This window comes from Qipengyuania pacifica (assembly GCF_019711555.1).
Classification (GTDB): Bacteria; Pseudomonadota; Alphaproteobacteria; order Sphingomonadales; family Sphingomonadaceae; genus Qipengyuania; species Qipengyuania pacifica.
Map to the genome: position 1 here is coordinate 1 of NZ_JAIGNQ010000002.1, position 115,343 is coordinate 115,343.

A 115,343-nucleotide genomic window follows, 5' to 3' on the forward strand; every position below is an offset into this window, starting at 1 on the left:
TGGCCCGTTCGTCTAGCGGTTAGGACGCGGCCCTTTCACGGCTGAAACACGGGTTCGATTCCCGTACGGGTCACCACTTCCACAATCTTGGAAACAAAGCAGGTGGCGCACATCGTCTCGGCCCGCTAAGCCGCGACCGCGATGAGCGAGCCGAGCTTCCCCTGGTCAGGATTTGTGCTGGCGTTCGTCGCCTGCATCATTCTCGCGACTCTCGGCGTAGATCTGATCTACGTCGGGCTCGTCCTGCTGGTATGGGTTGGTTCTCTCTATCTCGTGGCTGCCCGCCCCCCCGAATCAAAGGCTGCCCCTGCCGGCCCGGCCTTTACGCGCGACAACATGGCAGACCTCTTCGAACATTCCGAAACGCCGGTGGTCATCACCGAACGAGACCGGGTCATCATTGCAAACCTTTCGGCGCGCACTCTGCTCGGCAGCCATATCGTCGGGCAGGATGTACGAATGGCTCTGCGCCAGCCCGAAGCAATCCGATTGCTTGCACGCGATAGCGAAGGCGGGGCAGTTGTCCGCGGCCTCAATCGCCGTACCGATATCTGGCGGATCAATCGCAAGACCCTGCCCGGTGGGCTGGCCGTTATCGAGTTCGTGAACAAGACGGCCGAAGCGGATATTTCGCGGGCGCACACGGATTTCGTCGCCAATGCCAGCCATGAACTGCGGACGCCATTGGCGTCGATTATCGGTTACGTCGAAACATTGCGCGAAGACGTCGAAAGCCTCGAACCGAACATGGCAGACAAGTTTCTCAGTACGATCCAGCGCGAGGCGAAGCGTCTGCAGGATCTCGTCAGCGACCTTATGTCCCTGTCGCGAATCGAGGCTGAGAAGCACGACCTGCCCAGCGATACGCTCGATCTATCGAAACTGGCCGAACGCGCGGCCAGCGATGCAGCCAATGGCGAACGATCGGGTCTGTTAGATTTCGAATCAACCGGAGCGTTCCCGGTCCGCGGCGACCGGCAACAGCTCGAACAGCTTGTCCGCAATCTCGTCGATAATGGATTCAAATACGGCGCATCGGATCAACCTCTAGCCGTCCGCCTGCATCCACAGGGCGAGAATCGGGTCCGCTTGACAGTGACCGATCGCGGGGAAGGCATTGCTGCGGAACATATCCCACACCTTACCCGGCGGTTCTATCGTACCGATCCCGGCCGCAGCCGCGCGTCCGGGGGAACAGGGCTTGGTCTCGCGATCGTAAAGCACATCGTCGAACGGCATCGCGGCCGCCTGGATATCGACAGCACGCTTGGCGAAGGTACGCGGGTTACGGTAGTTCTGCCGCTTGAGAAAGATGACACGGCCGAGTGATCGATTGATCGTGCGTTTTCAGTGGACACTCATTTCGATTGGCATGTGTCACAGAAGTGTAATTTCCCGGTCATAGGGGCGTCGCTAGATCGTAATCTTCCGTCCGAAAAAGAGCTGCACCAATGGCTGTTCTCAACCGAGTGATATTGCCGGCTAGCTTGTTCGCCCTATTCCTGGCGGGCCCGGCTTACGCGCAGAACAATTCCGTTTCGACCGTCAAGGTCGCGGCTGCGCGTCCTCAACTTGCGATTACGAAGTCTCGGGCCAAACTGCCGGTCGGCAAGATCAGGGTGGCGCCGAACGCGGCGTATGAAACGCAGGGCGCACCGGCCCCTACCGGCAAGAGCAAGGATAACGGCTGGAGCTTCGAACCGCATGGACGGCTGATGCTGGACGGCGGGTTCATAGATGCCCCCGCATCGACTGGCGTGGACGACGGGTTCGCTCACGAGGTCCGGCGTGCGCGTCTGGGTGCAGCGGGGGATATCCCCGGCGGGTTCGGCTACAAGGTGGAACTGGGCTTCGTGAACAAGATAGGCGAAGTCTTCGACGCCGACCTTTCTTACACGACCGGCCCGGTGGAAATTATCGTCGGTCAACACAACAGTTTCCAGTCTCTCGAAGAACTGACCAGCAGCCTGCACACCTCGTTTATCGAACGGGCCGCCTTCACCGACGCCTTCGACCTGAGGCGCAAGCTCGGCGTTTCGGCCACCTATTCGAAGGACGCCCTGCTCATCCAAGGCGGATTCTTCACCGACAACATCGAAGATACGGCCGACGATAACCGCGGCGTCGATATCCGCGCGGTCTACATGCCCAAGACAGGTGCGACCCAATGGCATATTGGCGGATCGTTTCATTACAACGATCTTGGCCAGCCAGACGCGACAGTCAGATATCGTCAGCGCCCACTTGTCCATTTTACGGAAAAGCGTTTCATCGACACGCGCAGGATCGCTGCACAGAGCGAGACCAGTTTGGGTGTGGAGACAGCGGTGGTCCGGGGACGCTTTCATGCCGCCGCAGAGGGATACTGGCAATTCGTCGATGTCACCAGCACTGCGAACGATCCCGGGTTTTTTGGCGGTTCCGTCGAAGCGGGTGTGTTCCTGACGAAGGATTCGCGCACCTACAAAAAAGGCAAATTCGATCGCGTCAAACCCAACGCGCCGCTGGGCAAAGGCGGAATCGGCTCGGTCCAGTTCAACGTTCGCTACGACCACCTGGATCTGAACGATGCCGGCATACTCGGGGGCAAACAGGCCGGATATTTCGCGTCGCTGATCTGGAAGCCGACAGCCTATACCCTTTTGCTCGTGAACTACGGACGTCTCCACTACACCGATGCAGCTATTCCCGCGGCCGACGGTGACAGCAATTACGATGTCAACGTCCTCGGCGTGCGTGCCCAGGTCGATTTCTGATCGCAGGGCACGGCCCAAGTCAAATATCTGTCGCAACCATGTAATATAGAAGCGCTTTGGCGCAGCTAGCTATCAATCCCCGAGGGCATCCCATGACCAAGACAAAATCTTTCATCTTCGCTGCCGTATCCGCCGTTGCTCTTGCTGCCTGCGGCGGCACCGATGGCGGCTCGCGCGATTCCATTCGTGCAGTCGGTTCTTCGACGGTCTTCCCCTTCGCCAAGGCGGTATCGGAATCCTTCGTTCGTACGCACCCCGATTTCCGTTCGCCGATTATCGAAGCGACCGGCACTGGTGGGGGCATGAAGCTCTTCTGCGCAGGTCTGGGGGCCAGCACCCCGGACATGACACATGCTTCGCGCCGCATGAAAGCCAGCGAATTCGCAGGTTGCCAGGCCAATGGTGTGACCGACATCATCGAAGTTCAGGTGGGCCTCGACGGCATTGCCTTCGCATCGGCGAAGAACGGCATCACCATGAACCTGACACCGAAAATCGTTTACGAAGCTCTGGCGGCGTCGCCCTATGGCAAACCGCAAACCGCCAAGACCTGGTCCGATGTGGATCCCTCGCTGCCGGACCTGCCGATCCTGGTGTACGGCCCGCCTTCCACCTCAGGCACACGCGACGCGCTGAAAGAACTGGTTCTGGAAGCAGGCTGTGAAACCGACCCGAACATGGAGGCGCTGAAGGAAACCGACAAGGATCGTTTCGGCCAGCTCTGTACCGAAGTCCGGTCGGACGGCGCTTATGTTGATCAAGGCGAGCAGGACAACCTGATCGTCCAGAAGATCGAAGGCAATCCCAATGCCGTCGGGATCTTCGGCTATAGCTACCTCGAAGAAAATTCGAACAAGGTTCAGGGCCTCCACATGAACGGCGTGGCCCCGACGTACGAAAACATCTCGAGCTTCGAATATCCGGGCGCCCGCCCGCTGTATGTCTACGTCAAGAAAGCGCATCTCGATGCGATTCCTGGCCTGAAGCAATATCTCGCCGAGTGGACGAAGATGTGGGCAAAGGATGGCGATCTGGCCAAGATTGGTCTTGTCGCCTCGCCTGACGACGTTATGGCGGCCAACCAGAAAGCAGCCACAGAGTTCACCACGCTCGACGGCGCGCAGCTCAAGTAAGGTCTGAATACACTTATGTCGCCCGCCATTCTGCTTCTCCTGGCCCTCGGGCTCGGGCTTGCCGGATGGCTGGCGGCCCGTGCGCGTGCGTGGACCTTCCGCCGGTCCAGCGCCGATGGCCGCATTGCCAGCCTCCCGAACTATCATGCCTGGTATGTCGCCCTGTGGGTGGTTCTGCCGGTTCTGGCATTCGTTGCCTTGTGGAGCGCGATCGCGCCCGGTCTGGTCAGCCAATCCGTGCTCGCCAGCCCGGCAGCGGCGGAGCTTCCTTCCTTCGGTTTCCAGCGCCAGACGATCCTCAACGAAGCGCGGGCCGTAGCTACCGGTGCAGCACCCGGCGTGTTCAATCCGCAGGCCGCCGGTCTGGTCGAACCGTTTCGCGCTGCCTTGTCCCACTATAATCTGATCGGCGTCGTCGTAACGCTGCTGATCGCGTTCCTTGGGGGCACCTGGGCATTCCTGCGCCTCAAGCCCGATTTTGCGGCCCGTTCGAAGGTCGAGAGAATCGTGATGGCGATCCTGTTGGGCGCTTCGTTGGTCGCGATCCTCACCACGCTCGGCATTCTCGCCAGCCTGATTTTCGAAACGATCCGCTTCTTCGGGATGGTTTCGCCGATCGATTTTCTGTTCGGTACGCACTGGGGCCCAGACCCCATGGCCAATGCCGCCAACCCCGACAGCAGTCGCTACGGCGCGGTGCCCCTCTTCTGGGGGACGTTGTTCATCGGCGCGATCATCGCAATGATCGTGGCCATCCCCCTCGGCCTGATGAGCGCGATCTATCTGACGCAATATGCCGACCCGGCCCTGCGCAAATGGATCAAGCCTGCGCTTGAAATCCTCGCCGGTGTGCCGACCGTGGTTTACGGTTATTTCGCCGCGCTGACCATTGCTCCGGCCATCCGCAACATCGCTATCTCTCTAGGTGCGACGAACCCGTCCAGTGAAAGTGCGCTTGCCGCAGGCCTGGTGATGGGCGTGATGATCATTCCCTTCGTTTCGTCCATGGCTGACGACAGCATTGCCGCCGTGCCCCAATCCATGCGTGACGGAAGTCTCGCCATGGGGGCGACGACGAACGAAACCATCCGCCGCGTCCTCGTACCCGCGGCCCTGCCCGGCATCGTTGCCGGCATCATGCTCGCTGTCAGCCGCGCGATCGGTGAAACGATGATCGTAGTGATGGCCGCATCGACTGCCGCCAATCTCACTGCCAACCCGCTCGAATCGATGACCACGGTCACTGTGCAGATCGTGGCCATGCTTACAGGCGAAGGAAGTTTCGATCATCCCGCCACTCTGAGCGCCTTTGCGCTGGGGTTTGTCCTGTTCATGGTCACGCTGGGCCTCAACTTTATCGCACTCCGCGTCGTCAAGAGGTACCGCGAAGCTTATGACTGAGCGTCTCGATCCCACGCGCCAGGCCGCTTTCGAAGCTCGCCTGAAGAAACGCTACGCTGCGGAACGTCGCTTCAAGGCATTTGGCCTTGGCGCGATCCTGTTCTCGGTCGCCGTGTTGCTGTTCCTGCTCGGGACGATGACGCTCAACGGCATCGGCGGTTTCCAGCGCGTCGAGCTCGAAGTTCCGATCGACTTCACACAGGCCGGCATCGCGGCAGATCCTGCGACCATGGATCAACCGGGCGCAATCCAGACCCTCGAAGCGCAAGGGCTGCGCGACGTCGTTCAGTATTTCGCGCAGGAAAATCTCGGCGAAGAAGCGGCCTCTCAGCTTGGCGGTCAGGCCTGGCGCGATGTTGCCGACGAAATCATCGGCAATCCTTCCGTCCTGCAGACCCAGGCAAGTTTCTGGCTACCGGCATCTGCAAGCCTCGCTTCTGGTTATCAGGGCGAAGGTTCGCCTGAAATGCGGGCGCTGGCCGCGCAGCTTTCCGAACGCGGGCAGATCGCAAAACGGTTCGATGCCGGGTTCCTGACCCGTTCGGACGCCACCAACCCGCAGCAAGTGGGTATCTGGGGCGCGCTGAAGGGCTCGATCCTGACCATGCTCATCACCCTTGCGCTGGCCTTCCCGATCGGTGTCCTCGCTGCGCTCTACTTGGAAGAATATGCGCCCAAGAACCGGTGGACCGACGTGATCGAACTGTCGATCAACAATCTGGCGGCGGTTCCCTCGATCATTTTCGGTCTGCTTGGCCTTGCCGTATTTCTGACCCTTTTTCCGAACCTGCGATCCGCGCCGATCATCGGCGGCATGACGCTGGCGTTGATGACGATGCCCGTAATCGTCATCGCCGGACGCAACGCGATCAAGGCCGTACCGCCGAGCATTCGCGACGGGGCGCTGGCTGTCGGCGCATCGCCCGTACAGGTGGTCTTCCACCATGTTCTGCCGCTCGCCCTCCCCGGTATACTTACCGGTACCATTATCGGCATGGCCCGCGCTCTGGGCGAAACGGCACCGCTGCTGATGATCGGCATGCGCGCTTTCGTCGCGACCCCGCCCGACGGATTTACATCACCGGCAACCGTATTGCCGATGCAGATTTTCCTCTGGTCGGATGAAATCGACCGCGGCTTCGTGGAACGCACGAGTGCGGCAATCATCGTACTATTGTTGTTCCTGCTCGTCATGAACGGGCTCGCCATCTACCTGCGTAACAAATTCGAGAAAACCTGGTGACCGTAGTCCACGACAACCTCGAGAAGACCGAAGCCAAGATGAGCGCCAAGGCGGTTTCCGTCTTCTATGGCGACAAGAAGGCTATCGACGAGGTCTCGATCGATATCCCGACCCAGTATGTGACGGCATTCATCGGTCCATCCGGTTGCGGCAAGTCGACCTTCCTGCGCACGCTCAACCGTATGAACGACACGATCCCTTCGGCCCGCGTCGAAGGCGAGATCGAACTGGATGGCCGGGACATATACCGCTCCGGCATGGATGTGGTGCAATTGCGCGCGCGGGTGGGCATGGTTTTCCAGAAACCCAACCCATTCCCCAAATCGATCTACGAAAACATCGCCTACGGCCCGAAGATCCACGGTCTGGCCGAGGGCAAGGACGAACTCGATGCCATCGTGGAAAAATCGCTCAGGCGCGCGGGCCTGTGGGAAGAGGTGAAGGATCGCCTTCAGGATAGCGGCACCGCCTTGTCTGGGGGGCAACAACAGCGTCTTTGTATTGCCCGCGCTATCGCGGTCGATCCGGAAGTGATCCTGATGGACGAACCCTGCTCGGCCCTCGACCCGATCGCGACTGCCAAGATCGAGGAACTGATTGCCGAACTCAATGGCCGTTATGCCATCGTGATCGTTACCCATTCCATGCAGCAAGCCGCACGTGTCAGTCAGCGTACCGCCTTCTTCCACTTGGGAAAAATGGTGGAATATGGTCGCACTTCTGACATATTTACCAATCCGCACGAACAGCGCACCCAGGATTACATCACTGGGCGCTACGGATAAGGCCATGAATTCGATGCAAGAACACACTGTAAAGGCCTTCGACGAAGATATTACGCGGCTGCGCGGCCTTATTGCCGAAATGGGCGGGCTCGCCGAAGCGGCTGTCGAGCGTTCGCTAGAGGCCTTGGTCAAGGGCGACGACGAGCTTGCCGACCTGGTCATCAAGGGCGACAAGAAGATCGACGCGCTCGAAACCGAGATCGACAAGCTCGCGGTCCGTATTATCGCCCTCCGCGCGCCAATGGCCGACGATCTGCGCGAAGTGATCGCCGCTCTCAAGATTGCCGGCGTCGTCGAACGGATCGGCGATTATTCGAAGAACATCGCCAAGGCGAGCAAGCAGATCGGCCCGAACCGCAAGCAGTTCGAACCGCTCACGCTGCTCCCCGCGATGGCCGAAGTCGCCGCGGAAATGGTTCACGATGTGTTGACCGCCTATGCCGCACGCGATGCCGAACTTGCCCGCGAAGTCATCGCGACGGATGAGAAGGTCGACGCTTTCTACAACTCGATTTTCCGCAACCTCGTCAGTCACATGGTGGAAAACCCTTCCACGATCTCGAGCGCGGCGCAGATGCTCTTCATTGCGCGCAATCTCGAACGTGTCGGCGATCATGCAACGAATGTTGCTGAAATGGTGCATTTCGCCGCAACCGGAAACTATCCGCCCGACGAGGACAGTTGACACAAAACTGTAGTTTGAAGGTCATAAAGCCATGCCGACCGAGATAGAGAACTCCCGGAAAGGCAAGGATTTGCACGCGGCCAAACTATTGTTGGTAGAGGACGATCCGGCCCTCTCCGAACTGCTCGAATATCGCTTCACCAATGAAGGCTACAACGTCCGCACGACGTCGGATGGCGATGAAGCCCTGCTTCTCGCATCGGAAGACGTGCCGGACCTGGTTATCCTGGACTGGATGATCGAAGGTACCAGCGGGATCGAAGTCTGCCGCCGCTTGCGACGGGACAAGGATACCGCGCATGTTCCGATCATCATGCTTACCGCGCGCGAGGCAGAGGATGATCGCATCCGCGGTCTCGATACCGGCGCGGACGATTACCTCACCAAACCCTTTTCGCCACGCGAACTTCTCGCGCGGGTTGCCGCTGTCATGCGGCGCATCCGCCCTGCCCTGGCAGGGGAAAGCATCGAAGTCGGCGATATCCTGCTTGATCCCGTAGCGCACAAAGTCACCCGCCGCGGCCGCGCGCTCCAACTCGGACCAACCGAATATCGGCTGCTGAAATTCTTCATGGAAAGCCCGGGTCGGGTGTTCAGCCGTGGGCAATTGCTCGACGGCGTGTGGGGTACCGAAAGCGAAATCGAATTGCGCACGGTCGACGTACACATTCGCCGTTTGCGCAAGGCGATCGAGATTGAAGGCGCCAAGGATCCGGTGCGTACCGTCCGCAGCGCAGGTTACTCGCTCGAAGCGTAGCGGCCTATCTGCAAACGCTGCGCCAGCGAGGGCTCATGTCGAGATGGAAATGATCGGCATGGGCCGCGTTGTAATCGGGTGAAAGGACAGTCGAGAAGCTGTCGCAGGCATTATCGCGCACCCTTCGCAGGAATTGTGCCTTGTCGCCTTCTCCCGACCAGTCGTTCAGCACGCTGATCCGCGTGCCATCCGCAAGGACAAAACCCGCAATATCTATGGCGTTGGCAGTCGCGTGTTCACTCCAAGGACCGGAATCACGCCCGTAGAGACGGCGGCAGGAATACGCTCCAAGATGCTCTATACGTTGAATTTTCGAACCGAAGATTTCTTCGGCTAGCGGTGCCACTGCCTCGCGTTCCCACAACAGCAGCGCAATCGATGCCGAACATGTCACAGGCGGACTATTCGGCGACAACGGGAGCCCGGTAAGGACGGTACGGTCTTCCCGCCTGCAAGCACCTTCGCCCGCCGGCTCGAGTATTTCGTGGACCACATCGCTTCGGTCGAGAACGCCCCGGCATTCGGCCACATCCTCACGCAGGGATTGCAACTTGGCTTCCGTCGCCCACCCCACAGGATCGCGTAGGTCCAGTGGCGCCCAGGGGTCATGCTCGGGATGTTCGGCTAGCCACACGCGGCCAGCTATCAGCAGGCTGGCCAAGATCAGGAATACCAGAACCCGGCGGTCGCCGGTGAACTTGCCGATGCGTTTGGAAAAATGCGCCTTTACCATCGATATTCCAACACTTCGCCCTTCCCGATGGTACTCGGCTGCTACCTATGTTTCTAAGTAGCTGTGGTCGCGGCAAATTGTTCCTCACCTAACGATGCTTGCACAGAACCGGCGTGGTGGATGCGGGTCACGCTCGCTGAGCGATTTCCTCGAGACGTTGTCGCACCGCCCGCAGGTCGTTGTCGAACAAGCGCACCTGTTCATCCCTGGCGGCCCCATCCAGACGCAGCAGATAGGATGGGTGCGCTGTCACCCACAACTCACTGCCGTCCTCTAGCTGGATCGGTGCGCCCCGAGCCTTGGAAATACTGACCGTTTTACCGAGCATGCCCCGAGCTGCACTGGCCCCCATCGCCAGCACCAGTTTCGGCTGAACGATCGCTCTTTCGCTTTCCATCCACCACCGACACGTATCGATTTCCTTTGCCGCCGGGCTCTGGTGAATGCGCCGTTTTCCGCGCTGAACATATTTGAAATGCTTTACGGCGTTGGTGACATAAGCCGCGCTTCGATCGATCCCCGCCATCTGCAGATGATCGTCGAGCAATTGTCCCGCTGGGCCGACGAAGGGTCGGCCCTTGATATCCTCCTGATCGCCCGGCTGTTCGCCCACGATCATCAAGGCAGCGTCCTGCGGCCCTTCGCCCATGACGGCGTGATTATCGAGCAATCCGATCGGGCATTCGCGACAGGCTGATATAGCCTTGTCGATCGCGGCCAAAGTCTCCGGCCGCTCGTCGAATTCCAGCGCTCCCTTCTCGACCATTTTCGCCTCACGGGATTGGGCCCCTGCGACGAGCTCGGGAATAAGCGCCGCTTCAGGCATGTTCTTCCAGTATTTCTTCGGCATTTCTTTAAGCATCGCGCCGATCTTGAGACGCGCCGGATTGAAGATGGACGCGTAATAAGTGCGCCATAAATCCTCCATGGGATCGCCTTGCGGAGCATCGGAGCGCTCTGCCGCCGGCCCCTCGGTCATGGTTTCGCCGTCCCAGTGAAGGCTTCCGCGAGGCGTAAGGATCGACCAGCGCATATTGGCAAACCTGCGCATGAAAAAACCCGCATTGGCGCGCAGAATATGATGGTCAGGCTCGAACCAGGCGACGTATCGATCACCGCCTTCTGCCTCATCCGCTTCGACGAGGCGAAACCGCACAAATGCATGCATCTTGTGACTGTCGCGCCGAACATTTTTGTCCAGCTCCTCGATTTTGCGGACATCGTCGTCAGCCTTGTCCTCCATCATCCCGGGATTTGCCTGCAACCGCCATAACAGCCGGTACAACAGCGCGAACCGCTCCGGATCGGAATGAAGCGCGGCATTTCTTGCCAGATTCACGAACCGACGGTTGGCGCGTACAGGCGGAGCACCTGAAGTCGGCGTAGGAACACCATGGTCACCTTGCGCGAAAAGGTCGCCGCTCCCTCCCGGTTCGATCCAGGAAATACGATCGGGCGGAACCTGAGCCTGAATCAGTGCTCGCGCGCAATCGCGCCAGAAATCGAAATCATCCGCTACCGGCAGATGCACCACATGGAAACTGCCTGCGCGCGCGACCTGGAGCATGGTCATGCCGAAAACAGCTCCAGCTGCTCGGTCTTGGGCGCGAGCATCGTGCGCAGGTCTGCGCGGTCCGTAAGCATTAAAGGACGCCAATCTACGGTGCAGATGAACGGTCGAACCTTGGTGATGGACAGCGTAAGCCGCGCCACATCGTCGAGCCGCAACGTCCGGTGCCTGCGACTGGTAAGGATCTTGTGAACCGCTTTGACGCCCAGTCCAGGCACGCGCAATAATTGCTCCTTCGTGGCGCGATTTACATCCACGGGGAACTGCTCCCGAAACTTGAGCGCCCAGGCAAGCTTGGGATCGATGTCCAGCGGCAGATTTCCATCCGCTTCTGTCGCCTGCATCACCTCGGCCGGCTTGTAGCCGTAAAACCGCATCAACCAGTCCGATTGGTATAGCCTGTGTTCGCGGATCAATGGCGGCCGCTTCAACGGGAGAACCGCACTCGCATCGGGAATGGGAGAAAACGCGCTGTAATATACACGCCGCAGTTTGAAACTGTCGTAAAGCCGGCTCGCCTTGCCAACGATATCGCTGTCCGTCGCCGTGTCCGCGCCAACGATCATCTGCGTGGATTGCCCAGCGGGGGCAAAACGCGGAGCATGTTTGAACTTCTTACGCGCATCTTTCAGCTCGGCGATGTCGCTGGTCACTTTGCCCATCGCTCCTTCGATCTGTCCGGAATTCTTGTCCGGCGCGAGGCGGGTCAGCCCGCTATCGGTCGGCAGTTCCACATTGATCGAAACGCGGTCGGCATACAGCCCGGCCTGATGCACGATTTCCGCATCTGCTTCGGGGATGGTCTTGAGATGGATATAACCGCGAAAATCATGTTCTTCGCGAAGGATGCGCGCCACTTCGACCAGCTGCTCCATCGTGTGATTGGAGCTTTTGACGATGCCTGACGAAAGGAACAGCCCCTCGATATAATTACGCCGATAGAACGCCAGTGTCAGATCCACCACTTCCTGCGGGGTGAACCGGGCGCGCGCGACGTTCGAACTCTTGCGATTGATACAGTAGTGGCAATCGAACACGCAGTAATTGGTCAGCAGGATCTTCAGCAGACTGATGCAGCGACCGTCCGGCGCATAGGCGTGACAGATGCCCATCCCTTCCGTCGACCCGATCCCCTTCCCGCCAACCGAATTGCGTTTCGACGTACCCGAAGACGCGCAGGATGCATCGTATTTCGCCGCATCCGCGAGAATTTCGAGCTTCTGAAGGGTGGAGGCAGAGGCCATTTGTTCTATATATGTTCAACACCTCCCGTTGCAAATATCGTTTGATATAATTTGCCCCCCTCTCCGTTTTCGCTGCATCCACCCGCGGGACCGAACAGACGTGTCGATCATTGCATGAAGACAAATCTCACGAGGAGTCGATCAATGAAACACGCCGAAGGAAATCCGGAAGACCTCAAGAAGAAGTTCTGGAAGTCGCTGGCAGACAGCCCATTTCTGTTCCTACAGCTCACGAACGACAGCTCCACTGCGGTGCCGATGAGCCCGCAGCTCGACAAGGATGCTAACAGTTCGATCTGGTTCTTCACCCACACCAAGAGCGACTTTGCCAGGCTCGGTTCCGCCACCGCGACCTTCGAAGGAAAGGGTCACGACATGTTCGCCCGCTTCAACGGCACGCTGGTGAAGGAAACCAGTCAGGAGCGGTTCGACCAGTTCTGGAATAATTTCATCGAAGCTTGGTACGATGGCGGCAAGACCGATCCCGATATCCTGTTCCTGCGCATGGATCTGGGCGATGCGGAAATCTGGGACGGCGACATCGGCCTCCTGAATACCGCGAAGATGGCATTGGGCATGACGGTCCACGACGAAGCGGAAAAACGCCACGTCGACACGGTCGATATCTGATCCGACCGTCTCTCTAATCAAAAAGGGGCGCCTCAGCGGGCGCCCCTTCTTGTATCAGTCGTTCTTCCTGCCAGGCTCGATCGGCACCATCGTCTCGTCTCCGGCAACATCGTCGACCACTTCGACAATGCCCTGCCCCAGATGGCTGCGCCTGCGCGAATAGAGCACATAGATCACCACGCCGATGATCCCCCACCCCGGCAGGAACAGCATGGCGGCACTCGGCAGGTTGAAGAACAGCAGCACGCAGCCGATGATCGTCAGCGGCGCGACGACCCACACCATGGGTACCTTGAAGTGCCGCTTGCGCCCCGGATCCCTCACGCGCAGCACCATTACGGCCACTGCCACCATCAGGAAGGCATAGAGCGTTCCCGCGTTCGAGATATCCGCCAGCTGACCGACCGGGAAGAATGCCGCCCCGATGGCCACGGCAAGACCGGTGATGATGGTCACGACATGCGGCGTCTTGAACCGTGGGTGCACCCGGCTCAGCCGTTCGGGCAGCAGTCCGTCGCGGCTCATCACGAAGAAGATGCGCGTCTGCCCGAAAATCAGCACTAGGATGACCGAAGGCAGCGCGAGGAAGGCTGCCAGCCCGATCGCATTGCCGAAGCCGGAAAAGCCCAGCATCTTGAGCACATGGGCCAGCGGTTCGTTCGAACAGACCAGCGCATCGGCATATTGCGGCATCGCACATTGGCGCGCCAGTTCGGGCGATCCCGCTTCCAGCGGAATGCCCATTGCATCCATGATCGGCTGCCCGCCGATGGTCCCGATCGCACCTGCAGCGACAAGGATGTAGAAGATCGTGCAGAACAGCAGCGATCCGACCAACCCGATGGGTACGTTGCGCTGCGGGTTCTTGGTTTCCTCCGCCGCGGTCGAAACCGCATCGAAACCGACATAGGCGAAGAACATGGTCGCCGCCGCACCGACTGCGCCCACCCCGGTTCCCCAACCGCCGAAGACCCCGGCCGGCAGGAACGGGTTGAAATGCGACGCTTCGAATTCCGAGCTCGTCAGCGTGATCGCCACGAACGCGGTCAGCGCCGTAACCTTCACGATGACGAGGACGGCATTGACCTTGGCGCTTTCACTCGTGCCGATGACCAGCAGGCCGGTCACTAGCAGCGCGATCACCAGCGCAGGAAGGTTGATGAACCCGCCTGCGGCCCCGCCCAGGGCCAGCGGCCCCGCGCTCAACCAGGCGGGCAGATGAATACCCAGTCCGCCCAGCACGGTCCCCGAGAAATAGCCCGACCAGCCCACCGAAACCGCCGATGCGGCGATGGCGTATTCCATGATCAGCGCCCAGCCCACCGTCCAGGCGAAGAATTCACCGATGGTGGCGTAACTGTAGGTATAGGCCGATCCGGCGACCGGTATCATCGCGGCAATTTCGGCATAGCAGAGCGCGGCCACGATGCAGACGCCGCCGGCTATGGCGAAGGCGATCATCAGGCCGGGTCCGGCCTTTTGCGCCCCGACGGCGGTCAGCACGAAAATGCCCGTGCCGATAACGCAACCGATGCCCATCAGGGTGAGCTGGAACCAGCCAAGCGACCGGCTCAGCGACTTCTTCTCCGCTGCGGCCAGAATGGCGTCGAGCGGTTTTACTCTGTCGAAAATCATGCGGCCTATGGCCCCCCACAGGCCCGCCGCAGGACTACCCTGCTCCGCCAGCCGGACTACGGCAATTAAATGCTAATTCCTCGCCCGAAAAGCCGAATTCGTATCAAGTACCCAGAATTGAGGGAAACAGGCCGGTTGTAAGGATAATGGCAACCGCCAGCGGGCATAGCCACGCGATCAGGAAACGCCATATGCCGAAGGCCAGCGGGGACAGTCCCGTCGTGGTCAGCAGCAGGTTCTTGTCCGCTTTCCACCCGATGAAGATCGATGTCAGCAGCGCGCCGACCGGCAGCATCACCTTGCCGGTAAATCCATCGACCGTGTCCAGGATATCGGTATCCGCGAACAGGCTCCAGAAGCCCAGCGGGCGCACATCGGCCCACACATTGTAACCCAGCAGGCAGGCTATCCCCATCAGGAAGGCACCGCCGCCGAAGATTAGCGCCGATTTCGGGCGGCTCCAGCCACGCTCGCCGATGCCCCAGGCCGTCGGCACTTCCAGCAGCGAAATCGAACTGGTTACCGCCGCCACCAGGATGAGGACGAAGAACAGGAAACCGAACAGGGCGCCGCCCGGCATGGTCTGGAATGCGAAGGGCAAAGTCTGGAACACCAGCGTCGGCCCCGCTGCGGGATCGAGGCCCACGGCGAACACGATCGGGAAGATCATCAGGCCGGCCAGCAGGGCCACGCAGGTATCTGCTACCGCGATCAGGGCCGACGTCGGGCCAAGGCCGCTGCCTTCCTTGATATAAGATCCGTAGGTTATCAGCCCGGCAACCCCCAGCGACAGCGAGAACAGGGCCTGCCCCAGGGCGGAATTCATGACCTGCGGGGTCAGCTTCGACCAGTCCGGAGTGAACAGGAATGCAGCGGCCTGGCCGATGTCGCCTTCGATGGCGCCATACAGCACCAGCCCGACCAGCAGGACGAAGAACATGGGCATCAGATAGGTCGCCGCCTTTTCGATACCCGAACTCACACCGCGCGCGACGATATAGAGCGTCAGTCCCATGAAGACGAAGTGGACGCCCAGCAGCAGACCGGGGCTGGCGAACATGTCGCTCAGCCGCTGCTGGATCTGATCCTGGCTTTCACCGGCCAGCGCGCCTCTGAAGGGGTCACCGGCCAGAATGGCCTGGACCAGATCGCCGCCCATGATGCCCGCGTAATAGAGCACCCAGCCCGCCACCACGGAATAGAACGAAACGATCAGGAACGCCGCCAGCGCACCCACGCCGCCGAAAATCGCCCAGCTTGGCGATGCCTTGGACTGTGCGGCAACGCGCCGGATCGATCCCACGGCGTCCGTCTGTCCCGCCTTGCCGATGAACACTTCGGACAGGACCAGCGGCAGACCCAGCAGGAACACGCAGGCGATATAGAAGATTACGAAGGCCCCGCCGCCACTTTCCCCGGCAAGTGTCGGGAAGCGCCAGATGTTCCCCAACCCCACTGCAGCCCCTACCGCAGCAAGGATGAATGCCGAACGCGAGGACCAGCCTTCGCTTGTCGAAGTGGTGGTTGCGACCATCGTTTTTACACCTCCCGGATCGCGACTATTGCTGCCGCGCGCATGAAATTTGCGTCCTTAGACACGGAATACCGTGGAATTCCAAGCTTCGCTTTGCCATCGTCCACGCGATTGCTACTGGAGCGACCATGTCTACAACCTTCCAGCTCGATACCAGCACCAGCCGTGCCAATCCCACACCGCAGCCGATGAAACGGCTTACAGTGCCCAAGATCCGGGCACACAAGGCGGACGGGGAAACGCGTGAACCGCTGGTGATGCTCACGGCCTACACCGCGCGCCAGGCGCAACTGCTTGATGCGCATTGCGATATCCTGCTGGTGGGCGATTCTCTGGCGCAGGTCATCTACGGCCTGCCCACCACCATCCCCGTCACGCTCGACATGATGGCCAATCACGCCGCGGCCGTCGTGCGGGGCAGCTATCATTCCGTTGTCGTGGTCGACATGCCGTTCGGATCGTACGAACAGTCGCCCCAGCAGGCGTTCGAAAGCGCCACTTTCCTGCTCAAGCAGTCGGGCGCAGCCGCGGTCAAGCTCGAAGGCGGCGAACAGATGGCCGAAACCGTGGCCTTCCTCAATCAGCGGGGCATTCCCGTCATGGGCCATGTCGGCCTCACCCCACAGGCGGTCAATGTGCTCGGTGGATACGGCGCGCGCGGCCGCGACGATGCGGAAGCGACGAAGATCGTTGGCGATGCCCAGGCGCTCGACAAGGCAGGGGCCTTCGCCATCGTCCTGGAAGGCGTGCTCGAACCGATCGCGATAGAAGCGACGAAGACGGTCTCCTGTCCTACCATCGGCATCGGCGCTTCCGCCCAATGCGATGGGCAGGTCCTCGTGACCGAAGACATGCTGGGCATGTTCGATCGCGTTCCCCGCTTCGTGAAGAAGTATGAAGACATCGCCGGCGTCATCGAACGCACGGTGGTGAAATACGCCGAAGAAGTGCGTGCGCGCAGTTTCCCGACCTCCGATCAAACCTATCAGCCCAAGGGCTGACCAACCGAGCATCTCCCATGGAAACCATGCGCAAATACTACGCGTTCTCCTTCGCCTTTACCGCGGTCTGCTTTGCGCTGGCTGCATGGTATGGCTGGGCGAGCACCGGATCGATCACCGCCACCCTCGGCATTCTATGGATCGTCCTTGTTCTCTCGATCCTCGAAGTTTCGCTCAGCTTCGATAATGCCGTGGTCAACGCCACCGTGCTGCGCGATATGGATCCGGTCTGGCAGCAGCGCTTCCTGACCATCGGGATCCTGATCGCGGTCTTCGGCATGCGCATCGTCTTTCCCATTGCGATCGTCGCCATCGCAGCAAAGGTCGGACCTCTCGAGGCGGTTTCCCTGTCCCTCAACAATCCCGCCGAATACGAACGCATCGTGTCCGATGCGCACATCGGCATCGCCGGTTTCGGGGGCGCCTTCCTGGCGATGGTGGGGATGACCTTCTTCTTCGACAACGACAAGGAAGTGCACTGGATCGCGGCGGTCGAAAAAACGATCAACAAATTCTCCAATGTTCCCGCAATCGAAATCGGGCTCGTGCTCGTGCTGGTCTACACGGTCTCGACCATGCTGGCGCCGGCCGATGCCATTACCTTCCTCACCGCTGCCATCCTCGGCCTCGTGACCTTCATTGCCGTGCACGCCATCGCGGCCCTGATCGAGGAACGCGAAGCGGCCAAGAAGGCTACCGGCGAAATCGTCAAATCAGGCCTCGGCGGTTTCCTCTATCTGGAAGTCCTCGACGCCAGCTTCAGCTTCGACGGCGTGATCGGCGCCTTCGCGCTGTCGAACAACATGATCATCATCGCTCTGGGCCTGTCTGTCGGGGCAATGTTCGTCCGTTCGATGACGATCCATCTGGTGCGCACCGGCACGCTGGCCCAATATCGCTACCTTGAACACGGCGCGTTCTGGGCGATCATCGTGCTCGGGATCATCATGCTGCTGTCGGCCCGCTACCATATTCCGGAAACGATCACCGGACTGCTGGGCGCCGTTCTTATCGGGCTCAGCTTCGCGTGGTCGGTGCGGCACAATCGCCGCCATCCCGAAGATGCGATGACGCCGCCAGCCGACTAGCGATCGGCGCTGCCACCACCAGCTGGAACAGGTGATAGAGCAGCAGCGCCACCACGATGAACCCCGCCTGGTCGGCAGGAAAAAGGATGGTGGCCAGCGGCGCGCCCACTGCTGCGCTCTTCTGCGCGCCGGCAAACAGGAACGAAATGCGATCCGGGCGCGCGAGGCCAAGAGCCTTGCCCGTCAGCCAAGCCCCGATGTTCGCGACGAACAGAAATGTTGCGACCAGCCCTGCGATACCCAACCAGTCGAGCGCATCGACCCGGGTCCAGATACCCTGCTCTACCGCGCCCGAAAACGCCACGTAGATCGCTGCCGAGATCACGAAGCGATCGACCCACACGATCTTTCCCTTGTGGCTGTTTGTGAACGCGACCGTCCGGCTTTGCAGTAACTGGCCGATGGCAAAGGGCAGCACCAGCAGCAGCATGATCTTGACGAAAGCGTCGATCCCCACATCCCCGCTGCCGCTCCCGCCCAGCGCGAGAAAGACAGGGACCGTCACGAACACACCAAGGATGTTGAGCAGCGCCGCGGCCACCACCGACAGCGCGACATTGCCCCCTGCCAGCGAGCTATAGGATGTCGCTGACTGGACGGTGGACGGCAGCACGCCCAGATACAGGAAACCCAGCGCCACGGATGGCGCCAGCCAGGCACTCGCAAGTGACGACAGTGCCAGTCCGATCACCGCCATTGCGCCGAAGACCCACAGGATCAGGGGCAGCAGGAACCGCCAGTTGGCGACACCGGCCACGATGTCGCCGCGCGCTATCCGCATTCCGTTCAGCAGAAACAGGACGAAGATCGCGGCATTCGCCACCGCCTGGGCTACTCCCCGCGCGTCGCCTGTCGCAGGCAGCAGGGCGGCAAGCGCTATGGCGGTGACCAGCATGCGCAGCATGGGGTCCGACAGGACTGTTCTGAAACTCATGGACCGCCCTCTGCCGCGCCGTGGGGCGGGTGTCGAGAGGTTCAGATCGCTGTCACAGACCTCAACTTCGCTTCAAGTTCAATACGCTTCGGGTCGTTCTCGGGCAGAACCGCGATGAGCGCGGAAATTGCATAGGGGTTCATCGGCTGCAATTCGTGCGCTGCCAGCGCGAAGGACAGTGCCTCTTCCTGATCGCCCAGTTCCCGCGCGGCCACACTTCGCGCGGCCAGCACCCAGGGCACGCGCTCCATCCCGGATTGCATGGCATGATCCAGCAGCGGCACCGCCCTCGCCCATTTCCCTTCCGCTGCCAGGGCATCGGCCAGCATGGCGGCGGCCTCACCGTTCATCGGGTTACCCTGCACATATGTCTCGATCATACGCCGAGCATCTGCCGGGGTGTTCTGTACCCCGATCAAACGTATGATCAGCACCCATCCGCGTCTGATTTCGGCAGATCGCTCATAGGCCGTGCGCGCAGCCGCCCGGTTACCCGATGCCAGTTCCGCGTCGCCCAAAATCGAAAACGCATCGGCCGAACCGGGAAACCGGCGCGCGAAATCCCGCGCCTTCGCCACACCCGCCGCCGGATCTGCACGGGCAATCGCCGTCCGCACGAAATTACGCGTCTCGACCCCGCCTCCCTTGTCCGAACTGTTTGTATTTACAGCAGGAAGTACCACCATGCCGCCTTGCGATACCGCCGCCAGATCAAGGAATTCGGCTGCCGTATCCCGGTCGCCCAGCGCTTCGTAAGCCCGCCCGACCAGCGTCCGCAGATACGCAGACCCGCCATTCCCCGCAGCAGTCTGCGCAAACCGCGAAACCAGTTCCTGCTCCCCGCCACTGCGCGACAGCGCGTAAGCCAGCAAATCCCGAACCCTCCGGTTATCCGCCTGCCCCCCACCATAAATTCGATCCAGAGCCCTCACCGCACTCGCATAGTTCTCCTCCTGCAAATCGATGATGGCCGATAGGATTTGCGCTGACGGGACCCTCCTTTCGACGTGGCTGGACCGTCCCAGAAGGTCGCGCGCCAATCGGAAATTTCCACCCCGCGCCGCGATGACTGCCTGGACGAACAGCCCCTGCGCTGTACCAACCGCGCTGCCGTCGCCCCCGCGCAAAACTCGAAGCGCCTCTGCCGCCTCCCCCGCATCCCCAAGAGTAGCCGCAAGTTCAACGCGCAAGGAAACGTCGTCAGGCTGCCGCTCGACGGCATCGCGCAGGAAGCGAACGCCCGATCGCATGCCTTGAGCATCGCGGATCAGCTGGCCACGAAATCGTAGCGCTCCGCCGTTCTCGGGATCCAATTTCAATGCGCGCTCTACCGCCTGTGAAACCTGCACTTGCTCGCCGCGACGATAGCGCAGCCGCCCGATTTCGACCCAAAGTTCAGAATTCGCCGGGTCTGCCTCGTAAGAACTGTCGAATGCTCGCGCTGCCGCGGCTAAATTGCCCTCGGCCATCTCGATGCGTCCCAGCAGCAAATGGCGCTCTGCGGCGGCCCCTGCGGGAAAATCCTCCCCTTCAAGCCAGTTTCGCGCGCCCGCGAAGTCTCCTTCTCCCAATGCAGCTTCCGCCAAATCGAGCGAAAGATCTCGCCGGGGAACACCGGCAGCGAGCGCATGGTCGAGGTGAATTCTGGCGATGCCAGGGTTGCCATTGGCCAATTCCACCCGCGCTTTATCGACCTCTGGCTGGGTATCCTGCGGTTGCCCGCAAGCTCCCAGCACCAGACAGGTCAACGCCAACAGCGAGTAAGCCCTGAGGCTAAGTCTGAAGGTCATACTGCTTGAGCAGGTCGTACAGCGTCGGGCGGCTGATACCGAGCAACTTTGCCGTGTTCGAAATATTCCCCTCGCTCCGCGCGAGCGCTTGCCGGATCAGCCGACGATCCGCCTGCTCGCGCGCGGCTTTGATATTGAGGGTGATGTCTGCGCCATCATCACCGGCCTGATCCAGATCCAGATCCTCGACTGATACCAATTTGGCATCGGCCATGATCACCGCCCGTTTGACGCGGTTCTCGAGCTCGCGGACGTTTCCAGGCCAGCTCCAATTGTCGATTGCCGCAAGTGCGTCCGGCGCAAAGCCTTTTACCTTGAGGTTCATCTCGTCGGCAAAACGCGCCAGGAAATATTTGGCCAGCAGGATGGCATCGCCCGTTCGCTCTGCAAGCGTAGGCACCTTGATCACCATCTCCGCAAGGCGGTAGAACAAGTCTTCTCGGAATGTTCCATCCGAAATCATGGCTTCAAGGTTCTGGTGGGTGGCACACACGATCCTCGTGTCGACGGGAATCGTTTTCCGACCACCAAGACGTTCGATGTTCCGCTCCTGCAGAAACCGTAACAACTTCACCTGAAGAGGTAGCGGGATATCGCCGACCTCGTCGAGGAACAGCGTGCCACCGTGAGCAAGCTCGATCTTGCCTTCAGTGGTCTTGACTGCCCCGGTGAACGCGCCCTTTTCATGACCGAACAACTCGCTTTCCAAAAGGGTTTCCGGGATGGCGGCGCAATTGATTGCGACGAACGCACCACATCTGCGCTCGCTGCAATCATGCACGCCTCTCGCCAGAAGCTCCTTGCCCGTACCACTGGCGCCGAGGAGCATGACCGACACATTGGTGGGTGCGACCCGCTCAATCGTTCGTGCGACTTTGGCCATCTCCGGGGCTGCCGTAACCATAGCCCCCAGTACCGTCCGGTCTTCGCCAACCTGTTGAGCCAGTCGCCGATTCTCGGTCTCAAGCTGATACAAGCGGTATGCGCGCTGCACGATCAGCCCCAGCGTGTCGATGTCGACGGGCTTCTGATAGAAATCATAGGCCCCCCGATCAACAGCGCGCAGAGCGCTTTCACGCGCCCCATGCCCCGACGCAACGATGACTTTAGTGTCCGGCTTCAACGCCATGATCGCCTCGAGGACCGCAAAGCCCTCGCTGGTGCCGTCGGGATCCGGCGGCAACCCGAGATCGAGTGTCACTACTGCTGGCTCTTCCGTCCTCAGCGCGTCGATCGCCGCTTCGCGCGTACCGACAATGACGACATCGAAATCTTCGTATGCCCATTTGAGTTGGGCCTGAAGTCCTTCATCATCCTCGACGATCAGAAGTTTGGGCTTGGACTGCGCCATCATGCCACCTCGCGTTCGCGAACATCGGCGCGATCGAATAATTTCGCCGCAGAAAGAAGCGGAAGACTTATTGTAAAACGCGTGCCTAGGCCCTCGCGAGATTCCACATCCAATCGCCCCCCCATGGCACGAACAAGTTCGCGTGCTTCGAAGGCACCAATTCCGAAGCCCCCGGCTTTTGAAGAAACGAACGGCTTGAAAAGGCCGCTGCGGAGAAAATTTGGCGACATGCCGTGACCGTTGTCTGCAATATGGATCAAGCCCGCGATTCCATCGGAGTATGCAGCCAGCATGATCGGGGCATCGGTATCACTGGCCTCGATCGCATTCTGGATCAGGTGGTTGAGAGCCTGCTCCAGAGCCTTCGAATTGCCTTCGACCCTAGCGGTTTCCGACCGAAGCACTGTTACGGGATGGATCTGCCCGAATTGATCGGCGAGCCGCTCTACAGTGTTGGAAAGTTCGAGAACCTCGCTCGCGCCGGTTTCGGGTCTGGTGTATTTCCCCAACCTGGCGAGCAACGCATTGAGTTTGTCCGCACTGCTCCGCAATGTGACGAGCATATCTTTTCGGAATTCCGGATTTTCGGCGTGTTTTTCGGCGTTTCGCAATAGAAGCGCCATCTGGCTCGATAAATTCTTGATGTCATGCATGACGAAAGCGATGCGTCGGTTGAATTCGTCGAACCTCCCCGCTTCCAGCAATGCGGCCTGACCGGATTGTTCGGCAAGATAACTGGCCAGCTGCCTGCCCACGACCTTGAGCAGATCGAAATCCTCCCAGTCGAGCTTTCGCTCCACCAACGGCCGAGACAATATTGCGAGGCCAACGAGGCGATCGAAATGGAGGAGTGGGACGACTGCCCAAGCTTGCCTATCCCCGCGCAACCACTCCGGTATCAGAACCTGTTCGCCACAATGGTCGACGTTTTCGCGCAGCTCATCCAGCGCGACAATCAGCTCATTGCGTTCGAGAAGTTCGCCAAGCTCCGCCGGAGCAGCCTTTGCTGGCACCTTGATCTCGGACCATTGCCAGTTCGCGGCAAGTTGTAGTGTACCGTCATCATCCGGGGTGAGCAGAATGCCGGCATGACTGTCGGTGATGTCTGCAAGAGCCTTGATCAAACGCTCTTGCAGTGTCGAATTATCGAGGCCGGTCGCACCAATCGTATGCGTGAACCTGATCCACTCCGTCCGATAATCGTACCGATGCTTGAACAGGTGCTTGACCGCGGTCACTCTCAACCATCCACGCAGGCGGGCAGACGGCAGCCAGATCAATGCGAGTGCGCCGGCTGCTATGATGAGCCCCACTTGCGTCATACGGGCGAGATCGCCCGTGAAGGTATCGAAAGATCGTGCAAGCGCAAACATCACGATCAGATAGGCAGCGATCACCATGAGAGAGAGAAACCGGAAGGTGACTGCCCGTGATGGTCGGAATTCCAACCCGGATGCATTGCGATTGAACCCCATCGCAAAGGGAACTGCACAAATTGCAGCGGCCAATCCGCGGAGTGCATCCAGTTCGAGTGGCACCGCCCCCGTCACATAAGCGATCGTGAAATAGTTGAGATCGAAAACCCAAAACCACACGAGTGCCGCCACATTCCAGCGCAGGATTTGCCGAGAGGATATTGCGGCGCCAACATAGAGATTATGGAGCAATACCAGCGCGCCAACGCAAACCAGAATGCGAAACAAGGACGCGGTGTCGAAGATCGCAATAAGGTCAGTGCCGGGCACATTCTGTCGAGCGATCAAGAGCAATGCGATTTGCAAAATTTCGACGAGTACGAGCGCGATTGCTGTCGGGCGCACCAATCGCAGCGTTTCATCGCGGCCATCATTGGCGAAAAGCCGGTATAACATGAACAGCCACGCCAGATTACGCGCGACCTCGCTCAATTCCACGATCGGTCGACTTGGTCCAAAGCTTGCTGCTGCAAAGCACCAGTTGGCAGTCAACGCCAACGCCACGACAGCGGGCATGCGATCAGTTCGGCCTGCATCGCCCCTGCTGCCAATCCACAGCGCCGAGAGAGCGCAGCTTATCGCGCCTACCGTATATCCGACATAGGCCAGACTTGCGATCCAGGTGGTCATCTGGCGCCATCCGGCCACAGAATTACACGAGCTGTCTGCAAGAGGATGAGGAGATCGAGGAAAGGCGTGTAGTTCTTGGCGTAGTAGAGATCGTATTCAAGCTTATGCCGCGCATCTTCGATGCTTGCACCGTAAGGATAATTGATCTGCGCCCACCCGGTTATCCCAGGTTTTACAACATGTCGTTCGGCGTAATAGGGAAGCTCGCGTTCGAGATCGCTTACGAATGCAGGCACTTCGGGGCGAGGCCCGACGAAGCTCATCTCCCCTTTGAGCACGCTCCATACCTGCGGCAGTTCATCGATGCGAACCTTGCGGATGAGACGTCCGATGCGGGTTATGCGTGGATCATCCTTCTCGGCCCACTTCGCCCCTGCCGCTTCGGCATCGGTACGCATCGAACGCAATTTAACGAGTGTGAAATTCTGGCCGTAAAGACCAACACGGGTCTGCCGAAAAAACGCAGGCCCCTTCGTTTCAAGTTTTATCAGAACGGAGAAGATAGCGATCAGGGGAACGCCGATCGTAAGTATCAGCAGACTGACGACGATGTCGAAAAAGCGCTTCCCGATGCTGGAAAGCCTCTGGCCAGCGGAGAATCCGTCCGAGAATATCAGCCAACTTGGATTGAGCGTATCCAGGTCGACGCGGCCCAGTTCTCTTTCCAGAAAGCTCGAGAAATCGTTTACGTAGACACCATTGGTCTTGACCCGCAACAAGTCCTTGAGCGGCAGGGAATTGCGCCGCTCCTCCAGCGCAAGCACTACTTCGGTTGCACCGACCCGAAGAATGAATTTTCCGAGATTGGATATGGATTCACGAGGGACTGCGGTTTCGATCGTGCTGGCGCTATCGCCCATCGCCACGAATGCACCAACAGAAAACCCGCTGTCCCGCCTCTGCGAGAGGCGCAGCAGCCGTTCCGCTCGCTTGCCCGAACCCAGCACGAGGATCGTTCGACGGAAAGCGTCCGCACCTAGCATGCGGCCAGCCAATATGCGATTGGCAACAAGCAGCAGGATAGCGATGCCCATGGCATACAACAGGACCGAGCGCCAAAGTGCCGACCCTGGCAGAACGAAGTTCATCAATGCGATCGCGAGCACGCCAAGGCTGACGGCGACAAGCAAGCGGGCAGTGGCAAAGCGGAGGGAGCGGAGCGCTTCCGGGCCATAGGTCCCGACCGCAATCATGGCCAGCCATACCACACCGGCAAAGCCGACCAGTTCCGGAATGCGCTCTGCGAGCGGCCCGGCATCGACAGAGATCTGCGTTACGCGCAGCCGCCATGCACCTTCGCCTGCTATGAAGAGCAGAACCAGATCTGTTACTGATAGCAACACCACATTGTATGAAATGTAGTGTTTGAACAGGCGGATCATCCGGGGCCGGCTCGCAATTGGCTAGTGTCGGAATTCCTGACTAGCAAACATAGAGTGAACCGTCGGTAAATTTTACACTGGCAATAAGCGTTACACTTCCAAGCGCATTGAAATGGCTTCAGTTGGCCACCGCGTCCTCAACCGCATTTCCGGCATTTTGCGCAGCTTCCCCCACTTGCCCAGCGGCGTTACCGACCTGATCGGCAGCACCGGCAATCGCATTGTCCTTTGCGACCTCGGCGTTATTCATTTGCGACAGGAAGAAAATGCCGACGATCGCCACGACTAGCACCAACAGGATAATGGCCCAATTCGTGCCACCGCTGCGATTGGCACCGTCGGATACAACTGTATGCGTGGTATGGGTATTGCCGGCTGAATCGGTGGTTTCCGTAATGCGTTCTTCGGTCATGACCATATTTCCCTGAGATCTATCTATGCACCGAAAACGCGCCCTCTCAGGCGTGAGTTCCGCCGAGGCGACCGATTATTGGTTAACGTCTTCAAGCTCGAAGGGTGTGATACCTCGCCTCGATCTATCGAAGATAAGCTTGCGCCCAACGGGAGGAAGCGAGCGCTGACTGCAGCGGATGCGATGGCATGCAGCGCAACCTGGGCCGATGGGCTGTGCATTATCGGACCGCAGCGAAACTCCGCGAGCTTGCGCCAGGTCTTCGGCCAATACAGCTTCCACCCCGATCGCAACGACAAACTGTGCATCGCCGGGCGATCCGCTTCCCTCGACCGTTCGGGCCATGGTCAGCCAGCCACCATCCCGGTCACCGGTATTATCGGGGGCTACCAGCTGGACTTGCAATTCGCCCGCACGATTGAAAGCCCGATGCGCATGCCACAGGGGGCAGCTTACGGCAGAATCAATGAAGCGCGCAGTACTGGCTCCCGCAAAGGTCTTGGAAAACTGTCCAGCCCGGTCGAGCCGCACCATGAAGAACGGCAGGCCACGTTGCCCAACCCGCTGAAGCGTGGTCAGCCGATGGGCGAGCTGCTCGAAGCTGACGCCAAAGCGCCTTTCAAGAAGAGGAAGATCATATCCGGTCGCCTCGCAAGCGCGCAGGAACCGACTATAGGGCATCAGCAAAGCTGCGGCGAAGTACCCGTTGAGATGGCGCGCGAACAACGCTCGCGCGGTTTCCTCTTCAAACTTGGCACCCTTGGCAACTGAGTCGACCAAATCGGCAAATTCAAGATTGGCGATTTGCAGAGCGAGCTGAAAATTACGCGAAGGAATACTCAGCATTTCCGAAAGCTGCACCTGCCGTGCGTGGAGATCGAGGCGGCGGAGGCTGTCGGGCATTACATCGCGGGGGAGGATCCTGACAGCAAGCTGATGGCGCTCGCGCAAACGCTCGGTAAGAGCCACGCCGATATCCCCTCGCGACAAGCGCAGTTCATCCGCCAGCTCCTCTGCCGCCGTATCGAGATCTGCAAAATGATTGCGCCACCGCTCCACCTCACGTCGCGATGCTGCCAGAGGGTCGTTCGCGACTGATCCGATCGGTCCTGCGGTGTCGTACAGGCGAGCAAAAGCGGCAGCGACTTGAGGGGCCGAGGCGAGGAATTCATGCGCCTCTTCCCGGTCTATTCCTAAATCGGCAAAACGTTCATCGGCAAGACGGCGAGCCAGTCCTTCGATTCCGCCAATAGCTTCATCTTCGCGAAGTGACCTTGGGTCGAAGTCAAATTGCTCGACCAGTTGCACCATAACGCGCGCGCTGATCGGGCGCTGGTTGCGCTCGATCAAGTTCAGGTAGCTAGGGGAAATGCCCAGGCGTGCGGCGGCTGCGGCTTGGGTCAGGCTTTCCCGTTTGCGAAGCCTTCGAAGGGCGGGACCGGCGAAAAGAGCTGCTTCAACCATCTGTAACTTTCTTCACATATTTACATACAGACTAGCGATCCACGGCGCGATATGACAAGTTATTCTGTAAATTTCCCTATCGTTCACCGCTACGGCCAGCCAGAAGCATCGACAGGCGATCAAGCCTATAGCGACAAGGAGCACTCCCGTGACCTACTCGGCCCGGATCAATGAAATGAACGAAACCATCGCAGCAAACGGTGCGCCATGGGCTGCGATCGATGCTCAAAGCGCTGCGCGCATGGTCGTTCAAAACCGTTTCCGCACCGGGCTCGACATTGCGCGCTACACTGCGCGGATCATGCGCGAAGACATGGATGCGTATGATCGGGATCCTGCGAACTACACGCAGTCGCTCGGTACGTGGCACGGCTTCATCGCTCAGCAGAAGATGATTTCGATCAAGAAGCACTTCGGCAGCACCAAACGCCGTTACCTTTACCTGTCCGGATGGATGGTCGCCGCGCTGCGTAGCGAATTCGGACCGCTTCCAGATCAATCGATGCACGAGAAGACCAGCGTCCCTGCGCTGATCGAAGAACTCTACACCTTCTTGAAGCAGGCGGATGCACGCGAACTCGGCGGTCTGTTCCGCGAACTCGACGCGGCGAAGGAAGCAGGAGATGCGGTCAACACCCATCGCCTTCTGAAAGCCATCGACGAGCATCAGACGCATGTCGTCCCGATCATCGCCGATATCGACGCGGGGTTCGGCAATGCCGAGGCAACCTACCTTCTTGCGAAGAAGATGATCGAGGCCGGTGCCTGCGCTCTCCAGATCGAAAATCAGGTTTCGGATGAAAAACAGTGTGGCCATCAGGATGGCAAGGTGACTGTGCCGCACGAGGATTTCCTTCAGAAAATCCGCGCCATTCGCTACGCATTTCTGGAACTCGGCGTTCCCGATGGCATCATTGTCGCCCGTACGGACAGCCTCGGTGCTGGTCTGACTAAGCAAATCGCCTATTCGACCGAACCCGGCGACATTGGCGATCAGTACAACAGCTTTCTCGATTGCGACGAGGTCGATCCGGCAAGCATTACCAATGGCCAGGTCTTCATCAGCCGCGACGGCAAGCTATTAGCGCCCAAGCGCCTGCCCTCGAACCTGTACCAATTCCGGTCCGGCACGGGTGAAGATCGCTGCGTACTCGATTGCATCACGGCGCTTCAGAACGGGGCCGACCTGTTATGGATCGAAACGGAAAAACCGCATGTCGAGCAGATTGCCGGTATGGTGGATCGTGTCCGCGAGGTCGTTCCCAACGCCAAGCTGGTTTACAACAATTCGCCCAGCTTCAATTGGACACTGAATTTCCGTCAGCAGGTCTACGATGCGTGGACAGAAGCTGGAAAGGACGTTTCGGCGTTCGATCGCGCCAAACTGATGAGTGTAGATTACGACGGCACCGAGCTTGCGGCTGAAGCAGACGAGAAGATTCGCACTTTCCAGGCAGATGCCGCGAAGCGTGCGGGTATTTTCCACCACCTCATCACACTGCCGACCTACCACACAGCGGCTCTCAGCACTGATAACCTCGCTCGCGAATACTTCGGTGAACAGGCCATGCTCGGTTACGTCAAGAACGTGCAACGTGAGGAGATCCGCCAGGGCATCGCGTGTGTGAAACACCAGAATATGGCCGGCTCCGACATCGGGGACGATCACAAGGAGTACTTTGCCGGTGAAGCAGCACTCAAGGCTGGCGGCGAAGACAACACTATGAACCAGTTCGCTGCAGCGTAAGGAGAGAGAGGATGACGACCATGACAGACGACACTCCCAAGACCGAGCCCGGCCGCGCCCGCGCGCTGTTCTCCACCGCAGACTTTCGCCTTCTGCGTACTGCCCTGACGCATTACGCCCGCCAGACTGAAGACCGGGAAGAATTGGCGAAGATCAACGCCCTGCATCACCGGCTGGGGACCTATGTTCCTTCTGACGGCTAAAGACTGACACGCTTTCTCCTGGGGAGGAGAATATGGCCGTCGGAGCGCCCCAACGCTCCGGCGGCCACACTTTTGGGTAAATCAGGCGCCCGCGCGCGGCATCAGTTCGATGGCGGCGCTGGCCAAGGCCTCGGCCCCCGTTTCGATCACTTTCTCAGCGTCAGGGGCCCAGAACGGCGAATGCAACGAAGGAAGCGGTTTTCCATCGCTCTCCAGCGCATCGAGCATCGGCTGGGTCGTTCCGCTAATCCAGAAGATCATCGAATCGACATCTTCCGGGGCAGCGCGCCGAAACTGGCTGAAATCTTCGCCCCCCATCACCGCGGGCCATTCCATCACACGGTCTTCGCCAAACCTTTGTTTGAACTTGCTTGCAACTTCGGCAGTGAACTCGGGATCGTTGAAAGTGGAGGGGGTGTAGGGATCTTCCACCGTCACTTCCGGCATCAATTCCTCAGGCACACCGGCTGCAATAGCCTCCCCTCGCGCGACCCGGCGGATGCCGTCCAGTAACAACTGACGGCTCTCATCAGAATAACTGCGCACGGTTAGTTGCAATTTGGCTTCGTCACTTATGATGTTGTGCTTTGCGCCCGAATGGAAGCTTCCGACCGTGATCACAGCCGGGTCCAGCGGCGAAGAGTCACGGCTGACCACAGTCTGCAACTTCATGACAATCGCGCTGGCCAGCACAATCGGATCCTTCGTTGTATGCGGATAGGCGCCGTGCCCCCCGACGCCCTTCACGTCGATGTCGACACTATCCACATTGGCCAAGGCGTAACCGGGAGTATAACCGATCGTGCCAGCAGGGGCAGGTGCTGCCGCGTCATGGAATGCCAGAGCGTAATCAGGTTTCGGAAAGCGCGTGTACAGGCCGTCCTCGATCATCGCGAGCGCGCCAAGTCCGATCTCTTCGGCCGGCTGCAAGACCATGACGAGAGTACCCTGCCACTCGTTTTTATGCTTCACCAGAAGCTGCGCAGCGCCGATAAAACCCGCCATGTGCGTGTCATGCCCACAAGCATGCATCACCCCAGTGGTCACTCCACTTGCCGGAGTAGCGGTTACTTTGGAAGCAAACGGCAGACCCGTCTGTTCGACCACGGGAAGACCATCCATATCTGCGCGCAAGAGGACTGTCGGGCCTTCGCCGTTCTTCATTACCGATACGACACCCGTTTTCCCGACACTCTCGGTAACCTCGAAACCCAGTGCGCGCATACGCTTGGCCAGCTTGGCCGCTGTTTCATGCTCCTCGAAACTCAATTCCGGGTTGGCGTGAAGATCCCGGTAAAGCTCCATCAGTTCGGGCATGTCGCCTTCAAGATCTGCTCTCAGATCTTTTGCGCTCACTGGCGAAGCGAGCATCACTGCAATTGCAGCAAGGCCGGTGGAAATTGATTTCGACATACCCTTTATTCTCCCCAATCGATTTGCTCGCGAGCGTTTCGCGGGCTGAAGTCCAATGAATCCGGTCCAGTGACCATTACCGAAGACCAACGGTCAGCGGCGCTCTACAAGCCGTAGGTCACGACAAGCGCGAGCGACAATACGGTAACCATGATCAGGACGAGCGGCACCCCCGTGCGCACGTAATCTCTGAATTCGTAAGATCCCTCGGCCATGATCAACATATTGGTCTGATACGCGATAGGCGTCGCATAACACAAATTGCACCCGAACAGCACAGCCAGCACCAAGGGTTCGGGCGGAAGATCCAGCTTGCTGGCGATAGCAAACGCTATTGGAGTGCCCACTGTGGCTGCCGTGGCATTCGACGCAAAATTGGTCAGGAACGTCATCGCCAGCATAATGGCGGCCAGCGCCGCCCCTGGGGAAAGGTAATCGAGCCCCGCCGCCATGACCCCGCCGATCCAGTCGGCTGCACCACTCTCGAGAATGATCCTGCCCAAAGCAATACTGGCCGCCACTAGAACGATTACGCTACCTGATAGCCCGCGCCCCACCCGATCGAACTTCACGCAGCCGGTAACAAACATGAGTATCGCGCCTGCAAGCGATGCAATGGCAATTGGAACTAGCCCGATCGACGCCAGCGTGATCGACCCACCCATTATGCCCGCGGCGAGCACTGCCTTCGAACGACGCGGCAGCTCCCGCATCCCCTCGAGCTGGAGCAGACTGTCCGATCGCGCGAAATGCTGCATGTCGTCGGCCAGCCCCATGACCAGCAGCACGTCCCCTTCGGCAAAACGAAGATCGCCGCCTTCTGAGAACTGCTCCTTTTCACCCACCAGACGATCAGGGCGATGAGTGCCGATGACCGCGACCCCATAGAGATCGGCAATACCCGAGCTCGGAAGCGTCCGACCGATGAGCCGCGAATCCGCCGTGACGATCATTTCGCCCACGGCGATGTCGGTCCCGGTTTCATCCGACCTGCGGCGGATACGATCGATCACCCAGCTTGGCGCAGCATCTCCGCGCAAGGTTGCCATCGCTTCTTCAATCGCTTCGTGCGTACCGGTCATGCGGAGGCGGTGCTGGGGGCGAAGCAGGCCCACTGGAACGTCGTGGAACTCGATCCCCGCCGGCAAGCGAGTACTCAGTTCGGATAGCTCGCGGCCATTGAGCACGGAATTTTCAGTCACACGAAGTCTGGCTTCGAACAAGCGCTGGGCATGAACCGTCTCGATACGGTTGTCGCCCAGCATGCGCGGCATAACAATCCATATGAACGGCAGCGCAACCACAGCGGCGATCAGCACGATCGGGGTGAAATGGAAGACACCCATTTCCGGCATACCGAGATCCACCGCGATCGATACGACCAGGATGTTGGTCGATGTACCGATCGTCGTCGCCATTCCGCCTATAAGCGATGCTGCATTGAGTGGGATGAGCGTTTTCGACGCAGCCATCGCACCACGCATGGCGAGGTGAACGAAGATCGGCATCAGGAGCACAAGGACCGGGGTGTTGTTGATGCCCATCGACAGCAGGAATGTGACTACCAGCGAGAACAGCAGGCCGAGCTGTAGATTGACCTTGAACAGCCGCTCCAGAAACCTGGCGGCCGGTTCGAGAGCGCCGGTAACAACCAGCCCTCTGCCCATGATCATGAGCGCACAGATGGTAATCAGGGCGTAATGGCCGAAGCCGGAAAATGCCAATCCGAGACCATCGATAGGTTGCGTGTCAGGTAGAGGAAAGAAATACAGTCCAACCGCGATTACCGCGATCGTGAGCAAAGAGATGATCTCGACCGACATCCGGCCACGCGCGAAAGCCACGAACATCGCGGTCGTCACGGCCATTGCAGCAATTGCGTGGTAGGAAGGAACCCCGATCATCCAATAACCTGCCTTCCAAACTATCCTCTTAGTAGCAAGGAATAGTTTGGTACCCCTGGCCGGACTCGAACCGGCACTTCAGAAGAAACTCGATTTTGAGTCGAGCGCGTCTACCAATTCCGCCACAGGGGCACTGGGTCGGGAGCGCGGCGGATAGCTTGCAGTTGCAGCCTGTTCAAGCGCCGCGTTGCAATTGCTGATCAGAAATCCATACCGATGGCGATGTGGGCAAGTCGCGGGGCATCTTTGAACCTGGCTCCGATTGCCCCGACGGAAAGTACCGGCCCGCGGTCTGCCAGCTCGACTTGCACCGCTGGCGGATTGAAATCGCGTAGATCCACATTGCGAGGCAGAACGGGCTGCATCGGCGTGACTTTGACTTGGTTCAGCGAGGCGGGTGATGCCAAGTCGGCCAGATTGAAATCGTGTGAATGCAACGCAGGCCCGCGTGGCATTCCCGAGGCGACAGGTTGCGCCATTGCAGGTGCGGGACACACTGCAAAAACCATGGCAACACCCAACACTTTCAACATGCGCGACCTCTTGAGTTTCGTTACTCAAGAGACGTTGCCTGGCAGGGTTGGTTCCCCGCCTCGCTCGCCCTGTAATTCTAAGCCTTGAGAGCGTTTACGAGGAGCTTGTGCAGCTTGGAATGCAATGTGTCGTTGGCGGCGAGAACCTGAGCCGCATGGATGGGCTCCGACCGGCCACGAAAATCGGAAACGAAGCCGCCTGCTTCACGAACGATAAGGCAACCAGCGGCAGTATCCCAATCGTTGAGATCGCTTTCCCAGAAGCCGTCGAAGCGCCCGGCCGCGAGCCATGCGAGGTCAAGCGATGCCGCACCGTAGCGCCGGATACCTGCAACCTGAGGACCGATCGCGCCGAAGATCTTGGTCCATTCGCCGAAATTGCCACGGCCCTGAAAGGGGATGCCGGTCGCGATCAGGGCTTCGGAAAGACTGCGGCGCGCAGACACCCGTAACCGTCCATCGTGCAGCCAGGCGCCGCGGCTCTTTTCGGCCCAGAAGGTTTCGTCGGTGACGGGGTTGTAGACGACCGCTGCCGTGACATCGCCCCAGCCTCCACCGCCGAGCTTCGGTTCCTGGACGGCGATGCTGATAGCGAAATGCGGAATGCCATGCAGGAAGTTGCTGGTGCCGTCGAGCGGATCGACGATCCATCGGGGCTTGTTTTCGTCCCCTTCGATCACACCGGCTTCTTCCATCACAAATCCCCAATCCGGCCGTGCGGCGAGAAGTTCGTCGTAGATGGTGCGCTCGGCGATCCGATCCGCCTTCGATACGAAGTCTGCCGGCCCCTTATGGCTGACCTGGAGGTGCTCGACCTCTCCGAAGTCGCGACGCAGGCGGCCACCCGCCTTGCGCGCTGCCTTTTCCATTACGCGGATGACACCCGATAAAACGGCCATGGGAACTCTCTTATTCGGTCAGCACTTCGGTGGAACCGGCTACGAGATCGGTTTGCCCGATCTCAACTTCGGTCGAACTTTGTGCCGTCGGTATTCAGGGACTGGACGGCGAAAGATCGCCTATCCGGCTTTGCCGACGTAGCTCTGTTCATAAACGTCGACGATGATCCGCGTTCCGCTTTCGATATGCGGCGGGACCATGATGCGTACACCATTATCCAACACGGCGGGCTTGTAGCTCGACGAAGCGGTCTGCCCCTTCACCACGGCGTCGGCCTCGACGATTTCGGCTTCGATCTGCGCCGGCAGTTCCACCGAGATGGGCTTTTCTTCCCACAGTTCGAGCTTCACCTGCATGCCGTCCTGCAGGAAGGGGCGCGCATCGCCCAACAGGTCGCTCGGCAGGTTGATCTGTTCGTAGCTTTCCTGATCCATGAACACCAGCATGTCGCCATCTTCATAAAGGAACTGGTAGTCCTTCGTATCGAGGCGGACCTTTTCGACCGTGTCGGCGCTGCGGAAGCGCACATTGGTTTTGCGGCCATCCTGCAGGTTCTTCATCTCGACCTGCATGTAGGCGCCACCCTTGCCAGGCTGCGTGTGCTGGATCTTGGCGACTTTCCAGATGCCGCCTTCGTACTCGATGATATTGCCCGGACGAATGTCCACGCCGCTGATCTTCATGGGAAGCTACCTTCAACTTATAAAAGAGCATGTCCGCCCACAGGCGGGACTATGCCGCGCGCCTTAGCCGAGCAAACCCGTGCGGGCAAGCGAGTGGAAAAACGCGGCGAACATCGCTATGTCGTCATTCGGATACCGGACATGAAACAGACCAACACATTCATCCTACTCGCCGCGCTTGCAACTGCAACGACTGCACCGGCTTCCGCGCAAGGCCGCTTGGCCCTGCTAGATCAGGGCGAATATATCTGCGCCTTGCCGGGCGATGCCGCCGGTTCGGCCTGGCTCGAACAGGATGCCCGCGACTTTACCATCATTGGCGGCTCAAGCTATCGCTCGGGCAACAGTGCCGGGACCTATCTCATGGAAGGCAAGCAAGTGACCTTCACTCGTGGCCCCATGCGCGGCATGAAATTCATGCGATTAGGTTCGGGCATTCTTCAAGAGGTCGGAAGCGATGGCAAACTCGGGCGCCTGCGCTGTCATCGTTCGGGCCCGGTAAAAAACTGATCACCTGTTGCTGAGTAGCGGAAACGGATTGATCGCAGTCGCCGGTTCCCACCATTCTGCGTCTTTGGTTGTCTGTAGTATCGCGAAGTGCAGATGCGGCGCATCTTCCGAGGCGTTACCAGAACTTCCCACCGTTCCGATCCGCTGACCACGGCGGACCCGCTGACCTTCTTTCAGACCCTGCGCATAATCATCGAGATGCGCATAGTAATAGATCGTTTCGCCATCGACCGAGCGGACATAAATCGTCTTCCCGCCCGCGTCGGACTGAAACAGCCGTTCGATTACACCCGGCGTCGCTGATAGTACGCTGGTCCCCTTGGGGGCCATGATGTCGAGCGCCTCGTGAAGACGCGAGCCGCCATCACGCGAATCGCTATAGGTATCGCTAAGATCGCTCGGGCGGATGTTCTGCACCGGGATCAGCAGCTGGTTTGGCTGCACGGTGACTGTCGATTCCGCCGCCGGAGTATCCAGCGGCTCCGCGCCCGCAGTTTCACTCGGCGTAGGGCTAGGAGCAGCGGCCGCTGGCCGGGTCACCTTGATCTGACTGGAACTGTTGGCATTTTCGATGAGGCTGCCACCCGCCACGATCCATACCGAGCTGGTCAGCGTGGCGGTGATCACAATGGTCAAAATCCGGTCGACGATCTTCATCAGGCGAGACTAGCGGCTTACGCTTCGAAAATCACCTGAGTTGATTGCGAGACCATCCCGGCAAGCCGCGCAGCGTCCCAATTGGTCAGGCGGACACAGCCACTGCTCTGCGCACGGCCGATAGTTTCGGGGTCGGGCGTCCCATGGATGCCATAGTGATCCTTGCTGAGATCGATCCACACCACGCCCACGGGTGAATTCGGGCCCGGCGCAAATTCGTGTGTGCCATCGTCTGACCCGTTCTTGCCCAGCACCTCGGGGTCGTAACTATATGTCGGGTTGTAGGCTTCGCCGACGATGTCCCATTCTCCCAGCGGCAGCGGGTACTGGCTCGACCCGGAACTGACGGTGAACAAGGCGACCAGCTTATCGCCTTGATAGGCCTTCAGCGTCTTACCCGCCTTGCTCACTACGATGCGGTCCACCTCTGGCTGCTCTGACCCTACGCCCAGGGAGGCCAGCGTCTTTTGCCAATCGCTATTGTTTACCGATCCGGGCTTAATTCGATCTGCCCCGATGTTCGGCACACGGATTTCCTGTCCCGCAGTAAAATAGTCCTGGGACTGAGGCGTCTCTGGCGAGCCGGACGCGACCGAACGTGGTTGAGCCGCCCCTTGCGTGCGTGAGGTGCCGACCTTCGGGTTCAACTGCTTGAGAACATCCACAGTGGTATGGAACCGCTCGGCCAATCGCTCATCCAGCGATGTATATCCCAGCTTCTTCAGCTTCGCCATATCGGCGGGATCGTCGGGAATTTCGGAATACTGCGCGCTCGACCAGTTGGAAGGAATGGTCACCACGCGTGTCGCGGGAATCTTTTCCCATTTCGAGAGGGCAGCCTTGGTCGCATCGTCGAGTTCGCCGGTAGTTTCGAGGTCATTGGCCTCCTGAAAACCACGCAAGGCATTCTCTGTGCTCATGCCCATTTTCCCGTCGATCACGCCAGGACCAAAGCCAACCCGATCGAGAACCACCTGGGCCTGCATAATGGGGCGTTCTTCTTCTGCAACGGCAACCGCGTTACGATCAGCATCGGAGCCGTTGAGATGCGCATCGTCGTTCGACGCCATCGTGTCGGCCAGATTGTCAGCGCCATAGGTCTCGTAACCTAGGTCTGTGCTACCTCTCGCAGCAACAGCTGTGTCGCTTTCGCTGTCGTTGTCCTGTCCCTGCATGCCACACGCGGCCAGAGCGAGTGAGGACACAGCGACGAAAATCATTGAACGCACGGGGGAAGTCTCCTGAACCGGGACGTGGCCCGCCCCTTCAGGATAGCAAACTCATGCCGTCCCGATTTGCTCCGCAAAGGCTTTGATCGCCGCGACTTCGTCGCCGTTCCAGACCGAACCAGAGACAGCGAGGAAGTCGGCCCCTGCGTCGATCAGCGGCTTGCAGTTTTCGGGCGTTATACCGCCAATGGCGACGCACGGAATTTCGAACAGCGTGCTCCACCATTCGAGAATTTCCAGATCAGGACGGTGCTCGCTCGCCTTCGTCGTGCTGTCGAAGAATGCACCGAACGCGACATAATCCGCGCCGGCCTCACCCGCCTCCATCGCCAGATGCTTCGATGCGTGACAGGTAACCCCGACCTGAATGTCGTGGCCAAGTTCTTCCCTGGCATCTTTCGGTTCGCCGTCGCCCTGCCCCAGATGCACGCCATCCGCGTTCAGCCGCTTTGCCAAAGCAACATCGTCGTTAACGATGAAGGCCACGTCACGTGCAGCGCAGATCGCCTGCAGGGGCTCCGCCAGCTTCGCGGCTTCGTGCTGGTCGATGCCCTTCACGCGAAACTGGAACGCGGTCGCAATCCCGGTTCCCGCATCGAGCGCTCGTTCCAGTCGCTGGGGGAAATCACCCGAAACATCGAGCGGGGAAATGAGGTAAAGCTGGCAATCTGTCATAGACCGCGTTCTGTAATGCGATCCTCTCATTTCGTCACGCGTTCAGAACTCCGAAAGCGTGACGATCGTTTATCGGGTCGTATGAAAGCCCTATTTGCCGCCGTCATCCTCGCGCCGCTATCTGCCTGCGCAATTATCCCGGACACACCCATGTCGAATGGAGATGCGGCCTCGCGAGGCACTGCCGTCGGGATCAATCAGCCTGTCTGGACCGGCGATACGATCCTGACACCTCTGGCCGTCACGGAAGACAGCCGCTGCCCTATGAATGCGCGCTGCGTTTGGGACGGAAAGCTCACTGTGTCGACGCGGATCGCCGCGACACACTGGAAGCAGACAGCCCCTCTCACCCTGGGCGAACCTTACGAGATACTCGGGCGGACCTACGTGCTTGTTTCGGCTACGCCTGAAAAGACGACCGACCGGGAAATCCCGGTCGGCGAATATCGCTTCGTATTCGAGCAGCGCTGACGCCTGAGAATTAGGCGACGCTGGCAGCGTGGATCTGGTCGATGGCATTCGACAAGGTGCCGTCGAATTCCTCGTCGCTTTGCGAGGCTCGCAGATCCTGCAAAAGGCCGCGGCTGAAACTTGCGATCATTCCCGGATTCTTTGCAAGTTCGCGGCAAGCGTCTTCTGTCGAATAACCACCCGAAAGTGCGACGACGCGCAACACCTTGGGGTGTTTCGCGAGCGTTGCATATAATCCGGCTTCCTTGGGGATCGAGAGTTTCAACATGACCTGCTGACCGGCGGGCAGTGCCTCAAGACCCTCCTCGATCGCCTCCAGCATGATTGTCTCACCCTCGGCGCGGTCGGCAGCAGTGATGTCATACTCCGGTTCCAGCATCGGGATCAGACCGCAGCTCAAGATCCTTGCGCCTTCGGCAAACTGCTGGCGAACGGCTGCCTTGATACCCACCGGGTCCGCCGACTTGATGACGCTCCGCATCTTGGTGCCGAATACCCCCAGTTCTCGCGCGCGGTTGCACATGTCTTCAAGGCCGGGGTTGGGCTTCATCAGCTGGGCACCGTCGTGTTCGTCCTCGAGACCCTTGTCGACCTTGAGAAACGGCACGATGCCGCGCTCTTTCAGGCGTTCCGGAACACTCTTGCCGGCGCTCTCGCCCTCCATGGTCTTTTCGAACAGGATCGCGCCGATGACCTTGCCGTTGCCGAAGCATGGAGCCTCGATAATGCGCTGACGCATTTCGTGGATCAGGCCGAACATCTCTTCTTCGCTCGTCCACGCACCGTCTTCGACGCCGTAACCCTTGAGTGCCTTGGGGGTCGACCCGCCGGACTGGTCAAGCGCTGCAATAAAGCCTTGGCCCTGTGCGATACGCGCCTTCATTTCATCGAAAGTCATCTCGGAACCCCGTCACTCGATTGTGGTCATGCATTCGTATGCGCCGCACATACAAAGGCGCTTTCGCACCTGCAACAGCCGATCGGTAACTTATCGCCAAGCCGATCGTATTTCGTATTGAGCGAAGGAGACGACATGCCGAACGACAAGAACGATCCGCATACCAGCAGCGATCAGACCGATTTCTCCGATCTGAATGCGCTGACAATCAACTGTACCCTCAAGCTCAGCCCTGAAGGCTCGCACACCGACAAGCTACTCGGTATTGCCGAAGCCATTCTCGCGCGGAATGGCGTAGCGATCGAACAAGTTCGCTTGGTCGATCACAACATCGCCCCGGGCGTGTTCCCCGACATGACCGAACACGGCGCCGACCAAGATGATTGGCCGAATATCTGGGAGAAGGTAAAGGCCGCCGATATTCTCGTGGTCGGTACGCCCATCTGGCTTGGCGAGAAATCCAGCGTCTGCCAGCGCTTGATCGAGCGGCTCTACGCCCACTCGGGTCAGACCAACGAGAAGGGCCAGTACGTTTTCTATGGCAAGGTCGGTGGCTGCATCGTGACCGGCAATGAAGACGGCATCAAGCACGTGGGTATGGGCGTGCTCTACTCGCTACAGCATGTCGGTTACACCATTCCTCCACAAGCCGATGCCGGCTGGGTGGGCGAAGCCGGACCGGGGCCGAGCTATGGCGATGCCAGGGAAGATGGCGAGGGATATGTCGGCTTCGACAATGACTTCACCCGTCGCAACACCACATTCATGACCTGGAACCTGATGCACATGGCACGCATGCTCAAGGATGCTGGAGGTATTCCAGCGCACGGGAATTCAGTCGATCTGTGGAACGATGGTCGCCGGTTCGATGCGCCCAATCCCGAATATCGCTGATCACTCGCCAATCCTGTCGGCTCGCTTGCCGGTCTTGCGGATAATGCCGGAAAAGCTGAGCAGCGGCGTTCCATCGCCCGTCACGATGCCGCGTACGAACACGGTTTTACCGCCACCGCGCGTCACTTCACCCCTGCCCTCGATGCGCTGTCCGACCTTGCCCGCGGCCAGGAAATCGCCTGCCAGGTTCATCGTCACGCCATAGCTGTCACGCATCTCGTTGCGGGCGATGGTGAACAGCGCAGCATCTGCAAAGGTCATCAGGCAACCGCCGTGCATGAAGCCTGCACCATTCATGTGACGTTGCTCGGCGACGAAGGCACAAATCCAGTCGCCGTTCGTATCCTGCTTTTCGTAGAACGGTCCCGCCGTCTGCTCGAAAGCATCAGATTTCCAGGTGGACCACCCCGACCATTCGCCTTCGGTGATCGCGATTGGACCGTGGCTGGGCTCGACGATCTCGGTCATATCCGCATGCTCCTAAGCCGACAGTGCGGCAACGCTGGGCAAGGGCTTGCCTTCCATCCACTCCAGGAAAGCCCCGCCGGCCGTGGAAACGAAAGTAAATTCGTCCTTCACACCGGCATGCGCCAGCGCTGCGACCGTATCGCCGCCGCCGGCAACCGATGTCAGCGAACCATCCTGCGTGAGCGCTGCAGCCGTCTTGGCAAGCGCAACCGTCGCCGCATCAAACGGCTGGGTTTCGAACGCGCCCAGCGGCCCGTTCCAGACCAGCGTCCGGCATGTCTTGAGCACGTCGGCAAGCGCTTCGACCGCGAGCGGACCTACGTCGAGGATCATTTCGTCGGCGGCGACTTCATGCACATTGCAGGTCCGCATACTCGGCGGATTGGCGGCGAATTCTTTCGCCACCACCACATCGTAAGGCAGATGCACAGTGCATCCTGCATGGTCCGCCTCGTCCATTATGCGGTTGGCAGTGTCGGTCAGATCGTGCTCGCACAGCGATTTACCAACATCTACTCCCTTCGCCGCCAGGAAGGTGTTGGCCATGCCCCCGCCGATGATGAGGTGCTGGACCTTGCCAACCAGATTGTGCAGCACCTCGAGCTTGGTCGAAACCTTTGCTCCCCCAACGACAGCCGCGACCGGCGCCTCGGGATTGCCTAGCGCGGCATCCAGCGCTTTTAGTTCGGCCTCCATGGCGCGGCCTGCATATGCCGGGAGAAGACGCGCCAACCCTTCGGTTGACGCGTGCGCGCGGTGCGCGGCAGAAAACGCATCGTTCACATAGAAATCGCCGTTCGCCGCGATGCCCTTGGCGAACTCCGGATCGTTGGCTTCTTCGCCGGGCCAGAAGCGGACATTGTCGAGCAGCCCGATATCACCATCGCGCAGAATTCCGATCGACTGTTCGACGACCGGCCCCATGACTTCGGGAATGAACATGATTTCACGGTCGAGCACCCGCTCGATATCGCCCTGCACCATGCTCGTGCTCATGGTCGAATGGCGCTGACCCTTCGGTCGGCCGAAATGGGCAAGCAACAAGACCTTGGCGCCTTTATCGGCCAGTTCGAGGATGGTCGGTTTGACCACCTCGACACGGGTGACGTCCGATGCCCGGCCTTCCTGCATCGGAAGATTGAGATCGACGCGCACCAGCGCAACCTTGCCGGTGATGTCGCCAAGGTCGTCCAAGGTCCTGAAGCTGCTCATGCCAATGTCCTTAGAGGAACTTCGCCATCACGCCGGCGGTGTCGATCATGCGGTTGGAGAAGCCCCATTCGTTGTCGTACCAGCTCACGACGCGGGCAAGCTTGCCCTCCATCACGCTGGTTTCGAGGCTATCGATGGTCGAGCTGGCAGGATAATGGTTGAAGTCCGAGGAGACGAGCGGCTGGTCGGTGTAATCGAGCACGCCCTTCATCTTGCCTTCCGCCGCCTCCTTAAGCGCCGCATTCAGTTCCTCGGCGCTGGTGTCGCGGCCGGGGGTGAAGACGAGATCGACAAGGCTGACATTCGGCGTCGGCACACGCACGCTCGACCCGTCGAGCTTGCCTGCCAGTTCGGGCAGCACGAGGCCAACCGCGCGGGCAGCGCCGGTCGTTGTCGGGATCATGTTCTGCGCCCCGCCGCGTGCGCGGCGCATGTCGCCATGCATCTGATCGAGCATGCGCTGGTCGTTAGTGTAGCTGTGGATCGTGGTCATGAAACCACGCTCGATACCGACGGTTTCATGCAGCACCTTGGCCATCGGCGAGAGGCAGTTGGTCGTGCAGCTGGCGTTGGAGACGATCACGTCTTCCGCGGTCAGCGTTTCATCGTTGACGCCGAACACGATCGTCGCCGAAACACCCTTTGCCGGGGCTGAGATCAGTACGCGCTTGGCGCCTGCATCGAGATGCGGGCGGCACGCCTCGTCCGACTGGAAGAAACCGGTGCATTCCAGCACGATGTCCACGCCCTGCTCGCCATGCGGCAGCTTGCCGGGATCACGCTCGCTGGTCACGGCGATCGACTTGCCGTTCACGATGATCGCGTTGTCGCCCACTTCGACGGTGCCGGGGAAGCGCCCGTGCGTCGAATCGTACTGAAACAGGATCGCGTTCGATTTCGTATCCGCCAGATCGTTGATGCTGACGAGGTCCAGATCGTGGTCGTCGCGCTCGAGAATGGCGCGCGCCACGAGGCGGCCGATACGTCCGAAACCGTTGATTGCAACCTTGGTCGCCATTGGAAAGAACTCCTGCTTAAGCGTTCAGTTTATTCATGATTTGCGGAACGATCGCGTCCGCAGTGAGGCCGAATTTTTCAAACAGATCTTCGGCGGGTGCGCTAGCACCGAACCGATCGATCCCGATGCGCAAGCCATTGGTCATCGTATAGCGATCCCACCCGAAGGTGGTGCCCGCTTCGATGCTCACCCGCAAAACCTCGTCGGGCGAAACATCCGGAAGAATGTCTGCGCGATAAGCCTCGTCCTGCTCGTCGAAAAGCTGCGTGCACACCATCGATACGACATCGGCACCGATACCGTCCGCTTCCAGCTTTTCTGCGCATTCCATCGCCACATGCAGCTCTGATCCGGTCGCAATCAGGATGACACGCCGCGCAGCCTGCGCCGCCTTGAGCCGGTAACCACCGCGCCCGGTCATGTTTTCGGAGAGCTGGTGCGTCCGCATTTGCGGCAGGTTCTGGCGGCTCAGCGCGAGCACCGTCGGGCGATCGGGCTGGCGCAGCGCGATGTCCCAGCACTCCGCGGTTTCGACCGCATCGGCGGGGCGCATGACCAGCAGATTGGGCATCATGCGCAGCGACTGGACATGCTCGATGGGCTGGTGGGTCGGGCCGTCTTCCCCCAGTCCGATGCTGTCATGGGTCATGACATAAACGACCCGCGCCTGCTGCAGGGCCGACAGCCGGATGGCCGCACGGCAATAATCGGTGAACACCAAGAACGTACCGCCATAAGGAATGACGCCGCCGTGCAGTGCCATGCCGTTCATCGCTGCGGCCATGCCGAATTCGCGAATACCGTAATAGACATAGCGGCCGCTGTAATCATCGGCCGTGAACGGGCCGATACCGCCTGCCTTGGTGTTGTTCGAACCGGTAAGGTCGGCACTGCCGCCAATCGTTTCGGGAAGGCCGGTGTTGATTTCCGCCAGGGCCATTTCGCTGGCCTTGCGCGTTGCAATCTTCTGAGGTTGATCGATCAACCCCTTGATATATTTGTCGAGGCTGAAGTCCTTGGGCAGCTCGCCCGCCATCCGGCGCTGGAACTCTGCCTTCTGCGCATACCCGTCGAGGCGCATCTGCCATTCGCTGTGCGCCCGCGCGCCGTCATCCGCTGTGCCGCGCCAGTCCGACAGCACCTCTTCGGGAATTTCGAAAGGTGCCGATTCCCAGCCCAGTACACCGCGCGCCGCGGTAATTTCGTCGTCGCCCAGTGGTGCGCCGTGCGTCGCGCTAGTTCCCTGCTTGTTGGGCGCTCCCTTTCCGATCACCGTTTTGCAGGCGATGAGCGACGGGCGTTCATCGGCGACCGCCTCGTCGATCGCCCGGCGAATGTCGTCGAAATCGTGGCCATCGCAGCTAACTACATGCCATCCGGTCGCTTCGTAACGCGCCTTGATGTTTTCGCTGGTCGAAAGGTCGGTCGTCCCGTCGATGGTGATGTTGTTGTCGTCCCAGAACACTGTCAGACGGCCCAGCTTGAGGTGCCCGGCAAGGCCGATCGCTTCGTGATTGATGCCTTCCATCAGGCAACCGTCACCGGCAATCACCCAAGTGCGATGATCGACGATCTCGTCACCAAACGTCGCATTGAGATGACGTTCGGCCATGGCCATTCCGACGGACATCGCCAGACCCTGGCCCAGCGGACCGGTCGTGCTTTCCACGCCGTCGAGAAGGAAGTTTTCCGGATGCCCCGCGCAAGGGCTGCCGATCTGACGGAAATTGCGGATGTCTTCCATCGTGGGACGTTCGTAACCCGACAGATGAAGAAGAGAATAAATCAGCATCGAACCGTGTCCGGCCGACAGCACGAAGCGGTCCCGATCGGCCCAGCCGGGGGCCTTGGGATCATGCTTTAAATACTCGCTCCACAACACGGTCGCCACATCGGCCATACCCATCGGCATTCCCGGATGCCCTGAGTTTGCAGCCTGTACCGCATCCATCGAAAGTGCCCTGATGGCGTTGGCCATCGGGACCATGCGAGATGTGGCGAGACTCATGGGAAATTTCTCCGGAAAAAGGGGCCGATTCGACGCGCGCGAAGCCTTCGCGGAGCGCGCGCGCAAGGTCAACCCGCGCAGGTGGGCATTCACAGCTACCGCCCCCTTCACTTCACTTATCAACAGGCGGCTGCAAACCTTTGCCTCGCCGCGGCAAAATCGGTATTCTGCACGCCTTATGAGTTCCGACCGCATCAAAAATGCCATGGACCGCATCGATCGCGCGCTTGCGCGGATCGAAACGCAGGCCGCCCTGGCCTCCCATTCGACTGCAGCGACAGACGCGGGCGATGCCGAACTGGCCGAACGCTATGAAACGCTGCGCAAACGGGTGTCGGGCAGCATTTCGCAACTCGACGATCTCATCGAAGGTCTGAAGCGATGAGCGACGTCACCCTTTCGATCGGTGGCCGCAACTATACCGTCTCTTGTGCCGATGGGCAGGAAGATCATGTTCGGCACCTTGCCAGCGTGATCGATGGCAAACTGAGTGCGATGGGCAATAATCTGTCCAGTAACGATGCCAAGAACCTGCTGTTCGCCGCGCTCATACTTGCCGACGAAGTGGAAGAAGCACGGGACAGGCCTTCACCGGCCGCAGAACCTGGTTTCGACACGGATCGTCTGGGCAATCAGCTCGAACGCATGGCCATCGCGCTCGAGAATGCCGCTTCCACCCTTGAGGGTAGCGGCAGTACCTCCTAAATAGGGCATGGCGGGACTGCCCGGCACGAGCCGCATGAATATCCCTGAGGCTATAAGCAATCCATGGGAGCTGTCCCTGCCCTGGTCCACCGGTTCGGCCGTGGGATTGGGGCAAACGGTACCCACCTGACGTTTTCGCGTCAGAGGATTTCGCCGGAAACGACCCATGGTGGTTCCGCCACTCACCATCCCTTGCCATCGTTGATCCCTTGGACGCCGGAGTGATCTGCCGATAAGGACCTGTGTGTGACCAAGAACGATCTCAGAAAGCAGCTTCGCGCCAAACGGCGTGAACACGTGGCCGCCCTTCCCGATAGCATGCGCACGCTGGTGTTCATGCGCCCGCCTGCCCCCCTCATCGAAATGATACCGGACGATGCGACCATCGGGCTTTATCACGCCGGCTCTTCCGAAGCGCCGACAGCGGCCTACGCACGCTATTTCTTCGAACAGGGGCACGATATCTCGTTGCCGCATTTTTCGGCCATGAATACGCGGATGCAATTCCGCCGCTTCGTGGATCCTCACGATGAAAGCGATCTTGAAACGGGGCCCTTCGGCATCAAGCAGCCGACGACTGCGACGGAAGAAATCGTCCCCGACGTCCTGTTCGTACCGTTGGTCGGCTTTACCGAAGCCGGCGGTCGCCTCGGTCAGGGTGGCGGCCACTATGACCGCTGGCTTGCTGCGCATCCCGGTACGACAACGGTCGGGCTCGCCTGGGACTGTCAGCTTGTCGACACGCTGCCCACAGAGCCGCACGACATACCCCTCGGGGCGGTCGTAACACCCACGCGCATGTACGGACCTTTCGCATGAGGAAAGAACCGACCTGGCGCATTCCCGTCGGCATTCTCGGCCTGCTGGTGGTGCTGGCGATCTACGGGATTGTCATCGCGCGTTATGCCCCCGGTGTGATCGGCGATTGGCCTACGCTGGTCCAGACGCTCATTTACATCATTCTGGGCCTGATTTGGCTGCTGCCGCTCAGGCGCTTTCTCATCTGGATGGAAACCGGCCGCTGGGGTTGATCCCCGGCGCATGTCGAGCGCCATGTAACGCCGTTCGGGAAGAGCGCGCGATAGGTCGTCGGCACACCTTCAAACAAGGCGCTTTGACGATAGTCGAATTGTAGAGAAAATTCCCAAGTGGCGCGAGTGACGGGACTCGAACCCGCGACCTTCGGCGTGACAGGCCGACACTCTAACCAACTGAGCTACACCCGCGCAGCCACTTGGGAGCCGCGCATCTACGGGCGGGTCCGATTCCTGTCAATGGCCGATGTGACGCTTTTTTGCTCTTTTTGTGCGGGCATTTTTCGACCTCCAGTTTTACCACAATTCAGCGCGTTGGATCGCGGCATAATTCAGCCAATGTCCTATGCCGATATCATGCATCCCATCGTCGCGGACCGGAATTTATCGTTATTTCCGAATGGGTTGCCCGATCCAAATGGGGCTGCCGGGATTTTACAAACCATTCTGGACAAACGAAGGCGCCCGGCGCGGGGCTGCTAAATCGCAACCCACGCACCGGGCATATTTTATCAGACGCTTTGCGACTCTGCGCTCGCCAGCCAGCGAGGCCAGCTAATCGCGTCAGTCCACCAGGATCAGAGCAGGCTTTTCGAGCAGATTCTTCAGCTGCTGTATGAAGCTTGCCGCATCCCAACCATCGACAACGCGATGATCGCAACTGATCGAGATATTCATCAGCTTGCGCTTTTCGATGCGCTCGACGCCATCCGTCCCGGTCACATACATCGGGCGTTCGATGATGCGGTTCGGGCCGATGATGGCAACTTCCGGACGATTGATGACCGGTGTCGTCGCTACCCCGCCAAGCGGTCCGAGCGATGTCACCGTCAGTGTCCCACCTTGCAGCTCTTCCGATTTGGCGGTGCCATTTCGGGCTGCCTCGGCCAGACGCGTAATTTCATTGGCCAACTGCCACAGGTTCTTGGCCTGAGCATTCTTGATGACGGGCACCATCAGACCGGCATCGGTCTGTGCGGCCATGCCAAGATGCACCGCGCCATACCGCGTCACCACGCCCGCTTCATCGTCGTACCGTGCGTTGATCATCGGGAAATCGGGCAATGTCTTGCAGATCGCGGTGATCAGCAGCGGAAGCAGCGTCAGCTTGGGCTTATCGCCGCGGTTGGAATTGAGCTGCCCACGCAGTTCTTCCAGCGCAGTCACATCGCATTCTTCCACGTAGGAAAAGTGCGGGATGTTGCGCTTCGACGCGGCCATGTTCTCGGCAATGCGGCGGCGCATGCCGATGACCTTCTTCTCTTCGTCCTGGCGGGTCTTGGCAGCGGCGCCATAACCCGAGGTATAAGACAGAAACTGATCCAGATCGCCATGACGAACGCGGCCATCCTCGGCCGGCTTCACCTGTGCCAGATCGACACCGAGATCGCGTGCCCGCTTGCGAACGGCAGGCGTTGCCAGAACCGGCGTGTCGGTCTTCTGCTTCGGTGCAGGGGCAGGCGTCGGGGCGGGCGCTGGCGGCGGGCTCGGATCGGCGGCCATCGCGTCGTCGGCATCCGATGGATCGGGATTTTCGACTTCGATCCGCTCTTCTACCTCGTCGTCTTTCGGCGCAGGCGCTGCATCGGCCGCCGCCTCGTTTTCCTCGATCACCTCGTCGGGCAATTCGCCTTCGACTTCGATCACGACGAGCATGGAGCCGATCGACACCATGTCGCCCTCGCCGCCCGCGACTTCGAGAATCTTGCCGGTCACCGGGCTTTCCATGGGCACGGTGGCCTTGTCGGTCATCATGTCGACGAATTCCTCGTCTTCAGTGATCGTATCGCCGACCTGCTTGTGCCACTGCACGATTTCGGCCTCGGCGATGCCTTCGCCGATATCGGGCATGTTGAAGGTGAATTTCGCCATGGGGATCAGTCCTTGAGGATCTTGTCGATGGCCTCGCCGATGCGGACCGGGCCGGGAAAATAGGCCCATTCGAGGCTGTGGGGATAGGGTGTGTCGAAGCCGGTAACGCGTTCGACCGGGGCTTCGAGGTGATAGAAGCAGCGCTCCGTCACCAATGCGGAGAGTTCGGCGCCAAAGCCGCTCGTGCGGGTCGCCTCATGGACGATCAGGCACCGGCCAGTACGCTCGACCGATGCTTCGATCGCCTCGATGTCCAGCGGCACCAGCGTGCGCAGATCGAGGATGTCGGCTTCGACGCCCTTCTCCTTGCACACGGCTTCGACCACGTGGACCATGGTTCCGTAAGCCAGAATGGTGAGCTGCTCGCCTTCGGTAACCTGACGCGCCTTGCCCAGCGGGATCTTGTAGTAACCTTCGGGCACCACGCTGGCGTCGAACTTCTTCCAGGGCTGCACCGGCTTGTCGTAATAACCGGAAAACGGACCGTTGTAGATCCGCTTCGGCTCGAAGAAGATCACCGGATCGTTATCCTCGATGCAGGAAATCAGCAGCCCCTTGGCATCGTAAGGCGTCGCCGGAATAACCGTCTTCAGGCCCGACACGTGCGTAAAGATCGCCTCAGGGCTCTGGCTGTGCGTCTGTCCGCCAAAGATGCCGCCGCCGAACGGGCTGCGCACCGTCATCGGAGCGATATATTCCGCGGCCGAGCGATACCGTAGCCGGGCCGCTTCGCTGATCAGCTGGTCGAGACCGGGATAAATGTAATCGGCGAACTGGATTTCAGGCACGGGGCGTAAGCCATAGGCCCCCATCCCCACCGCTACCGCGATGATGCCGCACTCATTGATCGGCGTGTCGAAGACCCGGGTCTTGCCGTATTTCTCCTGCAGACCCGCCGTGCAGCGAAACACCCCGCCGAAATAGCCGACGTCTTCGCCCATGACGACAACGTCGTCATCGCGTTGCATCGACACATCGAGCGCTTCATTGATCGCTTCGATCATGTTCAGCCGGCGTTCGGTGCCGGATGAAACGTTTGATTGACATGTGTTCGCGTCGGCGCTCACTGGTCGAGCCCTCCCGGAAACTTGATCTCGCGCTCGCGGATCGCCTGCTTGCTCTGCTCCTTGAGATGCCAGGGAAGCTCTTCGAACACGTCCTCGAACATGGTCCGGAACGGGTGGTGGAGACCATGCCCAAGGATGCCGTTTGCTTCGGCTTCCTTGGTGACCTTCTTGACGTGTTCCGCCGCCTCCAGATCCATCTTTTCCTGCCGATCCTCGTCCCATTCGCCGATCGCGATCAAATGGTCCTTGAGGCGTGTCACCGGGTCGCCCAGCGGCCACTCGGTGCGCTCCTGCGCACTGCGATAACCGGTCGGATCGTCCGAGGTGGAGTGCCCCTCCGCGCGGTAGGTGAAGAACTCGATCAGCGTCGGCCCGGCGTTCGCCCGCGCCCGGTTGGCCGCCCACCTCTCCGCCGCGTAACACGCCAGCGCATCGTTTCCATCGACGCGCAAGCCGGCGAGGCCATAGCCCAGCGCACGGGCAGCAAACGTGGTCCGTTCGGCACCAGCAAAGCCGCTGAAGCTGGAGATGGCCCACTGGTTGTTGATAATGTTGAGGATAACCGGTGCATTATACACGGTCGCAAAGGTGCAGGCAGAATGGAAGTCGCCTTCTGCGGTACTGCCCTCACCAACCCAGGTGGCCGCAATCCGGCTGTCACCCTTCATTGCGCTTGCCATTGCCCAGCCTACCGCCTGCGGCGTCTGCGTGGCCAGATTGCCGCTGATGGTAAAGAAGCTGTGCTCGCGGCTCGAATACATGATCGGGAGCTGACGGCCCTTCAGCTTGTCGCCCTTGTTCGAATAGATCTGGTTGATCATCTCGATCATCGGGTAGCCGCGCTGGATCAGGATTCCCTGTTGGCGATAGCTCGGGAAGACCATATCGTCCGCAGCCAAGGCCATGCTGGCCGAGACGCTCGTCGCCTCTTCGCCCGTGCACTTCATGTAGAAGCTGGTTTTGCCCTGCCGCTGACCTCGGAACATACGCTCGTCAAAAGCGCGCGTCATTGCCATGTGACCGAGCATTTTACGCAGCGTATCCGGATCGAGTTTCGGGTTCCACGCCCCATGCGCCTGATTGTCCTCGCCGAGTACGCGCACCAAGCCAAACGCCATATCGCGCATTTCGCTCGGGTCGCAGGTCTCGTCGGGACGTGCCATGCTCCCCGCTTCGGGCACATTTATATGCGAGAAGTCGACCGTATCTCCGGGCCGGAATTTAGGTTCGGGAACATGCAACGAAAGTTTCGGGCGATTATCACCCTCCACTGCACTACCCTCGGGCCGTTCGGCCATAGAATCGTCTCCCAGACGCAATCTTACGCTTTCGCGTTATTTTATTTCACGAGTGGGATGCGGTCAAGTCAGCGCCGGATCACACCGCGACGGGCGCTTTGATGGGCCCGTGCGGCGTATAATTGTGAACTGCGAAATCTTCGATCCTGTAATCGAATATCGTAGCCGGGCGCCGCACTACCTCAAGCGTTGGGTTCCCTTGCGGTTCCCGTGACAATTGCTCTTCAATGAGATCGTTGTGATTGAGATAGAGATGCGTATCGCCGCCCATCCAAACCAGTTCCCCCACATCGAGCTCTACTTGCTGGGCCAACATTCTAGTGAGCAAAGCAGCGGACCAGAGATTGAACGGCAGGCCGAGCGCAACATCGCAGCTACGCTGGTAAAGACAACAGTTCAGCCGCCCACCCGCGACATGAAACTGATAGGTCTTGTGACAGGGCGGAAGCGCCATCTCGTCGATCTCCGCGACGTTCCAACCCTCAACGATATGGCGTCGACTGCCCGGGTTCGTTCTGATTGAATGAACCAGGTCAGCGACCTGATTTATTCCCGGACCGGCCTCATAGAGCCCATCTTCGCGTTTGCGATAGGTCGGCCAATCGACCCACTGCTTCCCGTACACCGGACCGAGATCACCCCAGCGTTCCGCAAACGCAGCGTCATCGGCAATGCGCTCGACAAAATCGTCCAGCGTGATGTTGTCGCCCGTTTCCTTCACATATCGCGCGTGGGGCCACTCGTTCCAGATCTTTACCCCTTGCCGTACGAGCGGACGAATATTGGTTTCGCCCGTTAGGAACCACAACATCTCGCGCGTGGCCGTCTTCCAGTACACGCGCTTGGTAGTGATAAGCGGCATGGCATTTGCCGAGAGGTCGAACCTCAATGTCGCGCCGAATATGGAACGCGTGCCGACGCCAGTGCGATCCTCGCGCTCATCACCATCGGACCATATGCGGCGCATCAGGTCGAGATATTGCTGTTCGTAGTGGATGTTTGACATTGGCTCGGCTTTGTTTTGAGCAAGGCTTTAACGCTAGCGCGAGAATGTGCAAATTGCCCGCTTGCACGCATGGCAATCCACACCTATAGGCCCGCCTCTGCCTCGCGGGGTTCGCCCCGCAAGCATCCGGTCGGGGAGTAGCTCAGCCTGGTAGAGCACTGTCTTCGGGAGGCAGGGGCCGGAGGTTCGAATCCTCTCTCCCCGACCATTTTTCTTCGTTTCCGATAATAAGCCGCAGAATTCCGCCGTTTTCATTCAGCCGAGGAAATCGATCGGGAATCTTGCGCGCCGATTGGGCCTCAAATTGTGCCACACTTTGTGCTCGCATCTTGCCCCGCCCGGCTCCTCGCAGCCAAGGCTCACATGGCATGGCAATATACCTTCGCGGCGTCGTGGTCGGGATGGAGAAAAAAGCGGTGAAAAAAGACTGGCCCGCAAGCGCAAAATACCGCTCCACAACGAGCTCATCCGCCTTGGTTTCTCGATTACGTCGGCGCTCATGGCAAGGAAGGCCACACCGCTTTATTTCCCGAACTTTATCTTTTCAAGAACAAGCGAGGCGGCGCGCAATTCTACGATCATGCCAGGCGACACATGGTCCAGTGGATTTTCGATCGAATGGGCGTGGAAGTGAACGATAAGGGCAGACGGCCCGATATTGAATCCACTGGCGCCCTTGGCTCGTCGTTCTGCGAGGTCGACGGTTTGAATGAAATACTCCGTGCCGATATGATAGGCCACGTGCAGTCCGGCACAAATGCTAAACGCTATTCTAAGTTGATCAAAAACTGAAAGACTTGACGTAGTGCTCTTGCCCCTCCCCCCATCTGCCTGCTTCCGATTGAAGCGCGCTCAAGGGTCGCGTCAGCCCGTCATCGGCGCTTAATATCTGATTTAGGCGTTCCTAACAGCGCGAGCTGAGTTCAAGGCAGCCAAACCATTGCATGAGTACTTAAACACTCAGACAAGCCGACGATTCTAGTTGTACTGCCCGCGCGTAATCCGTTGTCCCAATTACTTGCTCAAATGTGCTTAAGGACGGGACGCGAGCAGGCTGCCTTGGTCATAAGAACTTTGCACGGCTCGGAGCAACAAGGTGCCGCCACTCTCATGAGGCCGGATCACCGGAAGTCCGCGGGTAGCATGCATCCGCTGCATCAGCCGCTCCGCTGCGCTTACCGTTCCTCCCAGCTTTGTTGAAAGGGAGAACCAGCATGCGTAATCATAGCACTCACGCGGGGGGCTTCCCGTCACTCGACACTGGTGAATCCACGCGAAAGCCGCTCTACTCTGTTCTTGACCCACGCGGGCGGCATTTCTCTAATTGCTTCTACAATGCCAAGACAGCCCGGTTTACTCAGCTTGGATAAGGCCGATGCTCTCCGACTTTATTCGCAATCGGTCCCTACCCCTCAGGTCTGCGCCAGCATGTTCAAAGTTGTGCGAGAGACTGCACAAATTGGCCCAGACTTCGCAGCCACTTTCCTAAGCCGCTCATCGAGATGATGGCACCCCAAGACAATCCCGTCCGAATTCCGGCTGCGCAGATAGGCGACCGGGTCTTTGAGGTTACCGTTCCACACCGAAAGAACACCGAGCCGGTGAAGCGGCATCCTACTGTCGTGCAGGGCGAAATAGGTCATTTCATCGACCAGCACACGGTTCAAGCGTCGGTCGCTGGGGATTCCGGCACGTTGCATGGCCGAGGCGATCGATCGCCTCACTTCAGCATAATTGCCAATCGATACGGAAAAAGGCTGGTCGTCAATATATCCGGCCTGCCCGATCTGCGCAAACATTGGCGGGCCGAAGCTGGCCAAGATTACTACCTGGCTCGTCAGCGCGGTGGGCATCAGCAGTACTGCGAAACGCTGCAGCCATTTGATGGCTCCGTTCCAAGGCACGCTTGGCAAAGTTAGTGACAGGATCATCGCAAGTACCAGTGAAGGCAGTACGTGAGCGGCTTCGTACACGTTACGGTTAAGCTGGCTCACACCCCAAACCGTCACCGCACCGAGCAAGGAAGTTGCCATTACTAGGCGGGGTTCCGCCAGGGCAGTCCAAGACTTGATCCTGATAGAGTGGCCGAGTGTGCACAGTGTGCTGCCGATGGCAAATGTCCAGAAAATAAGCAGGATAACGGCGAAAACAGTCGAAACCGCGGGCTGGATCAGACCCGGCGTTAGCCAATGAGACATTGGATTCGCCGTAGGCACCGCCAGCATGACGTAGTTCAACGGGTTAAGCCCGCTTGCCAGCGTATTCGTGACATCGATAAAATCATGCTGCGCGAATAAAGTCGATACGATGTTTTCTCTGCCATACATGGCCGCCAGCCGCTCATCGTCGGGGCACCTCATCCGCCCGGTCCAATACGCCGCAGAGCACATTGCCAGAGCCGCCAGCGCAAGAATACCGATCATCCGCGGCGCGATCGTGGCCCTGCCACGCGCGCACACCAAGATCGCCGCAAACCCAACCGATGCATAAAGTACGCCTTTCATGTGATAGCTTTGCGCAATCACGCTAAGTGCGAGGATACCCATTACCTTGAGCGCCGCCATTTTGGGACCGGTTGCTTGCGGTGGACGGGAAAAAACGAGCAGCAGCATTAAAATCGTACTCAGCATTATTGGCTGTTCCGGGCGGCTGAGCGTCAGTAAGAACGGAAGCGTGCCGAGGCCGAGCAACCCGAACGCTGCGACGCCAAGCAGAAGCCTACGTTTCTTATCCGCTTCTAATTTGCTCAAAAGAAGCCACAACAAGCCAGCCCAAGCCAACGCGCAAGCGACCCCAGCCATGCGCACATAAACGGGTGCGGCAAATGCGCTGTTGGTTGCTACGCTGAACCAGCGTACCGGCATGATGAACCACGGTGGTTTTGCGATTGTATTTAGGCCACATACATCACTGAAAAGACCGTCAAACGCATCAATCCCGGCGCGTTCTAAGAATCGCCAGCCGGTTTCGTCAGAATAGACTGGCACAAGCATTCCCGCCGTCAGCGACAGCAGGAAACCTACGATGACTATGCACAGGAAGCGATGCGGCGTCTCGCTTCGTCGTAGACCATCTGGCGATGTCATGTGCGACAATTCAAAGCGTCTGGTGGCGCAACGATGCCGAGACCTTCCACCCGGCGCCCGGCACTCATACGCGGCTTCCCAACCATCTCACTCACGATATACAGCGGCCGGTTTTTCGCTTGGTTGTATATGCGCCCGATATATTCGCCGATAACGCCCAGCACGAACATCTGCACCGACCCCATAACCAGGCTGACTATCATCAGCGATGTCCATCCCTCGACCGCGCGCCCCCCAAACCATCCGGTCAAAGCATAGCCGATGAGGATCACCGCAACTATCGAGAGCGCCAGACCGGCATAGCTCGCCATGCGCAGCGGCGCGACCGAGAAGCCGGTAAGCGCATCGATTGCCAAGCGGCACATCTTCATGAATGGGTACTTGGTCGTGCCCGCCAGCCGCTCGTCTCGCGCGTAGCTATAGGCCACTTGGCGGAAGCCAATCCAGGCCACCATCCCTCGAATGAAGCGCGATTGTTCGGGCATCGATTGCAGCACATCGAGCGCGCGGCGTGTCATGAGCCGGAAATCACCAGTGTCGAGAGGGATTTCGACACCGTCAGACATACGTGCGAGCAGACGATAGAACACTTTTGCCATCGTGCGCTTCATAGCAGTCTCGCCCTGCCGGTGTGAACGCACGCCGTACACAACGTCAGCTTCTTCTTCCCGCAACCTGCCAATCATGGCCCCCAGCAGTTCCGGCGGATCCTGCAAGTCGGCATCGATAATTAAAATCAGTTCCCCCCGGCACTGGTCCAGCCCAGCCGACAGGGCAATCTGATGGCCATGGTTGCGCGACAGCCGAACGGCGCATACACGAGAGTCAGTTTCGCCCAGCGCACGAATAATTCGCCAGGTGTGGTCCCGCGAGCCATCATCGACCAAGACGATTTCGAAGTCTTCGCCAACCGCGGCTCGCGCTGCCCCGCAAAGACGGTCGTACAGCGCATTTATGCAATCTTCTTCGTTGTAGCATGGCACGACGATCGAGAGCTGGACCGGCTCCTGCAAGGAAAGCCGGAATGCTGTCTCGCGACGGTACTCAGTGAGAAACTCATCTGTGTTGGGACCGCATGCTCGAGAGAGCGGCTGCCCGAAGCTCATGTCGTTCATCATGACCCCATAGAATTGTGTCCTCTGTTCGCTAGCTTTCAATGGTTAACAATTGCCTGAGATGCCGTTCGCTAAACTGAAAATTAACTTTGATGTCAGATGAGTTCGGTCGGCCAAAACGGAGCTTTGCGATGTACCATGTCTATTCCTCCGAGTTCTACGATTATATCAACGCAGGCTCGCGGCGATCAGCCCGCGCATTCATCCCGCTGCTGCATGGCGCACTGCCAATCGGTAGCCTGCTCGATGTAGGGGCGGGTGTTGGCGCGTGGGCTTCCGAGTGGCTGGCCAGCGGTGTCGCCGACATTGTAGCGGTGGATGGATCCTATGCACCGAGGGATGCATTGTTGATCCCAGCAGACAAGTTCGTGCCGCATGACCTCTCCACTCCGCTCCGCCTTGGGCGGCGCTTCGATTTGGTGCAGTCGCTCGAAGTGGCTGAACATCTAGCCAAAGCCGATGCGGATTGCTTGGTGGATACCCTCGCAGCCCATGGCGACGTGATCCTGTTCTCGGCTGCGGTACCGGGTCAGGGTGGAGAGCATCACGTCAACGAGCAACCGCTGGATTACTGGCGGCAGAAGTTCGCCGCGCGCGGATATTTCGCTTATGACTGGTTAAGGCCGCAGTTGGCCGAGAATGCTGACGTGCAGCGCTGGTATCGCTACAACAGCATTATCTACGCAAACGCTGCCGGAAAGGAACGGCTCGCGGAGGATGTTCTGGCAGCGTGCGTGGCCAATGACGAGCCGCTGCGCGATTATGGATCGATCAGCTGGCGGCTGCGCCGCGCAGCTATCACTAGCATGCCGATCTGGCTGGTAACCTATCTCGCCAGCAAGAACGCCGATCGCAAGGCTCGTGCAATCCGGCGGTGTGCAGCGTGAGCGGTTCTGCCATAAACGGTTTGGACGCACTCGGCCCCCTGCCTACGTCCGAAAGCATCGGCGCGGCGGTGTTCGTGGCGCTGATCGCGGGATCGCTGTGTGCTGCAGCAGGCACTTTGCTCCTGAAACTGGGTGCGAGTGGCAGTGTAGCGCTGCTGGACTTCGTCAATGGCCGGATGATCGGCGGACTTTTATTATATGGATTTGGCAGTGCGTCTTGGATTTATGCGATGTCGCGCGCGCCGCTCAGCCTGGTCTATCCATTTACTGCGCTTACATTCGTGCTGGTAATGCTGGCTGGGATTTTGCTGCTGAACGAGGAAGCCACTCTGGCGATGTTGGGCGGATCGGCGTTAATTTTGGCTGGCATCGGCTGGATCATCGTAGGAGCGATTTCATGATCGCCCTAGCTCGCCGGGTCCTTGCAATTCCGGCTCTGTTCAACGCGTACCAGGCCGCTGTGGGCGCAAATCATGCCAAATCCGTTTTCGTGAACGAATGGATTCGTCCAATACAAGGCGACTGCTTGCTCGACATCGGCTGCGGCACCGGCGCAATCATTCCATTCTTGCCCACAGATACGCATGTGACCGGGGTCGACATCAACGCCGCTTATGTCGCCACCGCGCGAAAAAGTCACGGAAAACGCGCCCGCTTTATTTTGGGTGACGCTTCCGACCCATCTGTCGATCTCGGAGAGAATTACGATGTCGCATATGCATTCGGGGTTCTGCATCATATCCCAGACCTGCTCGCCAGCAGCTTGATTTCTGGGGCCATAAAACGTTTGCGGCCTGGGGGCCGTTTTGTGTCTATAGATCCCACGCTGGTCTTGGGACAGGGTGCTGTTTCGCGCTACATCGTCAAGAGCGACCGAGGCCAGCACGTCAGAAGCCCGGAGCAGATCAGGGCGGTATTCGGCGCGACTGATCCAACGCTGACGGTGCGAACCGATCTGCTGCGCATCCCGTTTGCCCAAGTCGTAGCGGTGGCGATTAAAGGCTAATTATTTCAAACCCCGTGTGTGAGTTGAGGCGGTTCGGAGACGATCATTGCGCACGAGACCTTGGCTCGACGCGTGCCAGTGGACGAAGTGCATGGGACCATGACAACGCTCGTCAGCTTAAAGGAAACATCCACCTCCAACGATGCTCAAGATCATAACGCTTTACTTGGGATCTCGGATTGCTTCTCCCCTGTAAGGCGTTACTTTCCGATTGCGACCGGATCTGATGCATCATGGAGCAATATTGCCCGTTATCCGTCGACCCTGCGATCAACAATGTTTTAACGGGCTACTTCGCCTTGGCGATTCGGCAAGTTGAATGGAGCTAGCACAATCCTAGCCCACGTTAGAAATCCCAGGTTGAGGCGTCGGAGCCTACGCTGAATTTTGCTCGATCTTGTATAGTTTTGGTCGGGATGAGCGTGGACATGCTCATTAAAAGTCGACGTCGATATCAAGGCTTGTTGGCACGTGAGCAGCAAAAACGTTCTACCGTCCACCCTTGTTGAACGTTGACTAACACGCAGGCGGTGCCGAAGGGGCTTCGATATCCAACAAACTTCTTCGATTTGTTGCAATGTGGAGCGATCAAAGTATGCACTGGGCACATACACATAAGCCTACACAAGGGGAGGACGGTTGTTTGAAGCCCGCGAAAATCTGGGGTTTCGACCGAGAGCTATTCTGGGGTCGAATCTTTCCCCGACCATGATGACGCACTGGAAACGGTGGTTTTTTTTCGCATACAGCATTTGTTGATCGCGCCTCCACACCGACTCGACTCCCTTGGCTTTTGCGTCGAACGCGCAGACGACGACCAACAACCTCTTTACCAAGCTCCACGGCAAAGGAAAAACGGCAATATGTAGCCGACGCACCAAATACCCGCAACCAATCACCGCTTTAAGCATGCGGGCGAATTCGCCGGACAGATCGACGCTCTGCAGGATCAATTTCGGCAAGCCTTCATCGACATGGGCCACATAGACGCGTTCCTGAAGATGTTCGTTCCGAATATACAGCTTGACGAGATAATGCCTAAGCCGCTCCCGCCACATCATGAGACTTTTAAAAGACTGGGAACGCGGGTGATCCTAACCATGCTGCGAAGGAGGGGCTTATTGACGCGAAAGCGATCATTCTGCGCCTCATGACCGAGCGAGACCTTAACTTGAACGAAAGCAACTTACAGAAGGCCATGCAAAAACGCATTGGTGCGGCTCTGCGCAATTTACGGGAGCGGACGCTGGGGCAGCGTGAGCCGAGTAAGCGCAGGTTGCTGTCGTGGGCCATAACTCACTCAGAAAAGACCAACTGCAGTTCGTCCAGCAAAACGTCATTGGCTTTTTTAAGATACGCCTTGTCGCGCCGCTTATAGTAGGTGAGCATTTACGAGTGGCCTGTATCAGCGCACCAAATTTCAAGCTTATTGTTATTCGAACCATACGTGAGAGCAAGGCCAAGACGACGTGATGCGTCACGACACTGCACGCTATCAGCGGCCTCGCTAGCAATCATGCTGCTACAGCCTCGGCAAAAAATAGAATACTATACCGATTTTCTGGCATCTTTGAAGTGCGCCTTCGAGAAGCCGTGAGGGTCGTCGCGCGACGAACTTTACTAATTTCAGCCTTTAAATAATTCTGCATAAATGGCGCGATTGCGTCGATCATCACATCTGGCTCTTCATTCTCTTCCAAAATGATGTGTAAGCCAGTCGACGTTTCTCTAGTGACGTCCTTGCGTCGTCCATTTGTCGCCCTATAAGGTCAGATGGAATAGTGTCCGTGTGCGTCTCGTTCATCTTTCATTTCCCAAAACCTTGACTTTCTCCAAGCTAGCGCGAGGCAAACAACGATGCAGCGTTAATCGCTGATTCCCGCTACCAAAGCCGAAAATCAGCAACGAAAGGTCGAGAGCAATATTGCCATTGCGGGCCTCAAGCATTTCACCGCCCTCCCTCATCAGTTCGCTTTTGCCCTCGGTCGCATTCGTGTGGGACAAAAGCCAAAAGTAAAGCGGTAGAATAACCTCCTGAATAAAAAGGGAGGCGCTGCACGTCACCCAAGATGGGCACGCTATCGTAGCAGTTACGTGCCCCATCCCACTCTCCTTTTAGTGTCGGCACATGACACAGCGCGGTTGGATCATCAAAGATTACAGCCGCCCTCATGAACGGGGTTCTGCAATCTGTTTGGCGCGCCTGCTACATAATGCTGGGAAAAAAGACGAGTAGGGTGACCACTGAGTACGGTTAAATGGGCGTTACGCTTATCACTGAAGTGCCGATAACGCAGAGTCCTCTCCCTTTTCACCAGTCAAGCCGTCGAGACAACCCAATGCCGTGAAGGTTGCGATTATCCAGACGCTCGGGGTTCGACCCATAGCGTCTTGATCGTCATCCATAGCACCACGGTCAAAGGGCCACCCAGCAAGAGGCCGGGCAAACCAAACAAAACTCCGAAAATCAGCAGGCAAAATAATGTGACTGCTGGAGGGATCTCGACTGCAAATTTCATGGCCAGAGGAGCGACAGCGTTGCCCTCGATCTGCTGCCAAACGATAAAGAAACCGATGGTCCACAACGCTGTATCGATACCAACGGTACCTGCTATCAGAACTGCAGGTATTGCGCCCAAGACCGGCCCCAGCAGTGGCACGAACTCGAATAACCCGGCCAAGATAGCCAGCGCCAGTGCGGACGGCACGCCAAGCAGTGTCAGTCCGATATAGACGACCAGGAAGGTTGCGAGCATGGAAATGAGCTGGGCCAGCAACCAGTCGCGTAAGGCCTTTCCCGTTTTGCGGCTGGCTGCGTCTACACGATCACGCGCACGTTGCGGAAGGAGCCTGATGGCGCCTTTATGATAGGTTTTGGGATTGATGGCGATATAGACCCCGCCCAATACCGCGACCACCAAACCGGATAGCGCGTCTGTCAGCGCCCCGAACATGGTTTGCACCATTGAGGCCAGGCTTGTGCCGTCAGGCGCGAAATCGTCGATCACGCTTTCAACCCGGTCGGGGCCTGCCCAGTCGACAAAATTCTCCCAAGCTGGGGGAAGCGTGTCGCCGAGTTGGGACAATTGGGTGGATATCTGGCGACCGAACAACAACGCCGCGCCAATAAGCACCGACGCAATCAGAATGCCGACCAGCAGACGCGAAACGCCTTCCGGCACGGGTGCCAGCTTCCGCAACGCGTTTCCAAAGGCGTCGAGTACAACGGCAACCACTACCGCTGCGAAGATTAGCAGAAGAACGCTTTGCAACTGCCAGATCAGCAGAGCGCAAACTACCAATGCTATGGCTATCAGAACACGGAGGGAAAATTGCGCAAAGCTGCCGGTCACGGGAAGCTCACGAGACGGTCGAAAGGCATTTTCATTTACTCCCAGGACAAGCTCCGATCGGCCGCCCGGAAGCATCAACCAATAGGCGCAACGCCAGGTCCCTATTAAATGGATTATTCCCAAGGCGCTTGCACTCTGGCATTCGCAGCATTCACGCTTTCAATGAAATACGACGGGCCGTTGGAGCGCTTTCATTGCAACGTGCCGGGATAACAAGGAAATTGCCGGGGCTCGAGAGTAAATCTGTTGCCCTTTGATCGACTTCGGCTTGGCTCCCTCATGACTTCATCCCAACCCCTTCATTGCGCAGCAAGCCTGCTTGCGCGATAGGAGGTTGTCGCCCTTTGCGACCGGTCTGAAAACTATATCGGGATTTCCTCAAATGCGCCGCGCAACCATTGCTGCTCTTTTCATGGCCACCATCGTTCTGGGTGGCTGCAACACCGTTCGCGGGGTGGGCGATGATTTGAAATCGGTCGCCAACACGGTCGACGATGCCACCTGATCGCTCAAAAGCCGTAGCGGAGACCGCCCCATATCGTGCGCGGGGCACCCAGGTCGATCGAACCGCCCTGATTGCGAGTGACGATTGTTTCGCCCGTAAGGTTTTCTCCGCGGAGAACCAGGCTTAGCTTGCCCATGATCGGCACCTGCGCAAAGGCGTCGAGCGTCGTTGCAGCAGGTAACCTATCTATTTCCAGATCGTCTTCGAACTGTGTGCTAACGTGACCGACGGTTGCCGACACGATCCAGTCGATCGCGGGGTGGTATGCGAGTGTCGCGCGCCCCGCAAAGCGCGGTGTCTGGGCAGGTCGGTTACCGTCTAGTGCTGCGGCAAAGCCCGACCCGCGAGTTTCGGCGTCCGTCCATGAGATAGAGGTATTCAGGCTGAGCTTGCCCAGATCTGCCTTCGCTCCGGCCTCGATACCACGAGCACGGATCGCATCAATATTCTGACGTTCGCGAAGGTTAGTATCAATCGTCACATTGGCTATCGCGTTCTTTACGCGGTTGTCGAATGCGGTGAGGGATAGTGACAGGGTTTCGGTCGGCGTTACGTCCAATCCGGCCTCGAACCCTTCCAGTCTCTCATTCCGCAAACCGGCGTTGGCCTGGGTGACGACGGGGAAGACGACGAACGGGCGGTAAAGCTCATTAAGCGTAGGCAGACGAAGGCCGGAGTATGCTGCGGCTCGGAGGGCTAGTGTGTTGGATGGCCGGAGGAGTAATCCCCCACGAAAAGAGGCATCCCATCCGGCCCTGTCGGCGAAGGTTTCGGCGGCGACGGGCAGTCCATTGGCGTCACGCTCGCTGAAGAAACCATCGCGGATCGACCAGCGATCAAGCCTCGCGCCGCCAGTCAGGGTCAGGGCACCAAGCGTCCAGTCATTCTCGATGAAGAGGCCAAGATCGCTGTTTGTGCCGCCAGCATTACGCCGCGCCGTGACCGCGCCGGAAAACGCGCTGATCGCCGTTTCGAACAATTCGCCATCCGATCGGCGATAGTCGACACCCAACCGCAGCACATTGTCTTCTCCGGTCGGCGGGCGCAGTTCGAATTTTCCGCCAAGACCGGTCGACGGAGTATTTCGCTGATCCAGTACCGGAGCGAAACTGCTCGAGCTGATCACGACATTCGTGAAATTGCGTGCCTGGACATAAGCCAGCGCATCGAATTGCCATCGGCCGCGACCGATCAGCCGGAGGCTTGCATCCTGGCCTTCGATCGTGCTGTCGGCGCCTTCAAATCGCAACGTCCGAGCATCACGGTAAGCAAGGCCGCGAAATTGAAGCTCGACATCGTTTGTGAGGGGCGCAACGCCGCGCAATTGGGTCGACCAGCTATCGAAGGCAGCGCGCGCCGATTGCGGCACACGATCATCTGCGGGCGTTGTGAAGAAGCCCTTCCCACGATCCCAGCGGCCCGACACCACGGCAAACCCAGCGCCCAAGCGCGAACCGATGCTCGCAGAGCTTTCCGTCTCCCCGCGATCATTGACCAGTATTTGACCGGCGACGCCGTCCAGTGCCACGATCCCGGCGCTTTCCAGTTCGATCGTTCCCGCAAGCGCCCCTGCACCGAAGGGCCCCGATCCCCCGCCCCGCGTGACGCGGATCTGCGAAAGACGCTCCGGCGCAAGCGCGCTGAAAGGAACATAGCCGAAAAAGGGATCGCTCATCGGCACACCGTCGAGCAGGATGAGCGCCCGACTGGTCGCATTGCCGCCCAGAGCACGCAGTGTCACGCCTTGGGCGGACGCATTCGCGGAACGACTGTCCGAACGGCGGAACTGCTGGAACCCCGCAACAGACGAAAGGGCATCCTCAATCCGCCCCGACGGCACGGAAAGCAACTGGTCGCGATCGATTTCCTGCGTGTCGTAAGCTGGAGCAGCAGGTGTCGCTTCCAGCCCCGTGCCGGTCACAATGATTACAGGCTCATCGGTCTGCGCGAATGTGGGGGTCGCGGCGGCGACCGCGATCAGGCTGGCAGCCAGCGAATATCGAAAAATGACCATCGCGGTCGCCCTAACGCCAGGTCTGGGGAATTGCGAGTGTCTGCAAGGCGTTTGCACTGAGCAAACGAATGCCTAGAGATATGTCGAAGAGGAGACCTGATGCATGACGGAAGCTGGCAAGAAATCTGAATGGGTCAAGCGCCCCGCTACTGCCACCGAAGGCGCGAATTGTACGCTGGAAGAATACCAGTCACTCTATGCGCGAAGCATCGAGGATACGGATGCTTTCTGGCGCGGGCAGGCGGAGCGGATTGATTGGTTCAGCAAGCCCGAGGTCATTGGCAACTGGTCCTTCGATCCGGTTTCCATCAAGTGGTTCGAGGACGGTGTTCTCAACATCTGTCACAATGCCGTCGATCGGCATGTCGAGGCGGGCAATGGCGAGCGCATCGCATTGATTTTCGAGCCCGATGCTCCCGATGGAGAGGTGCGCCGGATCACCTTTGCCGAACTTCAGGCAGAGGTTGTTCGAATGGCCAACACCTTGAAAAAGATGGGCGTTTCCAAAGGCGACCGGGTAACCATCTATATGCCCATGGTGCCCGAAGGCGCCTTTGCCATGCTGGCATGTGCGCGGATCGGGGCGATCCATTCGGTGATTTTCGGCGGCTTCAGCCCCGACGCCATCGCGGGCCGCGTGGAGGATTGTGCGAGCGACTGGATGATCACCGCGGACGAAGGACTGCGCGGCGGCAAGCGGATTCCGCTGAAAAGCAATGTCGATCGAGCGTTTGAAAAGGTGCCGAACAGGGGTGTTCTGGTCATCAGACACACGGGCGGTTCGGTGAGCATGACGGAAGGCCGCGATCACTGGTACCACGAGCTTTCGGCCGATGTGGCGGATGAATGTCCATGCGAGCCGATGAATGCGGAAGATCCGCTGTTCATTCTTTATACGTCAGGTTCGACAGGCAAGCCCAAGGGCGTTCTGCATACCACCGGCGGATATGCCGTCTGGACCGAAACAACCTTCCGTTACATCTTCGATTATCGCGAAGGCGAGGTCTTCTGGTGCACTGCCGATATCGGCTGGGTCACCGGGCACAGCTACATCGTCTACGGTCCGCTGCTGAATGGGGCGACCGCCCTGATGTTCGAAGGCGTTCCGAACTATCCAGATCACGACCGCTTCTGGGCCGTATGCGAAAAGCACAAGGTCAACATCTTCTACACTGCCCCAACCGCTATCCGCGCGCTGATGCGCGAGGGCGACACTCATGTAACGAAGCACGACCTGTCATCGCTCCGTTTGCTGGGCAGCGTGGGCGAGCCGATCAATCCCGAGGCGTGGCGCTGGTATTACGAGACTGTCGGCGGGGGGAAACTGCCGATCGTAGACACCTGGTGGCAGACCGAAACCGGTGGCTGCATGATCACCACCCTGCCCGGCGCGCACGACATGAAACCAGGCAGCGCGGGAAGGCCTTTCTTCGGTGTTTGCCCGCAACTGGTCGACAATGAAGGCCATGTCCTGGACGGTGCGACAGAGGGCAATCTGTGCATCACCAGAAGCTGGCCCGGTCAGGCGCGCACGGTCTACGGCGATCACGAGCGCTTCATCCAGACCTATTTCAGCACTTACAAGGGCAAGTACTTCACGGGTGACGGCTGCCGCCGCGACGAGGACGGATATTACTGGATCACAGGCCGCGTCGACGATGTCATCAACGTATCGGGCCATCGCATGGGTACGGCCGAAGTTGAAAGCGCGCTGGTTCTGCATCCGAAGGTCAGCGAGGCAGCCGTGGTCGGCTTCCCTCACGATATCAAGGGCCAGGGCATCTATTGTTATGTCACGCTCAACGCCGGAGAAGAGCCGGGTGATGAACTGTCGGCAGAATTGCGCACACATGTTCGCGAAGAAATCGGCCCGATTGCGACACCGGATCACATCCATTTCACCCCCGCCCTTCCCAAGACGCGGAGCGGGAAGATCATGCGGCGCATTCTTCGCAAGATTGCCGAAGACGATTTCACATCACTGGGCGACACATCGACACTGGCCGATCCCGGCGTAGTCGACGAACTTATCGAGGGAAGAAAGAACCGTTAGCAGACCTTAGCTCTAAGTTAACCACGCGATGGCATTGAAGGCGGATGCACAGGAACGCCGCCAGATGTGGATAGCGAGACTTCTGGCGCGCCCTTCCCGCCAGTTCGAATGGCGCAGCTATTTTCTGTTCGGCTGCGCCATTCTGCTGGCCGTGCTGCTGGCCGGCGCAAGCTTTAACGCGCATCGTTCATCACAGGATCTGTCCGCCGTGCGCGAGCGACAGGTTCATTCGCTCGACGTTCTGCTGGCGGCAGACGAACTGCGGATGGCGGCACTTCAGCAGGTGCGCGGCGAACGCGGGTTTCTGCTTACCGGTGATGCGAGTTTACTCGATCCCTTTGTCGAAGGTCGCAATGCGGCGGGCAAGAGCTTTGCCCGCCTGATCGAACTTACGGCCGACAATCCGGAACAGCAGCAACGGCTGCTGGATATGCGCGACGAGTTCGGCGCATTCAACGCGGTTCTCGACGCCGTGATCGCGCAGCAGAAAAGCGGACGGCGCGAAGATGCAATCTTCTACATTCAGCGCGGAAACGACAAGGATGCGCTCGAAGCGGTCTTGCGCGAAATCGACGCGCTCGTAGATGCCGAACGGGCGCTGCTGATCGAGCGCAGCGAACTGGCCGACTTGCGAGCGGTATCGAACGAGCGCCTTCAGTATGTGCTGGCGAGCATCGGGGTGCTGTTCCTGCTACTTACAGCCGTGACGATCCTGTTTCTCCGCCGCTCGCTTGCCAGGGGACGCGGACTGGAAAACGAATTGGAGCGGGTGTCTGCGACGGACGCCCTCACCTCCCTCCCCAATCGACAGAAATTTACCGATGCGCTCGCCCGCGCGATTTCGGTGGCCGAAACCAATCCCAAACAAAAATTCGCCCTAGCGATATTCGATGTCGATCATTTCAAGCGCATCAACGACCGCTGTGGCCATGAGGCCGGTGATGAAGTCATCAGGGAAGTGGGCAGCCGGGCGATGCAGGCCCTGCGGGAGCAGGATTTCGTCGGACGGATCAGCGGCGAAGAATTTGCCGTTCTGCTGCCCGGTGCAGATCTGGAAAAGGCGCATCTGGTTTGCGAGCGGATGCGCGCAGCCATCGCCGGGCGACCGGTTACGTGGGACAATGGGATCATCCCGTTCACAGCCAGTTTCGGTGTGGCGGAATTTCGCACCGGCGACGATATCGACCACATCATGGTGCGGGCAGACACCGCCCTTTACGAAGCAAAAGTCGGCGGCAGGAACCAGGTTCGCCTGGCCGCCTGACACTTGCACGGGAATACAATTGCCGCGTAGGCAGTGGCCATGACCAAACAGCGCGTGCTCTTCGTCTGCCTCGGCAATATCTGCCGCTCTCCCCTCGCCGAAGCGGCTTTTCGCAAAGCTGCGAGCGAAGCCGGACTGGACGCCGAGGTCGATAGCGCCGGCACAGCGGATTATCATGTCGATGAAATGCCCGACCCCCGCAGTATCGAGGAAGCGCAGCGCCATGGCATCGATATTTCCAGCTATCGCGGCCGACAACTGAAGCCGGCTGATTTCCATGAGTTCGACTGGATCCTGGGCATGGACCGATCGAACATGACGAACATCTCCAATGTAGATCCTGGCGACGGCAAAGCGCAGGTATTCATGCTCATGGATATCGTGCCCGGACAGGAAGGTCGCGAAGTCGCCGATCCCTGGTATGGCGGCGAAGACAATTTCCGTGCGACATGGGACGATGTGTCGATGGCCGCCAAGGTGCTGGTCGCGAAAATGACCGATGACCGCGCTTGAAGATGCGGCAAAAACAATATTCGGTGCCAGCCCGACGGCGATAGAAACTCTCGCTGGCGGGGACATATCCGGTGCCAGCAGGATCGCGTTTGCCGACGGTTTTTCCTGCGTTGCCAAGCAGGGTCCATTGATCGATCGCGAGGCGCGAATGCTGGAAGCTTTCCAGCGACTGGATGCGCCGTCAGCCGCAGTGGTGGGAACAGTCGATGATTGGCTGTTCCTCCAGGATCTCGGGCAAGCTCGACCATTTTCATCAGCCACTTGGTCAGCGCTTGCCGAAACGATGGCCCCTTTGCACGGCGCGGGCGGAGGTCGGAAATATGGCTGGGAAGAAGATTACGGCCTGCGCCATATCGTCGTTCAGAACCAACCGCGCGAAAGCTGGGTGGAATTCTGGCGCGATAACCGCCTCCTTTGCCATGTCCCCGAACTCGATCCCGATCTTGGTCGAAGAGTCACTGCACTGGCGGAAAGGCTGGACGATGTGATCCCGGAAAGACCACCCGTGTCACTCGTCCATGGCGATCTGTGGGGCGGGAATATCGTGTGGGACAGGGCCACTGCGTGGCTGATCGATCCTTGTGCCTGTCATGGCGATCGCGAAGTCGATGTTGCCGCGCTGACAGTCTTCGACACGCCTCCTCCGCAATTCTTCGAACAGCTGGACCTGGCGCCGGGGTGGCAGAAGCGACTGCCGGTCTATCGGTTGTGGATGTGGCTGATCCATGTGCGACTGTTCGGTTCCGGTTACCGGGTGGCTGCGGAACGGGATCTCGATCAGCTGGGCTTCTAGCCGCCGCGGAGGGTCTTCACGCCGAAATCACGTTCGAAAAGATACAGCAGCACCCGTGCGGCCTCGCCGCGTTTCCCTTCCAGACCGCCGTCGCGTTCCATCAACAGGCGCGCATCGTCATAGGCCTTGGGCAACAGTTCCGTGATCTGTTCGAGGCTGGCCACGGCGAACGGCGTATCGCCCGATTGCCTTGTGCCGAGCAGTTCGCCACCACCGCGAAGACGCAGATCTTCCTCTGCAAGAAAGAAACCGTCCTGGGATTCGCGCATCAGGGCCAGGCGTTTCTGAGCGGTTTCGGACAGTGTTTCGCCATGAAGCAAGACGCAGAAGGATTTCTCGCTGCCCCGCCCCACCCGGCCCCGAAGCTGGTGGAGCTGGGCAAGGCCGAAGCGTTCGGCCTGTTCGATGACCATCAAAGTGGCATTAGGCACATCGACACCGACTTCGATCACTGTCGTTGCCACGAGTAATTTGGCGTCGCCGCGGGCGAAGCGTTCCATCGCCGCGTCCTTGAGTTCTGCCCCGAGCTGCCCGTGGACCATCACCACGTCGTCGCCGAAACGCTCTTTCAGCGCTGCATAGCGCGCTTCCGCAGCGGCGATTTCTTCCGGGCCGTCCATTTCCCGAACCATCGGGCAGACCCAATAGGCCTGCCGCCCTTCGGCGATCTGCGCGGCGAGCCGATCGACCAGCGCACCGATGCGTGCCTGTCCCATGACAACCGTGTCGATCGCCTGACGTCCAGGCGGCAATTCGTCGAGCTTGCTGACATCCAGTTCGCCATATTGCGCCAATGTCAGCGTGCGGGGGATCGGCGTCGCCGTCATCGCGAGCACATGCGGCGCGCGCCTGCCCTTGCTGGCCAGCATCAGGCGCTGGCCCACCCCAAAACGGTGTTGTTCGTCGATCACAACCATGGCGAGATTGCGATAGCTGACCGCGTCCTGAAAAATCGCGTGGGTACCCACGACGAGGTCGATGCTGCCATCCAGCAGCCCCATCAGCGTAGCTTCGCGCGCCTTCCCCTTGTCGCGCCCGGTCAGCAGCGCGACGCGCGCGCCGGTGGGTTCCGCCATGCGACGAAGGCTCTCGTAATGCTGACGGGCCAGGATTTCGGTTGGGGCGAGCAGCGCCGCCTGGGCGCCCGCCTCCACCGCGATGAGCATGGCTTCGAGAGCCACGATGGTCTTGCCCGCACCGACATCGCCCTGGAGAAGCCGCAGCATCGGTGCTTCTTGCGCCATATCGCCTTCGATTTCGGCGATGGAGCGCCGCTGCGCCCCCGTCAGCGGAAACGGGAGGGCCAGCTTTCCGCGGTAGGTGCCGTTGCCCTGCAGGGGCTGGCCCTTGCGTTTGCGATTGTCGGCCCGAACCAGCATCAGGGCCAGGCTGTTGGCGAGCAGTTCGTCATACGCCAGCCGATCGCGCGCCGGGGCATTTTCGCCTTTGTGGACCAGCACCAGCGCATCGCGCCAGGTGGGCCAGTCTTCCTTGTTCACCTGCGAACTGTCGATCCATTCGGGCAGCTCGGGTGTGCGGGCCAACGACTGGTCGACCAGCCCTGCGATCTTGGGCTGGGTCAGCCCTTCCGACAGGCGATAGACCGGCTCGCACAACCGCTGCAGGGTTTCGCCGTCTTCCTCCACCACATGATCGGGATGAACGATCTGCAGCATGTCGCCAAAGCGTTCCAGCTTGCCCGCGACCCACCGCGTTTCGCCCACCGGCAACTGCTTTTTCGCATTATAGGACGCGCGCCCGAAATAGGTCAGCGCGATCACGTTGCCGATGCCATCCTGCGCCAGCACGCGATAGGGGGCCCGCGGGGAACGGCCGCTGCGATGCTCTGTGACCGACAGTTTCACCACGATCTGCTCGCCTTCGCCCGCATCGTCGACATTGTGCACCGCTCGGCGCGTCACGAACCTTTCGGGAAGGTGGTAATCGAGATCGCGCACCCGCGTAAGGCCAAGCCGGTCCAGTGGTTTCTTCAGCTTGGGTCCAACGCCATCGAGAGTTTCTGTCTCGGCGAAGAGGGGATTGAGAATATCGGGACGCATTGCGGAATGCTATAGCCGCTTGCGCGGCTTTGGCGAGTGCCCTACCCGCGTCGAATGCCCGATCTTCTCACATTCGAAGGCCGCAAACAGCGCGCCAAATTTCGCGCATGGCATCGCGGCACGCGCGAGGCGGATTTCATGATCGGGGGGTTCTTCGACCGGTATCATCCCGACTGGGCCGAAGAAGAACTGGCTTGGTTCGAAGCGCTGCTGGAAGAAGACGACGTGGATGTCATGGCCTGGGCGTTGAAAACCCAGCCGACGCCGCCCCGCTTCCAGGGCAAGCTGATCGAAGCGATGCAACAGCTCGACTACGTGGATATTCCGCGTTGACGGACGGCCCTCGGGCACTATCTCGCCACTGACGAATTTTCCCATGCGCCCCCTCCCCAAATCCGGGCAGGGGGCAGTCTTGCGTGTGCGACCAGCCGCGCCCCAAACGCCAGGACCCCCATGCCCGACCTTTCCCGCATCCTGAAAGCCGATACACCCCTCACCCTGGCGCAGGTCGCACGCGGTGCTCAGCCGCTTGTCATGGCCGATCTCGCCAGAGCGAGTACGGGCCGCGCGGTATTCATTGCGCCGGACGATTCGGCGATGCGCTCGATCGTCGATGCTGCCGCGTTTTTCGCGCCCGAGCTCGAGGTCATCGAATTTCCCGCCTGGGACTCGTTGCCGTACGACCGCGCCAGCCCCGCGCTCTCGATCAGCGCCAGAAGGCTGTCGGCGCTGTTTCGCCTGCAGGCCGGAAAGGCCAAGGCGCAGCTCGTCGTCACCACAGCCAATGCAGTATTGCAACGCGTGCTGAGCCCCTTCCGCATTCGCGAAAGTGTGCGAGAGTTCAAACCCGGCATGGAAATCGGCCGCGAAAGCCTGGGGCTGCTGCTGCAGAAACAGGGGTATGGCCGCACCGACACGGTCATCGACAAGGGTGAATATGCGGTGCGCGGGTCGATTGTCGATATCTTCCCCAGCGGCATGGACGAAGCATTGCGGCTGGACTTCTTCGGCGATGAACTTGAATCGCTGCGCACTTTCGATCCCAATACCCAGATGAGCACCGGTCGACTGGATTCGCACCTGCTGCTCCCCGCCAGTGAAGCGCTCCTCGACGAGGACAGCATCAAGCGTTTCCGGAGCCGCTACCGGGAAATGTTCGGCGCCAATGCGACACAGGATCCACTGTACGAAGCTGTCAGCGATGGTCGCCGTCTCGCCGGGATGGAGCACTGGCTGCCGTTGTTCGAGGAGAAGCTGGCGACGCTGTTCGATCATCTGGGCAAGGACGATTTGATCGTCATCGATCAGGCTTCGATCGCTGCCGCTGACGAGCGGGTCAAGGACATCTCCGACTATTACGATCAGCGCACCGCGATCACGGGACAGGCAAAGGGTAATTACCGCCCGCTGAAGCCGGACGCGCTTTATCTGACCGGCGAAGAACTGAAGAAAGCGCTGGAGGCAGCGCCCGCTCACCGGACCACGCCTTTCGACGAACCCGAAAGCGACAAGGTGGTTGGTTTCGGGTTCCGCTCCGGCCGCGACTTTGCACCTGAGCGCGCGCGAGGGGACAATGTCTACCCGGTTCTCGCAGATCATCTGAAATCACTTGCCAAGGCTGGCAAACGACCGCTCCTCGCAGCCTATTCCAAGGGAAGCCGCTCACGCATAGCGTCCATCCTCGAAGAGGCTGGCACGCCGGTCCAGATGGCGGAAACCTGGCAGGAAGCGCTGGGTCTGTCGGCCATGGGCAAGCCTGCGGCCATGATCCTGCCGGTGGAAGCAAGTTTCGCCAATGACGAAATGGAACTGCTCACCGAGCAGGACATCCTCGGCGACAGGCTTGTTCGCCGCAAAAAGAAGCGCAAGGATTCCGACGCATTCCTCGCGGAGTTGCAAGCACTCAGCGTGGGCGATCTGATCGTTCATACCGAACATGGAATCGGCAAGTATCTCGGCCTCGAACCGATTGCTGTCGGCAAATCCAAACACGATTGCGTGCAGCTCGAATACAAGGGCGGCGACAAGCTCTTTATCCCGGTCGAAAATATCGATGTGCTGAGCCGCTATGGCAGCAGCGAGGAAGCGGTCATGCTCGACCGTCTCGGAGGCGAAGCATGGCAGAAGCGCCGTGCACGCCTGAAAGAACGCATCAACGAGATTGCGGGCGAGCTCATGCAGGTCGCGGCGCAACGCGCGCTCAGGAAAGCTCCGGTCTTCGAAATCGACGAAGGTCCCTTCAATCAGTTCCTTGACCGTTTCCAATATGACGAAACGGATGATCAGGAACGCGCCATCGAGGACGTTCTGGGCGATTTGGAAAGCGGCAAGCCGATGGACCGGCTTGTCTGCGGCGACGTCGGCTTCGGCAAGACCGAGGTCGCCTTGCGAGCGGCTTTCGTGGCAGCAATGAATGGTCAGCAGGTCGCTGTGGTGGCTCCCACCACACTCCTCGCCCGCCAGCACTTCGAGAATTTCGCGGCGCGCTTCAACGGTTTCCCGCTCAAGGTAGGTCGACTGTCAAGATTGGTGCCGGCTCGCGAATTGAAGGAAACGCGCGAAGGGCTGGAGAACGGACAGGTCGATATCGTCGTCGGAACGCATGCCATCCTTTCGAAACAGACGAAATTCAAGAACCTTGGCCTTGTCATCGTGGATGAGGAGCAGCGCTTCGGCGTCACGCACAAGGAGAAGCTCAAGCAGCTCCGTGCGGATGTGCATATGCTCACGCTGACGGCCACTCCCATTCCCCGTACCCTGCAAATGGCCATGACGGGCTTGCGAGAGCTTTCCACCATCCAGACCCCGCCTGTCGATCGGCTTGCCGTGCGCACCTATGTGATGGAGTGGGACGACATGGTGATGCGCGAAGCCTTGCTTCGCGAACATCATCGCGGCGGGCAGAGCTTCATCGTCGTCCCGCGTATTTCCGACATGGAGCAGATTTCCGACTGGCTTCACGAAAACGTGCCAGAGATAAAATTCGTCTCCGCCCACGGCCAGATGTCGGCCGGCGAAATCGAGGAGCGGATGAGCGCGTTCTACGAAGGCAAGTACGAAGTCCTGCTTGCCACCACGATCGTCGAAAGCGGGCTGGATCTCCCCAGCGCCAACACCATCATCATCCACCGGGCCGACATTTTCGGACTGGCGCAGCTCTATCAGCTGCGAGGGCGTGTCGGCCGGTCCAAGCTGCGCGCTTACGCCTATCTGACTTATGCGCAGGACACGCAGCTTTCGGAAGTCGCTGAAAAGCGCCTGAAGGTTCTCGGCGATCTCGACAGCTTGGGCGCAGGCTTTCAGCTTGCCAGTCACGATCTCGACATTCGCGGAGCGGGCAATCTGCTGGGTGACGAACAGTCCGGCCATATCCGCGAAGTCGGGTTCGAACTGTACCAGTCGATGTTGGAGGATGCGATACTCGCAGCCAAGGCGGGGGAACTGGGGCTCGAGGCGAAGCCTGAACGTGTCAGTCCGCAGATCACGGTGGATGCACCGATCATGATCCCGGAAGATTACGTGCCCGACCTTGCTGTGCGCATGGCGCTTTACCGCCGCCTTAACGATGCCGCCGACAAGGCCGAGATAGAGGCACTGGCCGCAGAAATGATCGACCGGTTCGGCGAGTTGCCATCCGCCACGGCCAATCTCGTCCGACTCATCGAAATCAAGCATCAGGCCATCGAAGCGAACATTGCCAAGGTCGATGTGGGCGCTCAGGGAACGCTGGTCACTTTCCACAATGACGACTTCCCCGATCCGATGGGCCTGCTCGGCTATGTCGATCGCCTCAAGGGCACAGCGAAGCTGCGGCCCGATATGAAGCTTGTCATTAGCAGAGCCTGGAATTCACCGGAAAGCAGGCTCAACGGTCTCTTCCAGCTCACCAAGGGGTTGTCGGGCATCGCCCGGAAATCGCGAAAAGGTGAGAAGGTTGCCGCCTAGGATCCTGCCAGTTTGAGAAAATCGGGCGCGCTCATCGGTTCTGCACGAAGGAAGCCCTGGTAGGACTGGCAGCCTTCCTTGCGGGCCAGATCCCGCTGGTCCGCGTTTTCGACACCTTCGACCAGCACCTTCAGGTCGAGCGCCTCGGCCATGGCGAGGATAGCCCTGAACACCGCCAGGTCCCGCTCGTCGTCGAGGACCCCGTCCAGCATCGTGCGATCGAGTTTCAGGCAGTCGATCGGCAAGACCTTCAGATATCGGAAATTGCAGAAGCCCGCGCCGAAATCGTCCAGCGCGATGCGTATTCCGAACAGCTTCAACTGATCGAGTACCCGGCTGACCCTGTCGAGATCGGCGAGCAGCACCTGCTCGATAATCTCGAGCGTGATCCGCCCCAACGAAAAGCCGACCCTTTCCGCCATGCGTGCAAAGTCGATGGCGAAATTATCGGCAGCGAGATCAACGGGCGTAATGTTCAGTGATAGCCGCAGGTGATCCGGCCATTCGAGCGCCTGTTCGAGAGCACGTTTCGCGATGTGCCGGGAAAGGTGGGCAACATGGTCCGCACGCTCGGCTATCTGGAACAGCGTTCCGGCGCCAATCCGCCCTATCAGGGGGTGTTCCCAGCGAGCCAGGGCCTCGGCCCCGATCAGCGTGTCGTCGTCCAGCGCGAATTGCGGCTGAAACAGGATCTCGATTTCGTCTCGGTCAATTGCGGCGAGTAAATCCGCCTCGAGTTGCTGGTTCGAACGCCCTGAACGCGCCACTGCGCCCGCAGACCAGTCGATACGGCGGCGATTGCTGTCACGCATGCGAGCTGCAACTTCGGACAGCCGGTCAAGCACGCTATCGGCATTGTCATTGTCGGTGACCCGCATCAGCGCGAGTCGAGGCCACAACCTGATACTGGCCCCGCCTTCGGGATTGGCGATGGGCATAGCAATGGCGTCTGCAAGCGCTTCGGCCAGCCATTGCCACCGCTCGCGGCTACATTCCTGACGCGCGATGAGAAGGAAGCTACCCCCGCCCATGCGCGCGGCGATCCAGGCACTGCTGCTTTCCAGCTCGTCCGAAGCGAAGTGCTTGATACGCTGCGCCACTTCGACCAGCGCGCCGTCGCCTGCACTCTCACCGAAAGCGACGTTCAGCGTATCGATGCGCCCCAGCGTGATGAGCATTGCATGCATGGGACAGGAAATGGTCTTGTCGGGCCAATCCCGCTGCCAGCGCGTAATCGTGCCGCGGGCCTGCGCCTGATCAGCGAGGCCAGTGAGCGTGTCGCGCGTTTCGCCGTTAATTTCTTGGGGCATGCTTGCCATATCGGCCGTCCTTAGCGCGCCCCGCAGAAGGGTATGCCACTTTTTCACCCATGTTGCCAAATGGGACGTGCATCCATAGGTACGCTGCAATCCCGGGCAATGGTTATCCCGGACAGGAGGATGCTGGGGCAATGCCCGATTTCAGCCGTTTGGCTCTGCTTGTTTCCGATGCTCCGCTTGCGCAGGAAGCTGCCGACAAGGGTTTCCGCGAAATAGCAGATTGGGTGCCGCTATCCGAAGCCGAGGCGGTCGTCGTTCTCGGCGGCGATGGTTTCATGCTGCAGACGCTTCATGCGATGCTGGATAGCGAGCGGATAATCCCGGCCTACGGTCTCAATCTCGGCACGGTCGGCTTCCTGATGAATCGCAACCGGAACCCCGAGACGCTCATCAAGCGCATCGGAAAGGCCAAACTCCATCATATCGCTCCGCTGCGCATGCGGGCACGGACTCAGGACGGCGAAACTCATACCTTCTGCGCGATCAACGAGGTCAGCCTGCTGCGCGAAACGCGGCAGACCGCGAAGCTCGAAGTGACGGTCGACGACAAGGTGCGGATCCCCGAGCTGGTTTGCGACGGTGTCCTGCTCGCAACGCCGGCGGGTTCGACTGCCTACAACCTTTCAGCCGATGGACCGATCCTGCCACTCGATTCGAACCTGCTCGCACTCACGCCGATCAGTCCGTTCCGTCCGCGTCGCTGGCATGGGGCGATCCTCCCTGATCGAAGCAGAGTCTCGCTGCGCGTGCTCGAAGAACACAAGCGTCCCGTTTCGGTCGTCGCAGACCAGCGGGAGCTCCGCGATGTCGCCCAAGTTGACCTTGAAATCGCGCGCGACAGCCAGCTGACGCTGCTGTTCGATCCCGGCCATGCGCTCGACGAACGTATCGTCGCCGAGCAGTTCGTCGTCTAAATTGCAAAAGCAGGTAAGCAGTGTGAATTTTTGCGATTTGCCCGCTTGCCAAACCGCAAAGCCCCCCATATAGGCGCACCCCTGCCCAGCGGGCTGCTCCCCGATAGCTCAGCGGTAGAGTAGGTGACTGTTAATCACTTGGTCGTTGGTTCGAATCCAACTCGGGGAGCCATTCACTTCTTAGGAAGTGAGAGAATCAGCCTTTAAAAACTCGAAACTTATGCTCTGTCCGGCCGGATCAAGGCTTGAAGGCGCGCAATTGTTGAATTCAGGCGAACGGTTAGTCTCCGCCAGATCAGGCCTATGTCCGATCTAGCGATCCGCCACCGACGCTTTTGCCATGCCCGCCTCTTACGAGTGCGCATTTGAACCAGATCGCCCCTAGTTCATTACGTGTAGCATGACAGAGTATCACTTTTACGAGCCGGCAGACGGCCATCGCCTGCCGCACGACCCGCTGAACGCGATCATTGCACCACGGCCAATAGGCTGGATTTCAACCGTAGCGCCCAATGGCGCGCGCAATCTGGCACCTTACAGCTTTTTCAATCTCATCAATTATCGTCCGCCGCTCATTGCTTTCTCATCTTCCGGTTGGAAGGATTCCGTCGCTAATGTGAAGGCGACGGGCGAGTTTGTCTGGAACCTCGCCACCATGGCTCAGGCCGATCAGATGAACATGAGCTCAGCAAGTGTGGCGGCCGATATCGACGAGTTCGACCTTGCGGGGCTTGATGCGCTGCCTTCACTACGCGTCAAGCCCGACCGCGTGGCGGGCAGCCCCGTCCAGTTCGAGTGCCGCCTCACGCAGCTCATTCAACTCGAAAACAAGGAGGGTGGCGAGCTGGATCAATGGCTCGTAATTGGCGAGGCCATTGGCATCCATATTGACACTTCAATGCTTGAGAACGGCATATACATGACTGCTCGTCCCCGCCCCGTCACGCGCGGCGGAGGCCCGGCAGATTATTTTGAGATTACGCAGGACCGCCTCTTCAAGATGAAACGACCCGACGACTGACGTTTGGGAAGGCCTTGCTAGGCTTGAGCTTTTGACCGGTGCCCAAATTACCAGCTTTCGGCACTCAGTCCGTCAGGAAATGGGTGATGTCTTTTCAACGCGGCAGGCCTCGCCTATGCGCCGCCGCGCGTGACGGTAACGAGCTTCTATAACGACGATTTGATGCGACTGGAGAAAGTGGGTCGTCGACGCGCGATGACCCTGGCTTCCGGCTGTGATTTTTCTTCCAATGACTATCTCGCGCTCGCGGGGTCAGCTGCCTTACGCTCTGCAGCCATGGACGCTTTGGCAAGAGGCGTCTCTCCGGGGTCCGGTGGGTCGCGTTTGCTGCGCGGCAATTGTGCTGAACATTTGGGTCTGGAAACCGATGCTGCCCGTTTCTTCGGCAGTGAAAGTGCGTTGTTCGTCGGCTCGGGTTTCGCCGCGAACAGCCTGGTTGTCTCCACCTTGCCACAAGCGAGCGACCTCATTCTGCACGATGAACTGATACATGCCAGCGTGCACGAGGGCATGCGGATGGCGCGAGCGCCTTGCGAGAGATTTGCACACAATGATGTGGATGCGGCAGCCGACGCGATCGCACGATGGCGGGCAAAAGGCGGATGCGGCACACCGTGGATCGCCTTCGAAACGCTTTACAGCATGGACGGCGATGTAGCGCCCGTGGACGACTTTGCCTCCTTGGCGGAGCGTACCGGGGCCATGCTGCTCATCGACGAGGCGCATGCGGTCGGGGTATGCGGACCAAAGGGGCGCGGGCTCGCTGCACATCTGCATGGATGCGAAAATGTCGTCACTCTCGTAACGTGCGGGAAGGCGTTGGGATGCGAAGGAGCGCTCATTCTGGCGCCAGCAGTCTTTCGCGATTTTCTCGTGAACAGGGGGCGCAGCTTCATCTTCTCGACGGCACCTTCGCCGTTAATCGCCGCGATTGTTCGCGAAAGCCTTTCGATCGTCGCGAATGCAGATGAACGACGCCAACGTTTGCGCCTGATCATCGAACATGCCGGCAAGCGTCTGGCGCCACTAGGCATAATTCCGAGCGGGACGCATATCCAGCCCGTGCCGATTGGTGAAGATTCACGCACGATGCGCATCGCTGAGGCACTTCAGGCTCGCGGTTTCGACATTCGCGGCATTCGCCCGCCGACTGTGCCAGCAGGCACCGCACGGCTGCGGATATCTCTCACGCTTAACATCGACGAGGCGGCAGTTTCCGAACTCGCCACCGCTTTGGAAGACCTGTTATGAGTAAGACGATCGTCGTCACTGGTACGGACACGGATATCGGGAAGACGGTGTTTGCTGCCGGTCTCACGAAGGCGCTCGGCGCTTCGTACTGGAAGCCGGTCCAGGCTGGTTTCGACGATGGCACTGACAGCACACGTGTCGCGCAGTTGGGCGTCCCTGCATCATCGGTGATCCAAGAAGCCTACCGTTTGAGGACGCCGTGCTCTCCGCATCGCTCGGCCGAATTGGACAATGTCATCATCGATCCGGCTTCTCTAGCTTTGCCGCAGGTGACGGGACCGTTAGTGGTAGAGGGCGCTGGCGGCGCGCTCGTTCCGGTCACCCGTGAATTACTCTATGCGGACCTGTTCGCGCGCTGGGCGGCGCCGGTTGTAATCGTGGCAAGCACCGCGCTTGGCACCATCAACCATTCGCTGCTGACTATCGAGGCATTGCGCACTCGTGACGTCCCAATTCTCGGGATCACCTTTATCGGCAATCCGCAAGAGGACACCGAAGAGACCATTTGCGCGATCGGTAAGGTCAGGCGTCTGGGGCGCCTGCCTCTTCTTGATCCGCTTGATAGTGAAAGTCTTGCCGCCACATTCGCGCGCTGTTTCGCAATGGACGACTTTCAATGAGGGAATCGCCCATCTGGCATCCATTCACCCAGCACGGCTTGGGCGAACCCATTCCGACTGTGGCGCGGGCCAAAGGCGCAGTCCTTCATACGAGTGATGGCCAACAGATAATCGATGCGATTTCATCCTGGTGGGTGACGACGCATGGTCATGCTCACCCCCGAATAGCCGCAGCCGTTGCCGAGCAAGCTGCGGTGCTAGACCAGATAATCTTCGCGGGCTGGACACATGGTCCGGCCGAAGAACTGGCGAATGGTCTCCGCGCCCTGATGCCGGAAAGCCTGACGCGCGTGTTCTTTTCCGATTCCGGATCGACAAGCGTTGAAGTCGCTCTGAAAATGGCCTTGGGTTACTGGCTTCATCGTGGAGAAGCGCGGCATAGCGTCGTCGTGATGGACAACGGCTATCATGGCGACACCATCGGGGCCATGTCGGTCGGCGCCCGCGGCGCATTCAACCGCGCTTACGAGCCCCTCTTGTTCGACGTCACGTCCATCCCCTTTCCCTCGCGAGGCGCGGAACAGGATGCGCTGGACGCCTTGGAAGTAGCGTGTAGGAAAGGCGCGGCAGCGTTCATTGTGGAGCCGCTTATTCTCGGCGCAGGCGGGATGCTGATGTATTCTTCGCAAACGCTCGCGGACATGCGCCGGATTTGCGCGCGATATGGTACCCTTTTCATCGCCGATGAGGTCATGACCGGTTGGGGCAGGACCGGCACGTTGCTCGCTTGCGAACAGGCTAAGATCGAGCCAGACATACTGTGCTTATCCAAAGGGCTGACCGGCGGTGCCATTCCATTGGCAGTCACAATGGCGAACGAACCTGTCTTCGAAGCACATCGCAGCGAAGATCGCGCACGTATGTTTTTCCATTCATCGAGCTATACCGCCAATCCGATCGCTTGCGCAGCCGCCAACGCCAACCTTGCAATCTGGCGCAACGAGCCAGTCATGCAGCGGATCGCGAACTTGGGCGAAGGGCAGGCAGCGCAATTGAACGCACTGGCATTGCATCGGGCGGTTCAAAATCCTCGGCAAACCGGCACCATTACTGCGTTTGAGGTGGGCGTAGGGAGCGGATATCTCTCCGACCTCGCGCCGCGAATGCTGGCACTCTTTCGAGAGCGAAACGTCCTGCTTCGGCCGCTAGGTAACACCATCTACGTAATGCCGCCTTACTGCATCAGCAGTGAGCAACTAGACTGTATATACGATACGATCCGCGAAGTGATCGCCGACGTGACCTAGTGGGACTGTGCCGATCGATGGCTGGCCATCAACCCAGGCTGCGTACTTCGTTCCGTAATCGCCTCGCCAGCGACAGAAAGATTAGGATGGCGATGACGAAGAAGGGCGTGAGTGTATAGAGCGCGACCTGGAGCGAGTTGGTCATGCCCTGCGCGGCGAAATAGTCGCTGGCCATGCCGACATAGGTCGGTCCCAGACCCAGCCCGATGAAATTCATCACAAGCAGTAGCAAAGCGCCTGCGAGCACGCGCTGGTTTGGGCGCACCTCGTCCTGCACCAGAGCTATCGAAGCTGAGAGGTAGAAGTAGTTCAAGAACATCACGGGCGTCAGCAGGACGAGCGCTAACTCCCAAGTTGGCGCCCATACGAAACCGAGATAGAATGGCAGAGCGAGCGTCAGCGACACCGCGGGAGCGAGAGCGAACGCCGTCCGCGTACCCCGTGTAAACCGGTCGAGCAGGCGCCCCGATACAAGCATGCCCGAACCCATCCCAAGGCCGACCACCAGGGCATACCAGAGCGCAACCTCCTCCAACGTCATACCCTTTTCACGCATGAGGAAGAGCACCGCAAAATTGCCGAGGCCGTAGGTCACGAACTGCGTCGCTCCACTCCCGAGCGAGGCGCGCACGAGCAGCGGGTTACGGAAAAAATCCTTCACCGTGCCCACGAATGGGGCCGGCATGGACGCGGTTTCGTCCAGCGTGATGTCGGTCGCTCCACGTTCGGGGTCGCGCATGACCAGTTTGAGCAGGATTGCGGTCACGATGCCAACGATGCCGACAACAATGAAGGCGTCGCGCCAATCGAAAGCGGCGGCGATCGAAGCACCAAAAGCGATACCAACTGCCGCTCCAATGGGCGGACCCAGGTTGAAGATGCCAAGCGCGGTTGCCCGATAGCCGGGCGAGAAAGTATCTGTGATAAGAGCGTAGGATGGTGGCACCCCGCCCGCCTCGCCGAAACCGACTGCCATGCGGGCCACCACCAGTTCGGGGTAAGTACGCGCGAGCCCGCAGGCGACAGTGGCTGCGCTCCAGATACCGCAGGCCACCGCGAGAATGGTCACCCGGTTGGTGCGGTCGGCAAGCCAACCGACCGGTATCGCGATGAAAGTATAGAACATCGCGAAGTAGAGCCCGCCGATCAGACCGAGCTGACCGTCGGTGATATCAAGTGATTCCTGGATCGGAAGCGCCAGAATTGCGAGTAATTGGCGGTCGAGGAAATTGAGCACATAGACGAAGCTCAACAGGGAAAGCATCGTCCAAGCTTTGCGGTCCGGCTTGCGGACGACTCGCTCCGGCGCCGCGGCAGCCGCGATCACGAGTTGCCCCGGGGCTTGATGGAATCCGCCCGTTTACCGTTGTTCATCCCTACTCTCCCCTTCGCGTCGTGCTGCGCGATTTCATTCACTAGTTAGTGAGTGAGTAGGTTCTGTCACCCCGTTGGTCAATGTGGAAACCCCAATACACCCTCGCCCTCTTTTATTAACGCGCGCGATAGTGAATGTTGACATTATCGTTCGTGTGAACAAGTTGTTCGGCAAGCGGCGGGCGCGACTCGTCGTAGGGATTGGGAGAAAACAGATGACGGCACGTTACTTTGCCACAGCTTCAGCGCTCGCCTTCACGGCTCATGCCATACCGACTTACGCGCAGGATGCGAACGACATCGCGCAACCGTCCACCGGACCTGCCGTCGCCGGCGAAGAGGTCATCGAGGATGTTTCGCCCAGCGCCGAGGCCGCGCGCTCCAGCAACACGATCATCGTCACCGCAACCCGCCGCGAGGAAAGCATCCAGGATGTTCCCCTCTCCATCACCGCCTTCGGTCAGGAAGAACTGACCAAGAAAGGGATCGTCGGTTTCGAAGGCATCGGTCGCGAAACGCCGGGCGTAATCCTCAACCGCCCGACCCAGAATTTCAACAATTTCACGGCCCGCGGCATCGCGACCAACGGCTACAATGCCAACCTATCTAGTACTGTGTCGGTCTATATCGACGAACTGCCCGTCTCGACGATCGGCAACACCACAGTCGTCGATCCAAACCTGTTCGATGTCGAGCGGGTGGAATTTCTACGAGGGCCGCAGGGTACCTTGTTCGGATCGGGCTCGTTGTCGGGCGCCATGCGGATCATCACCAAGAGCCCCGAACTCGGCTATTTCGACACGGCCGCCCTGGTCGATTTCGGCCTGACAAACGATGATTCCTTCCGCCAGCGTTACAATGCGATGGTCAACGTCCCGATTGGCGACAAGGTCGCCGTTCGCGCGGTCGGCTTCTACCGTGACGAGGAAGGTTATCTCGACAACCTCGGCACCGGAGTGAACAATTCCAACACGCTGATCGACTACGGCGGTCGGCTCGTCCTGCTGTTCCAGCCGACAGACCGTCTGTCGATCAAGCTGCTCGGCAGCTATGAGAACAGCGATCCGAAAGATAGCTCGCTAACCAGTCCCTCGCTTGGCGAGGAGAAGCGCATTTCCGATGAACCTGATCGCTTCACCGGCAAGCAGCTTATCGCCAATGCGACACTGGAATACGATTTCGACTGGGCGACGCTCACCAGTTCCTCAACCTATTCGGACTTCAAGCAGCGTTTCTATGTCGATCTGGCTGGAACCTTCGCCCCCGGATCCTTTCCTGGCGCCCCGATCGCCTTCGGTCTCGACGCTGATGCGTTCGATAACGTTTTCGTACAGGAAACCAGGCTCGCCTCCTCGCTGGGTGGTGCGTTCGAATTCGTCGTAGGCGGCTTCTACCTCAACCGTCGCCGGGACGTTGACTTTCTCTATCGTTCCAACCCCGCTTTTCTCGAGGCACGTGGACTTACCGGTCTTCCTGACAAGTATTTCCAGGAACAGTATACCTACTCCATAAGCGAAGAAATCGCGGCGTTTGGCGAGCTTACCTATCGCTTCTCCGACCGCTTCTGGCTGACAGGAGGCCTCCGATACGGAGAGATCAGTGCTCAGGGCTTTACCGAAGCGGGGGGCTTCCTCGCTACAGGCACCACGCCTTTCATTCCCGGCGCTCAGACCAATTATTATACCGCCGCCCTGTTTGGCATCCCGCTGAACTTCGATACGTTTACGCCCTATGAAGCGGTGGAAGGTGTCAAAGCGAAAGGATCCAAGCCATCCTATAAGCTTGCTGCTTCGTTCAAACCCACGCAGAATATTACCACCTACGCCACATTCGCCACTGGCTTTCGCGCACCGATCGTCAATGCCGCCGCAGGTCGGCCCAGCGTGGCTCCTGGCGGCGAAAACGACATCATCGTTCCGTTCGGCGCCACTTCGGACGATCTAAAAAGCTATGAGATCGGCGCCAAGGCAGTCTGGCTTGACGGACGAGTAACTGCAAATCTGGCAGCCTATTACATCGATTGGAGCAACATTCAGGTTCAGGCCAACCGGGTCAGCGATTCAGTTCAGTTTGCCACCAACATCGGTGCTGCGACCAGCAAGGGTATCGAATTCGAGCTTGGCGTAGTTCCGGCGACTGGTTGGTTCCTCGGCGCCAATGGTGCCTATAATGATGCAAAGATCACAGAACTGACAGCCGCCGAAGCGGCGATCTCGGGCGCAGAAATTGGTCACCGGCTTTCCGCCCCACGTATTCAGGGGGCCGCTTTCGTCAGTTACACCTTCAATCTTGCCGACGATATGGAGGCGACCCTAGCCACGAACGCTCAGTATATCGGCGAATATAACAGCAGTTTCCCCAACCAGCCGGGCAACCCGAACGTGCGCCTCGCGACCTTTGGGCAGACCGACGCCTATACCAACGTCAACGCTAGCTTTGGGGTAACCAAGGGCAAGCTCGGCGCGCAGCTTTATGTCGAGAACGTCTTCGACGATCATTCCATTACCTACATCCATCCAGAAGCCTTCCTGATCAGCCGTTTCGGCACCCTGCGTCCGCGGACGTTTGGCATCCGCTTCAGTTACGGGATCTGACCATGATCCGGTCGCATTATCGGGCGCTTCGCCACATCGCATTTGGCATGACGGCCCTCGGCCTTTCTGCAGCCGCATCGTCTGCCGAGAGGCCGTCCGTCACCGCACCCGCCGGTACATTCGAGGGTGTCACCGAAGGCTCGGCGAATGTCTTTCGCGGGATAAGCTATGCAGAAGCGCCAACCGGCGAGCGTCGCTGGCGCCCGCCCGTACCGAAAGCGCGTGCGAGCGCACCGGTCGATGCGAGCGAGTTCGGCCCAATCTGCAACCAGCCCGAATTCCCGAACGTACCTGCAAACATTTATTACGAGGACCTCCCACCGATGAGCGAGGACTGCCTCTCGCTCAATGTCTGGCAGCCCGAGAATGCGGATCATGCGCCGGTCTTCGTTTGGATTCATGGCGGGTCGCTCTTGACGGGTGCAGGCCGTTTCTCGCTCTATGACGGGACGGAACTGGCAAAGCGTGGGGTCGTGGTTGTCTCGATCAACTACAGGCTTGGTGCACTCGGCTTCATGGCCCATCCCGAACTGTCTGCGGAATCGCCGGACAATGCGTCCGGTAATTACGGCCTCCTCGACCAGATAGAGGCGCTGCGCTGGGTCGAACGGAACATCGCGGCATTCGGCGGTGATTCCGGCAATGTGACTATTGCCGGGGAATCGGCGGGCGGCCTCAGCGTCATGCACCTCCTCGCATCTCCGCTTGCTACGGGCCTCTTCGACCGTGCCGTCATGCAGAGCGCATATATGGTTTCCGAGCCGGGCCTTCGACAAGTGCTCAATGGCCACCCTTCCGCCGAAAGCGAGGGAGTGCGCATCGCCGAAGCGATTGGCGCAGGAAATCTCGCCCGACTGCGCGAGATGAGCGCTGGCGAGATAACGAGAAAGTCGACCGCCGCAGGCTTCCAGACCTATTTCACAGTGGACGGCAAGATCGTCCCTGCGCAAATCACAGATGTGTTCGACCAGGGAGCGCAAGCTCGCGTGCCGGTCCTCGCCGGCTTCAATAGCGGGGAAATTCGCTCGCTGCGGATGCTGCTGCCCCCCGCCCCATCCGGTAAAGAAGAATACGAAGCCAGAATCCGCAATGCCTATGGCGATGTGGCCGATATCTTTCTGCGGATCTACCCCTCCGAGAGGATCGAGCAGAGCATGCTCGAGACGACGCGTGATGCGCTTTATGGGTGGACTACGCAGCGTATTGCAGAAAAGCAGGAAGCGGTTGGCTCCCTGGCTTTCGTCTATCTCTTCGATCATGGATATCCTGCCGCCGACAAGGCAGGCCTTCACGCATTTCACGGTGCCGAGCTGCCCTACATGTTCGGAACGATCGAACGGACCGCCGCCAATTGGCCACGCATTCCACGCGATCGCAAGGAACGGGCGCTGTCCAATGCGATGGTCGATTACTGGACATCGTTTGCCCGCTCGGGCGAGCCGTCGTCCGATGGCAATCCAAAATGGCCGGCGTTCGGACAAAGCGAAAACTGGATGGTGTTCGACGAGAGGCCACACGTCATCGAGGACGTCATGAGCTATCGCTATGATCTGGTCGAGCATGTCGTCTGCCGCCGCCGCGCCGCAGGTGATCAGCAATGGAACTGGAATGCGGGCCTCGCTTCACCTGTGCTTCCGCCCCCCGTGGACCAGTGCCGATGATCGATGGGGCGATGCAGGATTTCCCGCTAACGCTGGACCGGTTTCTGGACCACGCTGCAAAATGGCATCCCGACGCCGAAGTGGTGAGCGCCCGGGATGACGGAACAGTCGGACGGATCAATTACGCGGAACTGCATTGCCGCGCTCGCCTCGTCTCGGCCGCGCTGGACACGCTTAACATTAAGACTGGCGACCGAGTGGCCACGCTCGCGTGGAACACACAGGAACATGTCGAAGCGTGGTACGGCATCATGGGCATGGGCGCGGTCTGCCACACGCTTAACCCACGCCTGACCGCAGAACAGCTGGGTTGGATGATCGGGCAATCGGAAGCGTCCATCCTGTTGGCCAGCTCCGATCTGCTCGATCTTGCGCGCGAGGTGATTGGTTCTTCAACCAACGGCGCCTGCCGCCTCATTGCGCTGGGCCCAGTGAAGGATGGCAACGACAGCCTGGATGACCTTTTAGGACAACCCTCCCAAGAGATCGCCTGGGGCGGCTTCGACGAAACTTTGCCCAGCGGCCTCTGCTTCACCTCCGGCACGACGGGCGCACCGAAGGGCGTCACCTACACCCACCGCGGCAATTACCTCCATACACTGAAGCTGCTCCAAGCCGATGTAACCTCGATCACCGCGCGCGAAGTGGTCATGCCGGTCGTGCCGATGTTCCACGCCAATGCCTGGGGGTTGCCCTTTGCCTGCCCAGCCGTTGGCGCAAAGCTGGTTTTGCCAGGACGCTACGCAGATGGTGCCAGCTTGGCGCGATTCATCGCGAACGAAAGCGTCACAATCGCTGTTGGCGTGCCCACGGTCTGGCTCGGGCTGATGGACCATCTCGATGCTAATGGAATTGAGTTGCCGAGCCTTAAACGCATCATGGTCGGCGGCGCGCCCATGTCGCAGGCGTTGATGGACCGGATCGAGCAGCGCGGGATCGAGGTCCAGACGACTTGGGGCATGACCGAATTATCGCCGCTAGGGACAGCCACGCCCCCGGGTGCAGAGGCGCGCGATCCGCGCACCTCCGGCCGCCCGTCCGTCGGTGTCGACTTGCGGCTTACCGATGGCGAAGGCAACCCTTTGGACGTGCAGCGGGAGGTCGAAGGGCACCTCTGGGTCCGGGGCGCCGCGGTGGTCGATCGATATTTCGGGCAAGAACAGCAGGCCACTGCAGACGGCTGGTTCAACACCGGGGATCTCGCAAGAATCGAGCGGGACGGTACCGTGTTAATCACTGGCCGTTCCAAGGATCTGATCAAGTCAGGTGGCGAATGGATCAATCCGACCGAGATCGAAACGGTCATCTCCGCCCTTCCCTGCGTATCACAATCTGCGGTCATCGGACGCAGCGACCCCAAGTGGGGAGAGCGTCCGCTTTTGCTCGTCGAACTGCGCGATGGGTATTCCCCCACCGACGCTGAACTCCTGGCAGAGCTGGACGGTCGGGTGGCTAGTTGGTGGATCCCCGATCACGTCGTGCGATTGCCGCAGATGCCTTTGGCGCCAACCGGGAAGATCGACAAGTTGCGCTTACGGAACGAATATTGCAATGCATGAGCGTTCCATCACCCTTGCGGCCGCAGATGCGGCGTCCATGCGGAAGAGTAACAGCGTGCCAGCAGCCAGGAAGCCCGGAAAAAAGCCGCTGAGCAAAGCGGAACGGCGTGCCGAGACGACCGAGCAGATCCTGGACGAAGCCGAATATCTCTTCTCGAAACATGGACTTTACGGGGTGACGTTGAAGGATGTCGCCCAACGTGCTGGCGTTCACCATACGCTGGTCAATTACTATTTCGACGACAAGGATACCCTTTTCGAAGCTGTTTTCGAGCGCCGCGCCGAAGTGACCCGTGAATTGCGGATGAAAGCGCTGGAAGAATACGAGAAGGCAAACGAAGACAATCTTACCGTCGAAGGGGCATTACATACCTTTCTCGACACCGACCTCAACCTGTATGGGGCAGGAGGCGAAGGCTGGCGCAATTATGGGGCGCTCGCATCGCAAGTGGCCAACACGCCCGAATGGGGCGCGAAACTCATGGACAAGAATTTCGACCCGGTTGTCCTGAAGCTGGTCGATATCATCAACCGCGCCCTGCCCGATGCCAACAAGGTCGATATTTTCTGGGGCTATCATTTCGTGTCCGGCGCCTTGCTACTCACGCTCGCGCGAACGGGGCGCATCGACAAATTGTCCGATGGCCTTTGCCAATCCGAAGATTTCGAAGCGGTGAAGCAACGTATGGCCGATTTCATGGCTGCGGGCTTTAAAGCCATCTGCACATAGTAACGGACTAAAAGCTTCCGCCGGTTTTCGCGGCCGGAACGATGCCCTCCGCAAGCAGGCTTCTCAGAGCGGCAATATGTTGCCCTCCGCGCTCGACATCCGTTGTGGACGTCACGACCACCGTCAATTCGAGGTCAGGCACGACATAGATCATTTGGCCTCCATATCCCCACGCATAATACAACTCATGTCCGCCGACGTCGGATATGAACCATCCGTAACCATATTGCTCTCCGCTCCAGGGGGAAGTCGTCTGGGGCTTCCAACTCAGTTCGACCCATTCCTCTGGCAGCAGACGCTTCCCATCGATCGCTCCACCGAGCCGGTAGAGTTCTCCGAACTTCGCCATGCCGCGCGGGCTCATGGCCATTTGATTGCCGCCAAGGTAAATTCCCTGTGGATCGCGTTCCCACTGCGGGATGGCGACATTCAGCGGATCGGCCAGCCATTCCTGCGCCAGCGCCCAGGTCGATCGACCCGATGCCTCCGTCAGCATGGCGGACAGAAGATGGGTGCTGCCGGTCGAATAGAGCATCGCACCGTTTGGTTCTTCGACGAAGGGCCGCGAGAGCGCATATCGAACCCAGTTCGGACTCGACACCCAACGGCCATAATTTTCTCCCGACGTGCGTTCCAATCCAGCCTGCATTGAAAGCAGATTGCCTATGGTCAGACGGCTGAGACGTGGATCGGCCTCTCGCGGGGCATGGCTCGACAATTCGGTTAGGATTGGCTGATCGACGCCATAAAAAATGCCCCGGTAGATCGCAATCCCTACCAGTGCCGCAATGACCGACTTGGAGGCAGACTTGATGTTAACAGTATCGTCTAGCGCGGCTCCGCCATGGAACCGACGCGCAACAAGTTCCTCACCGCCCCGCATCACGATGAGCGAGCGGATGTTGGGAAGGTTCTCGGCTCGGTTGAAGACCTGCTCCATGGTGGAAGCGTCCAGGCCCCTCGTTGCGGGTGCCGTCTCACCCATGTCATGCGATGACGTGTTGTTAGCATCTTGGGCCGCACCGCAACCCGTGGATGTCAAAGTAAGAGCCGCTAAAGCACCATAGACTGAGCGTATCAATTTCCACCTCATTTGTGAGCTACTGCTTCAAACAGTGAGGCGAAGCATTTTCGCCCAGATGAATGGCCTTGGTTTTGGACAAGGCTCCAATTCTAACCTCTGGCTCACCGAATGTTCCGACGAGCTCTCATACCGGACGAGCGAAACGGTTCCGCATCGCGATGCTGAGTTGGGCACGCTGATCATTGCACCAGATAAGAAAACTCGCCTAAGCTCCAAAACACCCAGCGCCCGAGATCGGCGAACAAAGGAAAGGAATACTGCATGGCCACAGGCAAGTTGGTGATGAGCATGACATTGCTCGCATTCCCGATGCAGATGGCCGTCGCACAGCAACCCGAACCTGAGCAAACGGCTGCCCCCGATGCACAGTCCCAGCAGGCCACCGCCATGTCCGGTGCTGCCACGGGGAGCACCCGCAGCGGGCCCGAGCGCCGCTTCACCGGCGCCGACCTGTTCGATCTTGCCATCGCCAGCGATCCGCAAATCAGCCCCGACGGGCGCTACATTGCGTATGTGCGCCAGTCGAACGACATCATGTCCGATCGCGCGATTGGATCGATCTGGTTGATCGACACGCGCACCGGTCGCGAAACTCCGCTCGCCGGACGCAATGGCGATGCTTTCAACCCTCGGTGGTCGCCCAGCGGCGACCGACTCGCCTATGTGTCCACGGAAGGCGGCGGGCCGCAACTTTGGGTGCACTGGATCGAGGGCGGCAATGCCGTTCGGTTGACGGGACTACCTACCAGCCCTTCGAGTATGGCCTGGTCGCCCGATGGTCGGTCGATTGCTTATACGATGCTGGTCAAGGATGACGGCCCAAAGCTGGGCTCTGCGCCATCAGACAAACCGGAAGGTGCAGACTGGGCCGAGCCACTCGAAATTCGCGATCTGCTGACTTACCGGGCTGACGGCCAAGGCTATCTCGAACCTGGTTTCGACAAGATCTTCGTTGTGCCGAGCACGGGAGGCGCGCCGCGCCAGCTTACCTTCGGCCGCTTCCATGATGGCGGCCCACTTAGCTGGTCGCCAGATGGCTCCACGATATATTTCGGTGCCAACCGCCGTGCCGATTGGGAAATCGATTCAGTCGAAGGTGAGGTCTATGCGCTCGATGTGGCGTCCGGCGGAATTCGCCAGCTGACCGATCGCGATGGTCCGGACGGCAATCCTGTTGTATCGCCTGACGGGCAGCTGATTGCCTATCTCGGATTCGATGATGCATTGCGAGCCTACGAGGACAACGACCTCTATGTCATGAACCGCGACGGATCGAATGTCCGCAACCTCACAGCCGATTGGAATTTCAGCCCGGCGGGTATCGTCTGGGATGCCGATGGACGCGGGATCTATGCGCAATACGATATTTCCGGTGAGACGAGGGTCGCTCGCATCGCCTTGGATGGTTCGGTGCGCGATGTAGTCGATGGTCTTTCCGGCGGCGGCCTCGACCGCCCCTATACTGGCGGCAGCTTCTCGGTTTCCGACGATGATATGATCGCTTTCACAGGGGGCACCGCAATTCGCCCCGCCGAAGTTCAGCTTGCTCGTACCGGCGGCGAAGCGCGCATTCTGACGGATCTCAACCGGTCGTTGAGAGCAGTCAAATCTCTGGGTGAAGTTCGACGTATAGCGACACAATCAAGCCATGACGGGCTCGAGATCGAAGGCTGGTTGACCTTGCCGCCGAATTACGTCGAAGGCCAGCGCGTCCCACTCATCCTCGAAATACATGGCGGTCCGTTCGCGGCCTACGGCCCGCATTTCTCGACCGACAATCAGCTCTACGCGGCAGCAGGCTACGCTGTGCTGTCCGCCAATCCGCGGGGCTCTACCAGTTATGGCGAAGATTTCGCCAATCAGATCGACAAGGCCTATCCGGGCAACGATTATTTCGACCTCATGTCTATCGTCGATCGCGCAATCTCGCTTGGGATCGCCGATCCCGACCAACTGTTCGTCACCGGCGGTTCGGGTGGGGGCGTTCTGACAAGCTGGATCGTCGGCAAAACGCGGCGATTCAAGGCAGCGGCAACGCAAAAGCCGGTCATCAACTGGACCACCCAGGCGCTGACTGCCGATGGCCCTTCCTTCTTTGGCAAATACTGGATCGGCGCACAGCCGTGGGAAGATCCGCAAACCTACTGGCGCCTGTCGCCGCTGTCGCTCGTTGGCGATGTCGAGACACCCACATTGGTGGTCGTCGGAAGCGAGGACTATCGCACCCCCGTCAGCGAATCCGAACAGTATTACACTGCGCTAAGCCTGCGTGGCGTTCCGACGGCACTGGTCAAAGTCCCCGGAGCCAGCCATGGTGGCATCGCCGCCCGCCCCTCGCAATCCGCAGCAAAAGCCTCGGCGATCCTCGCCTGGTTCGATCGCTACAAGACCGGTTGGACACGAGGCGCCGCTCAATCGTCTGAAAAAGAAAAATAGAGCTGCAGCGATGAAGCGGATTCCTTGCGAAGGTGCTCATTCTCTGAGGTAATGATCGCCCACCGCAAAGATTCCGTATTTGTCTTCCTGGATGGTCGGCGTTTCCAAGCCACAGCGCGCTTGCTTCGCCGACACTTTCTCGATCACTGCTTGCTAAACAAAATTCGAAATACACACGGGATCCGCGCCACCTTTTCTCCGGGTCGCCATCAGATAAATCGCGAAATTTGTTTGATAACCGTCAACGGGCCTCGCTAAGGCGGGCGCGAATTTCCTTAAGGCGCCGTTTCTTTGACAAATACAGCATATCCGCGGTTGTTTCGTAATTCCGCGAATGGATGGACGATCGGCGGGCTGCTGATCGGTGTCGGGTTTTTCCTGATCAGCGCTTTTGCCGCCTATTCCAACGTGAACGACATGCGCGCCAACGAAGCGCGAATCCGCAATACGCACGAAGTGTTGAGCACCCTCGACGAACTGCTGGCGGCAAGTCTGGACGCCGAGACTGGGCAGCGCGGCTATCTCCTTACCGGCGAGGGCAATTTTCTCGAGCCATATTACGACGGGGTCAGCACTGCGCGCGACAATCTGACGGCGCTTGAATCGCTGACCCGGGCAAGCAGTGTTCAGAGTGCCAATGTCGAACGGCTCCGTTCTGCGATCGAGAACAAGTTTCGCTTTTCCGCCCGCGCCATCCAGACGCGGCGCAATGAAGGTATCGCGCAAGCCATCGATCTGACCGTTAGTGAGCGCGGCAAGATCGCCATGGACGCAATCCGCGACCAACTGGCGCAGATGAAACGCGAGGAAGTGCGCGAGCGCCAGCAACGGGTCGAGGAACTTGCCGCAGCATCGCGCACCGCTGTCGTCAGCGCTATTGTCACCAGCCTGATCGGCATCGCCCTGACAATTGCGATCTTCGTACTGATGGTCCGCACCAACCGTAACCGCGAGCGTCAGCGCTGGATGCAGACCGCACAGGTCGAACTTGGCGAAGCCATGCGTGGTGAGAAGACCGTCCCTCAGCTAGCGGCGGCCATTCTGACATTCCTCGCCGATCGCACGGACGCGGTCGCCGGTGCGCTCTTCAAGAGCGAAGGCGGCGCCTTCAATAGGGTTGCCATGCTTGGCGTGCCAGATGAGGCCGGAGTGCCTGAAGCGTTCGGGCCTGGCGAAGGGCTGCTTGGAAAGGTCGCGGCGGATGCGCGAGCGACGACGCTGACCAACCTGCCCGAAGGGTACCTGAAGATCGGATCGGCGCTCGGCAGCGAAACACCGCGGCATCTGGTCGTAGCGCCTGCCTTTTCCGATGGGCGCGTGAATGCCGTCATGGAGCTCGGCTTCTTTGAAGAGGTCGACGAGCGCGTGCTCGAATTGCTCGAAACGGTGTCAGGCGCGGTGGGCATCGCCTTGCGATCGGCGCGGTTCCGTGAGCGTTTGCAGGACGCATTGGAGGAAACGCAGCGGCAGGCGGGCGAGCTTCAGGCCCAGAGCGAGGAATTGCGGGTCTCCAACGAGGAGCTCGAGGAACAGGGCAATGCGCTCAAGGAATCGCAGGCGCGCCTCGAACTGCAGCAGGTCGAGCTTGAGCAGACCAACAGCCAGCTCGAAGAACAGGCCCAGACGCTTGAAGGCCAGCGCGACGAATTGGGTCGCGCTGCCGCCTCGCTTGAGCTGAAGGCGCGTGAACTGGAACAGGCGAGCCAGTACAAATCCGATTTTCTGGCCAATATGAGCCACGAATTGCGCACCCCGCTCAACTCGCTGCTGATCCTGTCCAAGCTTCTGGCCGACAATTCGAACGGCAATCTGTCGGACGAACAGGTGAAATTCGCCCGCACGATTGAGTCTTCGGGCAACGATCTCCTGACGCTGATCAATGACATTCTGGACCTTTCCAAGATCGAGGCCGGCCACGTGGAGATCGAAGCAGCGCCGGTTGCAACCGAACGGCTTGCCGGGGACCTGCGCAAGGTGTTCGAACCGGTTGCGCAGCAGCGCGGACTGGAACTCGATATTACCGTGGCGCCCGACGCCCCAAGATCGATCGAAACCGACCGGTTGCGGCTCGAGCAGGTACTCAAGAACCTGTTGTCGAACGCGCTCAAATTCACCGAGAAGGGAAGCGTCCGACTGTTGATCGCTGCCGGATCGGACGACATGGTCGAGCTTGCCGTGACCGACACCGGCATCGGCATCGCCGAAGGTCAGCGCGAGGCGATCTTCGAAGCATTCCAGCAGGCCGACGGTACGATCAGCCGCAAATTCGGTGGCACTGGACTCGGCCTGTCGATCTCGCGCGAACTCGTGCGCCTTCTGGGCGGCACAATCAGGCTCGAAAGCGAAGAGGGCAAAGGCAGCACTTTCGTGGTGAGTGTGCCGGTATCCTACGATCCTGCCAAGGTTGCCTCGCGTCAGCCGATGCCGGTCACCCGTGACGACGCGCCCACCCCGGCCGCGCCACCTCCAGCGAAGCCGCGAACCGTGCCAGCCAAGCCCACCATGCTCGACGACGATCGCGATGCCCTCGCAGAAGGCAAGCGGCTGCTGCTCGTCATCGAGGACGACACGACCTTCGCCGGCATCGTTTGCGAACTGTCGCGCGAAATGGGGTTCCAGTGCATTGTCGCCGGGACGGCGCAGGAAGCGATCGACCTCGCCCGGGATTACCGTCCAAGTGCGATCGTGTTGGATATCGGCCTGCCCGATCAGTCCGGTCTTACCGTGCTCGATCGCCTGAAGCATCAGGAAGAAACGCGGCATATTCCCATTCACGTGATTTCCGGTTCGGACCAGAGCCAGACGGCGCTGGCGTTGGGCGCGATCGGCTTTCTCGAGAAACCTGCGCCGCGCGAACAGCTCGCCGAAGTGCTCGCCGGTCTTCAGGAAAAGCTCGCGTCCCGGATGCGGCGCGTGCTGATCGTGGAGGACGACGAGGTTCAGCGTGATGCGGTCGGGGAGCTACTTGGATCGCAGGACGTGGAGACAGTCGGGGTCGGCACGGCGGCCGAGTGCCTGGAGGAACTGCGGGATGGTCAGTACGACTGCATGGTCCTCGATCTCTCGTTGCCTGACGCCTCGGGTTTTACCTTGCTGGAAACCCTGAGCGAAGAAGGCGAAGCGCCGCTACCGCCGGTGATCGTCTACACCGGGCGCGACCTATCGACAGAGGAGGAGCAACGCCTTCGCCGCTATTCGAGCTCGATCATCATCAAGGGAGCGAAATCTCCCGAACGTCTCCTCGATGAAGTCTCGCTGTTTCTCCACCGCGTCGTCTCCGAACTTCCGCCCGAACAGCGCCAGATGATCGAGAAAGCCCGTCACCGCGACGCCGCACTGGAAGGAAAGCGAATTCTGATCGTCGAAGACGATGTGCGTAATGTCTATTCGCTGACAAGTGTTCTGGAACCTCGCGGGGCCCTCACGCGGATCGCGCGCAACGGCCAGGAAGCCCTCGACGCCCTTGCCGAGGCTGAAGGCGATCCCGACAAGCAGATCGACCTTGTACTGATGGACGTAATGATGCCGGTCATGGACGGGCTGACCGCGGCTCGTGCGATCCGGGACAATTCGCAATGGACCAAGCTGCCGATCGTCATGCTCACGGCCAAGGCCATGCCGGACGACCAGCAGAAATGCATCGATGCGGGCGCAAACGACTACATGGCCAAGCCGATCGACGTCGACAAACTGCTCTCGCTGGTGCGCGTATGGATGCCTCGCTGATGGCGGACAGTATCGAAGATATCGAGATCCAGCTTTTGCTGGATGCTGTATATCGCCATTATCATTACGATTTCAGACATTACGCCCGCGCATCGATCAAGCGGCGCCTGCTGCAAGCGCGCACGCAATGGGGCTATGACAGCATATCGGAGATGCAGTCCGCCGTTCTTCATGACGAGACGATCCTGCCCCGATTGCTGAATTTTCTGACTGTCCAGGTCAGCGAAATGTTTCGCGACCCGTCCTACTTCCGGGCCCTTCGAGAAAAGGTGGTGCCGCACCTGCGCACCTATCCCTCGCTCAAGGTTTGGGTCGCCGGGTGCAGCCATGGCGAAGAACTTTATTCGCTCGCGATCCTCTTCGCCGAGGAAGGTCTGGCCGAACGGACGATCTTTTACGCGACCGACATCAACCCTACCGCGCTCAAGGCGGCGCAAGCGGGCGTATATCCCCTCGAAAGCATCAGGCTCTTCACGGAAAACCACCGGCTGTCGGGCGGACACACGTCTTTGTCCGATTACTATACCGCGAATTACGACCGGGCCGTGTTCGACAAGTCCCTGCGCGAGCGCACCGTCTTTTCCGACCATAGCCTCGTGACCGACGCCGCATTCGGCGAGATGCATCTGATCTCGTGCCGCAACGTGCTGATCTATTTCGATCGCGAACTGCAGGATCGCGTCGTCGGACTGTTTGGCGACGCGCTGGTCCGGGGCGGGTTCCTTGGCGTCGGCTCGAAGGAAAGCCTGCGCTTTTCGGCACATGCACATCTCTTTTCCGAATTCGTTCGCGAAGAGAAGATTTACCGGAAGGCGTCGCGATGAGTCTGCGAGCAGTAGTCATCGGGGCTTCCGCCGGAGGCGTTCAGGCGCTGTCGCATGTGCTGCCGGACCTGCCTGCGGATTTCCCAGCGCCGGTCCTGGTGGTCGTTCACATTCCGCCGCGCAAGGACAATGCCCTTGTCGATCTCTTCGCGCGCAAATGCCGCCTCAGGGTCAAGGAAGCAGAGGACAAGGAGCCGCTTGCACCCGGCATGATCTATTTCGCCCCGCCCGATTATCACCTTCTGGTGGAAACCGCGGAAACACTCGCGCTGTCGTCCGACGAAGCCGTCAATCACTCGCGCCCCGCCATCGACGTCCTGTTCGAGACTGCGGCCGATGCATTTGGATCGGCGCTTGCGGCGGTTGTCCTAACCGGCGCGAACCAGGATGGCGCCAAAGGGTTGAAGGCCGTGTGTGAGGCCGGCGGCCGCGGGTTCGTACAGCACCCGGCGACCGCGGAAGTCGCCACCATGCCCGAAGCGGCCCTTGCCGCATGCCCCGCAGCACTTACGATAAGGCTGGACGACATCCCCAACGCTCTGCAAGCGATGCTCGAAGAATGACCGATCCCGTCAAATTCCTGCTCGTCGACGATCTCGAAGAGAACCTGCTGGCACTCGAGGCGCTCCTCGCAAGCGAAGGCCTGGATCTGCACAAGGCCCAAAGCGGCGAAGAAGCGCTCGAGTTGATGCTCGCCAACGAATACGCGCTTGCGCTGCTCGACGTCCAGATGCCGGGTATGGACGGCTTCGAACTGGCCGAATTCATGCGCGCCAACGAGCGTTCGCGGCACATCCCCATTATCTTCGTAACAGCGGGATCGGGCGATGAAGCGCGCCGGTTTCGCGGATATGAAGCCGGCGCTGTCGATTTCATCCAGAAGCCGATCGAAACAGACGTCCTGCGTTCCAAGGCGAATGTATTTCTCGATCTGTACAACCAGCGCCGCCAGATCACCGCCCAGCGTGACGAACTGGCGAAACTGAGCGCCGCGCTGCAAGCCGCCAATCAGCAGAAGAACCGGTTTCTGGCAGTACTTGCCCACGAACTGCGCAATCCGCTGGCGGTATTTTCATCCGGCCTCAACATACTGGATCGCGGGAATAGCGGGCGAGACCTCAGCCAGGTGCGCCTCTCGATGCGGCAGAACCTCAACCATGTCACCCGCCTCGTGGACGATCTGCTCGACATAAACCGGATCGAACGCGGCAAGATATTGCTGAGAAAACAAAAGGTCGGCCTCAACGAGGTGCTGCCGGCCGCCCTGGAGCTTGCGGAGCCGGCCATCGTCGCTGCCAATCACCGCCTGACCGTCGAGACACCGGACGATGCCATCACTCTTGAAGTGGATCCGGTGCGTTTCATTCAGATCATCAGTAACATAGTCGGCAACGCAGCCCGCTATACGCCCGAAGGTGGCGACATCGGCGTCAAGGTTTCGAAAGCCGATGGCTTCGCGATCATCGAAATATCCGACAACGGCATCGGCATACCGCCCGGACAGCAGGCCCAGATATTCAACATGTTCGAACAGTCCGACAACGGGCTGGGCGTCGTGGGCGAAGGACTGGGCATCGGCCTCGCACTGGTGAAACAGCTCGTCGAGCTGCATGGCGGCGAGATCGTGCTTCAGAAGAGCCTGCCCGGCGAAGGCAGCACCTTTGAAGTGCGATTGCCGCTCGCCAATTGACGCGACGGCTAATTCAGATGACCACTATTCTCACAAATTCAGCAGCAGACGCGCGCCTACCCAGCCGGTGAGCGCTGCGGTGCCGAGGCGGATCCAGCGCTGGGGCAGATATTTCAGCGCAAGAAAGCTGCCGATCTGGCCTCCGATGGCGACGGCGATCAGCAGGGGCAGGCCAAGGTCCACCGCCGCCCCCAATCGCTCTGCGCCGCCTTTCAGCAATTGTCCGGCCAGCCCGAACAGGGAATTGACCAGAATGAACAGGCTTGCCGTCGCCGCTATGGCTCGCGCGCTGTTCCACTTCGTCAGGTGAAGAAACGGCGCCAGGAAGATGCCGCCGCCAATGCCGACCAGGCCAGCCAGATAGCCAAGGGGAACGGCCAGCAACGGCATGAACCGCGCCAAGCGCGTCGGGTCGGAATCTCCCCTTGCCCGCGACGGAAGCACCAGCGTCAGCGCGGTCAGCAGCAGACTTGCACCCAGTATGGCAAGGAATGCGGATTGGCCGATAGGTGTCAGACCACCCAGGAATGCTGCCGGCGCAGCGATCGCTGTCAGGATTATCGCGCCGCGCCAAGGCGTTATCTCCGCGCGCGCAAATCGCACCGTGCTGCCTGCGACGACCACGATGTTGCAGGCCAGCGAAAGAAGCGGAAGCACACGATAGTCGACCGCCGATAGTGCAAGCAAAGCCGTATAGGTCGACCCGCCGCCAAATCCGACGCTCGCATAAAGCAGCGCCGTGACGAAAAATCCCGCAATCAGTGCGGCCATAGGTGCAATCCCAATCCGAACCGAGGCCTATGCCTGGAAATGAATGAACGGGGACCGTGATCGTCCACGGCCCCCGTCCAAAACACTAGCTGATATTTCGCCACAGGCGGCGCGACGGTTCGATCAGACCGTCGATCCGGCGCTGATGGCCCCGTGACAATGCTTGTACTTGTTGCCCGATCCACACGGGCACGGCGAATTTCGGCTGATTTCCATTCCCGCATAGGGGTTGTCGCTGGCAGAGCCGCCCGGCCCCACGGCCGCACGAGGGCTGCCCGCCAGAGCGCCGAACAGCGCCGCGCGGCTGGCGGAACCATCGCCATCGTTCGAATCGTCGAGACCCGACAGCGGATCGATATGGCCGGTCAGGAAATCGGGAAGGTCGGGCAGGTCTATCTGGGGCAGCGGTGCCGGCTCCACCAGTTCCAGCCTGATCAGCTTGTTGGTCACCGTCTCGCGCAGATTGTCGAGCATGCTCTCGAACAGGCTGAAGGCTTCCTGCTTGTACTCGTTCAGCGGCTGCTTCTGCGCATGAGCGCGCAGCCCCACTACCTGACGCAAGGCGTCGAGGGTTGCGAGGTGATCTTTCCACTGCCCGTCAAGTTCCTGCAGCAGCACGCTTTTCTCGATACGACGCCACAGGCCCGGGTCCGCCGCCGCGATCTTGTTGTCCATGATCGTGTCGGCTTCTGCCGCCAGCCGTTCCTCGATAATCTCGGGTTCGACCTGATCTTCGTCGACCCATTGTTCGATGGGGACGTCGATGCCGAGAACTTCGCCGACGCGCTCCTTCAGGCCCGCGATATCCCACTGCTCGGGATAGGAGCCGGGAGGGCAGGCTTCGCCCACCAGCGAATTGATCGCATCGTGACGCATGTCGACCACCACATCATCGACCGCTTCGCTGTCCATGATTTCGGCGCGCTGTTCATAGATGACCTTGCGCTGATCGTTCATCACGTCGTCGTACTGGACGACCTGTTTGCGGATCTCATAGTTCCGCGCCTCGACCTTTTTCTGGGCGGTTTCGATGGCCTTGGAAAGCCACTTGGACCCGATGGCTTCGCCGTCTTCCAGGTTCGAGTTCATCATTTTGGCAAACAGCGTGTCCGGACCGAAGATGCGTAGCAGATCGTCTTCCAGGCACAGATAGAACCGGCTCAGGCCCGGGTCGCCCTGGCGTCCCGAACGGCCGCGCAACTGGTTGTCGATGCGGCGGCTCTCATGGCGCTCCGTGCCGAGCACGAACAGGCCGCCTGCATCGAGCACCTTCTGGCGCTCGGCTGCAACTTCCGCCTTGATCCGATCCTTTTCCAGATCCTTCTTGGCGCCATCTTCCATGTCGCCCAGCTCGTCGTCGATCCGGAAATCGACGTTGCCGCCCAGCTGGATGTCGGTACCGCGGCCAGCCATGTTGGTCGCAATGGTCACGGCACCGATGCGCCCTGCCTGCGCCACGATATGCGCTTCGCGCTCGTGCTGGCGCGCGTTGAGAACTTCGTGGTCGACGCCTTCCTGCCGCAGGAATTCGCTGAGCATTTCCGACTTTTCGATCGACACCGTGCCCACCAGCACCGGCTGGCCGATAGCATTCTTCTCGGCGATCGCCTTGGCGATGGCTTTGAACTTGTCCTGCGTATTCTTGTAGAACTCGTCGTCCTCATCGATGCGGGCGACGGGAACATTGGTCGGTATCTCGACCACGTTCATCTTGTAGATGTCCCAGAATTCGGCAGCTTCGGTGGCAGCGGTACCCGTCATACCCGACAGCTTGGGATACATGCGGAAGTAGTTCTGGAAGGTGATCGAGGCGAGCGTCTGGTTCTCGGGCTCGATCTTGACGCCCTCCTTGGCCTCTACCGCCTGGTGCAGGCCGTTCGACCAGCGGCGACCGTCCATCATGCGGCCGGTAAACTCGTCGATGATGACGACCTTGTCGTCCTTGACGATGTAGTCGATGTCCTTCTTGAACATGTGCACGGCGCGCAGCGCCTGGTCGAGATGGTGCACGACCTGCGTGTTCTCCACGTCGTAGAGATTTTCCGACTCCAGCAGGCCCTTTTCGATCAGCAGCTTCTCGACCTCTTCGGTGCCCTCTTCGGTCAGCTGGATGCTGCGCTGCTTCTCGTCCTTCTCGTACCAGTCTTCGGGGAAGGTCTTCACCACCTCGTCGATCGAGATGTAGAGGTCGGACTTGTCCTCGGTCGGCCCGGAAATGATCAGCGGCGTACGCGCCTCGTCGATGAGGATGGAGTCCACCTCGTCGATGATCGCGTAATTGAACGGACGCTGCACCATCTGGCCGCGCTCGTGTTTCATATTGTCGCGCAGGTAATCGAAACCCAGTTCGTTATTCGTCGAATAGGTAATGTCGGAATTATACGCGTCGCGGCGCTGCGGTTCGGCAAGGTTGGGCACGATTACGCCCACCGTCAGGCCGAGGAAGCGGTGCAGGCGGCCCATCCATTCCGCGTCGCGCGCGGCGAGGTAATCGTTCACGGTCACGACGTGCACGCCCTTGCCCTCGATCGCGTTCAGATAGGTCGCCAGTGTCGCGACCAGCGTCTTGCCTTCACCGGTGCGCATTTCCGAAATTTCGCCGCGATGGAGGACGATACCGCCCACCATCTGCACGTCGAAGTGCCGCATGCCCAGCACCCGGACCGACGCCTCGCGTACGGTGGCGAAGGCTTCGGGAAGAATATCGTCCAGCGTCTTGCCATCGGCCAGCTGGCCGCGGAACTTGTCGGTCTGGGCGGCGAGTTCCTCGTCGGAAAGCGCCTGCAATTGCGGTTCGAGCGCGTTGATCTGTGCGACGATTTTACCAAGTGATTTGACGTAACGTTCGTTCGACGAACCGAACATCGATTTCATGAGCGTATTGAACATGTGAGGGGCCCTGAGCCTTCCGGATGAATTCTATGGGGTGAACGTCCGCGCACGCTGCTCGTGCCGAACGGAAATCTGGAACTGAACCGGCAGCCTATTCGCAGGCGCGGTCGATACCCATTTGCACAGTCGGAATGAAAACCGTGATGACGGTCGCCGGCTTGCTGGGCTTCTTTTCCCGGGGCAGATCGAAGGTCTGGCGATCGGCATCGGCGCACCTGCAGGCATCGCCTTTGCAGGTTTTTTCCGCCTTGGCCGCTAGTTCGACCCCGGATGCCGCATCGTAAACAACCGCATGCGCAGGCGCGCCGGCAGCAGTAAGGCCGGACAGGATCGCAAGCAGGGTAATCAGGCGACGAAGCATTGCATCGTTCAGATAGGGCGTGTCGCCGCGCACGTCCACCCCGGTTGACCGTTTACCCGACGCGCCTCTGCGCCTATTCGGTATGGTTCATGGATCTCGAACGCTCTCCCCTCGCCCGCCCTTTCCCCGACATGCCGCCGATCGACGGTGTAACGCTGCGTATTGCCCGCGCGCGATACAAGGCGTGGGACAGGTGCGACCTGACCTATGTCGAACTTTCCCCCGACACCGCCGTGGCGGGGGTCTTCACGCGGAGCGCGTGTGCTTCTAGCGAGGTCGAACTCGGTCGGGAACAGGCAAGGCTGGGCCGGGCCCGGGCGCTCATCGTCAACGCCGGCAATTCCAACGCCTTCACCGGCTATCGCGGACGCGAGGCGGTGGAACAGATCATGGCGCAGGTCGCCTCTGCACTCGATTGCGATCCGAGCGAGGTGTTCGTGTCGTCCACCGGCGTGATCGGTGTGCCCCTGCCCAAGGACAAGGCCCAGGCAGGTATCGAAGCGGCACTGGTTGCAGCGCCATGCGGCTGGGAAGATGCGGCCAGCGCCATCGGCACGACCGATACGTTCACCAAGGGGGCCTCCGCTTCCGCCATGCTTGCCGAAACCCGCGTGGAACTCGCCGGCTTCATCAAGGGCAGCGGCATGATCGCTCCGGACATGGCGACGATGCTCGGCTATGTCTTCACGGACGCCGCTGTCGATCCGGCTTTTCTTCAGGAAATGCTGTCCAAGGCAAATGAGGCGACGTTCTCCTGCATTACCGTCGATGGCGATACCTCCACCAGCGACACGGTTCTCCTGTTTGCCACTGGAAAGGCTGGCAATCGGGCACTCTCGTCCTGGGATGACGATGGGGCGGATGCGTTTTACGCCGCCCTTCTCGGTATCTGCCGCGAACTGGCGCATCTGGTCGTGCGCGACGGAGAAGGAGCACAAAAGTTCATCGAGATAGCGGTGACCGGCGCGGCCGACGCCGCCAGCGCTCGCCATGTCGGCCTCGCCATAGCGAATTCGCCGCTGGTGAAGACCGCCATTGCGGGGGGTGACGCGAACTGGGGCCGGGTCGTTATGGCCGTCGGCAAGGCTGGTGAGCCTGCCGATCGCGACAGGCTTTCGATCGGCTTTGGCGGCACTTGGGCAGCCAAGGACGGCCAGCCGCTCGCAGACTATGACGAAGCACCGGTTGCCAGGCACCTTGAGGGTCAGGATATTCGCATCGATGTCGATCTCGGTGTTGGCGATGGCCGCGCGACCGTCTGGACCTGCGACCTGACGCACGGATATATATCGATAAACGCGGATTATCGTTCGTGACGCTTCCGCTCACCTCCGAAGATCGGGCGCTGGACGAGGCGATCCTCGCCTTGATGCAGCGCGTGACGGAGCAGGCGATCCTGCCGCGTTATCAGAACCTTGCGACCGGCGATGTGGAAGACAAAGGCGGTAACGACCCCGTTACGATCGCGGACAAGGATAGCGAGGCGCTGCTTCGCGAAGGGCTATCCGCTATCGACGGAACTCTCGCTTTCGTGGGCGAAGAAACGGCGCATGCGGACCCGTCGATACTCGATCGGCTCGATCGGCCATGCTGGATCGTCGATCCGATTGACGGCACGCGCAATTTCGCCGCGGGCAAACCGCCTTTCGGTATCATCATCTCCCGCGCAGAAGGGGGCGTGGCCCGGTCGGGCTGGATTTTCGACTGCCTCACGCGCCGCTTCTGCGTTGCACACGAGGGCAAAGGTGCGAGCCTGAATGGGGAAAAGGTTGTTGCTCGACCGACGGGCCAGACCCCGCCGATAGCTGCCGTTTCGCTTGTTTTCATGGACGATGCGTGCCGGGATGCGATCAGACAGCACATCGCCCCGATGTACGATCTGGTCGACATTCCCTATTGCGCGGCGGAGCAGTATCCTCGTCTCGCGCTGGGCGTGAACGACGTATCGATCTTCGAGCGCACGCTTGCCTGGGATCACGCCGCTGGCGTTCTGTGGCTGACCGAAGCTGGCGGAAAAGCGGCGAGGCCCGACGGCTCACCCTATCGCGTGGACGAGGTGGGCCGAACGGGCCTGCTGGGTGCAGCAAGCCCGACCCTGTGGGACAAGCTTGCCGAACTATATTCTAGATTGGACTAAAGTTCGCCCTCAAGCCATTGCTTTAGCTGGCCTTTCGGGGCGGCACCGCGCATCTGCGCAGCCGGCTCACCATTCTTGAACAATACGAGATAAGGGATCGACTGCACGCCCATGGAACCTGGAACATCGGGATTTTCCATGATATCCATCTTCGCGATAGTCACCTTGTCGCCCAGTTCTTCGCTCAGTTCTTCTAGAGCAGGTGCGATCATCTTGCACGGTCCGCACCAGTCGGCCCAGAAGTCCACGAGCACGGGCTTCTCGCTTTCGAGGACGTCCGACTTGAAACTGGCGTCGGTAACGGCGGTGGTGGCCATTGGAAATCTCCTAAATTTCGTCGGCACCCAATGTGGGCTGCGCATGTATTTACTCAACTGGCGGCAGCACAAAACTTTCCTGCGGAGCCGCAAACGCGCTCTTGTAAGCGGCAAGTCTTTCGCCGGGCAAGGCGAAGAGCTGCGGTGTCTGGGTATAGAGAACGGCGGCCTCGATCTGGCGGCCGGGGTAGATCACCTCCAGCGCCGCTGCATATGCAGCCATCTGCTTCATCGTGCTGTCGGGAATGGCATCGACCGATAGGGGCGGACGCCTCGCCGTTTTGAAGTCGACGACCGTGACCTTTTCTTGGGTGACGAGGAGCCGGTCGGCGGTCCCCATCACCACCTGCCCATTCACTTCGGCAGCAAGCGGGATTTCGGTAAGAGCCTGCGGTCCGAAGACCGGTGCAAACTGCGGATCTCCCAATACCGTCAGTGCCCGCTCGAGAATGTCCACACGTTCATGCTCATCGAGATCGGGCGTTTGCCGCGCGAGCCAGGATAATCCGCGCGCCTTGCGATCGTCTTCGTCCACAAGCGGCAATCGTTCGAGAAGCGCGTGGATCAGCGTGCCCCTGCGGGCAGCGTCGGCTGCATGTGTTGGCGGCAGGGGCGGATCGCTTCCCTCCACCTCACCAAGGCCCGACGGGGCAAGTGGCCGGGGTGGACGCGGTTCCGGCCCGGCTGGATCTACTGCCCATGCAGGAAGTGCGGTGACGGGCTCTGCCGCCGATACACTTTCGAGCGGGGCTTCCTTGGTCAGTTCGCCCCATTCCCAACGCGAACCCCACAGATCATCGGCTAGCGGCTCATTACCGAAGAGAGGCTTCAGTCGTGCGTACCAGCTATCGTCGTGCGCCTGGCCACGTTTCACGTCGCGGGGGCCGAGCGAACCTCCGATGAATAGCGCTTCCTCCGCCCTCGTCATGGCGACGTAAAGCAGACGCCAGTGTTCTTCCATTTCGGCGGCAGCAGCGCGCTCTTCCGCGACTTGCAACCGGCCGACTTTCTGGTCCTTGGTCAACCCCGGCAAGGGAATACGCCGCGGCTCGACGTGTCCCAGCGGCGTTTCCTCCAATTCGAGATCGCGCGCGCCGTCCGGGCCTATTGCCGCATCGGCGAGTACAACGATGGGAGCTTGGAGCCCTTTCGAACCATGCACCGTCATGACGCGAACCTGATCGCCGCCCTCGCCTGCGTCTCGCTTGATTTCGCCCTCGCCAGCGTCGAACCATTGGATAAAGCCCTGCAGGCTCGCGATATGACTTGCAGCGTAGGCGTTGGCCGCATTGAGCAATTCATCGATCGGATCGTTCGCTTCACGCCCCAGCCGCGCGACAAGCTTCCGGCGTCCATCCATCGGACCGATCAAGATCCAGTGAAGCAATTGCTGCGGAGTGTCGAAATCCGCCCGGCGAAGAATCTCGCGCAGGATTGCCATGGTTTCCCCGACGCGAGGCGCTTCGCTATTACGCAGGTGTTCCCACAGGCGGACATTCCTGGCGCGATAGCCATATTCGAGCAGTTCATCCTGAGACCAGCCGATCAGCGGGGATACGAGCACACATGCGAGGGTCAGGTCGTCAAGCGGCTGTGCCGCAAACCGGATGGCTGCCATCAGATCCTTGACGGCGAGCGGGTTGCCCAATCGCAATCTGTCCACGCCTGCGACGGGTACGCCCCGGCGGTGAAGACGCGCTACTATGAGCGAAGCCAGATCGCGCCGTTTGCGCACGAGCACCATGACATCCCCCGGCCCTGCCCGCCGAGGAGGACCACCCTTGTGTCGATCTTTCACCAAGGGAAAGCCCGAATCCATCCAGTGCCGCACCTGCTGCGCTATACGGTCGGCCAATTTACGATCGTGACGTCCCAACCAGCCTTCGTCGACCTCGCCTTCTTCCATGCCGCTATCGGCGTGGATCAGGTTCCAGAGAGTTACCATGCCAGGACGGGATTGACCTTCGTGCTCTTCTGCGTCTCTATCGAGACCCAGTCCTTCGCTGCCGATCGCGGCAATGGCACTGTCGACAAAATCGAGAACATTGTCTGCGGTACGGAAGCTTTGACCGAGCCCGTATTCCCGCAGATATCGCGGATACGGCCCTCCTCGCAGGTCGGCAGCCGCGTCCGCTGTTTTCCGCATGCTTTCGGCGAAACGATCCCGGGCGTCCCTGAAATTCTTCGGGCTGGTGCCCTGAAAACCGAAGATTGCCTGCTTGAAATCGCCGACGGTGAAAATCGTGCGCACAGCATTCCCACGCGCGCCCTCGCCGCTGAAGAAATCGTCGCTCAAAGCCTCTATGATCTGCCACTGCGCCCGATTGGTATCTTGCGCTTCATCGACGAGGATATGGTCGAAACTGCGATCCAGCTTGTAGCGGATCCAGTCAGCCATTGCCGTGTTAGAAAGCAGGTTGGCGGCACGGGCAATAAGATCGTCGAAATCGACAAGCCCTTCGCGCGCCTTGGCCGCCTCCCACTCGAAAGCAAATGCGCGGCCAGCCGTGAGTTGGGGCACAAGAAAATCGGCGAGGTCAAGCAGCGCACGACGCTGCGCGACTGAGGCAATACCGTCCACGACATCGGCTATATATCCGCCATACGCGGGATTGATCTTTTCGAGATTGGCCATGCTCTTCGGCTCGCCTTTCTGCGTAAGCAAAGTGCCGAAGAAGCCATCAAGTTCGGCAAGACGGGCAGCGGGACTTGCGGCCAGCCATCCCGCGGCGAAATCGGCGCTCTTCAGGCCAGTGGCGGTATTCCATTCCGCGTTGATGCGACTGCAAGCCAGAAGAGCGCTGACAGGAAATTCACCATCGGTGCAGGCTTCAGCGACCCAATCTGCTCCAGCATCGAATGGAATGTCTAGCATCCGGCGCACCGGCGCAGTGAGATCGCCCTGCCAGTCGGGCTGATACCATGTGTCGAGATACCCAGCGCATTTCATCAGCCAGCCGCGTACGGCATCCGCCCCCTTGCGGCGGCTCATCTCTGCCACCGCCTCGCGCACGATCGGTTCGCCGCTTTCGAGGAGTTCAGCGAGAACATCGAGGCTCAAGAGGTCCCGGTCACGATCTTCCATCGGCTGGCTGCCGGGCAGGATTTGCGCTTCATTGGGAAACGCTGCGAGCAGATACTGGGCGAAGGCATGGATGGTATCGATCCTCAGCCCGCCACCGGGACAGTCGAGAACCCGTGCAAACAGCGACCGCGCGCGGGAACGGGTTTCCGGATCGGTCGGCGAGCCTAGATTGGCCAGTTCCTCGGCCAGCACTTCATCCGGCAGGCGAACCCACCGCGCCAGGACTTCATTCACGCGAACCGCCATTTCGGCAGCCCCCGCCTTGGTGAAGGTCAGACACAGGATTTGCGAAGGATCAGCGCCCGGTTCGAGCAACAGACGAAGGACCCGCGCAGAGAGCACCTGCGTCTTGCCAGTACCTGCGCTGGCGGAGAGCCACACGCTCTCCCGCGGATCGACCGCGTCGCGCTGATGACCGACGAGCGGATAAACCTGGCCGCTCACGCGTCATCCCCTTCCACGTCCATATGCGGGAGCCACTCGTCCAGCCGCATGAGCTGGTCATAGGTATCGTAACCCGGATAATCGGGATTGAGCCGCGCGGTGAAGGGCTCATCGCCCTTGATCCAGGCCGCAATCGCACCATCCAGATAAGCTGCGGTCGTCGGTAGGAAATCTTCCGGTGGCAGGCCGCTCCTTTTGCTTCCGACCTTGAGCGGTGTCTCTACGTATCCGAAGCCGAACGGGTTGGCATCGGTCTTGGCCTTGGCGAGCGACCAGTATTCGAACGCGGTCGCTTCGCCCGATGCCGCCTTGAAGCCATCCCGCTCCGCCATCATCCCGAGCAGTCCGAGCTGCAGGGCGTATCCCTGTTCGACCATCTTCGACGACGGCGGCGAGCCGGTCTTGTAATCGACGATAGCCAGCGTCCCATCGGCATACCGGTCAAGCCGGTCGATCTTTCCGTGAATTCGCACACCGTCAACATGCATTTCGCCCCACGCTTCGACAGCGACAACCTCGCGATCGCCGTAACCAGCGACTTCATGTTCGACCCATTCGAGAGCGCGTTCTAGGCGTGGTTGCCACAGACCGCGCATAAGCGGGTGGACGTTTCGCTCCTCGAACACTCGCTTCATTATCTCGACGATTGGCGGTTTGGGGTCGGCTTTGTGCCATTCCTCGAGGATCTGATGCGCGACCTCACCCTGCCATGCGGGACTCGGCGGCGCGTCCAGCGCGTCGAGCGCTTGCAACTGCATGATCTTGCCCGCGAAAAACTGGTACGGATCGCCGCGCAGCCGATCGAGCGCAGTCGCCGAAATATCGACCAGCCGCTGATCCGCATTCGGCATTGGACGAGGCCGCGGATATACTGGCGCTTCGGGCGTGCGGACCATGGCCCGGGCCAGATCGATGGCGCGTGTGTCGGTATGTTTCGGCAGCAGATCGCCAAGCAACGCCTGAACGCGCAGAAGAAACCGCGAAGGTATCGTCGGCCCGCTTTCATCCCGCGCCGAACGGCTGAGCACAACTTCAGGAGCACCAAGCGCACCGGCGAGATCATGCGCCGAAAGGCCGATACGGAAATCCGCACCGGGAACACCCAGTGCCCGCAATACCGGCGGCGCCAGAAGCGCGTCCACGCTGCCACGCCCCGGCCATACACCTTCGTTAAGACCTGCGCAGATCACGATATCCGCACGGTTCATGCGCGCTTCGAGCAATCCGAGCACCTGTACCCGCGCATGACCGCCATAAGGCGGGCGAACGGCCACCGGCTCCATTGCATCAACCAGCACCCGAGCGACGTCGCGAGGGCGAATTTCGAATTGCGCCTCCCGGGCGTGGAGACGAAAATCCTCGACGAACTGCGCTAGACTCCGGCCATCTTCCTTCGCCCAGAGTTTCTCGCCGCACAAATTCTCGGCAGCCATGGCAATCGTATCGATCAGATCGCTCAATCGTGCGGTCTGGTCCGGCTGATATTCTATCAAGGGAGCGATCGCCGCCTCGGTTAGCTGCCACCAATCCCCCAACTGCTTATGGGTGGGCCCCAGCTTTTCCACGACATCACGGATTGGCCGAAGACCGGTTTCCAGCCTCGGACCGCGCAGTTCGCGCTCGACTGTCCGAAGGTGCCGAAGCCATGTTCCGCGTTCCATCCCGCCATCGGCAAGTGGGTGACCAAGCAGAGCCATCAAGGGCACCGCTTTGGCATTTTCGGCCATGACCTCGGCAGTGAGGAGAAATGCACGGCCTGCTGCAGTTTGCGCAAGCGGGCGTCCGGCAGAATCGTCTGCAAGAATATTCCAGCGAACGAGGTGATGGACGACCCGCCGAGCAAGCGGCCGATCTGGCGTGACGACGGCCACACGCTTTTCCGGATGATCCAGCGCTTCGCGCACGAGCAATGCGACAGCCTGCGCCTCTTCTTCGGGCGTTGCAGCCTGCATAATCCGCACACCTGCCAAACGGCGCTTTTCCACGGGAAGCTCGATCCAGGTCTTGCTGGCCTCGGGAGGAAGGAAGAGCGAGCCGATGGCATGACTGCGTTCCGGCGGAGACGCGGCGAGGCCTTTGCGGTGCCAAGGTTGGACCTCTTCCCGAGCCACGCCCATCCGGTTGAGCAACAGCTTCAAATGGTATTGTGGGTGCGAAACCGCATCATCGCGCGCGAATGGAGTGTCTCCTGGTTCGGGCGCGGCGCCTGCGCGGCCCAGCTCGTCCCACACATCGGCCGGCATCGTAAGATCGAAATCGGGCAGAATGATTGCCCCTTCGTCCAGATCGGCCACAACGCGCAGCAGCCGCGCCAGCGAAGGTGCCGCGCTCGTCACACCAGCTGCCACAATGGGCGTGCCGGGAGGCGATCTTTTCCAGCTTTCGGCTGCGAAGTCGAACAGTCGATTCCGGCGCGCAGCCGCATCCAGTCTGTTCCATTCCTGCAGGCGGCCAAGCCATTTCGCCTGTACAGTCGCAAACACCCGCAGGCTGTCCTGCCAATGGCCGGACAAAGATCCGAAGAGGTCAAGCACTGCATCTCCGACAAGCTCTTCCGGGCCAATTCCTTCGACCAGAAGCCTGTCCATCGTTGCGCCGGTTTCTCTTGCGAGACGAAGCAAAGTGGCGCCTGTGGGGGCGTTTTCCCCCATGGTCCCGGCGATCAGGTCCGCCAAGGCGAACAGGCGACGCTGCGGATCAACGGCCGCTGGAATGTCCGCACCGAGCGGATCGAGCAGCGGTCCCAACGCTTCATCGAGATCCAGGTCGCCGACAACCGCCATGCGCGGCATCAACAAACCCGGATTGCCCTGCTCTCCCGCGTGACGGATGAAGGCTTCGGAAACGGTGCGGCGCGCGCGGCTGCTCGGCAGCAGGAGCGTCAGGCGTGCGAGGCCGAATTCCGGTTCAGAGTATCGAGGCACGAGTCCTGCAACAAGTGCATCGGCGAAGCCGCGGTGGGCGGCAATCGAATAGACCTTGGGCCGAACCCGCTCAGCCACCGGTCAATGCATCTTCCGTTGGGCGAATATGGTTTGGGGTGCCGACTTCATACCAGTGGCCAGTGAATGCCAGGCCATAGAGGCGGCCCTCTTCGATGGCTCTGTTCCACAGAACATTGGTCGAGAACTTGCCGTCTGGTGCATCGCGCAACAGGCGATGCGAAACGAGCTGGATGCCCGTATAGATGAAGGGCGCAATGCGGCCGGGCAGCTTGCGCTTGAGCCGCCCTGCACCATCCATGTAGAAATCGCCCGTTCCGTCAAAGTTATGCGCCCTTGCATGCGTGACGACGAGCAGAAGCGCATCCATGTGCTCCGGATCCCAGGCAGTGGAGAGATCGGCGAAGGCATTGCGCGGCCCATCCAGCCAGATGCTGTCCGCGTTGCAGGCGAAGAAAGGGTCGGGAAGCATTCCCGCATCGCACGCCTTCACCATGCCGCCGCCGGTTTCGAGCAGTGCATCGCGTTCATCCGAGAAGGTGATGCTCGGCGCTTTGCGCGACGCAATATGCGCTTCGATGGCATCGGCAAGGTAGTGGACATTGACCACAGCGCGCGAAACGCCGGCTTCTTCCAACCGGTCAAGCGCCCGGTCGATCAGCGGTCTTCCGGCGACCCGGACCAAGGGCTTGGGTGTGGATGCGGTCAATGGGCGCATCCGCTTGCCGAGGCCCGCGGCCATCAACATCGCCGTGTCGGTGACCAATGCCGTCACTGGATTTCACCGCCGAACGTATCACGGATTTCCTGCGGTACGTTGCGGGCGAACCATTCGGCCACCGGCGCCATTGAATCATGTGCCAGATCGCGCTCCATTGCCTCCCACACGCGGGGAATCATGGCGAGGTACCGGGCCTTGCCGTCACGCTTCCACAGTCGTGTGAAAATGCCGACAATCTTGGCATTCCTTTGAGCCCCGAGGCGTGCGTAATCCGCTTCGAAATGCTCCCCCGGATCGGCTGCTGCGCGATAGCGACCGAGCATTTCTTCCTCGAGCGCCAGAGAAACGTCACGCCGGGCATCCTGCAACAAGCTGACGAGATCGTAGGCCGGGTGCCCGACCAACGCATCCTGGAAATCGATCAGCCCCTGTTCGCCTGCCAGTTTCTCTGGCTCGAGCAGCATGATGTTTTCCGCATGGTAGTCGCGCAAAACCGTAACGCCGGGGTTCTGGCGCTTCATCAAGGGGGCGAGTGCTTCCTCCCACGCTGCGGCCCAGCTCGTCGCATCGACGACCAGCCCCATGGCCGGACAGTACCATTCGACGAACAGGTCAACCTCCCGCTGATACACCGCCATATCGTACGGCGGGAACGGTCCGGGAGGCAGGCGATGCAACTGGGCAAGGGTTTCGATGGCTTTCGCGTAGATGTCACGTTCATCCTTTGGATGCTCATCGATCCACTCGCGCATTCGCTGATCGCCGAAATCCTCGGTCAGCACCCACCCTTCAGGCGCGCGCTCTGCAAGAATATGCGGCGCGCGCATGCCATTCGCCTTGAGCCAGTGCGCCACCTGGAGAAAGGGCTTCGGATCTTCGTGCGGTGGCGGAGCATGCATAAGCATTGCGGTCCTGCCGCCCATTCGCAGGCGAAAATAACGGCGGAAGCTGGCATCTCCGACAAGCGGGGCAATCTCTGCCCCTTCCCACTCGGTGTTGCCAAGGAAGTTATGGATGCCTTCAGGCAGAGCGTCACTCATGGCCAGCGGCTTTGCCAAGATGCGCCGGACGTTACAACGGCTTCCCGCCCCTCACCCACTTTTTCGAGCGTGATAGAAAGGCATCCTGCCTCATGCGCAAACCCACCGGCGTGGTCGGGCCATTCGGCGATCAAGGCTGCTCCGTCGCGATAGTCGTCGAGGCCGAGTTCTTCGATTTCCGACGGATGGTTCAATCGGTAGAAATCGGCATGAACGAGCGGGACGCGCAGTCCATCATAGGTTTCGATGATGGTGTAAGTGGGTGACGGCACTTCGCCATCATAGCCGAGCGCAGCAATGATGGCGCGGGCAAGCGTTGTCTTCCCGGTGCCAAGTGTGCCTGACAAGGCCACAACATCACCCGGCTCGATCTTCCCGGCAATTTTTCTCCCGAGACCCTCCATTGCCGCCAAATCCGGTAGCGGGACGGTCATGGGAGCGTGATCGAGGCGGTTGTGCCGCCGTTTTTCCGGCTATGGATTTCCAGCGTTCCGCCGTGCGCTTCGACCAGTTGGCGAGCGAGTGGAATTCCGAGCCCATGGCGGCGCTCGATACCCTTTCCATCCGCCGACATGCGGATGCCCTCCAGCGCGCGCGCAAGTTCGTGCTGGCTCATCCCGCGGCCGTTGTCGGAGATAACGATTTTGGTCTCGCCGCGCTTGCGGCCGATATCGATGAGGATACGGCCGCCGCGCGGTGTCCCGTTGATCGCATTGTCGAGAAGCTGGGAGATGGCCCGGCGCAATTGTTGCGGATCCGCAGTGATCGTTTTGCCGGGGTCCCCCCGCAGGTCGAGCGTCAATCCGCCCTCGAGGATCCTGTCTTCCTGCTTGCGCACAATCTGGGTGACAAAGGGCATCAGTTCGAGCTTGGTCTTGCGCAACGGCATCAAGCCCGCTTCTGACTGCGACAGGTCGAGGACATTCTCCACCTGTTCGGTGAGTTTGCCGACGGAAAGCGAGATCGCTTGCGCATATTCCTTCGCCGTCGGGGTCAGATCTCCCGCGATGCCGCTTGTCAGCAATTCGGCAAATCCACCGATAGACGTCAGCGGCGTTCGGAATTCATAGCTCATATTGGCGAGGAAGCGGGTCATCACTGCATCTGCTTCTTCGAGCGCACGGTTGCGTTCCCGGAGGGCCTCTTCGGCCTGACGCGAGGCGGTGACGTCGAGGACAGTGAGCATTCCATTGCCGTCGGGAAGCGGTACACCGGTAAAATCGAGCGTTCGACCATCGGCCAGTTCGACCCGGCCATCGCTCTTCTTGCGATCCAGCGTTGCGGCGCGGATCACCTGGTTGATGCGCGAAATAGCCGATGGGTCGGACAGATTCTTGGCGACCGCATTCAACAGGTCTTCGGCCTGTGGATGGCCATCCAAGGCTTCCGGATCAATGCCCCAGGCGCCGGGGAACCCGCGGTTCCACAATTCCAGATGTCCGTCCGGGGCAAAAACCGCGAGCGCTTCGAACAGGCTGTCGAAGGTGGCGGTTCTGGTGCGTAGCAAGGTATCGCGCGTTGCCGACAGGGCCAGCTGCTCCGTCCGGTCTTCGGCAATCATCACGAGACCGCCATCCGGCAGCGGCTGGGCGACGATCCGAAGGTGGGTGCTGTCGGATAGCGACCAGGCTTCCTCATGCGGCTCGTCGTGCTGGAACCATTCGGCGAGTTCGTTTCGCCACGCCGGAAAATCGCGCACTTCGGGGATGCGGCCATTCTCGCGGGCGATCAGCAGCATGTGCTGGAATGTCGTCCGGTCGTTTACCACACCGGGCGGCAGAGAAAACACGCGGTGAAACGGCTGGTTCGCAAATGTCATGCGATGCGCCGAATCGAATTGGGCCACGCCAATGGAAAGCTGGTCGAGCATCGAGCGCTGGGCTTCGCGGAAGGCGCGAAATTCGCGCGCCTGCTCTTCCATTTCCTCGATATCGACCGCGTAGCCGGCAAT

General features: G+C 59.6%; 95 protein-coding genes, 5 tRNA genes and 1 other RNA gene (1 of these 101 running past the window's edge). 50 read left to right on the forward strand and 51 right to left on the reverse strand.

Annotation, left to right across the window (positions count from 1 at the left end; genetic code table 11):
- Window position 1 precedes the first annotated feature (1 nt).
- The 9 genes from K3177_RS05300 (at window position 2) to phoB (ending at window position 8,760) form a co-directional block, all read left to right on the forward strand.
- Window positions 2-76, forward strand: a tRNA-Glu gene (locus tag K3177_RS05300).
- Window positions 77-141: 65 nt separating this feature from the next.
- Entirely contained in the window at window positions 142-1,329 is a 1,188-nt protein-coding gene (locus tag K3177_RS05305) for a sensor histidine kinase (protein WP_221597473.1), read from the forward strand.
- A 122-nt stretch (window positions 1,330-1,451) separates the two neighbouring features.
- On the forward strand, window positions 1,452-2,756 hold the full coding sequence (locus tag K3177_RS05310) for an OprO/OprP family phosphate-selective porin (RefSeq protein WP_221597474.1): 1,305 nt from the start codon (window positions 1,452-1,454) through the stop codon (window positions 2,754-2,756).
- Window positions 2,757-2,848: 92 nt separating this feature from the next.
- A complete protein-coding gene (locus tag K3177_RS05315; protein WP_196846255.1) occupies window positions 2,849-3,889 on the forward strand; it encodes a substrate-binding domain-containing protein in 1,041 nt (346 codons plus the stop codon).
- Between the two features lie 15 nt (window positions 3,890-3,904).
- Complete coding sequence (gene pstC, locus K3177_RS05320) at window positions 3,905-5,290, forward strand: phosphate ABC transporter permease subunit PstC (protein WP_221597475.1); 1,386 nt, start codon at window positions 3,905-3,907, stop codon at window positions 5,288-5,290.
- Window positions 5,283-6,533, forward strand: coding sequence for a phosphate ABC transporter permease PstA (gene pstA / locus K3177_RS05325; protein WP_103023363.1), 1,251 nt, complete (start codon window positions 5,283-5,285; stop codon window positions 6,531-6,533). Before pstC ends, pstA begins: the two co-directional genes overlap by 8 nt.
- A 38-nt stretch (window positions 6,534-6,571) precedes the next feature.
- Entirely contained in the window at window positions 6,572-7,318 is a 747-nt protein-coding gene (gene pstB, locus K3177_RS05330) for a phosphate ABC transporter ATP-binding protein PstB (RefSeq protein WP_221598073.1), read from the forward strand.
- Window positions 7,319-7,331: 13 nt separating this feature from the next.
- Window positions 7,332-8,003 (forward strand): phosphate signaling complex protein PhoU, encoded by a 672-nt coding sequence (phoU, locus tag K3177_RS05335; RefSeq protein ID WP_103023361.1) that lies wholly within the window; start codon window positions 7,332-7,334, stop codon window positions 8,001-8,003.
- A gap of 70 nt (window positions 8,004-8,073) precedes the next feature.
- A complete protein-coding gene (gene phoB / locus K3177_RS05340) occupies window positions 8,074-8,760 on the forward strand; it encodes a phosphate regulon transcriptional regulator PhoB (protein WP_221598074.1) in 687 nt (228 codons plus the stop codon).
- A 4-nt stretch (window positions 8,761-8,764) separates the two neighbouring features.
- On the opposite strand, the gene K3177_RS05345 is transcribed toward phoB, so the two are convergent.
- From K3177_RS05345 to K3177_RS05355, 3 genes are all read right to left on the reverse strand, one after another.
- A complete protein-coding gene (locus K3177_RS05345; RefSeq protein WP_221597476.1) occupies window positions 8,765-9,493 on the reverse strand; it encodes an extensin-like domain-containing protein in 729 nt (242 codons plus the stop codon).
- Window positions 9,494-9,620: 127 nt separating this feature from the next.
- Complete coding sequence (locus tag K3177_RS05350; protein ID WP_221597477.1) at window positions 9,621-11,066, reverse strand: UdgX family uracil-DNA binding protein; 1,446 nt, start codon at window positions 11,064-11,066, stop codon at window positions 9,621-9,623.
- On the reverse strand, window positions 11,063-12,307 hold the full coding sequence (locus tag K3177_RS05355) for a putative DNA modification/repair radical SAM protein (protein WP_221597478.1): 1,245 nt from the start codon (window positions 12,305-12,307) through the stop codon (window positions 11,063-11,065). The genes K3177_RS05350 and K3177_RS05355 overlap by 4 nt, the downstream gene beginning before the upstream one ends.
- A gap of 144 nt (window positions 12,308-12,451) precedes the next feature.
- Between K3177_RS05355 and K3177_RS05360 the strand changes: the two genes are divergently transcribed.
- A complete protein-coding gene (locus K3177_RS05360; RefSeq protein ID WP_103023357.1) occupies window positions 12,452-12,937 on the forward strand; it encodes a pyridoxamine 5'-phosphate oxidase family protein in 486 nt (161 codons plus the stop codon).
- Between the two features lie 54 nt (window positions 12,938-12,991).
- On the opposite strand, the gene K3177_RS05365 is transcribed toward K3177_RS05360, so the two are convergent.
- Both K3177_RS05365 and K3177_RS05370 read right to left on the reverse strand, forming a co-directional pair.
- Window positions 12,992-14,572, reverse strand: a complete 1,581-nt coding sequence (locus K3177_RS05365) for an amino acid permease (protein ID WP_221597479.1) — start codon at window positions 14,570-14,572, stop codon at window positions 12,992-12,994.
- A 103-nt stretch (window positions 14,573-14,675) separates the two neighbouring features.
- Complete coding sequence (locus K3177_RS05370) at window positions 14,676-16,106, reverse strand: sodium-dependent transporter (protein ID WP_221597480.1); 1,431 nt, start codon at window positions 16,104-16,106, stop codon at window positions 14,676-14,678.
- Window positions 16,107-16,234: 128 nt separating this feature from the next.
- Between K3177_RS05370 and panB the strand changes: the two genes are divergently transcribed.
- The gene (panB, locus tag K3177_RS05375) at window positions 16,235-17,107 is read left to right on the forward strand and encodes a 3-methyl-2-oxobutanoate hydroxymethyltransferase (RefSeq protein ID WP_103023354.1); all 873 of its coding nucleotides are present in this window, start codon (window positions 16,235-16,237) and stop codon (window positions 17,105-17,107) included.
- A gap of 17 nt (window positions 17,108-17,124) precedes the next feature.
- Complete coding sequence (locus K3177_RS05380) at window positions 17,125-18,195, forward strand: DUF475 domain-containing protein (RefSeq protein ID WP_103023353.1); 1,071 nt, start codon at window positions 17,125-17,127, stop codon at window positions 18,193-18,195.
- Here K3177_RS05380 and K3177_RS05385 read toward each other — a convergent pair.
- The 7 genes from K3177_RS05385 to K3177_RS05415 all read right to left on the reverse strand — a co-directional run bounded on the left by K3177_RS05385 (window position 18,125) and on the right by K3177_RS05415 (window position 27,633).
- Window positions 18,125-19,129 carry a bile acid:sodium symporter family protein gene (locus tag K3177_RS05385; RefSeq protein WP_221597481.1) on the reverse strand — a complete coding sequence of 335 codons (1,005 nt, stop codon included), beginning with the start codon at window positions 19,127-19,129 and terminating at the stop codon, window positions 18,125-18,127. The genes K3177_RS05380 and K3177_RS05385 overlap by 71 nt on opposite strands.
- 41 nt (window positions 19,130-19,170) lie before the next feature.
- Complete coding sequence (locus K3177_RS05390; RefSeq protein WP_221597482.1) at window positions 19,171-20,919, reverse strand: tetratricopeptide repeat protein; 1,749 nt, start codon at window positions 20,917-20,919, stop codon at window positions 19,171-19,173.
- On the reverse strand, window positions 20,903-22,270 hold the full coding sequence (gene prsR, locus K3177_RS05395; RefSeq protein WP_221597483.1) for a PEP-CTERM-box response regulator transcription factor: 1,368 nt from the start codon (window positions 22,268-22,270) through the stop codon (window positions 20,903-20,905). Before prsR ends, K3177_RS05390 begins: the two co-directional genes overlap by 17 nt.
- Window positions 22,270-24,375, reverse strand: coding sequence for an XrtA/PEP-CTERM system histidine kinase PrsK (prsK, locus tag K3177_RS05400; RefSeq protein WP_221597484.1), 2,106 nt, complete (start codon window positions 24,373-24,375; stop codon window positions 22,270-22,272). Before prsK ends, prsR begins: the two co-directional genes overlap by 1 nt.
- A complete protein-coding gene (locus K3177_RS05405) occupies window positions 24,372-25,757 on the reverse strand; it encodes a TIGR03013 family XrtA/PEP-CTERM system glycosyltransferase (protein ID WP_221597485.1) in 1,386 nt (461 codons plus the stop codon). The genes prsK and K3177_RS05405 overlap by 4 nt, the downstream gene beginning before the upstream one ends.
- A 118-nt stretch (window positions 25,758-25,875) precedes the next feature.
- Window positions 25,876-26,169 carry a hypothetical protein gene (locus tag K3177_RS05410; protein ID WP_196846267.1) on the reverse strand — a complete coding sequence of 98 codons (294 nt, stop codon included), beginning with the start codon at window positions 26,167-26,169 and terminating at the stop codon, window positions 25,876-25,878.
- A gap of 75 nt (window positions 26,170-26,244) precedes the next feature.
- Complete coding sequence (locus tag K3177_RS05415) at window positions 26,245-27,633, reverse strand: helix-turn-helix domain-containing protein (RefSeq protein WP_221597486.1); 1,389 nt, start codon at window positions 27,631-27,633, stop codon at window positions 26,245-26,247.
- Window positions 27,634-27,781: 148 nt separating this feature from the next.
- On the opposite strand from K3177_RS05415, the gene K3177_RS05420 reads away from it, so the two are divergent.
- Window positions 27,782-29,380, forward strand: coding sequence for an isocitrate lyase (locus K3177_RS05420; RefSeq protein ID WP_221597487.1), 1,599 nt, complete (start codon window positions 27,782-27,784; stop codon window positions 29,378-29,380).
- A gap of 11 nt (window positions 29,381-29,391) precedes the next feature.
- Complete coding sequence (locus tag K3177_RS05425) at window positions 29,392-29,583, forward strand: hypothetical protein (RefSeq protein WP_369828415.1); 192 nt, start codon at window positions 29,392-29,394, stop codon at window positions 29,581-29,583.
- Window positions 29,584-29,664: 81 nt separating this feature from the next.
- Here the strand turns inward: K3177_RS05425 and K3177_RS05430 are convergent, their stop codons facing one another.
- The 6 genes from K3177_RS05430 to efp form a co-directional block, all read right to left on the reverse strand.
- Window positions 29,665-30,996, reverse strand: a complete 1,332-nt coding sequence (locus tag K3177_RS05430; protein ID WP_221597488.1) for an amidohydrolase — start codon at window positions 30,994-30,996, stop codon at window positions 29,665-29,667.
- A gap of 104 nt (window positions 30,997-31,100) precedes the next feature.
- A complete protein-coding gene (locus K3177_RS05435) occupies window positions 31,101-32,900 on the reverse strand; it encodes an SLC13 family permease (RefSeq protein WP_173829987.1) in 1,800 nt (599 codons plus the stop codon).
- Between the two features lie 47 nt (window positions 32,901-32,947).
- Window positions 32,948-33,032: transfer RNA gene (locus tag K3177_RS05440), tRNA-Leu, on the reverse strand.
- A 68-nt stretch (window positions 33,033-33,100) separates the two neighbouring features.
- The gene (locus tag K3177_RS05445) at window positions 33,101-33,379 is read right to left on the reverse strand and encodes a hypothetical protein (protein ID WP_221597489.1); all 279 of its coding nucleotides are present in this window, start codon (window positions 33,377-33,379) and stop codon (window positions 33,101-33,103) included.
- A 131-nt stretch (window positions 33,380-33,510) separates the two neighbouring features.
- Window positions 33,511-34,332 carry an inositol monophosphatase family protein gene (locus tag K3177_RS05450; RefSeq protein WP_221597490.1) on the reverse strand — a complete coding sequence of 274 codons (822 nt, stop codon included), beginning with the start codon at window positions 34,330-34,332 and terminating at the stop codon, window positions 33,511-33,513.
- Between the two features lie 120 nt (window positions 34,333-34,452).
- Entirely contained in the window at window positions 34,453-35,016 is a 564-nt protein-coding gene (efp, locus tag K3177_RS05455; protein WP_103023344.1) for an elongation factor P, read from the reverse strand.
- A 51-nt stretch (window positions 35,017-35,067) separates the two neighbouring features.
- Here efp and K3177_RS15315 point away from each other — a divergent pair, with 51 nt between their 5' ends.
- Window positions 35,068-35,526, forward strand: a complete 459-nt coding sequence (locus K3177_RS15315; protein ID WP_247714310.1) for a hypothetical protein — start codon at window positions 35,068-35,070, stop codon at window positions 35,524-35,526.
- Here the strand turns inward: K3177_RS15315 and K3177_RS05465 are convergent, their stop codons facing one another.
- From K3177_RS05465 to thiE, 3 genes are read right to left on the reverse strand one after another with little or no spacing between them, the layout of a single operon-like run.
- Entirely contained in the window at window positions 35,527-36,183 is a 657-nt protein-coding gene (locus K3177_RS05465) for a M23 family metallopeptidase (protein ID WP_221597491.1), read from the reverse strand.
- 17 nt (window positions 36,184-36,200) lie between these two features.
- Entirely contained in the window at window positions 36,201-37,403 is a 1,203-nt protein-coding gene (locus K3177_RS05470; RefSeq protein WP_247714348.1) for a L,D-transpeptidase family protein, read from the reverse strand.
- A gap of 60 nt (window positions 37,404-37,463) precedes the next feature.
- Entirely contained in the window at window positions 37,464-38,087 is a 624-nt protein-coding gene (gene thiE / locus K3177_RS05475; RefSeq protein WP_221597492.1) for a thiamine phosphate synthase, read from the reverse strand.
- A 150-nt stretch (window positions 38,088-38,237) separates the two neighbouring features.
- Between thiE and K3177_RS05480 the strand changes: the two genes are divergently transcribed.
- Complete coding sequence (locus K3177_RS05480) at window positions 38,238-38,558, forward strand: hypothetical protein (RefSeq protein WP_221597493.1); 321 nt, start codon at window positions 38,238-38,240, stop codon at window positions 38,556-38,558.
- Window positions 38,559-38,568: 10 nt separating this feature from the next.
- On the opposite strand, the gene K3177_RS05485 is transcribed toward K3177_RS05480, so the two are convergent.
- Entirely contained in the window at window positions 38,569-39,456 is an 888-nt protein-coding gene (locus tag K3177_RS05485) for a fructose bisphosphate aldolase (RefSeq protein WP_221597494.1), read from the reverse strand.
- A gap of 135 nt (window positions 39,457-39,591) precedes the next feature.
- On the opposite strand from K3177_RS05485, the gene K3177_RS05490 reads away from it, so the two are divergent.
- On the forward strand, window positions 39,592-40,350 hold the full coding sequence (locus tag K3177_RS05490) for a flavodoxin family protein (RefSeq protein ID WP_221597495.1): 759 nt from the start codon (window positions 39,592-39,594) through the stop codon (window positions 40,348-40,350).
- On the opposite strand, the gene K3177_RS05495 is transcribed toward K3177_RS05490, so the two are convergent.
- The 4 genes from K3177_RS05495 to tkt are packed head-to-tail and all read right to left on the reverse strand — an operon-like array spanning window position 40,351 to window position 45,035.
- Entirely contained in the window at window positions 40,351-40,818 is a 468-nt protein-coding gene (locus K3177_RS05495; protein ID WP_221597496.1) for a PaaI family thioesterase, read from the reverse strand.
- Window positions 40,819-40,830: 12 nt separating this feature from the next.
- Entirely contained in the window at window positions 40,831-42,030 is a 1,200-nt protein-coding gene (locus K3177_RS05500; RefSeq protein ID WP_221597497.1) for a phosphoglycerate kinase, read from the reverse strand.
- 10 nt (window positions 42,031-42,040) lie between these two features.
- Window positions 42,041-43,048, reverse strand: coding sequence for a type I glyceraldehyde-3-phosphate dehydrogenase (gene gap, locus K3177_RS05505; RefSeq protein ID WP_221597498.1), 1,008 nt, complete (start codon window positions 43,046-43,048; stop codon window positions 42,041-42,043).
- A gap of 16 nt (window positions 43,049-43,064) precedes the next feature.
- Entirely contained in the window at window positions 43,065-45,035 is a 1,971-nt protein-coding gene (gene tkt, locus K3177_RS05510; RefSeq protein ID WP_420493668.1) for a transketolase, read from the reverse strand.
- A 199-nt stretch (window positions 45,036-45,234) separates the two neighbouring features.
- On the opposite strand from tkt, the gene K3177_RS05515 reads away from it, so the two are divergent.
- The 5 genes from K3177_RS05515 to K3177_RS05530 all read left to right on the forward strand — a co-directional run bounded on the left by K3177_RS05515 (window position 45,235) and on the right by K3177_RS05530 (window position 46,792).
- Entirely contained in the window at window positions 45,235-45,441 is a 207-nt protein-coding gene (locus K3177_RS05515) for a hypothetical protein (protein WP_103023474.1), read from the forward strand.
- A complete protein-coding gene (locus K3177_RS05520) occupies window positions 45,438-45,761 on the forward strand; it encodes a cell division protein ZapA (protein WP_221597500.1) in 324 nt (107 codons plus the stop codon). Before K3177_RS05515 ends, K3177_RS05520 begins: the two co-directional genes overlap by 4 nt.
- Before the next feature lie 10 nt (window positions 45,762-45,771).
- A non-coding RNA gene (ssrS, locus tag K3177_RS15620) (6S RNA) lies at window positions 45,772-45,941 on the forward strand.
- A gap of 66 nt (window positions 45,942-46,007) precedes the next feature.
- Window positions 46,008-46,580: a 5-formyltetrahydrofolate cyclo-ligase gene (locus K3177_RS05525; protein WP_221597501.1), complete on the forward strand. Its 573-nt coding sequence runs from the start codon at window positions 46,008-46,010 to the stop codon at window positions 46,578-46,580.
- Window positions 46,577-46,792, forward strand: coding sequence for a DUF2842 domain-containing protein (locus K3177_RS05530; RefSeq protein ID WP_221597502.1), 216 nt, complete (start codon window positions 46,577-46,579; stop codon window positions 46,790-46,792). The genes K3177_RS05525 and K3177_RS05530 overlap by 4 nt, the downstream gene beginning before the upstream one ends.
- A 118-nt stretch (window positions 46,793-46,910) precedes the next feature.
- Here the strand turns inward: K3177_RS05530 and K3177_RS05535 are convergent.
- From K3177_RS05535 to thyA, 5 genes are all read right to left on the reverse strand, one after another.
- A tRNA-Asp gene (locus K3177_RS05535) sits at window positions 46,911-46,987 on the reverse strand.
- Window positions 46,988-47,359: 372 nt separating this feature from the next.
- Complete coding sequence (locus K3177_RS05540) at window positions 47,360-48,667, reverse strand: dihydrolipoamide acetyltransferase family protein (protein ID WP_221597503.1); 1,308 nt, start codon at window positions 48,665-48,667, stop codon at window positions 47,360-47,362.
- A 5-nt stretch (window positions 48,668-48,672) separates the two neighbouring features.
- Window positions 48,673-49,671, reverse strand: a complete 999-nt coding sequence (locus tag K3177_RS05545; RefSeq protein ID WP_103023473.1) for an alpha-ketoacid dehydrogenase subunit beta — start codon at window positions 49,669-49,671, stop codon at window positions 48,673-48,675.
- A 59-nt stretch (window positions 49,672-49,730) separates the two neighbouring features.
- Window positions 49,731-51,032 (reverse strand): 3-methyl-2-oxobutanoate dehydrogenase (2-methylpropanoyl-transferring) subunit alpha, encoded by a 1,302-nt coding sequence (locus tag K3177_RS05550; protein ID WP_103023331.1) that lies wholly within the window; start codon window positions 51,030-51,032, stop codon window positions 49,731-49,733.
- A gap of 79 nt (window positions 51,033-51,111) precedes the next feature.
- Entirely contained in the window at window positions 51,112-52,038 is a 927-nt protein-coding gene (gene thyA / locus K3177_RS05555) for a thymidylate synthase (protein WP_221597504.1), read from the reverse strand.
- A gap of 131 nt (window positions 52,039-52,169) precedes the next feature.
- Here thyA and K3177_RS05560 point away from each other — a divergent pair.
- A tRNA-Pro gene (locus K3177_RS05560) sits at window positions 52,170-52,246 on the forward strand.
- 314 nt (window positions 52,247-52,560) lie between these two features.
- On the opposite strand, the gene K3177_RS05565 is transcribed toward K3177_RS05560, so the two are convergent.
- From K3177_RS05565 to K3177_RS05575, 3 genes are all read right to left on the reverse strand, one after another.
- The gene (locus tag K3177_RS05565; RefSeq protein ID WP_221597505.1) at window positions 52,561-52,779 is read right to left on the reverse strand and encodes a hypothetical protein; all 219 of its coding nucleotides are present in this window, start codon (window positions 52,777-52,779) and stop codon (window positions 52,561-52,563) included.
- Window positions 52,780-53,450: 671 nt separating this feature from the next.
- On the reverse strand, window positions 53,451-55,124 hold the full coding sequence (locus tag K3177_RS05570; protein WP_221597506.1) for a hypothetical protein: 1,674 nt from the start codon (window positions 55,122-55,124) through the stop codon (window positions 53,451-53,453).
- Window positions 55,121-56,239, reverse strand: a complete 1,119-nt coding sequence (locus K3177_RS05575; protein WP_247714311.1) for a glycosyltransferase family 2 protein — start codon at window positions 56,237-56,239, stop codon at window positions 55,121-55,123. Before K3177_RS05575 ends, K3177_RS05570 begins: the two co-directional genes overlap by 4 nt.
- Before the next feature lie 131 nt (window positions 56,240-56,370).
- On the opposite strand from K3177_RS05575, the gene K3177_RS05580 reads away from it, so the two are divergent.
- Genes K3177_RS05580 through K3177_RS05590 form a run of 3 tightly spaced genes read left to right on the forward strand, consistent with a single transcriptional unit; the run spans window position 56,371 to window position 58,132 of the window.
- A complete protein-coding gene (locus K3177_RS05580) occupies window positions 56,371-57,126 on the forward strand; it encodes a methyltransferase domain-containing protein (protein WP_221597507.1) in 756 nt (251 codons plus the stop codon).
- Window positions 57,123-57,527: a DMT family transporter gene (locus tag K3177_RS05585; RefSeq protein ID WP_221597508.1), complete on the forward strand. Its 405-nt coding sequence runs from the start codon at window positions 57,123-57,125 to the stop codon at window positions 57,525-57,527. The genes K3177_RS05580 and K3177_RS05585 overlap by 4 nt, the downstream gene beginning before the upstream one ends.
- On the forward strand, window positions 57,524-58,132 hold the full coding sequence (locus tag K3177_RS05590) for a class I SAM-dependent methyltransferase (RefSeq protein WP_221597509.1): 609 nt from the start codon (window positions 57,524-57,526) through the stop codon (window positions 58,130-58,132). Before K3177_RS05585 ends, K3177_RS05590 begins: the two co-directional genes overlap by 4 nt.
- 620 nt (window positions 58,133-58,752) lie before the next feature.
- Here K3177_RS05590 and K3177_RS05595 read toward each other — a convergent pair.
- Together K3177_RS05595 and K3177_RS05600 are read right to left on the reverse strand one after the other, a co-directional pair.
- On the reverse strand, window positions 58,753-59,115 hold the full coding sequence (locus K3177_RS05595) for a hypothetical protein (protein WP_221597510.1): 363 nt from the start codon (window positions 59,113-59,115) through the stop codon (window positions 58,753-58,755).
- Window positions 59,116-60,489: 1,374 nt separating this feature from the next.
- The gene (locus K3177_RS05600; protein WP_247714349.1) at window positions 60,490-61,560 is read right to left on the reverse strand and encodes an AI-2E family transporter; all 1,071 of its coding nucleotides are present in this window, start codon (window positions 61,558-61,560) and stop codon (window positions 60,490-60,492) included.
- Window positions 61,561-61,867: 307 nt separating this feature from the next.
- Here K3177_RS05600 and K3177_RS15435 point away from each other — a divergent pair, with 307 nt between their 5' ends.
- Window positions 61,868-61,990 carry a hypothetical protein gene (locus K3177_RS15435; protein WP_255407927.1) on the forward strand — a complete coding sequence of 41 codons (123 nt, stop codon included), beginning with the start codon at window positions 61,868-61,870 and terminating at the stop codon, window positions 61,988-61,990.
- A gap of 4 nt (window positions 61,991-61,994) precedes the next feature.
- On the opposite strand, the gene K3177_RS05605 is transcribed toward K3177_RS15435, so the two are convergent.
- Entirely contained in the window at window positions 61,995-64,004 is a 2,010-nt protein-coding gene (locus K3177_RS05605) for a TonB-dependent receptor plug domain-containing protein (RefSeq protein WP_221597512.1), read from the reverse strand.
- Between the two features lie 103 nt (window positions 64,005-64,107).
- Between K3177_RS05605 and acs the strand changes: the two genes are divergently transcribed.
- Genes acs through K3177_RS05625 form a run of 4 tightly spaced genes read left to right on the forward strand, consistent with a single transcriptional unit; the run spans window position 64,108 to window position 68,627 of the window.
- Window positions 64,108-66,057: an acetate--CoA ligase gene (acs, locus tag K3177_RS05610; RefSeq protein ID WP_221597513.1), complete on the forward strand. Its 1,950-nt coding sequence runs from the start codon at window positions 64,108-64,110 to the stop codon at window positions 66,055-66,057.
- Between the two features lie 28 nt (window positions 66,058-66,085).
- Complete coding sequence (locus tag K3177_RS05615) at window positions 66,086-67,321, forward strand: sensor domain-containing diguanylate cyclase (protein WP_221597514.1); 1,236 nt, start codon at window positions 66,086-66,088, stop codon at window positions 67,319-67,321.
- Window positions 67,322-67,360: 39 nt separating this feature from the next.
- Window positions 67,361-67,834, forward strand: a complete 474-nt coding sequence (locus tag K3177_RS05620; RefSeq protein ID WP_221597515.1) for a low molecular weight protein-tyrosine-phosphatase — start codon at window positions 67,361-67,363, stop codon at window positions 67,832-67,834.
- Window positions 67,821-68,627 carry a fructosamine kinase family protein gene (locus tag K3177_RS05625; RefSeq protein WP_221597516.1) on the forward strand — a complete coding sequence of 269 codons (807 nt, stop codon included), beginning with the start codon at window positions 67,821-67,823 and terminating at the stop codon, window positions 68,625-68,627. Before K3177_RS05620 ends, K3177_RS05625 begins: the two co-directional genes overlap by 14 nt.
- Here the strand turns inward: K3177_RS05625 and recG are convergent.
- Entirely contained in the window at window positions 68,624-70,687 is a 2,064-nt protein-coding gene (gene recG, locus K3177_RS05630) for an ATP-dependent DNA helicase RecG (protein WP_221597517.1), read from the reverse strand. The genes K3177_RS05625 and recG overlap by 4 nt on opposite strands.
- 54 nt (window positions 70,688-70,741) lie before the next feature.
- Between recG and K3177_RS05635 the strand changes: the two genes are divergently transcribed.
- Together K3177_RS05635 and mfd are read left to right on the forward strand one after the other, a co-directional pair.
- Complete coding sequence (locus K3177_RS05635) at window positions 70,742-71,020, forward strand: FAD assembly factor SdhE (protein WP_221597518.1); 279 nt, start codon at window positions 70,742-70,744, stop codon at window positions 71,018-71,020.
- Window positions 71,021-71,140: 120 nt separating this feature from the next.
- A complete protein-coding gene (gene mfd, locus K3177_RS05640) occupies window positions 71,141-74,632 on the forward strand; it encodes a transcription-repair coupling factor (protein ID WP_221597519.1) in 3,492 nt (1,163 codons plus the stop codon).
- Here the strand turns inward: mfd and K3177_RS05645 are convergent.
- Window positions 74,629-75,951 (reverse strand): bifunctional diguanylate cyclase/phosphodiesterase, encoded by a 1,323-nt coding sequence (locus K3177_RS05645; protein WP_221597520.1) that lies wholly within the window; start codon window positions 75,949-75,951, stop codon window positions 74,629-74,631. The genes mfd and K3177_RS05645 overlap by 4 nt on opposite strands.
- A gap of 131 nt (window positions 75,952-76,082) precedes the next feature.
- On the opposite strand from K3177_RS05645, the gene K3177_RS05650 reads away from it, so the two are divergent.
- The 6 genes from K3177_RS05650 (at window position 76,083) to K3177_RS05675 (ending at window position 81,004) form a co-directional block, all read left to right on the forward strand.
- Window positions 76,083-76,865 (forward strand): NAD kinase, encoded by a 783-nt coding sequence (locus K3177_RS05650; RefSeq protein ID WP_196846304.1) that lies wholly within the window; start codon window positions 76,083-76,085, stop codon window positions 76,863-76,865.
- Window positions 76,866-76,962: 97 nt separating this feature from the next.
- A tRNA-Asn gene (locus K3177_RS05655) sits at window positions 76,963-77,037 on the forward strand.
- Between the two features lie 228 nt (window positions 77,038-77,265).
- Complete coding sequence (locus tag K3177_RS05660; RefSeq protein WP_221597521.1) at window positions 77,266-77,886, forward strand: flavin reductase family protein; 621 nt, start codon at window positions 77,266-77,268, stop codon at window positions 77,884-77,886.
- Between the two features lie 162 nt (window positions 77,887-78,048).
- Window positions 78,049-79,137, forward strand: a complete 1,089-nt coding sequence (locus K3177_RS05665) for an 8-amino-7-oxononanoate synthase (RefSeq protein ID WP_221598078.1) — start codon at window positions 78,049-78,051, stop codon at window positions 79,135-79,137.
- Complete coding sequence (bioD, locus tag K3177_RS05670; RefSeq protein ID WP_221597522.1) at window positions 79,134-79,757, forward strand: dethiobiotin synthase; 624 nt, start codon at window positions 79,134-79,136, stop codon at window positions 79,755-79,757. The genes K3177_RS05665 and bioD overlap by 4 nt, the downstream gene beginning before the upstream one ends.
- Window positions 79,754-81,004, forward strand: a complete 1,251-nt coding sequence (locus tag K3177_RS05675; RefSeq protein ID WP_221597523.1) for an adenosylmethionine--8-amino-7-oxononanoate transaminase — start codon at window positions 79,754-79,756, stop codon at window positions 81,002-81,004. The genes bioD and K3177_RS05675 overlap by 4 nt, the downstream gene beginning before the upstream one ends.
- A 28-nt stretch (window positions 81,005-81,032) precedes the next feature.
- Here K3177_RS05675 and K3177_RS05680 read toward each other — a convergent pair whose 3' ends face one another.
- Window positions 81,033-82,331 carry a spinster family MFS transporter gene (locus K3177_RS05680; protein ID WP_345725358.1) on the reverse strand — a complete coding sequence of 433 codons (1,299 nt, stop codon included), beginning with the start codon at window positions 82,329-82,331 and terminating at the stop codon, window positions 81,033-81,035.
- 262 nt (window positions 82,332-82,593) lie between these two features.
- On the opposite strand from K3177_RS05680, the gene K3177_RS05685 reads away from it, so the two are divergent.
- From K3177_RS05685 to K3177_RS05700, 4 genes are read left to right on the forward strand one after another with little or no spacing between them, the layout of a single operon-like run.
- Window positions 82,594-84,972 carry a TonB-dependent receptor gene (locus K3177_RS05685; RefSeq protein WP_221597524.1) on the forward strand — a complete coding sequence of 793 codons (2,379 nt, stop codon included), beginning with the start codon at window positions 82,594-82,596 and terminating at the stop codon, window positions 84,970-84,972.
- Window positions 84,973-84,974: 2 nt separating this feature from the next.
- Window positions 84,975-86,633 carry a carboxylesterase/lipase family protein gene (locus tag K3177_RS05690; RefSeq protein ID WP_221597525.1) on the forward strand — a complete coding sequence of 553 codons (1,659 nt, stop codon included), beginning with the start codon at window positions 84,975-84,977 and terminating at the stop codon, window positions 86,631-86,633.
- Complete coding sequence (locus tag K3177_RS05695) at window positions 86,630-88,192, forward strand: AMP-binding protein (RefSeq protein ID WP_221597526.1); 1,563 nt, start codon at window positions 86,630-86,632, stop codon at window positions 88,190-88,192. The genes K3177_RS05690 and K3177_RS05695 overlap by 4 nt, the downstream gene beginning before the upstream one ends.
- A gap of 55 nt (window positions 88,193-88,247) precedes the next feature.
- Window positions 88,248-88,922: a TetR/AcrR family transcriptional regulator gene (locus K3177_RS05700; RefSeq protein WP_234003113.1), complete on the forward strand. Its 675-nt coding sequence runs from the start codon at window positions 88,248-88,250 to the stop codon at window positions 88,920-88,922.
- Between the two features lie 7 nt (window positions 88,923-88,929).
- Here K3177_RS05700 and K3177_RS05705 read toward each other — a convergent pair whose 3' ends face one another.
- Complete coding sequence (locus K3177_RS05705) at window positions 88,930-89,907, reverse strand: serine hydrolase domain-containing protein (RefSeq protein ID WP_221597527.1); 978 nt, start codon at window positions 89,905-89,907, stop codon at window positions 88,930-88,932.
- 486 nt (window positions 89,908-90,393) lie between these two features.
- Here K3177_RS05705 and K3177_RS05710 point away from each other — a divergent pair, with 486 nt between their 5' ends.
- The 5 genes from K3177_RS05710 (at window position 90,394) to K3177_RS05730 (ending at window position 98,682) form a co-directional block, all read left to right on the forward strand.
- Window positions 90,394-92,442 (forward strand): S9 family peptidase, encoded by a 2,049-nt coding sequence (locus K3177_RS05710; RefSeq protein WP_247714351.1) that lies wholly within the window; start codon window positions 90,394-90,396, stop codon window positions 92,440-92,442.
- Window positions 92,443-92,859: 417 nt separating this feature from the next.
- Window positions 92,860-96,168, forward strand: a complete 3,309-nt coding sequence (locus K3177_RS05715) for a response regulator (protein ID WP_221598081.1) — start codon at window positions 92,860-92,862, stop codon at window positions 96,166-96,168.
- Entirely contained in the window at window positions 96,168-96,992 is an 825-nt protein-coding gene (locus tag K3177_RS05720; RefSeq protein ID WP_234036375.1) for a CheR family methyltransferase, read from the forward strand. Before K3177_RS05715 ends, K3177_RS05720 begins: the two co-directional genes overlap by 1 nt.
- A complete protein-coding gene (locus tag K3177_RS05725) occupies window positions 96,989-97,555 on the forward strand; it encodes a chemotaxis protein CheB (RefSeq protein ID WP_221597528.1) in 567 nt (188 codons plus the stop codon). The genes K3177_RS05720 and K3177_RS05725 overlap by 4 nt, the downstream gene beginning before the upstream one ends.
- The gene (locus K3177_RS05730; RefSeq protein WP_221597529.1) at window positions 97,552-98,682 is read left to right on the forward strand and encodes a hybrid sensor histidine kinase/response regulator; all 1,131 of its coding nucleotides are present in this window, start codon (window positions 97,552-97,554) and stop codon (window positions 98,680-98,682) included. The genes K3177_RS05725 and K3177_RS05730 overlap by 4 nt, the downstream gene beginning before the upstream one ends.
- Before the next feature lie 30 nt (window positions 98,683-98,712).
- Here K3177_RS05730 and K3177_RS05735 read toward each other — a convergent pair whose 3' ends face one another.
- From K3177_RS05735 to K3177_RS05745, 3 genes are all read right to left on the reverse strand, one after another.
- Complete coding sequence (locus tag K3177_RS05735; RefSeq protein WP_221597530.1) at window positions 98,713-99,453, reverse strand: sulfite exporter TauE/SafE family protein; 741 nt, start codon at window positions 99,451-99,453, stop codon at window positions 98,713-98,715.
- A 123-nt stretch (window positions 99,454-99,576) separates the two neighbouring features.
- The gene (gene secA, locus K3177_RS05740; protein ID WP_103023313.1) at window positions 99,577-102,342 is read right to left on the reverse strand and encodes a preprotein translocase subunit SecA; all 2,766 of its coding nucleotides are present in this window, start codon (window positions 102,340-102,342) and stop codon (window positions 99,577-99,579) included.
- 94 nt (window positions 102,343-102,436) lie between these two features.
- Window positions 102,437-102,739: a hypothetical protein gene (locus tag K3177_RS05745; RefSeq protein WP_221597531.1), complete on the reverse strand. Its 303-nt coding sequence runs from the start codon at window positions 102,737-102,739 to the stop codon at window positions 102,437-102,439.
- Window positions 102,740-102,795: 56 nt separating this feature from the next.
- Between K3177_RS05745 and argJ the strand changes: the two genes are divergently transcribed.
- Window positions 102,796-104,022, forward strand: a complete 1,227-nt coding sequence (gene argJ, locus K3177_RS05750) for a bifunctional glutamate N-acetyltransferase/amino-acid acetyltransferase ArgJ (RefSeq protein ID WP_221597532.1) — start codon at window positions 102,796-102,798, stop codon at window positions 104,020-104,022.
- 53 nt (window positions 104,023-104,075) lie between these two features.
- Entirely contained in the window at window positions 104,076-104,843 is a 768-nt protein-coding gene (locus K3177_RS05755) for an inositol monophosphatase family protein (RefSeq protein ID WP_221598082.1), read from the forward strand.
- Here the strand turns inward: K3177_RS05755 and trxA are convergent.
- The 7 genes in view from trxA to K3177_RS05790 are tightly spaced (at most 49 nt apart) and all read right to left on the reverse strand, a layout consistent with a single transcriptional unit that may run on beyond the window.
- Complete coding sequence (gene trxA / locus K3177_RS05760) at window positions 104,840-105,160, reverse strand: thioredoxin (protein ID WP_103023311.1); 321 nt, start codon at window positions 105,158-105,160, stop codon at window positions 104,840-104,842. The two genes, K3177_RS05755 and trxA, sit on opposite strands and share 4 nt — an antisense overlap.
- Window positions 105,161-105,209: 49 nt before the next feature.
- On the reverse strand, window positions 105,210-108,689 hold the full coding sequence (gene addA, locus K3177_RS05765) for a double-strand break repair helicase AddA (protein WP_221597533.1): 3,480 nt from the start codon (window positions 108,687-108,689) through the stop codon (window positions 105,210-105,212).
- On the reverse strand, window positions 108,686-111,691 hold the full coding sequence (gene addB / locus K3177_RS05770) for a double-strand break repair protein AddB (RefSeq protein ID WP_221597534.1): 3,006 nt from the start codon (window positions 111,689-111,691) through the stop codon (window positions 108,686-108,688). The genes addA and addB overlap by 4 nt, the downstream gene beginning before the upstream one ends.
- Complete coding sequence (locus K3177_RS05775; protein WP_196846319.1) at window positions 111,684-112,406, reverse strand: nucleotidyltransferase family protein; 723 nt, start codon at window positions 112,404-112,406, stop codon at window positions 111,684-111,686. The genes addB and K3177_RS05775 overlap by 8 nt, the downstream gene beginning before the upstream one ends.
- Window positions 112,403-113,392 carry an aminoglycoside phosphotransferase family protein gene (locus tag K3177_RS05780; protein WP_221597535.1) on the reverse strand — a complete coding sequence of 330 codons (990 nt, stop codon included), beginning with the start codon at window positions 113,390-113,392 and terminating at the stop codon, window positions 112,403-112,405. The genes K3177_RS05775 and K3177_RS05780 overlap by 4 nt, the downstream gene beginning before the upstream one ends.
- Window positions 113,389-113,826, reverse strand: a complete 438-nt coding sequence (tsaE, locus tag K3177_RS05785) for a tRNA (adenosine(37)-N6)-threonylcarbamoyltransferase complex ATPase subunit type 1 TsaE (protein WP_221597536.1) — start codon at window positions 113,824-113,826, stop codon at window positions 113,389-113,391. Before tsaE ends, K3177_RS05780 begins: the two co-directional genes overlap by 4 nt.
- Window positions 113,823-115,343: the 3' portion of a sensor histidine kinase gene (locus K3177_RS05790; protein ID WP_221597537.1), read on the reverse strand. 825 nt of this gene lie beyond the right edge of the window; 1,521 of the gene's 2,346 nt are visible here — the last part of the coding sequence; its start codon lies beyond the right edge, outside the window — the gene reads right to left on this strand; the stop codon is at window positions 113,823-113,825. Before K3177_RS05790 ends, tsaE begins: the two co-directional genes overlap by 4 nt.

Excerpts from the sequence above, each read along its gene's own strand:
- K3177_RS05580 (WP_221597507.1), top strand. The coding sequence starts at position 56,371 with ATGTACCATGTCTATTCCTCCGAGTTCTACGATTATATCAACGCAGGC.
- K3177_RS05660 (WP_221597521.1), top strand. The coding sequence starts at position 77,266 with ATGACAGAGTATCACTTTTACGAGCCGGCAGACGGCCATCGCCTGCCG.
- recG (WP_221597517.1), bottom strand. The coding sequence starts at position 70,687 with ATGCGTCCCGATATTCTCAATCCCCTCTTCGCCGAGACAGAAACTCTC.
- K3177_RS05360 (WP_103023357.1), top strand. The coding sequence starts at position 12,452 with ATGAAACACGCCGAAGGAAATCCGGAAGACCTCAAGAAGAAGTTCTGG.
- K3177_RS05465 (WP_221597491.1), bottom strand. The coding sequence starts at position 36,183 with ATGAAGATCGTCGACCGGATTTTGACCATTGTGATCACCGCCACGCTG.
- K3177_RS05305 (WP_221597473.1), top strand. The coding sequence starts at position 142 with ATGAGCGAGCCGAGCTTCCCCTGGTCAGGATTTGTGCTGGCGTTCGTC.
- K3177_RS05480 (WP_221597493.1), top strand. The coding sequence starts at position 38,238 with ATGTCGAATGGAGATGCGGCCTCGCGAGGCACTGCCGTCGGGATCAAT.
- K3177_RS05755 (WP_221598082.1), top strand. The coding sequence starts at position 104,076 with ATGCAGCGCGTGACGGAGCAGGCGATCCTGCCGCGTTATCAGAACCTT.
- K3177_RS05355 (WP_221597478.1), bottom strand. The coding sequence starts at position 12,307 with ATGGCCTCTGCCTCCACCCTTCAGAAGCTCGAAATTCTCGCGGATGCG.
- K3177_RS05385 (WP_221597481.1), bottom strand. The coding sequence starts at position 19,129 with ATGAGTTTCAGAACAGTCCTGTCGGACCCCATGCTGCGCATGCTGGTC.
- K3177_RS05545 (WP_103023473.1), bottom strand. The coding sequence starts at position 49,671 with ATGATCGAAGCGATCAATGAAGCGCTCGATGTGTCGATGCAACGCGAT.
- gap (WP_221597498.1), bottom strand. The coding sequence starts at position 43,048 with ATGGCGACCAAGGTTGCAATCAACGGTTTCGGACGTATCGGCCGCCTC.
- K3177_RS05685 (WP_221597524.1), top strand. The coding sequence starts at position 82,594 with ATGACGGCACGTTACTTTGCCACAGCTTCAGCGCTCGCCTTCACGGCT.
- K3177_RS05705 (WP_221597527.1), bottom strand. The coding sequence starts at position 89,907 with ATGGGTGAGACGGCACCCGCAACGAGGGGCCTGGACGCTTCCACCATG.
- K3177_RS05495 (WP_221597496.1), bottom strand. The coding sequence starts at position 40,818 with ATGACCGAGATCGTCGAGCCCAGCCACGGTCCAATCGCGATCACCGAA.
- K3177_RS05540 (WP_221597503.1), bottom strand. The coding sequence starts at position 48,667 with ATGGCGAAATTCACCTTCAACATGCCCGATATCGGCGAAGGCATCGCC.
- K3177_RS05650 (WP_196846304.1), top strand. The coding sequence starts at position 76,083 with ATGCCCGATTTCAGCCGTTTGGCTCTGCTTGTTTCCGATGCTCCGCTT.
- K3177_RS05735 (WP_221597530.1), bottom strand. The coding sequence starts at position 99,453 with ATGGCCGCACTGATTGCGGGATTTTTCGTCACGGCGCTGCTTTATGCG.
- K3177_RS05675 (WP_221597523.1), top strand. The coding sequence starts at position 79,754 with ATGAGGGAATCGCCCATCTGGCATCCATTCACCCAGCACGGCTTGGGC.
- K3177_RS05590 (WP_221597509.1), top strand. The coding sequence starts at position 57,524 with ATGATCGCCCTAGCTCGCCGGGTCCTTGCAATTCCGGCTCTGTTCAAC.
- K3177_RS05520 (WP_221597500.1), top strand. The coding sequence starts at position 45,438 with ATGAGCGACGTCACCCTTTCGATCGGTGGCCGCAACTATACCGTCTCT.
- K3177_RS05405 (WP_221597485.1), bottom strand. The coding sequence starts at position 25,757 with ATGATCCGCCTGTTCAAACACTACATTTCATACAATGTGGTGTTGCTA.
- K3177_RS05370 (WP_221597480.1), bottom strand. The coding sequence starts at position 16,106 with ATGGTCGCAACCACCACTTCGACAAGCGAAGGCTGGTCCTCGCGTTCG.
- prsR (WP_221597483.1), bottom strand. The coding sequence starts at position 22,270 with ATGGCGCAGTCCAAGCCCAAACTTCTGATCGTCGAGGATGATGAAGGA.
- thiE (WP_221597492.1), bottom strand. The coding sequence starts at position 38,087 with ATGACAGATTGCCAGCTTTACCTCATTTCCCCGCTCGATGTTTCGGGT.
- K3177_RS05470 (WP_247714348.1), bottom strand. The coding sequence starts at position 37,403 with ATGATTTTCGTCGCTGTGTCCTCACTCGCTCTGGCCGCGTGTGGCATG.
- K3177_RS05430 (WP_221597488.1), bottom strand. The coding sequence starts at position 30,996 with ATGTCGAAATCAATTTCCACCGGCCTTGCTGCAATTGCAGTGATGCTC.
- K3177_RS05515 (WP_103023474.1), top strand. The coding sequence starts at position 45,235 with ATGAGTTCCGACCGCATCAAAAATGCCATGGACCGCATCGATCGCGCG.
- K3177_RS05725 (WP_221597528.1), top strand. The coding sequence starts at position 96,989 with ATGAGTCTGCGAGCAGTAGTCATCGGGGCTTCCGCCGGAGGCGTTCAG.
- K3177_RS05315 (WP_196846255.1), top strand. The coding sequence starts at position 2,849 with ATGACCAAGACAAAATCTTTCATCTTCGCTGCCGTATCCGCCGTTGCT.
- K3177_RS05425 (WP_369828415.1), top strand. The coding sequence starts at position 29,392 with ATGACGACCATGACAGACGACACTCCCAAGACCGAGCCCGGCCGCGCC.
- K3177_RS05350 (WP_221597477.1), bottom strand. The coding sequence starts at position 11,066 with ATGACCATGCTCCAGGTCGCGCGCGCAGGCAGTTTCCATGTGGTGCAT.
- K3177_RS05490 (WP_221597495.1), top strand. The coding sequence starts at position 39,592 with ATGCCGAACGACAAGAACGATCCGCATACCAGCAGCGATCAGACCGAT.
- K3177_RS05690 (WP_221597525.1), top strand. The coding sequence starts at position 84,975 with ATGATCCGGTCGCATTATCGGGCGCTTCGCCACATCGCATTTGGCATG.
- K3177_RS05530 (WP_221597502.1), top strand. The coding sequence starts at position 46,577 with ATGAGGAAAGAACCGACCTGGCGCATTCCCGTCGGCATTCTCGGCCTG.
- K3177_RS05710 (WP_247714351.1), top strand. The coding sequence starts at position 90,394 with ATGTCCGGTGCTGCCACGGGGAGCACCCGCAGCGGGCCCGAGCGCCGC.
- pstC (WP_221597475.1), top strand. The coding sequence starts at position 3,905 with ATGTCGCCCGCCATTCTGCTTCTCCTGGCCCTCGGGCTCGGGCTTGCC.
- K3177_RS05570 (WP_221597506.1), bottom strand. The coding sequence starts at position 55,124 with ATGACATCGCCAGATGGTCTACGACGAAGCGAGACGCCGCATCGCTTC.
- K3177_RS05380 (WP_103023353.1), top strand. The coding sequence starts at position 17,125 with ATGGAAACCATGCGCAAATACTACGCGTTCTCCTTCGCCTTTACCGCG.
- K3177_RS05410 (WP_196846267.1), bottom strand. The coding sequence starts at position 26,169 with ATGACCGAAGAACGCATTACGGAAACCACCGATTCAGCCGGCAATACC.
- panB (WP_103023354.1), top strand. The coding sequence starts at position 16,235 with ATGTCTACAACCTTCCAGCTCGATACCAGCACCAGCCGTGCCAATCCC.
- K3177_RS05500 (WP_221597497.1), bottom strand. The coding sequence starts at position 42,030 with ATGAGCAGCTTCAGGACCTTGGACGACCTTGGCGACATCACCGGCAAG.
- K3177_RS05780 (WP_221597535.1), bottom strand. The coding sequence starts at position 113,392 with ATGAGTGACGCTCTGCCTGAAGGCATCCATAACTTCCTTGGCAACACC.
- K3177_RS05715 (WP_221598081.1), top strand. The coding sequence starts at position 92,860 with ATGCGCGCCAACGAAGCGCGAATCCGCAATACGCACGAAGTGTTGAGC.
- K3177_RS05415 (WP_221597486.1), bottom strand. The coding sequence starts at position 27,633 with ATGGTTGAAGCAGCTCTTTTCGCCGGTCCCGCCCTTCGAAGGCTTCGC.
- acs (WP_221597513.1), top strand. The coding sequence starts at position 64,108 with ATGACGGAAGCTGGCAAGAAATCTGAATGGGTCAAGCGCCCCGCTACT.
- pstA (WP_103023363.1), top strand. The coding sequence starts at position 5,283 with ATGACTGAGCGTCTCGATCCCACGCGCCAGGCCGCTTTCGAAGCTCGC.
- K3177_RS05600 (WP_247714349.1), bottom strand. The coding sequence starts at position 61,560 with ATGCTTCCGGGCGGCCGATCGGAGCTTGTCCTGGGAGTAAATGAAAAT.
- pstB (WP_221598073.1), top strand. The coding sequence starts at position 6,572 with ATGAGCGCCAAGGCGGTTTCCGTCTTCTATGGCGACAAGAAGGCTATC.
- phoU (WP_103023361.1), top strand. The coding sequence starts at position 7,332 with ATGCAAGAACACACTGTAAAGGCCTTCGACGAAGATATTACGCGGCTG.
- prsK (WP_221597484.1), bottom strand. The coding sequence starts at position 24,375 with ATGACCACCTGGATCGCAAGTCTGGCCTATGTCGGATATACGGTAGGC.
- K3177_RS05550 (WP_103023331.1), bottom strand. The coding sequence starts at position 51,032 with ATGGCCGAACGGCCCGAGGGTAGTGCAGTGGAGGGTGATAATCGCCCG.
- efp (WP_103023344.1), bottom strand. The coding sequence starts at position 35,016 with ATGAAGATCAGCGGCGTGGACATTCGTCCGGGCAATATCATCGAGTAC.
- bioD (WP_221597522.1), top strand. The coding sequence starts at position 79,134 with ATGAGTAAGACGATCGTCGTCACTGGTACGGACACGGATATCGGGAAG.
- K3177_RS15435 (WP_255407927.1), top strand. The coding sequence starts at position 61,868 with ATGCGCCGCGCAACCATTGCTGCTCTTTTCATGGCCACCATCGTTCTG.
- K3177_RS05605 (WP_221597512.1), bottom strand. The coding sequence starts at position 64,004 with ATGGTCATTTTTCGATATTCGCTGGCTGCCAGCCTGATCGCGGTCGCC.
- K3177_RS05695 (WP_221597526.1), top strand. The coding sequence starts at position 86,630 with ATGATCGATGGGGCGATGCAGGATTTCCCGCTAACGCTGGACCGGTTT.
- tsaE (WP_221597536.1), bottom strand. The coding sequence starts at position 113,826 with ATGACCGTCCCGCTACCGGATTTGGCGGCAATGGAGGGTCTCGGGAGA.
- secA (WP_103023313.1), bottom strand. The coding sequence starts at position 102,342 with ATGTTCAATACGCTCATGAAATCGATGTTCGGTTCGTCGAACGAACGT.
- K3177_RS05620 (WP_221597515.1), top strand. The coding sequence starts at position 67,361 with ATGACCAAACAGCGCGTGCTCTTCGTCTGCCTCGGCAATATCTGCCGC.
- K3177_RS05345 (WP_221597476.1), bottom strand. The coding sequence starts at position 9,493 with ATGGTAAAGGCGCATTTTTCCAAACGCATCGGCAAGTTCACCGGCGAC.
- K3177_RS05645 (WP_221597520.1), bottom strand. The coding sequence starts at position 75,951 with ATGGCAAGCATGCCCCAAGAAATTAACGGCGAAACGCGCGACACGCTC.
- argJ (WP_221597532.1), top strand. The coding sequence starts at position 102,796 with ATGGATCTCGAACGCTCTCCCCTCGCCCGCCCTTTCCCCGACATGCCG.
- K3177_RS05665 (WP_221598078.1), top strand. The coding sequence starts at position 78,049 with ATGCGACTGGAGAAAGTGGGTCGTCGACGCGCGATGACCCTGGCTTCC.
- K3177_RS05365 (WP_221597479.1), bottom strand. The coding sequence starts at position 14,572 with ATGATTTTCGACAGAGTAAAACCGCTCGACGCCATTCTGGCCGCAGCG.
- K3177_RS05575 (WP_247714311.1), bottom strand. The coding sequence starts at position 56,239 with ATGAACGACATGAGCTTCGGGCAGCCGCTCTCTCGAGCATGCGGTCCC.
- K3177_RS05615 (WP_221597514.1), top strand. The coding sequence starts at position 66,086 with ATGGCATTGAAGGCGGATGCACAGGAACGCCGCCAGATGTGGATAGCG.
- mfd (WP_221597519.1), top strand. The coding sequence starts at position 71,141 with ATGCCCGACCTTTCCCGCATCCTGAAAGCCGATACACCCCTCACCCTG.
- K3177_RS05435 (WP_173829987.1), bottom strand. The coding sequence starts at position 32,900 with ATGATCGGGGTTCCTTCCTACCACGCAATTGCTGCAATGGCCGTGACG.
- thyA (WP_221597504.1), bottom strand. The coding sequence starts at position 52,038 with ATGTCAAACATCCACTACGAACAGCAATATCTCGACCTGATGCGCCGC.
- K3177_RS05730 (WP_221597529.1), top strand. The coding sequence starts at position 97,552 with ATGACCGATCCCGTCAAATTCCTGCTCGTCGACGATCTCGAAGAGAAC.
- K3177_RS05390 (WP_221597482.1), bottom strand. The coding sequence starts at position 20,919 with ATGACCTTCAGACTTAGCCTCAGGGCTTACTCGCTGTTGGCGTTGACC.
- tkt (WP_420493668.1), bottom strand. The coding sequence starts at position 45,035 with ATGGTCCCGATGGCCAACGCCATCAGGGCACTTTCGATGGATGCGGTA.
- K3177_RS05310 (WP_221597474.1), top strand. The coding sequence starts at position 1,452 with ATGGCTGTTCTCAACCGAGTGATATTGCCGGCTAGCTTGTTCGCCCTA.
- K3177_RS05625 (WP_221597516.1), top strand. The coding sequence starts at position 67,821 with ATGACCGCGCTTGAAGATGCGGCAAAAACAATATTCGGTGCCAGCCCG.
- trxA (WP_103023311.1), bottom strand. The coding sequence starts at position 105,160 with ATGGCCACCACCGCCGTTACCGACGCCAGTTTCAAGTCGGACGTCCTC.
- K3177_RS15315 (WP_247714310.1), top strand. The coding sequence starts at position 35,068 with ATGCCGCGCGCCTTAGCCGAGCAAACCCGTGCGGGCAAGCGAGTGGAA.
- K3177_RS05485 (WP_221597494.1), bottom strand. The coding sequence starts at position 39,456 with ATGACTTTCGATGAAATGAAGGCGCGTATCGCACAGGGCCAAGGCTTT.
- K3177_RS05635 (WP_221597518.1), top strand. The coding sequence starts at position 70,742 with ATGCCCGATCTTCTCACATTCGAAGGCCGCAAACAGCGCGCCAAATTT.
- K3177_RS05720 (WP_234036375.1), top strand. The coding sequence starts at position 96,168 with ATGGCGGACAGTATCGAAGATATCGAGATCCAGCTTTTGCTGGATGCT.
- K3177_RS05445 (WP_221597489.1), bottom strand. The coding sequence starts at position 33,379 with ATGGCGCAACCTGTCGCCTCGGGAATGCCACGCGGGCCTGCGTTGCAT.
- K3177_RS05450 (WP_221597490.1), bottom strand. The coding sequence starts at position 34,332 with ATGGCCGTTTTATCGGGTGTCATCCGCGTAATGGAAAAGGCAGCGCGC.